The 115,343-nt window shown below is 70.1% G+C and carries 93 protein-coding genes and 1 pseudogene (2 of these 94 running past the window's edge); 49 read left to right on the forward strand and 45 right to left on the reverse strand.

Annotated features, from left to right (window positions below):
• Nucleotides 1–517 carry the 3' portion of an alpha/beta hydrolase gene (locus ACFPLC_RS41370; protein ID WP_378236120.1) on the forward strand. It extends 338 nt beyond the left edge of the window, so only the last 517 of its 855 coding nucleotides appear in the window; the start codon falls outside the window, past its left edge; the stop codon is at nt 515–517.
• Nucleotides 518–532: 15 nt separating this feature from the next.
• Here the strand turns inward: ACFPLC_RS41370 and ACFPLC_RS41375 are convergent, their stop codons facing one another.
• Nucleotides 533–1,981: a GMC family oxidoreductase gene (locus ACFPLC_RS41375; protein WP_378199903.1), complete on the reverse strand. Its 1,449-nt coding sequence runs from the start codon at nt 1,979–1,981 to the stop codon at nt 533–535.
• Nucleotides 1,982–2,119: 138 nt separating this feature from the next.
• Between ACFPLC_RS41375 and ACFPLC_RS41380 the strand changes: the two genes are divergently transcribed.
• The 8 genes from ACFPLC_RS41380 to ACFPLC_RS41415 all read left to right on the forward strand — a co-directional run bounded on the left by ACFPLC_RS41380 (nt 2,120) and on the right by ACFPLC_RS41415 (nt 11,539).
• The gene (locus tag ACFPLC_RS41380; RefSeq protein ID WP_378199906.1) at nt 2,120–3,556 is read left to right on the forward strand and encodes an aldehyde dehydrogenase family protein; all 1,437 of its coding nucleotides are present in this window, start codon (nt 2,120–2,122) and stop codon (nt 3,554–3,556) included.
• A 73-nt stretch (nt 3,557–3,629) separates the two neighbouring features.
• On the forward strand, nt 3,630–5,051 hold the full coding sequence (locus ACFPLC_RS41385) for a fumarylacetoacetate hydrolase family protein (protein WP_378199909.1): 1,422 nt from the start codon (nt 3,630–3,632) through the stop codon (nt 5,049–5,051).
• Entirely contained in the window at nt 5,033–5,701 is a 669-nt protein-coding gene (locus ACFPLC_RS41390) for a GntR family transcriptional regulator (RefSeq protein WP_378199912.1), read from the forward strand. The genes ACFPLC_RS41385 and ACFPLC_RS41390 overlap by 19 nt, the downstream gene beginning before the upstream one ends.
• A gap of 17 nt (nt 5,702–5,718) precedes the next feature.
• Nucleotides 5,719–6,666, forward strand: coding sequence for a 4-hydroxy-tetrahydrodipicolinate synthase (gene dapA, locus ACFPLC_RS41395; protein ID WP_378199914.1), 948 nt, complete (start codon nt 5,719–5,721; stop codon nt 6,664–6,666).
• The gene (gene hpaE / locus ACFPLC_RS41400) at nt 6,663–8,168 is read left to right on the forward strand and encodes a 5-carboxymethyl-2-hydroxymuconate semialdehyde dehydrogenase (protein ID WP_378199917.1); all 1,506 of its coding nucleotides are present in this window, start codon (nt 6,663–6,665) and stop codon (nt 8,166–8,168) included. The genes dapA and hpaE overlap by 4 nt, the downstream gene beginning before the upstream one ends.
• Entirely contained in the window at nt 8,165–9,208 is a 1,044-nt protein-coding gene (hpaD, locus tag ACFPLC_RS41405) for a 3,4-dihydroxyphenylacetate 2,3-dioxygenase (RefSeq protein WP_378199920.1), read from the forward strand. The genes hpaE and hpaD overlap by 4 nt, the downstream gene beginning before the upstream one ends.
• A 16-nt stretch (nt 9,209–9,224) precedes the next feature.
• Nucleotides 9,225–10,706 (forward strand): APC family permease, encoded by a 1,482-nt coding sequence (locus ACFPLC_RS41410; protein WP_378199923.1) that lies wholly within the window; start codon nt 9,225–9,227, stop codon nt 10,704–10,706.
• Nucleotides 10,703–11,539 (forward strand): molybdenum cofactor biosynthesis F family protein, encoded by an 837-nt coding sequence (locus tag ACFPLC_RS41415; protein WP_378199926.1) that lies wholly within the window; start codon nt 10,703–10,705, stop codon nt 11,537–11,539. Before ACFPLC_RS41410 ends, ACFPLC_RS41415 begins: the two co-directional genes overlap by 4 nt.
• 51 nt (nt 11,540–11,590) lie before the next feature.
• Here ACFPLC_RS41415 and ACFPLC_RS41420 read toward each other — a convergent pair whose 3' ends face one another.
• Nucleotides 11,591–12,379 carry an alpha/beta hydrolase gene (locus tag ACFPLC_RS41420; protein ID WP_378199929.1) on the reverse strand — a complete coding sequence of 263 codons (789 nt, stop codon included), beginning with the start codon at nt 12,377–12,379 and terminating at the stop codon, nt 11,591–11,593.
• Between the two features lie 222 nt (nt 12,380–12,601).
• Between ACFPLC_RS41420 and ACFPLC_RS41425 the strand changes: the two genes are divergently transcribed.
• Complete coding sequence (locus ACFPLC_RS41425) at nt 12,602–13,264, forward strand: response regulator (RefSeq protein WP_378199932.1); 663 nt, start codon at nt 12,602–12,604, stop codon at nt 13,262–13,264.
• A 17-nt stretch (nt 13,265–13,281) separates the two neighbouring features.
• Here the strand turns inward: ACFPLC_RS41425 and ACFPLC_RS41430 are convergent, their stop codons facing one another.
• Complete coding sequence (locus ACFPLC_RS41430; RefSeq protein ID WP_378199935.1) at nt 13,282–14,241, reverse strand: Rieske 2Fe-2S domain-containing protein; 960 nt, start codon at nt 14,239–14,241, stop codon at nt 13,282–13,284.
• A 45-nt stretch (nt 14,242–14,286) separates the two neighbouring features.
• Nucleotides 14,287–15,492, reverse strand: a complete 1,206-nt coding sequence (locus tag ACFPLC_RS41435) for a monooxygenase (RefSeq protein ID WP_378199938.1) — start codon at nt 15,490–15,492, stop codon at nt 14,287–14,289.
• A gap of 224 nt (nt 15,493–15,716) precedes the next feature.
• Between ACFPLC_RS41435 and ACFPLC_RS41440 the strand changes: the two genes are divergently transcribed.
• Nucleotides 15,717–17,795 (forward strand): MMPL family transporter, encoded by a 2,079-nt coding sequence (locus tag ACFPLC_RS41440; protein WP_378236121.1) that lies wholly within the window; start codon nt 15,717–15,719, stop codon nt 17,793–17,795.
• A gap of 124 nt (nt 17,796–17,919) precedes the next feature.
• On the opposite strand, the gene ACFPLC_RS41445 is transcribed toward ACFPLC_RS41440, so the two are convergent.
• The 3 genes from ACFPLC_RS41445 to ACFPLC_RS41455 form a co-directional block, all read right to left on the reverse strand.
• The gene (locus ACFPLC_RS41445; protein WP_378199941.1) at nt 17,920–19,359 is read right to left on the reverse strand and encodes a HAMP domain-containing sensor histidine kinase; all 1,440 of its coding nucleotides are present in this window, start codon (nt 19,357–19,359) and stop codon (nt 17,920–17,922) included.
• Entirely contained in the window at nt 19,356–20,039 is a 684-nt protein-coding gene (locus ACFPLC_RS41450) for a response regulator transcription factor (protein WP_378199944.1), read from the reverse strand. Before ACFPLC_RS41450 ends, ACFPLC_RS41445 begins: the two co-directional genes overlap by 4 nt.
• 121 nt (nt 20,040–20,160) lie before the next feature.
• Entirely contained in the window at nt 20,161–21,186 is a 1,026-nt protein-coding gene (locus ACFPLC_RS41455; protein WP_378199946.1) for an alpha/beta fold hydrolase, read from the reverse strand.
• A gap of 114 nt (nt 21,187–21,300) precedes the next feature.
• Here ACFPLC_RS41455 and ACFPLC_RS41460 point away from each other — a divergent pair, with 114 nt between their 5' ends.
• Nucleotides 21,301–22,194: a LysR family transcriptional regulator gene (locus tag ACFPLC_RS41460; protein WP_378199949.1), complete on the forward strand. Its 894-nt coding sequence runs from the start codon at nt 21,301–21,303 to the stop codon at nt 22,192–22,194.
• Between the two features lie 155 nt (nt 22,195–22,349).
• Here ACFPLC_RS41460 and ACFPLC_RS41465 read toward each other — a convergent pair whose 3' ends face one another.
• Nucleotides 22,350–22,727: a hypothetical protein gene (locus tag ACFPLC_RS41465; protein WP_378199952.1), complete on the reverse strand. Its 378-nt coding sequence runs from the start codon at nt 22,725–22,727 to the stop codon at nt 22,350–22,352.
• A gap of 90 nt (nt 22,728–22,817) precedes the next feature.
• Here ACFPLC_RS41465 and ACFPLC_RS41470 point away from each other — a divergent pair, with 90 nt between their 5' ends.
• Complete coding sequence (locus ACFPLC_RS41470; protein WP_378199955.1) at nt 22,818–23,039, forward strand: hypothetical protein; 222 nt, start codon at nt 22,818–22,820, stop codon at nt 23,037–23,039.
• 108 nt (nt 23,040–23,147) lie between these two features.
• On the opposite strand, the gene ACFPLC_RS41475 is transcribed toward ACFPLC_RS41470, so the two are convergent.
• The 6 genes from ACFPLC_RS41475 to ACFPLC_RS41500 all read right to left on the reverse strand — a co-directional run bounded on the left by ACFPLC_RS41475 (nt 23,148) and on the right by ACFPLC_RS41500 (nt 35,401).
• Entirely contained in the window at nt 23,148–23,840 is a 693-nt protein-coding gene (locus ACFPLC_RS41475; RefSeq protein ID WP_378199958.1) for a barstar family protein, read from the reverse strand.
• Nucleotides 23,841–23,866: 26 nt separating this feature from the next.
• Nucleotides 23,867–24,040: a hypothetical protein gene (locus ACFPLC_RS41480; RefSeq protein ID WP_378236122.1), complete on the reverse strand. Its 174-nt coding sequence runs from the start codon at nt 24,038–24,040 to the stop codon at nt 23,867–23,869.
• Nucleotides 24,041–24,263: 223 nt separating this feature from the next.
• Nucleotides 24,264–24,524 carry an Imm32 family immunity protein gene (locus ACFPLC_RS41485; RefSeq protein ID WP_378199964.1) on the reverse strand — a complete coding sequence of 87 codons (261 nt, stop codon included), beginning with the start codon at nt 24,522–24,524 and terminating at the stop codon, nt 24,264–24,266.
• Between the two features lie 9 nt (nt 24,525–24,533).
• Complete coding sequence (locus ACFPLC_RS41490; RefSeq protein WP_378199967.1) at nt 24,534–31,286, reverse strand: polymorphic toxin-type HINT domain-containing protein; 6,753 nt, start codon at nt 31,284–31,286, stop codon at nt 24,534–24,536.
• A 44-nt stretch (nt 31,287–31,330) separates the two neighbouring features.
• A complete protein-coding gene (locus ACFPLC_RS41495; protein ID WP_378236123.1) occupies nt 31,331–34,621 on the reverse strand; it encodes a LamG-like jellyroll fold domain-containing protein in 3,291 nt (1,096 codons plus the stop codon).
• A 408-nt stretch (nt 34,622–35,029) separates the two neighbouring features.
• A complete protein-coding gene (locus ACFPLC_RS41500; RefSeq protein ID WP_378236124.1) occupies nt 35,030–35,401 on the reverse strand; it encodes a trypco2 family protein in 372 nt (123 codons plus the stop codon).
• Between the two features lie 1,422 nt (nt 35,402–36,823).
• On the opposite strand from ACFPLC_RS41500, the gene ACFPLC_RS41505 reads away from it, so the two are divergent.
• The 5 genes from ACFPLC_RS41505 to ACFPLC_RS41525 all read left to right on the forward strand — a co-directional run bounded on the left by ACFPLC_RS41505 (nt 36,824) and on the right by ACFPLC_RS41525 (nt 43,175).
• Nucleotides 36,824–37,375: a YbaB/EbfC family nucleoid-associated protein gene (locus ACFPLC_RS41505; protein WP_378199976.1), complete on the forward strand. Its 552-nt coding sequence runs from the start codon at nt 36,824–36,826 to the stop codon at nt 37,373–37,375.
• Between the two features lie 13 nt (nt 37,376–37,388).
• Nucleotides 37,389–37,712 carry a type VII secretion target gene (locus ACFPLC_RS41510; RefSeq protein ID WP_378199979.1) on the forward strand — a complete coding sequence of 108 codons (324 nt, stop codon included), beginning with the start codon at nt 37,389–37,391 and terminating at the stop codon, nt 37,710–37,712.
• The gene (locus ACFPLC_RS41515) at nt 37,709–42,025 is read left to right on the forward strand and encodes a DUF6531 domain-containing protein (protein ID WP_378199982.1); all 4,317 of its coding nucleotides are present in this window, start codon (nt 37,709–37,711) and stop codon (nt 42,023–42,025) included. The genes ACFPLC_RS41510 and ACFPLC_RS41515 overlap by 4 nt, the downstream gene beginning before the upstream one ends.
• Nucleotides 42,015–42,563, forward strand: coding sequence for a hypothetical protein (locus ACFPLC_RS41520; protein ID WP_378199985.1), 549 nt, complete (start codon nt 42,015–42,017; stop codon nt 42,561–42,563). Before ACFPLC_RS41515 ends, ACFPLC_RS41520 begins: the two co-directional genes overlap by 11 nt.
• A 363-nt stretch (nt 42,564–42,926) precedes the next feature.
• Nucleotides 42,927–43,175: a recombinase family protein gene (locus tag ACFPLC_RS41525; RefSeq protein ID WP_378199988.1), complete on the forward strand. Its 249-nt coding sequence runs from the start codon at nt 42,927–42,929 to the stop codon at nt 43,173–43,175.
• Nucleotides 43,176–43,651: 476 nt separating this feature from the next.
• Here the strand turns inward: ACFPLC_RS41525 and ACFPLC_RS41530 are convergent, their stop codons facing one another.
• Nucleotides 43,652–44,104 carry a peptidase inhibitor family I36 protein gene (locus ACFPLC_RS41530; RefSeq protein WP_378236125.1) on the reverse strand — a complete coding sequence of 151 codons (453 nt, stop codon included), beginning with the start codon at nt 44,102–44,104 and terminating at the stop codon, nt 43,652–43,654.
• A 96-nt stretch (nt 44,105–44,200) separates the two neighbouring features.
• Between ACFPLC_RS41530 and ACFPLC_RS41535 the strand changes: the two genes are divergently transcribed.
• Nucleotides 44,201–44,356: a hypothetical protein gene (locus tag ACFPLC_RS41535; RefSeq protein ID WP_378236126.1), complete on the forward strand. Its 156-nt coding sequence runs from the start codon at nt 44,201–44,203 to the stop codon at nt 44,354–44,356.
• Nucleotides 44,357–44,772: 416 nt separating this feature from the next.
• On the opposite strand, the gene ACFPLC_RS41540 is transcribed toward ACFPLC_RS41535, so the two are convergent.
• From ACFPLC_RS41540 to ACFPLC_RS41550, 3 genes are all read right to left on the reverse strand, one after another.
• Nucleotides 44,773–45,180, reverse strand: a complete 408-nt coding sequence (locus tag ACFPLC_RS41540; RefSeq protein ID WP_378199991.1) for a hypothetical protein — start codon at nt 45,178–45,180, stop codon at nt 44,773–44,775.
• A 724-nt stretch (nt 45,181–45,904) separates the two neighbouring features.
• Nucleotides 45,905–46,174 (reverse strand): peptide deformylase, encoded by a 270-nt coding sequence (locus ACFPLC_RS41545; RefSeq protein WP_378199994.1) that lies wholly within the window; start codon nt 46,172–46,174, stop codon nt 45,905–45,907.
• A gap of 352 nt (nt 46,175–46,526) precedes the next feature.
• Entirely contained in the window at nt 46,527–47,375 is an 849-nt protein-coding gene (locus ACFPLC_RS41550; protein WP_378199997.1) for a maleylpyruvate isomerase N-terminal domain-containing protein, read from the reverse strand.
• Nucleotides 47,376–47,659: 284 nt separating this feature from the next.
• On the opposite strand from ACFPLC_RS41550, the gene ACFPLC_RS41555 reads away from it, so the two are divergent.
• The 3 genes from ACFPLC_RS41555 (at nt 47,660) to ACFPLC_RS41565 (ending at nt 50,644) form a co-directional block, all read left to right on the forward strand.
• A complete protein-coding gene (locus tag ACFPLC_RS41555) occupies nt 47,660–47,878 on the forward strand; it encodes a hypothetical protein (protein ID WP_378200000.1) in 219 nt (72 codons plus the stop codon).
• Nucleotides 47,879–48,552: 674 nt separating this feature from the next.
• The gene (locus ACFPLC_RS41560; RefSeq protein ID WP_378236127.1) at nt 48,553–50,013 is read left to right on the forward strand and encodes a multicopper oxidase family protein; all 1,461 of its coding nucleotides are present in this window, start codon (nt 48,553–48,555) and stop codon (nt 50,011–50,013) included.
• A 118-nt stretch (nt 50,014–50,131) separates the two neighbouring features.
• Nucleotides 50,132–50,644, forward strand: coding sequence for a hypothetical protein (locus ACFPLC_RS41565; RefSeq protein WP_378200006.1), 513 nt, complete (start codon nt 50,132–50,134; stop codon nt 50,642–50,644).
• Nucleotides 50,645–51,707: 1,063 nt separating this feature from the next.
• Here ACFPLC_RS41565 and ACFPLC_RS41570 read toward each other — a convergent pair.
• Nucleotides 51,708–51,905 carry a hypothetical protein gene (locus tag ACFPLC_RS41570; protein ID WP_378200009.1) on the reverse strand — a complete coding sequence of 66 codons (198 nt, stop codon included), beginning with the start codon at nt 51,903–51,905 and terminating at the stop codon, nt 51,708–51,710.
• An 80-nt stretch (nt 51,906–51,985) separates the two neighbouring features.
• On the opposite strand from ACFPLC_RS41570, the gene ACFPLC_RS41575 reads away from it, so the two are divergent.
• Nucleotides 51,986–52,672, forward strand: a complete 687-nt coding sequence (locus ACFPLC_RS41575) for a Crp/Fnr family transcriptional regulator (RefSeq protein WP_378200012.1) — start codon at nt 51,986–51,988, stop codon at nt 52,670–52,672.
• Between the two features lie 8 nt (nt 52,673–52,680).
• Here the strand turns inward: ACFPLC_RS41575 and ACFPLC_RS41580 are convergent, their stop codons facing one another.
• The gene (locus tag ACFPLC_RS41580; RefSeq protein ID WP_378200015.1) at nt 52,681–53,220 is read right to left on the reverse strand and encodes a Pycsar system effector family protein; all 540 of its coding nucleotides are present in this window, start codon (nt 53,218–53,220) and stop codon (nt 52,681–52,683) included.
• Nucleotides 53,221–53,389: 169 nt separating this feature from the next.
• Here ACFPLC_RS41580 and ACFPLC_RS41585 point away from each other — a divergent pair, with 169 nt between their 5' ends.
• The 8 genes from ACFPLC_RS41585 to ACFPLC_RS41620 all read left to right on the forward strand — a co-directional run bounded on the left by ACFPLC_RS41585 (nt 53,390) and on the right by ACFPLC_RS41620 (nt 61,387).
• Nucleotides 53,390–54,130 (forward strand): Crp/Fnr family transcriptional regulator, encoded by a 741-nt coding sequence (locus ACFPLC_RS41585; RefSeq protein ID WP_378236128.1) that lies wholly within the window; start codon nt 53,390–53,392, stop codon nt 54,128–54,130.
• A 47-nt stretch (nt 54,131–54,177) separates the two neighbouring features.
• Complete coding sequence (locus tag ACFPLC_RS41590; protein WP_378200020.1) at nt 54,178–55,410, forward strand: hypothetical protein; 1,233 nt, start codon at nt 54,178–54,180, stop codon at nt 55,408–55,410.
• Nucleotides 55,407–57,686, forward strand: coding sequence for a hypothetical protein (locus ACFPLC_RS41595; RefSeq protein ID WP_378200023.1), 2,280 nt, complete (start codon nt 55,407–55,409; stop codon nt 57,684–57,686). The genes ACFPLC_RS41590 and ACFPLC_RS41595 overlap by 4 nt, the downstream gene beginning before the upstream one ends.
• A complete protein-coding gene (locus tag ACFPLC_RS41600) occupies nt 57,683–58,750 on the forward strand; it encodes a hypothetical protein (protein ID WP_378200026.1) in 1,068 nt (355 codons plus the stop codon). The genes ACFPLC_RS41595 and ACFPLC_RS41600 overlap by 4 nt, the downstream gene beginning before the upstream one ends.
• The gene (locus ACFPLC_RS41605) at nt 58,750–59,115 is read left to right on the forward strand and encodes a hypothetical protein (protein ID WP_378200028.1); all 366 of its coding nucleotides are present in this window, start codon (nt 58,750–58,752) and stop codon (nt 59,113–59,115) included. Before ACFPLC_RS41600 ends, ACFPLC_RS41605 begins: the two co-directional genes overlap by 1 nt.
• Nucleotides 59,116–59,140: 25 nt before the next feature.
• On the forward strand, nt 59,141–59,371 hold the full coding sequence (locus ACFPLC_RS41610; protein WP_378236129.1) for a hypothetical protein: 231 nt from the start codon (nt 59,141–59,143) through the stop codon (nt 59,369–59,371).
• 510 nt (nt 59,372–59,881) lie between these two features.
• Nucleotides 59,882–60,484: a TetR/AcrR family transcriptional regulator gene (locus ACFPLC_RS41615; protein ID WP_378200031.1), complete on the forward strand. Its 603-nt coding sequence runs from the start codon at nt 59,882–59,884 to the stop codon at nt 60,482–60,484.
• 210 nt (nt 60,485–60,694) lie between these two features.
• On the forward strand, nt 60,695–61,387 hold the full coding sequence (locus tag ACFPLC_RS41620; RefSeq protein ID WP_378200034.1) for a LuxR C-terminal-related transcriptional regulator: 693 nt from the start codon (nt 60,695–60,697) through the stop codon (nt 61,385–61,387).
• A gap of 140 nt (nt 61,388–61,527) precedes the next feature.
• Here ACFPLC_RS41620 and ACFPLC_RS41625 read toward each other — a convergent pair whose 3' ends face one another.
• Together ACFPLC_RS41625 and ACFPLC_RS41630 are read right to left on the reverse strand one after the other, a co-directional pair.
• Nucleotides 61,528–62,352, reverse strand: a complete 825-nt coding sequence (locus ACFPLC_RS41625; RefSeq protein WP_378200037.1) for an ABC transporter permease — start codon at nt 62,350–62,352, stop codon at nt 61,528–61,530.
• Nucleotides 62,352–63,368 carry an ATP-binding cassette domain-containing protein gene (locus ACFPLC_RS41630; RefSeq protein ID WP_378200039.1) on the reverse strand — a complete coding sequence of 339 codons (1,017 nt, stop codon included), beginning with the start codon at nt 63,366–63,368 and terminating at the stop codon, nt 62,352–62,354. The genes ACFPLC_RS41625 and ACFPLC_RS41630 overlap by 1 nt, the downstream gene beginning before the upstream one ends.
• A gap of 278 nt (nt 63,369–63,646) precedes the next feature.
• On the opposite strand from ACFPLC_RS41630, the gene ACFPLC_RS41635 reads away from it, so the two are divergent.
• The 7 genes from ACFPLC_RS41635 (at nt 63,647) to ACFPLC_RS41665 (ending at nt 83,690) form a co-directional block, all read left to right on the forward strand.
• Complete coding sequence (locus ACFPLC_RS41635; RefSeq protein WP_378236130.1) at nt 63,647–68,851, forward strand: amino acid adenylation domain-containing protein; 5,205 nt, start codon at nt 63,647–63,649, stop codon at nt 68,849–68,851.
• A complete protein-coding gene (locus tag ACFPLC_RS41640) occupies nt 68,835–76,037 on the forward strand; it encodes a hybrid non-ribosomal peptide synthetase/type I polyketide synthase (RefSeq protein ID WP_378200045.1) in 7,203 nt (2,400 codons plus the stop codon). The genes ACFPLC_RS41635 and ACFPLC_RS41640 overlap by 17 nt, the downstream gene beginning before the upstream one ends.
• A complete protein-coding gene (locus ACFPLC_RS41645) occupies nt 76,034–77,191 on the forward strand; it encodes an acyl-CoA dehydrogenase family protein (RefSeq protein ID WP_378200047.1) in 1,158 nt (385 codons plus the stop codon). Before ACFPLC_RS41640 ends, ACFPLC_RS41645 begins: the two co-directional genes overlap by 4 nt.
• Before the next feature lie 46 nt (nt 77,192–77,237).
• Nucleotides 77,238–80,270: a thioester reductase domain-containing protein gene (locus ACFPLC_RS41650; RefSeq protein WP_378200050.1), complete on the forward strand. Its 3,033-nt coding sequence runs from the start codon at nt 77,238–77,240 to the stop codon at nt 80,268–80,270.
• A complete protein-coding gene (locus ACFPLC_RS41655; protein WP_378200053.1) occupies nt 80,267–81,310 on the forward strand; it encodes a class I SAM-dependent methyltransferase in 1,044 nt (347 codons plus the stop codon). Before ACFPLC_RS41650 ends, ACFPLC_RS41655 begins: the two co-directional genes overlap by 4 nt.
• A 13-nt stretch (nt 81,311–81,323) precedes the next feature.
• Nucleotides 81,324–82,784, forward strand: coding sequence for an amino acid adenylation domain-containing protein (locus tag ACFPLC_RS41660; RefSeq protein ID WP_378200057.1), 1,461 nt, complete (start codon nt 81,324–81,326; stop codon nt 82,782–82,784).
• A 108-nt stretch (nt 82,785–82,892) separates the two neighbouring features.
• Nucleotides 82,893–83,690 carry an AfsR/SARP family transcriptional regulator gene (locus ACFPLC_RS41665; RefSeq protein WP_378200060.1) on the forward strand — a complete coding sequence of 266 codons (798 nt, stop codon included), beginning with the start codon at nt 82,893–82,895 and terminating at the stop codon, nt 83,688–83,690.
• Here ACFPLC_RS41665 and ACFPLC_RS41670 read toward each other — a convergent pair.
• From ACFPLC_RS41670 to ACFPLC_RS41680, 3 genes are read right to left on the reverse strand one after another with little or no spacing between them, the layout of a single operon-like run.
• Nucleotides 83,654–83,950, reverse strand: a complete 297-nt coding sequence (locus ACFPLC_RS41670; protein WP_378200063.1) for an acyl carrier protein — start codon at nt 83,948–83,950, stop codon at nt 83,654–83,656. The two genes, ACFPLC_RS41665 and ACFPLC_RS41670, sit on opposite strands and share 37 nt — an antisense overlap.
• A gap of 12 nt (nt 83,951–83,962) precedes the next feature.
• Complete coding sequence (locus tag ACFPLC_RS41675) at nt 83,963–85,423, reverse strand: amino acid adenylation domain-containing protein (RefSeq protein WP_378200066.1); 1,461 nt, start codon at nt 85,421–85,423, stop codon at nt 83,963–83,965.
• Nucleotides 85,420–86,562: an acyl-CoA dehydrogenase family protein gene (locus ACFPLC_RS41680; RefSeq protein ID WP_378200069.1), complete on the reverse strand. Its 1,143-nt coding sequence runs from the start codon at nt 86,560–86,562 to the stop codon at nt 85,420–85,422. The genes ACFPLC_RS41675 and ACFPLC_RS41680 overlap by 4 nt, the downstream gene beginning before the upstream one ends.
• 119 nt (nt 86,563–86,681) lie before the next feature.
• Between ACFPLC_RS41680 and ACFPLC_RS41685 the strand changes: the two genes are divergently transcribed.
• The gene (locus ACFPLC_RS41685; protein ID WP_378200072.1) at nt 86,682–88,022 is read left to right on the forward strand and encodes an NAD(P)/FAD-dependent oxidoreductase; all 1,341 of its coding nucleotides are present in this window, start codon (nt 86,682–86,684) and stop codon (nt 88,020–88,022) included.
• The gene (locus ACFPLC_RS41690) at nt 87,998–89,053 is read left to right on the forward strand and encodes a ketoacyl-ACP synthase III family protein (RefSeq protein WP_378200075.1); all 1,056 of its coding nucleotides are present in this window, start codon (nt 87,998–88,000) and stop codon (nt 89,051–89,053) included. Before ACFPLC_RS41685 ends, ACFPLC_RS41690 begins: the two co-directional genes overlap by 25 nt.
• Here the strand turns inward: ACFPLC_RS41690 and ACFPLC_RS41695 are convergent.
• Nucleotides 89,031–89,603 carry a class I SAM-dependent methyltransferase gene (locus tag ACFPLC_RS41695; RefSeq protein ID WP_378236131.1) on the reverse strand — a complete coding sequence of 191 codons (573 nt, stop codon included), beginning with the start codon at nt 89,601–89,603 and terminating at the stop codon, nt 89,031–89,033. The genes ACFPLC_RS41690 and ACFPLC_RS41695 overlap by 23 nt on opposite strands.
• A gap of 157 nt (nt 89,604–89,760) precedes the next feature.
• On the opposite strand from ACFPLC_RS41695, the gene ACFPLC_RS41700 reads away from it, so the two are divergent.
• Genes ACFPLC_RS41700 through ACFPLC_RS41710 form a run of 3 tightly spaced genes read left to right on the forward strand, consistent with a single transcriptional unit; the run spans nt 89,761 to nt 93,845 of the window.
• On the forward strand, nt 89,761–91,014 hold the full coding sequence (locus ACFPLC_RS41700) for an NAD(P)/FAD-dependent oxidoreductase (protein WP_378200081.1): 1,254 nt from the start codon (nt 89,761–89,763) through the stop codon (nt 91,012–91,014).
• Complete coding sequence (locus ACFPLC_RS41705) at nt 91,011–92,306, forward strand: cation:proton antiporter (protein ID WP_378200084.1); 1,296 nt, start codon at nt 91,011–91,013, stop codon at nt 92,304–92,306. The genes ACFPLC_RS41700 and ACFPLC_RS41705 overlap by 4 nt, the downstream gene beginning before the upstream one ends.
• A gap of 21 nt (nt 92,307–92,327) precedes the next feature.
• Nucleotides 92,328–93,845: an alpha/beta fold hydrolase gene (locus tag ACFPLC_RS41710; RefSeq protein WP_378200087.1), complete on the forward strand. Its 1,518-nt coding sequence runs from the start codon at nt 92,328–92,330 to the stop codon at nt 93,843–93,845.
• Here ACFPLC_RS41710 and ACFPLC_RS41715 read toward each other — a convergent pair.
• The gene (locus ACFPLC_RS41715) at nt 93,835–94,086 is read right to left on the reverse strand and encodes a hypothetical protein (RefSeq protein ID WP_093947761.1); all 252 of its coding nucleotides are present in this window, start codon (nt 94,084–94,086) and stop codon (nt 93,835–93,837) included. The genes ACFPLC_RS41710 and ACFPLC_RS41715 overlap by 11 nt on opposite strands.
• Before the next feature lie 234 nt (nt 94,087–94,320).
• On the opposite strand from ACFPLC_RS41715, the gene ACFPLC_RS41720 reads away from it, so the two are divergent.
• Nucleotides 94,321–94,671 carry a hypothetical protein gene (locus ACFPLC_RS41720; RefSeq protein ID WP_378236133.1) on the forward strand — a complete coding sequence of 117 codons (351 nt, stop codon included), beginning with the start codon at nt 94,321–94,323 and terminating at the stop codon, nt 94,669–94,671.
• A complete protein-coding gene (locus tag ACFPLC_RS41725) occupies nt 94,668–94,991 on the forward strand; it encodes a winged helix-turn-helix domain-containing protein (RefSeq protein ID WP_378200094.1) in 324 nt (107 codons plus the stop codon). Before ACFPLC_RS41720 ends, ACFPLC_RS41725 begins: the two co-directional genes overlap by 4 nt.
• Nucleotides 94,992–95,058: 67 nt before the next feature.
• On the opposite strand, the gene ACFPLC_RS41730 is transcribed toward ACFPLC_RS41725, so the two are convergent.
• The 7 genes from ACFPLC_RS41730 to ACFPLC_RS41760 all read right to left on the reverse strand — a co-directional run bounded on the left by ACFPLC_RS41730 (nt 95,059) and on the right by ACFPLC_RS41760 (nt 100,668).
• Nucleotides 95,059–95,454 carry a thiol-disulfide oxidoreductase DCC family protein gene (locus tag ACFPLC_RS41730; protein ID WP_378200096.1) on the reverse strand — a complete coding sequence of 132 codons (396 nt, stop codon included), beginning with the start codon at nt 95,452–95,454 and terminating at the stop codon, nt 95,059–95,061.
• A 6-nt stretch (nt 95,455–95,460) separates the two neighbouring features.
• On the reverse strand, nt 95,461–96,135 hold the full coding sequence (locus ACFPLC_RS41735) for a LuxR C-terminal-related transcriptional regulator (RefSeq protein WP_378200099.1): 675 nt from the start codon (nt 96,133–96,135) through the stop codon (nt 95,461–95,463).
• A 14-nt stretch (nt 96,136–96,149) separates the two neighbouring features.
• Entirely contained in the window at nt 96,150–96,686 is a 537-nt protein-coding gene (locus tag ACFPLC_RS41740) for a hypothetical protein (protein ID WP_378200102.1), read from the reverse strand.
• A complete protein-coding gene (locus ACFPLC_RS41745) occupies nt 96,683–97,705 on the reverse strand; it encodes an alpha/beta hydrolase (RefSeq protein WP_378200105.1) in 1,023 nt (340 codons plus the stop codon). Before ACFPLC_RS41745 ends, ACFPLC_RS41740 begins: the two co-directional genes overlap by 4 nt.
• The gene (locus ACFPLC_RS41750) at nt 97,705–99,483 is read right to left on the reverse strand and encodes an ABC transporter ATP-binding protein (RefSeq protein ID WP_378200108.1); all 1,779 of its coding nucleotides are present in this window, start codon (nt 99,481–99,483) and stop codon (nt 97,705–97,707) included. The genes ACFPLC_RS41745 and ACFPLC_RS41750 overlap by 1 nt, the downstream gene beginning before the upstream one ends.
• Nucleotides 99,484–99,504: 21 nt before the next feature.
• Nucleotides 99,505–100,329 (reverse strand): hypothetical protein, encoded by an 825-nt coding sequence (locus ACFPLC_RS41755; protein ID WP_093947753.1) that lies wholly within the window; start codon nt 100,327–100,329, stop codon nt 99,505–99,507.
• 78 nt (nt 100,330–100,407) lie between these two features.
• Nucleotides 100,408–100,668 (reverse strand): hypothetical protein, encoded by a 261-nt coding sequence (locus tag ACFPLC_RS41760; protein ID WP_093947752.1) that lies wholly within the window; start codon nt 100,666–100,668, stop codon nt 100,408–100,410.
• 279 nt (nt 100,669–100,947) lie between these two features.
• Between ACFPLC_RS41760 and ACFPLC_RS41765 the strand changes: the two genes are divergently transcribed.
• The 3 genes and pseudogenes from ACFPLC_RS41765 to ACFPLC_RS41775 all read left to right on the forward strand — a co-directional run bounded on the left by ACFPLC_RS41765 (nt 100,948) and on the right by ACFPLC_RS41775 (nt 103,988).
• Nucleotides 100,948–101,343: a hypothetical protein gene (locus ACFPLC_RS41765; protein ID WP_378200113.1), complete on the forward strand. Its 396-nt coding sequence runs from the start codon at nt 100,948–100,950 to the stop codon at nt 101,341–101,343.
• Between the two features lie 43 nt (nt 101,344–101,386).
• Nucleotides 101,387–102,666 (forward strand): annotated as a pseudogene (locus ACFPLC_RS41770) (M16 family metallopeptidase).
• Nucleotides 102,666–103,988 carry a M16 family metallopeptidase gene (locus ACFPLC_RS41775; RefSeq protein ID WP_378200116.1) on the forward strand — a complete coding sequence of 441 codons (1,323 nt, stop codon included), beginning with the start codon at nt 102,666–102,668 and terminating at the stop codon, nt 103,986–103,988. The pseudogene ACFPLC_RS41770 and the gene ACFPLC_RS41775 overlap by 1 nt, the downstream one beginning before the upstream one ends.
• 17 nt (nt 103,989–104,005) lie before the next feature.
• Here the strand turns inward: ACFPLC_RS41775 and ACFPLC_RS41780 are convergent, their stop codons facing one another.
• On the reverse strand, nt 104,006–104,380 hold the full coding sequence (locus tag ACFPLC_RS41780) for a hypothetical protein (protein ID WP_378200119.1): 375 nt from the start codon (nt 104,378–104,380) through the stop codon (nt 104,006–104,008).
• Nucleotides 104,381–104,767: 387 nt separating this feature from the next.
• On the opposite strand from ACFPLC_RS41780, the gene ACFPLC_RS41785 reads away from it, so the two are divergent.
• The gene (locus tag ACFPLC_RS41785; RefSeq protein ID WP_378200122.1) at nt 104,768–105,154 is read left to right on the forward strand and encodes an MDR/zinc-dependent alcohol dehydrogenase-like family protein; all 387 of its coding nucleotides are present in this window, start codon (nt 104,768–104,770) and stop codon (nt 105,152–105,154) included.
• Nucleotides 105,155–105,230: 76 nt separating this feature from the next.
• Here ACFPLC_RS41785 and ACFPLC_RS41790 read toward each other — a convergent pair whose 3' ends face one another.
• The 10 genes in view from ACFPLC_RS41790 to ACFPLC_RS41835 are tightly spaced (at most 49 nt apart) and all read right to left on the reverse strand, a layout consistent with a single transcriptional unit that may run on beyond the window.
• Nucleotides 105,231–105,812, reverse strand: coding sequence for an anthranilate synthase component II (locus ACFPLC_RS41790; protein ID WP_378200125.1), 582 nt, complete (start codon nt 105,810–105,812; stop codon nt 105,231–105,233).
• Nucleotides 105,809–107,149 carry an anthranilate synthase component I family protein gene (locus ACFPLC_RS41795; RefSeq protein ID WP_378200128.1) on the reverse strand — a complete coding sequence of 447 codons (1,341 nt, stop codon included), beginning with the start codon at nt 107,147–107,149 and terminating at the stop codon, nt 105,809–105,811. Before ACFPLC_RS41795 ends, ACFPLC_RS41790 begins: the two co-directional genes overlap by 4 nt.
• Nucleotides 107,146–108,303 carry a DUF362 domain-containing protein gene (locus ACFPLC_RS41800; RefSeq protein WP_378200131.1) on the reverse strand — a complete coding sequence of 386 codons (1,158 nt, stop codon included), beginning with the start codon at nt 108,301–108,303 and terminating at the stop codon, nt 107,146–107,148. The genes ACFPLC_RS41795 and ACFPLC_RS41800 overlap by 4 nt, the downstream gene beginning before the upstream one ends.
• Nucleotides 108,296–108,970 carry a cyclase family protein gene (locus ACFPLC_RS41805; protein WP_378200134.1) on the reverse strand — a complete coding sequence of 225 codons (675 nt, stop codon included), beginning with the start codon at nt 108,968–108,970 and terminating at the stop codon, nt 108,296–108,298. The genes ACFPLC_RS41800 and ACFPLC_RS41805 overlap by 8 nt, the downstream gene beginning before the upstream one ends.
• Before the next feature lie 15 nt (nt 108,971–108,985).
• The gene (locus ACFPLC_RS41810; protein ID WP_378200137.1) at nt 108,986–110,320 is read right to left on the reverse strand and encodes a hypothetical protein; all 1,335 of its coding nucleotides are present in this window, start codon (nt 110,318–110,320) and stop codon (nt 108,986–108,988) included.
• A 17-nt stretch (nt 110,321–110,337) separates the two neighbouring features.
• Nucleotides 110,338–111,579: an MFS transporter gene (locus ACFPLC_RS41815; RefSeq protein WP_206790264.1), complete on the reverse strand. Its 1,242-nt coding sequence runs from the start codon at nt 111,577–111,579 to the stop codon at nt 110,338–110,340.
• Nucleotides 111,576–112,793: an ATP-grasp domain-containing protein gene (locus ACFPLC_RS41820; protein WP_378200141.1), complete on the reverse strand. Its 1,218-nt coding sequence runs from the start codon at nt 112,791–112,793 to the stop codon at nt 111,576–111,578. The genes ACFPLC_RS41815 and ACFPLC_RS41820 overlap by 4 nt, the downstream gene beginning before the upstream one ends.
• Before the next feature lie 49 nt (nt 112,794–112,842).
• Nucleotides 112,843–114,111 carry an ATP-grasp domain-containing protein gene (locus ACFPLC_RS41825; RefSeq protein ID WP_378200144.1) on the reverse strand — a complete coding sequence of 423 codons (1,269 nt, stop codon included), beginning with the start codon at nt 114,109–114,111 and terminating at the stop codon, nt 112,843–112,845.
• Between the two features lie 10 nt (nt 114,112–114,121).
• On the reverse strand, nt 114,122–114,724 hold the full coding sequence (locus tag ACFPLC_RS41830; protein ID WP_378200147.1) for a mycothiol-dependent nitroreductase Rv2466c family protein: 603 nt from the start codon (nt 114,722–114,724) through the stop codon (nt 114,122–114,124).
• Between the two features lie 10 nt (nt 114,725–114,734).
• A protein-coding gene (locus tag ACFPLC_RS41835; RefSeq protein WP_378200150.1) for a branched-chain amino acid aminotransferase crosses the window boundary here: on the reverse strand, nt 114,735–115,343 show its 3' portion. Its footprint extends 477 nt past the window's final position; the window shows 609 of its 1,086 coding nt (coding positions 478–1,086); the start codon falls outside the window, past its right edge; the stop codon is at nt 114,735–114,737.

Consider the following 115,343-nt stretch of genomic DNA (forward strand, 5'->3'; position numbering starts at 1 on the left):
GTGGTTCGCCTCGGCCTTCGGCTTCGAGCGGCTCGTCGTCGGAGGTGGCAGCGCGGGCGGCGGGCTCAGCGCCGGGGTGGCGCTGCTGGCCCGCGACCGCGGCGGGCCGGCGCTGGCCGGGCAGCTGCTGCTGTGCCCGATGCTCGACGACCGGACGTCGGCCGACCTCCCGGACCTCGTGTGGACGAAGGAAGCCAACGACTTCGGCTGGCGCAGCCTGCTGAACGGGCAGGTTTCGCCGTACGCGGCCCCGGCGCGGATGGCGGACCTGAGCGGCCTGCCGCCGGCCTTCGTCGAGGTCGGCGGCGCAGAGCTGTTCCGCGACGAAGACGCGGCCTACGCCCAGCGGCTGGCCCGAGCGGGGGTGCCCACCGAGCTGCACGTCTGGGCGGAGGCCCACCACGGCTTCGACCGCTTCGCCCCGGAGGCGGAGGTCACCCGCGCGGCCTTGGCCGCGCGCTCCTCCTGGCTGCGGCGGCTGCTCACCCCGGGGGTCGTGAGTGGTAAGGCGGGTTAGAACCCGCCTTACCACTCACGACCGGCTTGCGCCGAGGAGGAAGTGGGCGGCCTGCTCGCCGACCAGGACCGCCGGGGCGTTGGTGTTGCCCGTCGTCACGCGGGGCAGCACCGACGCGTCGGCGACCACCAGGCCCTCGAGGCCGTGGACCGCCAGCCGCGGGTCCACGACCGCGTCCGGGCCGGTGCCCATCCGGCAGGTGCCGACCTGGTGGTGGTACGTGATCGCCGTCCGGCGGACGTACTCGCGGACGTCTGTGCCCGGCGCCGGGTACCGCGGCCGGGCGCCCCACTCCCCCGCCAGCGCCGGCGCGCGGCCGACCTCGAGGCACTGCTGCACCGACGCCACCAGGCTCTCGAAGTCCGCCGGTGCGGACAGGGCGGCGAGGTCGATCAGCAGTTCGTCGTCGGGCGAGGGCCCGGACAGCTTCACGCTGCCCCGGCTCTCCGGCGTGACCATGCCCGCCATCAGCGAGAACCCGGTCGGCGGCCCGGACATCCACGGCTCGTACATCGGCACGCTGAAGCAGATCGGCTGGGTGTCGGGCACCGCGAGGCCGTCCCGGCTGCGCCAGAACCAGTGCACCTGCGTCACCGGACGGCCCGGCGCGGGCACGACCTCGCGGGTGGTCGAGAAGATGACCGGCGAGAGCAGGTGATCGTGCAGGTTGCGCCCGACACCCGGCAAGTCCGCGACGACGTCGAGGCCGAGCGCGCGCAGCTCGTCCGCCGGGCCGACACCGCTGCGGAGCAGGATCGCGGGCGAGGCCAGCGCCCCCGCGGCGAGCACCACCAGGTCCGCGGAGAGCTCCTGCAGCACACCGCCGAGCGAGACGACGACACCGGTCACGCGGGAGCCGGAGAACCGCAGCCGGTGCACCAGCGCTCCTGTGTGGACGGTCATCCGGGAAGCCACCGGCGAACCGTAGGCGTGCCAGGTGTTGAACCGCCGCCCGCCGCGCAGGGTGATCCGTTCGACGGACACGCCGTCCAACACCCCGGCGTTGTAGTCCGGGTTCAGTGGCAATCCGGTCGCAACACAGGCGTCCACTATGGACTGCTGGATCGGGTGCAGCGGCTCGTTCGGGACGACCTCCAAGAGGTCCTTCTCGATCCGCGCGAACACCGGCTCGACGTCGGCCCAGGTCCAGCCGGGCAGGCCCCAGCCGTCGTAGTCGGCCGGGGCGCCGCGGACCCAGATCATCGCGTTGAGGGCGTGCGACCCGCCGAGCACCCGGCCGCGCGGCAGGTGCAGCCGCCGTCCGGCGGCGTGCTCCTGCGGAACCGTGTACAGGTCCCAGTCTTCGGGACCGTGCCACAGCTCCCCCGCCCGGGCCGGGTCGTGGATGGCCGGGTTGACGTCCTCGCCCCCGGCCTCCAGCAGCGTCACCGCCGCGCCCGCGTCCACCAGCCGCCGCGCCACCACCGAGCCGGCCGAGCCGGCGCCCACCACGATCACGTCCATGCGGCCCAGCGTGGCGCGCGGCCCGGAACCCGCGCGGGATCCCTTCGCGGTCGGTCAACGGGCGTGCGGGAGCGGACAAGACCCGTGGCGGGCCGGCGGCCGATACTCGGTTCACCCCAGGCCGAGGAGGACACCGGGATGGCGACACGCCTCTGCATCGACGGACAGTGGACCGAAGCCGGTGGCGGCGCGCTCCCGACCCGCGACCCGGCCACCGGCCGGATCCTCGAAGAGGTCGGCACGGCTTCACGGGCCGACGTCGACGCCGCCGTCGCGGCCGCCCGGCGAGCGCTTTCCGCGCCCGGGTGGGCCGGGCTGCTGCCGATCCGGCGCGCCGCCCTGCTGTTCCGGCTGGCCGACCTCGTCGAGCAGCACCACGAGGAGCTGGCCCGGCTGGAAACCCTGGACCAGGGCCAGCCGATCGGGGTGTCCCGGCAGGTGAGCGTGACCGGCGCGGCGGAGCACTTCCGCTACTTCGCGGGCTGGGTCACCAAGCTGCAGGGCACCACGAACCCGGTGTCCTTCCCGGACACCCTGCACTACACCCGCCGCGAGCCGGTCGGGGTGAACGCGCTGATCACGCCGTGGAACTTCCCGCTGATGATCCTCGCCTGGAAGCTCGCCCCCGCGCTGGCCACCGGCAACACCGTGGTGATCAAGCCCAGCGAGGTCACGCCGCTGACGAGCATCCGGCTGGTCGAGCTGGTGCACGAGGCCGGGATTCCGGCGGGCGTGGTCAACCTCGTCACCGGCGACGGCGCCGTCGGCGCTCTCCTGACCGAGCACCCGGACGTCGACCACGTCTCCTACACCGGGTCCACGGCGGTCGGGAAGCTGATCACGGCGGCGAGCGCGGCGTCCAACCTCAAGCGGCTCACTCTCGAACTCGGTGGGAAGGCCCCGAGCATCATCGCGGCCGACGCCGACATCGACGCCGCCGTCGCGGGCAACCTCGCCGGCGCGACGCTCAACACCGGCCAGGTCTGCGCCGCGTACACGCGCTTCTACGTCGACCGCAAGCGCGAGCAGGAATTTGTCGACAAGCTGGCCCGCGGCCTGGAAGGTCTGCGGCTCGGGCCCGGCACCGAGGAGACCACGCAGGTCGGGCCGCTCGTGTCCGAGAAGCACCGCGAACACGTCGACTTCCTGGTCAGCACCGGCCGCGACCAGGGCGCCGACCTGGTGACCGGCGGGAACCCGGTCGACGGCGACGGCTACTTCTACACCCCCACGCTGTTCGCCGGCGTCCGCGACGACATGGCGATCATGCGCGAGGAGATCTTCGGCCCGGTGCTCGCCGTGACGGCCTACGACGACGGCGACGAGCCACTGGCCCGCGCCAACGACACCGAATACGGCCTGGCCGCCACGGTGTGGACCCGAGACATCCGCACGGCGCAGCGCTACGCGGACGGCCTCCGGGCCGGCGCGGTGTTCGTCAACATGCCCCCGATCCCGGACATGGCGGCGCCGTGGGGCGGGTACAAGGCGTCCGGCTGGGGCCGCGAGATGGGCCCGTGGGCTCTCGACGCGTACACCGAAACCAAGTCTGTCTGGCTCCACTACGGCAACTGATGGGGGTCTCCCCGCGCCGTAGATCGTATATTATTTGAAATACTTTATCTCGAACCGGCAGGCAGGACCACCGATGACGCCTCCCCCGCAGCGGCCCGGCAAGATCATCGCGCTGCACCTCAACTACCGCTCCCGCGCCGCCCAGCGCGGCCGGGTACCGGAGCAGCCGTCGTACTTCCTCAAGCCCCCGACGTCCGTCGCGGCGAGCGGCACCGCCCTCGAACGACCGGCCGGCACCGAGCTGCTGGGCTTCGAAGGCGAGATCGCGCTCGTCATCGGCCGCACGGCCCGCCGCGTCACGCCCGAAGAGGGCTGGTCGCACGTCGACGGCGTCACCGCGGCCAACGACTTCGGCGTCTACGACCTGCGGTACGCCGACAAGGGCAGCAACCTGCGCGCCAAGGGCGGCGACGGCTTCACCCCGCTCGGGCCGTCGGTCCTGCCCGCGGCCGCCGTCGACCCGGCGGCCCTGCGGCTGCGGACCTGGCTCAACGGCGAACTCGTCCAGGAGGACACCACCGCCGACCTGCTCTTCGGCTTCGGACGGCTGGTCGCCGACCTCTCGCAGCTGATCACGCTCGAACCCGGCGACGTCGTCCTGACCGGGACGCCCGCGGGAGCGTCGGTCGCGGTCCCCGGCGACGTGGTCGAAGTGGAGGTCGACGGCGGCGGCCACACCACCGGCCGGCTCGTCACCCCGATCACCGAGGGGACCGTCCCCTTCGGACCGTACGGTGCGCTCCCCCGCATCGACGAGCAGCAGCGCGCGGACGCGTACGGGACCGCCGAGCCGCGGTTCGAGCTGACGGCCTCCTTGAAGCAGCGGATCGAATCCGTCGGCACCGCCACCCTGTCGGCCCAGCTGCGCAAGCGCGGGTACAACGCCGTGTCGATCGACGGGCTCACCTCGACCAGGCCCGGCGCCCGGCTGACCGGTCGCGCGCGGACCCTGCGGTACCTGCCGTACCGCGAGGACCTGTTCACCGCCCGCGGCGGCGGCTACAACGCGCAGAAGCAGGCGATCGACAGCCTCGGCCCGGGTGACGTCCTGGTCATGGAGGCCCGCGGCGAACGCGGCACCGGCACGGTCGGCGACATCCTCGCGCTGCGCGCCCAGGTGCGCGGCGCCGCCGGGATAGTCACCGACGGCGGGGTCCGCGACCTGGCCGCGGTGTCCGCTTTGGACATTCCCACCTACCACGCCGGGCCGCACCCGGCGGTGCTCGGCCGTCGGCACGTGCCGTGGGACGTCGACGTCGCCATCGCCTGCGGTGGCGCCGCGGTCCGCCCGGGCGACGTCATCGCCGGCGACGGTGACGGCGTCCTGGTCATCCCGCCGGACCTCGTCGAAGAAGTCGTCGACGCGGCGATCGAGCAGGAGCTGCAGGAGACGTTCATCGCCGAGCGGGTCGCCGACGGCGAGCGCGTCGAAGGCCTCTACCCGATGGGCGAGCACTGGCGCGGGAGGTACGCGGCATGGCGCGCGAACCGGTGAACGGCACCACGATGAGCAAGTCGCGGATCGCCTACGAGTGGATCAAGGCCCGGATCGCCGACGGCACCTTCTCTCCCGGCTACCGCCTGGTCCTCGGCCAGCTCGCCCAGGAGCTCGGCGTCAGCGTGGTGCCGGTCCGCGAGGCGATCAGGCTGCTGGAGGCCGAGGGCCTGGTGACCTTCGAGCGCAACGTCGGCGCCCAGGTCGCGATGGTCGACGAGAGCGAGTACCAGCACACGATGCAGACCCTCGCGCTGGTCGAGGGCTACGCCGCCGCGCTCGCCGCGCCGGTCCTCCCGCCGGGCACGCTGGCGAAGGCCCGCGCGCTGAACACCGAGCTGGCCGGCTGCCTCGGCGACTTCGAACCCGCGAAGTTCACCGGCCTCAACCGCGACTTCCACGCCGTGCTGTTCGAAGCCTGCCCCAACCCGCAGATTCTCGACCTCGTCCGCCGCGGCTGGGACCGGCTCGGCCGCCTGCGCAGCTCGACCTTCAGCTTCGTGCCCGGCCGCGCCCGCGACTCGGTCGCCGAGCACGAAACCATCCTCGGCCTGCTCGAACGCGGCGCGCCGGGCCCGGAGATCGAACAGGCCGTCCGCGCCCACCGGCTGGCCACCCTGGACGCCTACCTGGCCTACCGCCGCCACTGACGCACGAAGGGAAACTTATGCGATTCCGCTCCGACCCCCGGGCCATCCGCGGGTCGATCGCGCCCCTGATCACGCCGTTCACCGCCGAGGGGGCCGTCGACCACGACGGCCTGAAGAACCTCGTGCGCTGGCAGCTGGCTTCGGGTACGCACGGCATCTCGATCGGCGGTTCCACCGGCGAGCCCGGCTCCCAGACGGTGGCCGAACGCGCCGAGGCGATCCGGACGGTGGCCGCCGAGGTCGGCGACCGCGTCCCGTTCGTCCCCGGAACCGGCTCGGCGAAGCTCGACGAAACCCTGGAACTCACGGCGGCCGCGCGCGCCGCCGGGGTCGACGCGGCGCTGGTCATCACGCCGTACTACGCGCGGCCGACGCAGGACGCCCTGTTCGTCTGGTACCGCACGGTCTGCCGCGAGTTCCCGGACCTGCCGATCATCGCCTACAACGTGCCGAGCCGGACCGCGGTCGACCTCGCACCCGAGACCGTCGCGCGGCTCTACCGCTCGTGCGACAACTTCGCCGGGATCAAGGAGACGACGAAGGACTTCGAGCACTTCTCGCGGGTGCTGCACCTGTGCGGCCGCGACCTGGTCGTGTGGTCCGGGATCGAGCTGCTCTGCCTGCCGCTGCTGGCCCTCGGCGGCGCCGGGTTCGTCAGCGCGACGGCCAACATCGCCCCGGCCGCGTGCGCCGAGATGTACACGGCCTGGCAGGCCGGTGACCACGAGCGCGCCCGTGAAATCCACTACGGCCTGCACCCGCTGGTCGACCTGCTGTTCGTCGAAACCAATCCGGCGCCCGGGAAGTGGGTCCTGGAGCAGCGCGGGCTGATCGCGTCCGGGCACGTGCGGCCGCCGCTGATCCCGCCGACCGAATCCGGCCTCGCCCGGATCAAGGACCTCATGGCCGAAGGCGCGCAGTACCTCACGCCGGCCGACGGCTACACCGTGGAAGGAAAGCCATGAGCCACCACGTCCCGGACGGACTGCCGGGCGAGCTGAAGCACTACATCGGCGGCGAACTCGTCGACAGCGTCTCCGGCAAGACGTTCGACGTCCTCGACCCGGTGTCGAACACGCCCTACGTGACCGCCGCCGCGGGCCAGGCCGAGGACGTCGACCGCGCCGTCGCGGCGGCGCGTCGGGCGTTCACCGACGGTCCGTGGCCGCGGATGCTGCCGCGAGCGCGGGCGCGCGTGCTGAACAAGATCGCCGACGCCGTCGAAGCCCAGGACGCCCGGCTCGCCGAGCTGGAAACGTTCGACACCGGCCTGCCGATCACCCAGGCGCTCGGCCAGGCGCAGCGCGCCGCCGAGAACTTCCGGTTCTTCGCCGACCTCGTCGTCGCCCAGGCCGACGACACCTACCAGGTGCCCGGGCGGCAGATGAACTACGTGCACCGCAAGCCGGTCGGCGTCGCCGGGCTGATCACGCCGTGGAACACGCCGTTCATGCTCGAGAGCTGGAAGCTCGCGCCGGCGCTGGCCTCCGGCTGCACGGTGGTGCTCAAGCCGGCCGAGTTCACGCCGCTCTCAGCGAGCCTGTGGGCGGGGATCTTCGCGGAGGCGGGGCTGCCGGACGGCGTGTTCAACCTCGTCAACGGCTTCGGTGAGGAAGCGGGTGACGCGCTGGTCAAGCACCCGGACGTGCCGCTGATCTCGTTCACCGGCGAGACCACGACCGGGCAGACGATCTACCGCAACTGCGCGGCGCACCTCAAGGGCATGTCGATGGAGCTGGGCGGCAAGTCCCCGGCGATCGTCTTCGCCGACGCCGACCTCGACGCGGCACTGGACTCGACGCTGTTCGGCGTGTTCTCGCTCAACGGCGAACGCTGCACCGCGGGCAGCCGCATCCTGGTCGAGCGGCCGATCTACGACGAGTTCTGCGCGCGGTACGCGGAACGGGCCGCCAACATCGTCGTGGGCGACCCGCACGACCCGGCCACCGAGGTCGGCGCGCTGGTCCACCCCGAGCACTACGACAAGGTGATGAGCTACGTCGAGCTGGGCAAGACCGAGGGCCGGCTGCTCGCCGGCGGCGGTCGTCCGTCCGGTTTGGACACCGGGAACTACGTGGCGCCCACGGTGTTCGCCGACGTGCCCCCGACCGCGCGGATCTTCCAGGAGGAGATCTTCGGCCCCGTCGTCGCCCTGACGCCGTTCGACACCGAGGCCGAAGCCCTCGCGCTCGCCAACGGCGTCAAGTACGGCCTGGCCGCGTACTTGTGGACGTCCGATCTGACGCGGGCGCACACCTTCGCGCAGTCGGTCGAAGCCGGGATGGTCTGGCTGAACTCGCACAACGTCCGCGACCTGCGGACGCCGTTCGGCGGGGTCAAGGCGTCCGGCCTCGGCCACGAAGGCGGCTACCGCTCCCTCGACTTCTACACCGATCAGCAGGCCATCCACGTCTCACTCGGGCCGGTGCACACGGCCCGGTTCGGCGCCGGGAAGGAAACCGCATGACCGCCACCCCGCCGGACGTCATCCGCTGCGCGTACGCCGAGCTCGTCGTCACGGATCTGGCCGCTTCGCGGGCGTTCTACGTCGACGTGCTCGGGCTCGTCGTCACCCACGAAGACTCCTCCGCGCTGTACCTCAGGGCGTTCGAGGAGTACCTGCACCACTCGCTGGTGCTGCGCAAGGGCCCGGAACCCGCGCTGGGCGTGCTGGCCTACCGGGTGCGGACCCCGGCCGACCTCGAGCTGGCCGAGGCGTACTACCGCGGGCTCGGCTGCCCGGTCTCCCGCCGGCCGGCCGGCGCCACCCGCGGCATCGGCGAGGCGGTGCGCGTGCTCGACCCGCTCGGCTTCCCGGTGGAGTTCTTCCACGAGGCCGAGCACGTCGAGCGGTTCACCCAGCGCTACGACGTCCACGGCGCCGGCGCACTGTCGCGGCTGGACCACTTCAACCTCGACACCCCGGACGTCCCGGCGGCCCGGAAGTACTACGAGGGCCTGGGTTTCCGCGTCTCGGAGGACATCCAGGACGCCGAGGGCACGGTGTACGCGGCCTGGATGTTCCGCAAGCCGACGGTCCACGACGTGGCCTTGACCGGCGGCGACGGCCCGCGGCTGCACCACATCGCGTTCGCCTCGCACGAGCGGCACCAGATCCTGCACATCTGCGACCACCTGGGCGCGCTGCGGAAGTCCGGGATGATCGAGCGCGGACCTGGCCGCCACGGGGTATCGAACGCGTTCTACCTCTACGTCCGCGACCCGGACGGGCACCGCATCGAGATCTACACCCACGACTACTACACCGGCGACCCGGACAACCCGGTGATCACCTGGGACGTCCACGACAACCAGCGCCGCGACTGGTGGGGCAACCCGGTGGTGCCGAGCTGGTACACCGACGCGTCGGTCGTGCTCGACCTCGACGGGCGCGTCCAGCCGGTCGTCGAACGGGCCGAGCCGCGCGAAGCCGACGTCACCATCGGTGCGGACGGCTTCTCCTACGCGTCCGGGCAGGCGGAATTCAAGCTCGGCGAGCAGGTCTGACCTCCGAGGAGGAGCCATGAGCGGATCGGGTCCCGGGCGGGGCAGCACCTCGCTCGCCGAGAACGTGCTGGGTGTGCCCGGCATCGTGTTCCTGGTGCTGGCCGCGGTGGCGCCGCTGACCGGGATGGTCGTGATCGCGGCCATCGGCATCGCCGTCGGCAACGGCGGCGGCATGGTCGCCGCGTTCGTCCTCGCCACGGTCGTGCTGCTGCTGTTCGCCGTCGGCTACGCCCAGATGTCGAAGGTCCTGACCAGCGCGGGCGGTTTCTACGCCTTCGTCGTCAAGGGCCTGGGCAAGACCATGGGCCTGGTCGCCGGGTTCGTCGCGCTGCTCGGCTACAACTGCTTCGTCGCCGGCGCCGTCGGCACCAGCGGCTTCTTCACCGGCACGGTCCTCAAGGACGTCTTCGGCGTGGACCTCGACTGGATCGTGTGGAGCGCGGTCTCGGTCGCGCTGGTCTTCCTGCTCAGCCGGCGCGGCATCGACGTCAGCGCGAAGGTCCTCGGCGTCTCCCTGGTGCTCGAGGTGTCCATCCTGCTGGTCATGGACTTCGGCGTGCTGTTCCGGCACGGCTTCTCCTTCGTGGTCTTCACCCCGTCCGTCATGCTCCAGGGCGCGAGCGGGCTGGCGTTGCTGTTCGCCGCGAACGCCTTCATCGGCTTCGAAGCGACCGCCCTGTTCGGCGAAGAAGCGAAGAACCCCCGGCGGACGATCCCGCGGGCAACCTACCTCGCCATCGGCTTCATCGGGGTCTTCGCCGCCTTCACCACCTGGGCCGTGGTCACCGCGATCGGCGTGGCACGGGCCCAGGACGTCGCCGCCGCGCACCTGTCCGCCGGGGACCTGGTGTTCTCGGTGTCGCAGAACTACCTCGGCGACGTACTGACCAAGGTGATGATGCTGCTGCTCGTGGTCAGCCTGTTCGCCGCCCTGCTGGCCCTGCACAACTCGGCGACCCGCTACCTCTACGCCCTCGGCCGGGTCGGCGTCCTGCCGCGGCTGCTGGGCCGCACCCGCGCCCGCACCGGCGCACCCCAGCACGCCGCCCTGGCCCAGCTGGTCTTCGGTTCGGTGGTGGCGCTGCTGTTCCGGCTCGCCGGACTCGACCCGGTCGCCGACCTCACGGCCAGCATGACCGGCTTCGGCACGCTCGCCATCCTCGCCCTGCAACTGCTCGCCGCGCTGGCGATCCTGGTCCACTTCCGCCGCACCCACGACCCCCGGCTCACCCGGACGCTGATCGCGCCCGGCCTGGGTGCGGTGGGCCTCGGGCTCATCGTGACCCTGGCGATCATCAACTTCCCCACCCTGGCCGGCTCCAGCAACGGCCTCGTCCCCCAGTTGCCCTGGCTGCTCCTGATCGTCGCACTGGCCGGGCTGGTGGTCGCCGCCTGGCTGCGCAAGCGCCGCCCGGCCGTCTACCGGGCCCTGGACGCCGACCTCGAACGCCAACCGGCCACCACCCCCGCCGGACACACCATGGAGGAAACCGCGTGACCGACCTCTCCGACACCGCGAACTGGCTGCCCCTCGACGGGCTCGAACCCGGCTTCGACGCCAACAAGGCGGAGCCTTCGACCGCGCTGGCCGACCGCGAAATCGTGGTCACCGACGAACGGGGCACCCGGATCACCCACCGCTTCGGCGCCGACACGGTCGGCTGGGACTACGCCCCCGGCGCCGCGGACCCGCTCCCGGCGGCCACCGGGACGGACCACTACGAAGCGTTCGACGTCGCGGAGGGGCTCGTCTACGCGCAGTTCCACCACACGCACGAGCCGAACGAAGCGGTCAGCCTCTTCCTCGACTTCACCACCGGGCACGCCCTTTCGGTGATCACCACGATCGCCGAGCCGGTGCCGGGCCGGACCCGCGTCCGGCAGGTGTTCGTGCCCGGCCACATCGACGGGATGCCGATCAGCGGGCCGGCCCCGGCGCCCACGACCGCGCTGATCGGCCGGCGCGCGCTGTGGGTGTACAGCGAGGACCACGCCTACGAGCACGTCTACCTCAGCCCGCAGTGGTACACGTGGCAGTGCCTGGCGGGGCCGGAGCGTGGCCTGGCCGACACCGACGAAAACACCGCCTACCAGCTGCGCCCCGGCATCTACGTCTTCACCTGGCGGGAGAAGGTGATCCCGTGCGCCGCGGTGACGGTGGCCGATCACCGCAACGTCCACGACCTGCGCTCGCACGGAGCGCTGTTCGGCTTGGCCGAGACCGGCCAGGACACCACGCACTTCACCTTCGGCGCGTTCGGCCGCCTGCTCAGCACCACCGTCCACCCCGCCCACCTCGACCCGGCACAGCCTGGAGGAGACCGGTCATGAGGCCGTGGCCTCGGGATGCGGTTCGCCGGGCTCGTTCCGGTGGCACTTCGGTCAGCAGCACCAGCGTCGGAACCACGTGGTCAAGCCGGCGTCCACCTCGCGAGCCGGCGGTAGCTGGGGTGCGGGCTCGATGCCGGGCTCGTCGGCGAGCGGGTGGGCCAGCCGAGGGATCGACAGCAGTTTGGCGCCATCCCCTACAGCGTCGACGAGGTCCAACGCATCGGCGCGCAGCGACGGGTGATCCAGCTCGCCGCTGACGACCAGCAGCGGCGCGCGACCGGCGACGGAACCAGCCCGGGCCACGAAGTCCAGGCTGTCGACGACCTTCTCGGACTCGGCGTCGTAGGGATAGTCGCCCGGGAACAGGCCGACGACGGACCGCATCCGGATGGCGGCGTTCACGACCGCGGCCGCGAAGACCGGAATGTCGGTGTCGGCGAGGATCCGCAGCGCGACGGCCCCACCCAGCGAGCCACCGAGCACGCCGATCGGGCCGTCATCGACCGGCAGCTGCGCACGGATCGACGCCAGCGCGGCCGGGAACTCCTCGGTCGCCTGCGCGAGGATGGGGTACAGAGCGGCCATCAGGACGTCCTTGCGGAGAAGCTCCAAACCCGCGTCCAGGCTGCCGTCGACCATCCGCGCCCCGCACATCGGCAATCCCAGGTGCACCCGCCACGCGGGCAGGCCGTGCATCGGCAACGCGGCAGCGAACGCAGCGTCCGACCGCGGCGCGTCGAGCATGTGCCAAGTGACGACCAACGGCGCGGGGCCGCCGTCGGCCGGCGGCAGAGCGGTGAACGGCACGCCGGCCGCCGTGCCCGTGATCGGTGAATGCATGCGGCCACGGTAACGTCTGCGGCAGCGTGCGGGGAATCGGTTGCGCTCCCAGCGAAATCAGCTGCAGCGACTGGACGTCCCATACAAGTCAGCCCGGTTTCGCCCGCGTATCAGTGCCGTCTTCTAACGGTCGTTTCAGGTTCGCTCGGTACGAATGGGCGACGCGGGTCTCGGATCGGACGGCGGCCGGACCGTCCACGCGACCCTGAAAGGCAGCCATTCATGATCTCCGTGCTCGCGGTGGACGCCCAGCCGATGCAGCGCTTCGGGTTTCGCATGCTGCTGGAGAACACCCCCGACACCAGGATCGTCGGCGAGGCCGAAACCAGCGCCGAGGCCGTTCGGTGGACCGCCGAGCTGCGTCCCGACGTGGTGCTGATGGGCATCCGCGTGCCGGGCGCCGACGGGATCGAGGCCACCCGGCGCATCGTGGCCGCCGGTGGGCGTTCGCGGATCCTGGTGCTGTCGACGTCCGAGGTGGACCGGTACGCGCTCGCCGCGCTGCGGGCCGGGGCGAGCGGTTTCCTGCTGAAGGACACCCGGCCGGAGGAACTGCTCGCCGGCATCCGGGCCGTCGCCGCCGGGGACGCGGTGATCGCGCCGGCGCTGGCCCGGCGGCTGCTCGACGCGTTCGTCAGGCTCGACGATGACGCCTGCGAGCCCGTACGGAAGGATCCCCGGCTGGACTCCTTGACCGGCCGCGAGCGCGAAATCCTCGTCGCCATCGGCCAGGGCCTCACCAACGGCGAGATCGCGCGACGGTTCACGCTGTCGGAGTCGACGGTGAAGTCCCACGTCGGGCGGGTCCTCGCCAAGATCGGGGCCCGGGACCGGGTCCAGGCCCTCATCCTCGCCTACGACCTGAGACTCACCCGCCCGGTTTGACGCTTCGTCCCGCCTGGTCATGCGGTGGTGACCTGCCCGTCGACGACGCGCACCGGCACGGTGGTCAGTGATTTCGTCGCCGGCCCGCCGGTGACGTGGCCGTTGCCGTCGAAAGTGGACCCGTGGCACGGGCAGCGGAAGCCGGAGCCGGCGGGCGTGACGGGGCAGCCCTGGTGTGTGCAGGCGGCGAGGAACGCCATGAAGGTGCCGGTCGCGGGGCGCACCAGATAGGCGGCGGACCCGTCCGGTGTGGTGAAGCTCGTCGACGAACCGACGGCGACGGCGGAGACCGCGGCGATCACCGTTCCGGAGTTCGGTCCCGGGTCCGCCGGCCGGCTCGGTTCCGGATCGGCGGTCGTGCGGCGGTTGAGGGCGATGACGCCGCCGCTGATGGCGGCGGCCGTCGCGGTGATCAGGCCGCCCCAGAGCAGAATGCGTCGCTCGCCGTCGTCGGGGGCGTGGTTCGGCGGGCGGCGACGGCGAAGCGCGGCGCGCAGGCGGGCCGTCACGGAGAACAGGCCTGCGTCGCCGGCAATCAACAGCGGGGTCCAGGCGGCCGCGAAGACGATGTCGGCGCCGAAGTAGTACGGGTGGGTCGTCCAGCTCACGGTCAGGAAGAAGCTCAGCGCGAGGAGAAACCCGCCCACCGCGGCGATCCGGGTGAACAGCCCGAGCAGAGTACCCAGCCCGACAGCCACTTCGCCCAAGGCGATGGCCAGGCCGATGACGGTCGGGTGCTCGGCGGCGAACGACACCAGCGGGCCGATCGGGGAGGTGGCCGCGGCGTGCAGCATCTGAGCGTGGACGCCGAGGGGTGAAGTGTGGTCCAGGTAGTGGGTGTCGAAGATCTTGGAAAGGCCCGCGTAGAGGAATGTGCCGCCGAGGAAGACGCGCAGCGGCAGGAGTGCCCAGGTGGGTCTCCGTGGTGACGCATCGGCCGGCGACGTTGTTTCGCCGGGAGCAGCCGTGAGGGACAAGAGAATTCTCCCTTCATTTCGCAGGTGTGGCGGTGCGGCGCTTCGTCAGGACTTGCGGGGCGAGACCGTCAGGATTCCCGCGCACATTTCGTCGCTGGTGCCGTCGCCCCACACCACGTAGCGGGCCGGCAGCTTGCTCAGCTGCGGCAGCCGTTTGCGCAGTCCCGCGTCGTGCGTGCACGTCACCCGCAGCGTGTCCCCCGGACCGATCTCCACCGGCGACGGCAGCTTCACCAGCCGCTGGTTGTCGAAGTCGAACTGCGGCACGTCCAGCACGACCTTCGCGTTCGGCGTGCCGGGGTTGAGCTCGACCTTGATGGCCCGCCCGAGTAGGTGCATGTGGCCGAAACCGGCGAACAGCGTCATCGGCGCCTCCACCCGGTGGTCGCAGGTCTGGGTGTCACCGGGCTTCGGGGTGCCCTGGCCGCACTCCGCCACCTGCCGGTCCGCGGTGCCGCCGACGTCCGGCCCGAACCGCTTCGTCACGTCCGCGATCGAGGTCGCCCGGTCGCAGAGCGGACCCGACTCCTCGGCGGTGCAAGGCAGTTCGGTCGGCGCGTCGAGCGGCAAGGTGTCGAATTCCCGGGTCTGCGGCGTGCCGTCCGTCAGCCGCAGCCGCACCGCGGAGCGGTCCGACCCGGCCGGTTTGCCGTCGGTCGCGAGCAGGTTGTAGTGCATCTGGAGGATGATCAGGCTGCCCGGCTCCAGCTTGAAGCCGGCGTCCTCGCTGAACAGCGTCTCCGTGGCGCCCGGCGCCCAGGTGTCCGCCCACGTGGCTTCGCCCTTTTCCACTTCGGCGCCGTCCACGCCGGTCCCGCCGAAACACTGCCAGCCGGGGCCGGGGGTCTTCGCGTCGTGCGCCCGCACCGCGGCGGCGCCACCCGGCGGCACCGTGTACACGATGGCGTGGTGCGCGATGGCCACGTTTTCCGGGAAGACCTGGGTCCCGGTCAGGAACGCCGTCTTGGTCAGGCCCGGATCGATGACCTGGCACCGGTACTCGTCCGTGCCGCCGCCCGCCGGCGGCGCGGGTGTGTAGGCCTCGGTCAGCTTCAGGTCGAGGAACCGCTCGCCGGCACGCAGGGGCTGCGGTGGAGCCGATGCCCCGCCCGCGTGTGCGCTGTGCGGGCCGACCGCGGTGGGCGCCGCGCTGTTGCCGGCGTTCGATCCGCAGGCGACGACGGCGAACGCCGTCGTCAGCGCCATGACGGCCGCCCCGAGCTTCCGCAGTGGGATGTCAGATTTCGTCATGGCCTGAACGCTAGGCCCGATTCCGTCCCGTTTCGTCGTACTGCGGTCGTCATTTCCGGAAGGGCAGTGGTACCACGGTACTCCTCTATGTCCATAGTGGAGGTTTAACGGTTCTTTCAGATTCGCTCGATAGGAAGTCGGCGTCGGATAAGCGATCCAACGCGTACAGGAGGCTCATGATGGCATTCGAAGCAACGCCACCCGGTCGGTCGACAGGGCGATGGGTGCCGTGGTTGGTGATCGGCTTGTGGGTGGCCCTGGCGGTGCTCATGGGGCCGCTGAGCGGGAAGCTGAGTTCGGTCACCACCGACAGAGCCGTGGACACCCTGCCCGCCGGCGCCGAGTCCACCCAGGTCGCGGCGCTGGAGGAGAGTCTCCCCGGCGGCGAGGACAACACGTTCGTCTTCGTGTACCACCGCGCCGGCGGCCTGACCGACGCCGACCGCGCGACGGTCGAGCGCCACTACGACACCCTCGCCAAGCGATACCCACCGCAGGCGGCGGCCCCGGAAGACCAGGGCCCACAGGCAAAACCCTCCGCCGACGGCACGGCGATGATGTTCACCCTGGACGTGAGCACGACCTACGGCGCACCGGAGGCCATCGTCGGCCCGTTGCGCGACGCCGCGAAAGACCGCCCCGCCGGCCTGGAACTCGACGTGACCGGGCCGGCCGCGGTCGACGGCGACATGGAGGCCGTCTTCGACGGCATCGACCTGCAGGTCCTCCTCACCACCCTCCTCGTCGTCGCGCTCCTGCTCATCCTCACCTACCGCAGCCCGGTGTTGTGGCTCATCCCGCTGGTGGCCGTGGGCGCGGCCGCACTGACCGCGATGGCGACCGTCTACCTGCTCGTCAAGGGCTTCGGCATCGTGGTCAACGACCAGAACTCGGCGCTGCTGACGATCCTGGTGTTCGGCGTCGGCACGGACTACGCGCTGTTGCTCATCGCCCGGTACCGGGAAGCACTGCACCACCACGAGAATGTCCGGGTCGCGATGGTCCACGCGCTACGCGGCGCGGCGCCGGCCATCGTGGCGTCCGCGGCCACCGTGATCGCCGGCCTGCTCTGCCTGCTCGCCGCGGACCTGAACAGCACCAGCGGATTGGGCCCGATCGGCGCGGCCGGCATCGTGTGCGCGCTGGTGGCCATGCTGACGCTGTTCCCGGCGATGCTGGTGGTGCTCGGCAGGCGGATCTTCTGGCCGGCCATCCCGCGGTTCGGCACGGCCGTGGAAAAGAAGCCGGGGCTGTGGGGACGGCTCGGCGCCGCCATCAGCCGCCGCCGGTGGGTGGCGGCGCTCGGCTCGCTCGGCGTCCTCGGCGTGTTCGTCATCGGCCTGGCGGGCAACACCGGCGCCCTGCGGGAGCAGGACCAGTTCCTGTCCGCGCCGGAGTCGGTCAGCGGCTTCACCGTTCTCCGCCAGCACTTCCCGGAGCTCGGCGGCCAGCCGATGACAGTTTTCACGCGGCCGGCGTACCAGGAGCGGGTGCTCGACGTCGTCAAGGGCACTCCCGGGGTGGCAGTGGCCGTCCCGGGTGAGACCAGGGGTGGCTGGACCGACATCTCGGTGTTCCCGGCGGACGCGCCGGACACCGTCGCGGAGTACGACACGATCAAGCGGGTGCGCACCGCCGTGCACGCGGTGAGCGGGGCGGAGGCGATCGTCGGCGGGCCGAGCGCGGAGCACCTCGACACCGAGGTGACCACCAGCCGCGACGAGCTGCTGGTGATCCCGCTGGTGCTCGCCGTCGTCCTGCTCGTCCTCGGGCTGCTGCTCCGGGCGATCGTGGCCCCGCTGGTCCTGATGGCCACCGTGATCGTCTCGTTCGCGGCGGCTTTCGGCGGCAGCGTGTTCGTCTTCGACACGGTCCTCGGGTTCCAGGGCCTCGACGACTCGGTGCCGCTGCTGGCCTTCCTGTTTTTGGTGGCGCTCGGCGTCGACTACAACATCTTCCTGGCCAGCCGGGCCCGGGAGGAGACCGTGCGGCTGGGCACCGGAAAGGGGATGCTCAAAGCCCTCTCCGCCACCGGTGGCGTCATCACTTCGGCGGGCCTGGTCCTGGCGGCCACGTTCGCGGTCCTCACCAGTCTTCCGCTCGTGATGCTGGTCGAGGTCGGGTTCCTGGTCGCGTTCGGCGTGCTGCTCGACGCCCTGCTGGTCCGGTCGGTCCTGGTGCCCGCGCTCACCCTGCTGTTCGGCCGGCGGATCTGGTGGCCGAGCCGGCTGTCCCGGCCGGCGGAGCTGCCGGACGGCCGAGGATCCCTCGCCGCCGACGAGGAGCCCGCGCTGCGGCGGTGAGCGCGTCCCAGGTTGCTCGACGAGCGCCCCAAGGCGGCCTTGGTTGCGTCTGACGCGCCGAAGGCCGCCTTGGGTGCGTCAGACGCACCGAAGGCCACATTGGGGCGCTTGAGCCGGGCCGTCGTCAACGCGCCGCGGCGTCGTCCCCGGCGGCGAGCGGCGCGTCCGGGGCGGGCGGGGCCGCCGTCGGAAGGTCGACCCGGAGCAGGGCGCCACCGCGGGCGGACCGGGCGACGGTGACCCGGCCGCCGTGGGCGTCGACGACCCGCTGCACGATCGACAGCCCCAAACCGGATCCCGGCAGCGCCCGGGCACTGTCGGCACGGTAGAACCGGTCGAACACCCGCGGCACGTCGGCGGCGTCGATGCCCGGCCCGGCGTCGTCGACCTCGAGCACCGCCGACTCGCCCTCGGCGCGGAGCCGGACTCCGACCGGCTGGCCCGCGGGCGACCACTTGCCGGCGTTGTCGATGAGGTTGAGCACCGCCCGCTGGAGACCGGCGGGACGCCCGCTCACCCGCACGGAGCTCACGTCGAGCGCGACCTCGACGTCGGGCACCCGGGACCGCGCCCGGGCCGCGGCGGCCACCACCACGTCGGCGAAGTCGAGCACCTCCGTGCTCTCGTCGCTGACGTCACCGCGCGCCAGGTCGGTCAGCTCGGCGGCCAGGGTGCTCAACTCGGCCACCTGGGCGCCGACGTCGTCGAGCAGCCGGGTCCGGCTCTCCGGCGGCAGTGCGCTGTCCAGGGTGCCGCGCCGATCGAGCCGGATCAGCAGCTCGACGTTGAGGCGCAGGCTGGTGAGCGGGGTCTTGAGCTCGTGGGCGGCGTCCTCGGCGAGCAGCCGCTGGGCCCGGCGGGATTCCCGGAGCGCGGCGAGCATGGCGTTGATCGACCGGATCAGCCGCCGGATCTCCCCACCGCCCTCGTCCGGGATGTCGGCGTCGAGGTCCCGGGTGTGCGCGACCCGGACCGCGGCGGCGCTCAGCCGGTCGATCGGGGCCAGCCCGGTCCGGGCCACGGCCCGCCCGACAAGAGCGCCACCGGCCACGCAGAGCGCCCCGATCAGCAGCATGCCCAGCCCGAACTCGCTGATCGGGCTGTTGTCGGCGGCGCGGGCCACCTGGACCGCGCCGCCGCCCACCCGCAGTGTGTAGACGAAATAGCCGTCGTCGTCGTTGTCGTCCGACTCCATCAGGTCGGCCGACGCGCCCCGCGCCACGCGCCACGCGTCTTCGCTGACCGGGGGCAGCGCGGGCTGGCCCGCCGGCGTCCGGATCGCCCCGTCGGGCAGGATGACTCGCACCAGCCGGCCGGATCCGGGATACGGCGGCAGCTGGACCCGCGCCGGACCGGCGCGCTCGGCGTCCGCCGCCACGACGTGGGATTCGGCGCGCAGCTGATCCTTCGCGGTGCTCTGCAGCTCCCCGACCATCAGCTCGATGGCCACCTGCAAGGCCACGAACACGCTGACCGCGATGGCCGTCGCGGCGATCACCGTCATCCTGGTCCGCAGGGACCGCCGTCGCCACCACCGGGTCAGCCGGCGTGCGGGCCTGCTCACGGAGGTGTTTCCCGCAACGTGTACCCCAAGCCGCGCCGCGTGTGGATCAACCGCGGCTCACCCCCGGCCTCCATCTTGCGGCGCAGGTAGCTCACGTAGACCTGGAGGTTGTTGGCGGTGGCGCTCATGTCGAAGCCCCAGATCGCCTCGAACAGCGCGTCGCGGGTCAGCACCCGGGTCGCGTTGCGCACGAGGACCTGCAGCAGGGAGAACTCGGTCCGGGTCAAGTGCAGCGGCCGCCCGCCACGCCACGCCTCGAACCGGTCGGGATCGAGCCGGACGTCGGCGAACGACAGGATCTGCGATTCGTCGTCGGCCGGCGTCCGCCTGCGCAGCAGGGCCCGCACCCGGGCCAGCAACTCCTCGGTGGCGAACGGCTTGGGCAGGTAGTCGTCGGCGCCCGCGTCCAGCCCCGCGACCCGGTCGACGACCTGATCCCGGGCGGTCAGCATCAGCACCGGCAGATCCCGGCCGGCCGCCCGTAACCGCCGGCACGTCTCCAACCCGCCGAGGCGGGGCATCATCACGTCGAGGATCAGCAGATCCGGCGCGTCGGCATCGACCCCGTCGAGCACGGCGAGACCGTTGGCGACGGTGCTGGTGTCGTAACCCTCGACCTGGAGCACCCGCTCCAGCGACTCACGGATGGCCGCCTCGTCATCCGCGATCATGATCCGCACGCCGGCCCACCCTTCCCGTCGACGCTTCGCCGCTCATCCTCCCCGGCCAACCTGAGGCCAGGATTAAAGCGCCGCCGCCGACGTCCAAGGTCCGATCGACGAGAGCGACGCTCGTCCTCGGTCAGTGTTCCGGTGCCTGCTCCAGGACCTCGCGCAGGACCGTGCTGCTCTGCCCGGGGTTCTCCAGCGGCCAGAAGTGCCCGCCGTCGACGTAGCGGACCTCGACGCGGGCCGCACGGGGGATGCGTTCGGCGGCGTCGGTGAAGAACTCGCGGGGCTGGGTCCGGGAGTCCCGGCCCTGGATGATGGTGACCGGGGAGCGCCAGCGGGGAATCAGGTCGCTACGCCGCTCGATCCACTCCTTGCGGAAGGTGGAGGCCATGCTGTAGCGCGGGACCGCCCGGGTGATGCCCGGATAGGAGAACTCCTGGATGACGCGGCGCATGTCCTCGTCAGCCACCGGCAATTCGCCGATCATGGTGTAGGCCCAGACGACGAACCGGTTCGGGTCCTCCAGTAACCCGGACCACGGGGCTTCGGCGAGCAGTTCGTCGTGCGGGGCGAGGTCGGGGTGGAAGTGGTACAGGTGCCCTTCGCCGCGCACGTAGTGGCGGACCCGCGCGGGGTGGGCGGCCGCGATGTGGTCGCCCTGCACGGTTCCCCGGTCGTGCGTGACCAGGACGAACCGGTCCACTCCGATCGTGTCGAGCAACGTGACGAGTTGCGCGGCGGCACCGGCTTGGCTGTAGTCGCCCCGATCCTTCCCGGATTGCCCGTAGCCCTTGAGGTCGACGGCGATGCAGCGGTACGAGTCCGACAGCGCGGCCATCTGGTGGTGCCACATGAACCACGAGTCGGGCATGCCGTGCAGGAACACCACCGGCTCGCCGCTGCCGGTCTCGACGTAGTGCCACCGCACTGTTTCCTGGTCACCCGGGGCGTCCACGAAGCGGTGGGTGAACACCTGGCCGTCGAGCACCTCGGTGTCCCCGTCGTGGTCCGCCGGCCGCGGCCGCACGTCGGCGTAGCGCTCGAGGCGCTCGGCCAGCAGCGCGTCCGGCGGCACGAAGCGCTTGATCGCCTGCCGAGCCCGGTCGGGTAGTTCGGTGTAGCGCCAGGGGCTTTCCTTGGCTTCGTCGACAGTCACGCCGGTCTCCTCGTCACGGTCACAGGTCTTTGCGCTTCCACCTTCACGCTGAGCAGATCATCATGTCCAACGATTCATGTTGATGAATGCCAGCATGATCAGTGATAATGCTGTGTGGAACTCCGTCATCTCGAGTACTTCGTCGCGGTCGCCGACACCGGCGGCTTCACCCCGGCGGCCAGAACGCTGCACGTCGTGCAGTCGGGGGTGTCGGCGACGATCAAGGCACTGGAACGTGAGCTCGGATCGGCGCTGTTTACCCGAAGCCCGCAGGCCGTCACCCTGACCGCGGCCGGACACGCCCTGCTGCCCCGGGCGCGGGAAACCCTCAACGCGGCCCGCGCGGCCAAGGACGCCGTGCACCGGACGCAAGGCACGGTGCACGGCACGGTCACGGTCGGCACCCAGATTTCGGTCGATTTCGTCGGCATGCCCGGACTGCTGGCCGAGCTGCGCACCCGCCACCCCGGGGTCACCGTCCGGCTCCGGACCGCGATGGAGGGATCGGCGGGCCTGGCCCAGCACCTGCGTGAAGGCCGGCTCGACGTCGCCATCCTCTCCCTGCCCGGTCCCCCGCCGGCCGACCTCGACACGCGGCTGCTGGCCTCGGCTCCCATGGTCGTCTACGTTCCCAGTTCGCATCCGCTGGCCGGAGAGGGCCGCGCGTCACTGGCGCGGCTGGCCGAGTTCCCGTTCATCGACTCCCCACCCGGCTTCACCAACCGCACCATCGCCGACCAGGCGTTCGCCGCAGCGGGAGTGCACCGGGAGGTGACCCTCGAGGTGCCGGACGTGGGAACCATCGCCGACTACATCCGGGCCGGGCTGGGCATCGGGTTCCTCGGCGAGCGGCTGGTGCCCGACCTCACCGGCCTCGACACCGTCCAGGTCGCGGACCAGGAACTGCGGTGGCGGCTCGCCGTCGCCACGGCATCGGCGCGGCGACCGGGCGCGGCCACCACGGCGTTGCTCGACCTGCTCGGCGAACGACACCCCAGCCCGAGCTGAGGCGCCGGTCCACATCGGCACCGACCGGACACGACTCCGGAGGCCCTGTGCGAGCAACTCGCCCGCCCGACCACGACCTGTCCGCTCTGCGAGTCAACGCGGCGAGCAGTCACCCGGACCGCCGGGATCCCCTCGATCAGCCACCGGCTCTTCGGTCACGCCTCGCTCGGCCGCTTCCCGTAATACGCGCGAACCACCTTCCCCAGCTTCCGCTGGATCCCCCGCAAGGTCCGAAGCGTCACCACGTCGTCGAGCCCGGTCGTCGTCGGCCACTCGAACCCCGTGCCCGCCAGATCGCTGACGAAGACGATCTCCGCTGCCATCAGCACCCGAGCCCAGTCGACCGGGGCCAACGCACTCCCCGCCCGCAGCGCGGCTCTCAGCCGTTCGCACTGGATGATCAGGTCATCGAAAGTCGCGAACCCCATGCCGGCCGCCAGCTCGTCACTGCACCGGGCGGGACCATCCCACTCCAGCAGCGCCCGGTCCAGCAGCGCGATCTCGTCCGAGGCGAGCAAGTCGCCCGGGGTCACCGGATTCAATTCAGCCCCTCCCAATAGTCGTCCACCTTGCTCGGATCCCCTCGGAAGATCGTTCCGCCGTCGGGGTGCGTGGGGTCGTGGATGACGATCGTCGAACCGTCCTTCCCGAGGAAGAAAATGGAAGGCAGCCCACGAAAGCACAGTAAGTATTACCGCTGCCCGGCCCGGACGCTCACGCCGCAACTGGTTCAAGCTCAGCCGACGCCGAAGACGGGGGATGATGGCGCCGCGCGGAAGCTGCTGGAGGATTGCGGTTTCGACCACCGGGAGCTGGTCGTCTTCATAGCAGACGAAAGCTCGTAGTCGACAGTCAGCTCGTCACTGCGCCAGGCCGGACCAGGCCGCTCGAACATCCCCCGGCCCAAAAGCACCAACGTCTCCGGGCCGAACTGGTTGCTCGGCCCGGACCGTTCACCGAGCCTCGACGATCACGCCGAACTCCTCCAGAACGGCCGTGACAGCATCGAGGAACTCCGCACCCAGCGCCTCTTCGGACGAGAAGAAGTCGTTCCACAACAGCGTGGCCGGCCGTTTACCGGCCGGAGCGGAGCGGAGACAGTCGACGAGTGCGTCGAGGTTCGACCCGAAGTAGCCGCCCGGGCCCCTGGCCGCCTCACCCAGCGCACAGTAGAAGCCGGCCTTCGTCACGACCGAGGCGCCGTTCAGTGTCATCATCTCAGCGTCCGCGCAACCACCAGAACCGTGCCCGGTGGCGAACCACGAGTTCTGCACGACGTGCAGCCACGCCGGGTGGTGGCGGACCGGAAGCCGAAGCCACTCTCCGGCTCGCAGCGGCGGCCCCGACGCCCAACGTCGCCAGATCGCGGCCGCTTCAGGAAATTCACACCGGTCACCGAAAAAACGGAACGCAACGCGCTTCGGGTGGAAGCCACCGAAGATCACCCGTCCGACGAGATACTCGCCTACCTTGTCCCGCCGCCCATTCACTATCTCGAGAACCGCATCCTCGACCTGCCGCGGCCGCTCGTCACTCAACTTCGCCCGGCGGAAGACGACTTCCGGGGCATCGTCACCCGGAGAGGCGAAGAACCCCTCCAGTTCTTCGGCCTCGACCAGCACGATGGCCCGGCTCTCATCGACCAACCGGTACAGGGCGGCACCTCCACTGCTCAGCTCAGGTTCCTCACGACCGTGTCCATCTCCCGGCGTGCCGGACCGCCGACCGGGATCCTCGTCCACCAACAGCCCGCACCCGGCTCGACCGCGTCGCCGATGTGCGCGAGCAGCTTCCGGCCGTCCGGTTCGGTGACCGACCTGAACTCCTCGTCGACCGCATCGACCACCGCCCGCGCGGCCAGCTCCGCGCCGACGATGCCAAAGCCATCGGCGAGCGCGTCACGCGCGAAAGGGCCGCAAGGTCGTCGTGCGCCCCCACACCGTACGGCACTCGGCCCCTCATCAGCCACCTCGCTCAGGTAGAAGACCAGCCGGCGCGGATCCGGCTCCGGCTCCGGGTCGATCGGCCGAAGCTCCTCAGCCGGACGACGATCGCAAGAGTCCGGCGGGTCAGTCGTCCACGCGCTCCACGATCAAGTCCACCTCGCCGTCAACCTCCTGCCCGGCGGTCAGGTGAACGTGCGCCCCGGACGGGACTCCCTCCTGCGCGAGGGTGAGCAGATGCCGTGCCAGCGAAACCAAGCCAGCCGGGTTCCCTCTCAGCAGAACCTCGCCTGAATCGATATTCACGTCCAGTTCGAAACCCTCTTCCCAACGAAGCGTGAGCCCGCTGGCCGGATCATACCGTTCGAAACCGATCAACTGCTCCAAAACGCACTCCTAATCGATGTAAATGTGTCGGTTCTCGACAACCATGCTTCTTCCCGGCTTTTGCGGATTGGGCGCGAGCCGCTCGAAGTTCATGTGTGGACCACCGCCGTGCCTGCCCAGAATATCGGAGTCGCCCATGCGCGCTACCCTGGATCCGTCCTGAGAGACGAATCTCCCGCTACCCGGAACAGGTTCGCGATAGCCGGGGCCCAACCACTTCTCGGCCGCGTCGAGCGCCCTGTTGGTCGGCAGCTTCGTGCCGTCGACCGGATGTCCGTCCGGATCGAACCGGCCGCAGGAACTCCACGGAGTCGAATTGTGGTTGAGAAGTGCCTCATCTCCGGCCACAACGTAGTACGTGTGATCGGCATCGACGGTGATGTTGTGAACGCGGGTGTGCTGGTCCCAGCTGCGGACGGCCGCCACCTCGACAAGCGTCCCGGAACTCGTCTGAAGCCGGCTCCCACCGCTCAGTTCCCTGGCCGGGACCCACCGCTGCTGGTCGGGCACCCAGAACGGATGACCGTCCGTCGCCACGATCGGCGCCTGGCCCGCCACCGTGATACGGACGAGGTGCTTCCAACCCTGCCCGATGATCGTCGCGACCACCTCGCGCGACGTGCTGCGCCCCGTCGAGACGTCCGTCGCCAACACTCGGTCGCCAAGCCGGATCTCTTCGATCGGACGACGGCTCCCGTCCGCCATCAACACCAACGTCCCCGGCGCGAAGCTGTTGCACCCCGTCACCTTCGACAGCCGTTCCTCGGCCTGCTCGACCCGCCGCAGGTCCGCCGCTGCCTTGTCGCGGCGACGCATCCACGTCAATGTGTCCTTGAACGCCGACACGATCTTGTCGACGATCTTGCCGCCCTTGAGGACCTTGCCCCACGGCAACGACGTCAGGATCTCCCAGGCGCAGCCAGCCAGGTTGAAGTCCTTGATGCAGTTGTCGACGACGCCCTTCACGCCGATGATCTCCTGCAGGATGTCGCCGCCCACCTGGATCGCCACGTCGATCCAGCTGCGCTTGTCCGCCGCCGCCTTCTTGGCTTCCTCGTACTCCGCCTGGCTCAGGCCCGCTTCCTTGAGCGCCTGCTGCTTCGCGTCGCCCGCGCCTGCGCCACCGCCGCCGCCCGTCCACGGCGGGTCGATCCAGATGCGGTAGTAGAAGACCTGCACGACCCAATACGTCACGGCCACGAACATCACGATCGGCATGAACAGCCCGACGTAGAAAAGCGTCCAGAGAACCGTCGTCACCGCGGTCCGCTGGGCCACCGAGACGGTCTTCCAGTAAAGGCCGTTCGGATCCGAGTTCGTCACCGGCGAGTTGTTGCCGTAGGCGTACCCGTTGAGCTGCTGCGGATCGTCGACGTCCAGGACCGGATCGGCCGAGGCGAACCGGCCGGTGACCGGGTCGTACTCCCGCGCGCCGAGGTGGGTCAGGCCGCTGTCGTCCTTCGTACCGCCGACGAACCCCTTGTCGTCGGCCCACGAGGCGGGCTGTTTCCCCCGCGGGTTGCCGAACGGATCCGCCTGGCGGGACTTGCCCTCCAAAGTGGACGCGTTGATGGTCATCGACGCCGTGCCCTGGTGGTCGCCCAGCAGCCACGACAGGCCGCCGCCCGAGCCGGACGTCCGCACCGCGACCTCGGAGCCGCCGTGGTCGTAGTACCGACGCCCGGTCAGCTCCTGGGTCGCGTTGCGCACGACCAGCTCCATGCCGTCGAGGTAGAGCGTCGTGGTGCCGGACTCGCGCTTGATGAGCCGGCCGCCGTCGGCGTCGTAGACGAACGACGACTCACGCCCGTCGTGCTCCTTGAGCTTCGCCAGGCGTCCGCTCGCGTCCCACTCCAGGGTCTGCGACGAACCCGACACCTTGCGGCTGGTCGTGTTGCCCGTGGGGTCGTAGGCGAACTCGTCCTTCGCCGTGCCCGTCGGCCCGGTCTGGGTGACTGTCCGGAGCGTGTGCGGCTGGGCGCCGTCCGGGCCGCCGTAGGCGTAGGTCCGCGTGCTGTCCCCCGCCGCCGTGTGCTCGACGTCGGAGACGCGGTTGCCGCCCTTGTCGTAGGCGTACTCGCGCCAGTACGGTGCCGTCCCACCCAGCCCGGCGACCGACGGCTGCTCGCCGCAGTTCCCGCTCTTCGGGGTGAACGCGCCGGTCATCCGCTTGAGGTAGTCGTAGCCGAAACACTGCACGTCCCCGACCGCGCCCGGCGGGGTGTCGGCCAGCCTCGTGATGTTGCCCGCCGGGTCGTAGCCGTAGCTGCGCTTGGCCAGGTAGGCACCGCTCTCGAGGTTGCGCTGGACGTCGACGCCGGCCAGGCGCCGCGTGCCCTCCTCGTAGAACATCGAGGTGTAGACCTTCTTGCTGCCCGAGCCCATCGTCAGCCGCAGCGTCTCCCCGTACTTGGAGTACAGGTGCTCCGGGACGTAGGTGTCGGTGCCCTGGGTCTCGGTGGGCAGCCCGAGGTCGTTGTAGTAGTAGCTGATCAGCTCCGGATCGAGGCCGCCGGCGCCCGGCTGGGTGCGTGAGGTGACCTGGCCGGTCTTGGCGTCGTAGGAGGTCTTGAACGAATAGCTGCCGGTCAGCTTGCCTTCGCCGTCGGGGATGACGACCTTGGTCTCGGTGGGCCGGTTCGCCGTGTCGTAGGAGACGACCTGCTTGGTGTAGGCCTTGCCGCCGGCGTAGCGGGTGGACGCGTCCACCGTGCCGCGCTTGACCAAGTCGTAGGACCAGCCGGCCACCTTCGTCTCGGTGGCGTCGGCGGCCGGCCGCTCGAACTGCGCGACTTGGCGGCCGAGCTTGTCGTACTCGGTCCGCAACCGGACCCCGCGACCGTCGGTCGAGGTCTCGAGCTGGTCGAGTGCCGTGTACGTGTACCGCCGCTCGCCGGCGTCCGGGTCGTGGTCGGCGACCTTGCGGCCGAGGAGGTCGTACTCGTAGGTCCACTTCGCGTTGTCCGGTCCGACGAGCTCGGTCATCAGGCCGCGCACATCGAACTTGTACTTCGTCGAGTCGTGGTCCCCGGTCGCCTCACGGCCGTGGTATTGGATTTTCTCGACGGCGTTGCCGTGGACGTCACGGATGACCGTGGTGGTCGTCCCGCCCAGCGGCGGCACGGTGGTCACGCGGTCGGCCGCGTAGCTGGAGCTCGTCCGCCACTGCTCGACGCCGAGCTTGCGGAAGATCACCGCGGTTTCGCGCTGCTGGTCGTCGAACTCGGTGACCGTCTGGTTCGGCACGGCGTTGTCCAGCACGCCGAGCAGCGCGTCGCCCGCGGCCTGGTCGTTGTAGTACGAGCCGTTGACCTTCGCCTTGAGCCCGCGGGAGTCGTAGAACCAGTCGTTGACGATCCGGCCGCCGGCGACGGCGGGCAGCTGTGTCTGCCGCTCGCGCAGCAGGCCGTCGTACAGCGTGTACGAGGTCGTGTAGCCGCCGCTCTCCCGCAGCGAACCCGTCGTGACGACGGTCGGCGCGTCGGTCCGATAACGGTAGCCGAACGTGCTGGTCGGATCCTTCTTGTCCGCTTTGGACTGACCGGGCGCCCAGGCGCGGACGAGCCGGCCGAGCGCGTCGTACTCCATGTCGGCGCGACGGCCACTGATGTCCACATCAGACGTCGTGAGCCCGTGCGCCGGATCCATGGTGGTCACCGACTGGTAGCCGAGCGGGTCGGTCTTGGTGACCTTGCGGACGCCGAACTCCGGTCCCGGCTCGTAGGCCGAGGTGACCTCGTCGCCGACGGAGTTGACCACCTTGACGGGCCGGCCGAGGTCGTCGTAGGTCGTGCCCTGGGTCAGCTGCCAATCCGTGCCGGTCCAGCGCTCGGTCGCGGTCAGGTTGCCCTTGGTGGGCGCGGTGCCGGAGGCGAGGCCGTCGTAGCTCTGGCGGACCTTGCCGATCAGCTTGCCGGGGGTGTTCTCGTCGGCCGAGCACGGGAGCGCAACCGTGCGCACGCCCGACGGGCGGTCCTGGATCCACGCGGTGTCGTTCGCCGCGAACTCGGTGCGGGCGCAGGTCTCGTCGCCGGTCACCGCGAGGTCCCCGGCGTCGTCGACCTGGACGACGTTGCCGTGGCCGTCGAAGGAGTTCTTGACCTCGGTGCGCCGCCAGCTCCCATCGCCGAGCAGGGTGCGCCCGCGGGTGGTCTCGACGTTCGTCATGTACGCCTTGTCCTCGCCCGCCGTCGCCGTCGGACCGTGCAGCCACGGCACCTTGACCGACGAGGAGACGAGCTTGCCGCCCTCGTAGGACTGCGACTCCAGCGTGAACCCGGCCAGCGCCTCCGCGTCGGTGACCTTGGCGCCCTCGGACGGCGCCACCTGCACCGAGCGGGTCCCGCTCGGCAACCGGTCACCGTCTATGCCGCGCAGGAACCGCTCGACCGTCACCGTCTGCGTGGTGCCGGGCTCGCCGGTAATCGTGCGGACCTCGCCGAACCCACGCCACTGGGACCAGGTCCGGTGCTTCGGCTCGCTGAATTCGGCGTCGTCGAAGTGCCAGGCGGCGTCGCCGAGGTAGTCGTAAGCCGTCTTCTTCAGCGCCGAACCGCCGGTCCGGTCGTCCTCGGTGACCGCCTTGACGACGTACTTGTGGAACCAGCCCAGCACCGCGTCGTAGCCGTGCTCCGGCAGCCACCAGCTCGGGAAGCAGAGCTTGCCGTTGCTCTCCGGGTTCGCAGGCATCGCCGAACCCCAGACGCATTCGCGGTCGGAGTACTTGACCTCGGTGATTCCGCCGGCTTCGTTCTGGACGCGCTCGATGCGGTAGCGCGTGATCGGCGGCAGGCCGTCGCCGGTCGAGACGCGGTTCGGCATCGACAGGCCGTGGAACACCATTTCGGGCAGGGCTTCGGTGCCCCCGGCCAGTCCGGTGTGGGTAATCCCGGCCAGCCACAGCGCCGGGGACAGCCCGTCGCCGGTGTCCGGGAACTGGTGACGCAGTGTCCACGCGTCGACGTCTCGCCACTGGGCGTCGCCGGTGACGTCGTCGCGGCGGATCTGGGTCAGGACCTTGACCAGTCGCTTGCGGCTGAAGAACGCGGGCGAGGTCCGGTTGTCGCACTTCTCGCCGGCCTTGCAGATCCGGTCGAACGGCACGTCCGGCCAGTTCTTGGCGGTGTCCTTGGTCAGCTGGTCGGCGTTGCAGGCGAAGGTGCTCGTCGGCAGGCACCGCTCGGCGGTGTCGAACCAGACGCGTGACGGCGCCGGAGCGAACAGCGCGTTCGCGCGCAGACCGTACTCGATCCGGCGGAGCTGGCCGGCGGCGACGTACGAGGTCTGCTTGTCCGCAGCCATGTCCCGGCCGTAGAAGTTCGTTTCGGGCTCGTAGTAGTACGTCGTCGCGTTGCCGTTGGGGTCGACGACGTAGTCGACGTTCCAGCGGTAGCCCTGCTGGCACCAGGAGTCCGCGAACGCGGTCTTGGCGCACGGCTCACCGCCGTTGTTGCCGAACACGGGCACGGTGTAGGTCGAGCGGGTCTCCGGCTTGCCCTGCGTCCAGCCGGGAAGCCGGTTGAGGCCGAGGAAGTACTGCGTGCCGTTGCTGCTGGTGATCTTCCAGTGCTCGCCGTTGTCGTCACCGTTCGTGGCGCCGGTGAGGTGTTCGATGCGGGAACCGTCGTCGTGCTTCGGCACCCACAGACCGGCCTTGGCGTCCTTGAGGACCAGTTCCGCCGAGACGCCGTTGAGGCTCATGACCGCGTTGTCGGTCGCCCAGCAAAGATCGCCGGTCTTGCGGTCACCCTGGCTCCCGCCGAGGTCGTCGGCGCAGGCCTTGTAGCGGCGCTCGATGAACCCGCCGGCGGACAGCTCCCAGCCGTCGCCCGGGGCCGCGGCCTGGTTGTTGGTCGCGCTGGTGCGACCGTCGACCGTGCCGGAGGAATAGCCGAGGCCGAGCTTCGGGGCGACACCGGCGTTGGGCGGCGGCACGCGCAGCGGCACCGAATAGGTGAAGTCGCCGCTCGAACCTCCGGCGGACCACGAGCCGGCCGGGGACAGCCCGGTGGCCTCGAACGAGCCACCCGCACCGGACGGCGCGGCCGCGGCGGCCAGCATGACCCGGGATGTCGTGGCGCGCTGTTCAGCGGGCAACGTGACCTTGGCGGTCACTGTTCGCGCAGCGGCGTCGTTGATCGTCTCCACCGGCGTCGCCGTGCGGCACTCGGCGCGTTCCGGGGTCCGCGCCGCGCACTCCGGCAGCCGGACGAGCTTGAGCCGGGAGCCGTAGTCCCCACCGAAGGCGGTTTCGAAGCCGCGGTAGTCGACCCGGACCGACATCGACCGCCCGGCCGCGCCGCCGGCGTCCTCGACCGCCAGCACCAGCCCGGTGACGCCGGCCTTCTCCGCGCGGCGCTGATCGTACGTTTCCACCCGGACCTTCGCGTCGGCCGCGGGCGCGGCCGACCGAGCCTGTGCCGGCGGCTCATCGAGGGCCACCGCGACCGGGAGCGAGCCGGCCTGCCGGAAGCCCGGCGCCGCGGCCGATCTCGCGGCTGGCCCAGGTGCGGTCGTCTCCGCGGTGGCCGCACCCGGCCACTTCACTTCCGCGCTCGGCCGGGCCACGGCCTGGTCGACGGCGTTCACCGGCAGCGGGCGAACCGGCACCGGGCCGCCGGGGACGGACTTCTCCTGCTGGAGATCCGGCAGGTGGACGAAGCTCGGTTCGCCGGCCGCGGCGGGAACGGCTTGCACCGTCGTCGTGGCCATCACCGCGGCCAGGACGAGGGCGAGCTGGGGCACGAAACGTCTTCCGGACATGCCGAACTCCAGATTCGGGTCGCGAAGGGAAGGAGAGTGGAGGGTCAGTCCTGCACCGGCAGCTGCCGGATCTGGTTGTCGGTCAAGGTGCCGGAGTAGACCCGCACCGCGCGTACGGCGCCGTTGAAAGGATCGACGTCCCGGCCGACCCAGCGGCTGCCGCCGAACATCAGGCCACCGGTGCCGTTCCAGCCGACGACCCCGCCGAGCCGGCCGGCGAACCGGCCGTTGACGTAGATCCGGGCCTCCTTGGCAGCGAGGTCGTAGACACCGGTGAGGTGCACCCACTGCTGCGTCGCGACGTCGGCTTCGGCGGGCACCCACCAGCCGCCTTCCTGGTCCGCGCCGAGGGACATCAAGAAGCACCACTTCTTGACCTCGGGCCGGTACTGCAGCATGAACGGCGAGAACCGGGTGTCGCGGAGGCTCACGGCGGTGCGAGGTGCCTCGTCCGCCGCGTCCATCCGCACGAACGCGGACACCGTGTACGACCGGTCCGTGCGCAGGTCGGGCCGTGCTCCTTCGACCGAGCCGTACCCGGCGTCCGGCATGCCGGTGAACTTCGCCGCGGGGAAACCGTCGGTCTGGGTCCAGGCGGCGCTGCCCTGGAACGTGGCGTCCCGGCCGCTGACCGCGTCCTTGGTCGTCGTCCCGCTGCCTTCGGCGAGCCGGTAGTGCGCCCGCAGCACCGATTCGTTGGCCAGGGCCGCGGCTTCACTGCCCACGAGCACCCGCTGGTAGAGACGGACGTCGTCGACCGCGCCCGGGAAGTAGTCGACCCGGCTACCGTTCCAGAGCGCCGCGCCGATCTGGACGTCGCCGGTCGCCGACCACGTGCTCGTGTGCGCGATCTCGGCGGCCGGAGCGCCGTTGACGTAGAGGCGGAGCTTGCCGACGGCCTGGTCGTAGACGCCGGTCAGGTGGGTCCAGACGCCCGTCTGCACGGACTGGGCCGAGATAGCGCGGGAGTGCGGTGCTCCCCCACCGTCGGCGTCGGCGCCGAACATCGCCAGGGACCACTTGCCCTCGGGCGAGCCCTGCAGCTGGAACCCGCTGGTGCGCTTGCCGTCCAGCGACACCGCCGCCGGCCAGGCGCCGATCTGGTCCAGCCGCACCCACGCGGACACCGAGAAGCTCTTCGCCGTGTCGACGGCCGGGCCAGCGGCCGAGAGCCGCTTGCCCGTTCCGAGCGCGACCGCGTTGCCGAGGTACCCCGGGGCGGTGGGCGCCGCGCCGCCGATCGGGGTCAGCGGCTGTCCCGCACCCGAGGCGTCGGCGAAGTCGCCGTCGAGTTTCCAGTGCGCCTTCAGGTTGCCGGTCAGCGGATCACCGGCCCGGACGAGGATCGAGTACTTGACGATCGGCGACAGGTTGCCCGCGCGGTCGGCGGCGCGCACGAAGACCGTCTGCGGGCCGTCGGTGGCGGGCGTCCAGCGGAACACGCCGCTGCCGCCGAGCCGGTCGGCTGTCACCCGGTTCTTCGGGTCGTCGTTCTGCTGGTCGGTCACCGACCACAGGAAGTACTGGACGTCCGGGTTGTTCGCCGTCACGGTGAAGGCGCCGGTCTGGCCGATACCGCCGGCTGCGACGTCACCACCGACCGGGTAGTCCGCCGATGTCACGGTCGGCGTTCCCGGTGGCGTCTTGTCCACTTCGAACTCGCAGTTGCCCACCCAGACGGAGTTGCTGCCGCCGTCACTGGCGTACATCGACCAGTTGTAGACACCTTCGCCGGTCACCACCCCGGACGGCACGGTCACCTCGGCGAACGAGCCGGACGGGATGTTCGACGTCGTCGTCCACCACACCTCGCTGCTGGCGCCGAGCTTTCCCTTGTGCAGGGAGAACCGGGCAGTGAGCATGCCGCCATCGGGGTCGGACACCCGGCCACGCAGCCGCGGCGTCGCAGTGAACACGTACGGCCGGGAGTCGCCGGACGCGCACGGGATCTGGCCGCCTTCCATGCCGAGGTCGGCGGGCAGGCCGGGCACGGAGTTGTAGACGTAGTCGATCACCGGGTCGAGCGCGAACCGCCGCCAGTCGTTCTGCTGGCCTTCGTTGGCGGCCTTGAGCATGAACGTCAGAGTGGTCCACCCGCCGTTCGCGGCCTGGCGCGCGGTGTCGTCGATGCGCACCTCGGCCGCACCGTCGGTCGGGCAGTACTTGGCGTTGTTGGACTTGCCGATCCCGCCGAGGTTGACCTCCCAGCCGGGCTGGGCGTTCCAGGTGGTGCCCCAGCCGATGCCGCCGGTGCGCCACAGCTCGGTCGATCCGCCGTTGCAGGAGTAGGAGTGCACGACCCGCGTCCGCATGGTGGCCCGGTGGATGACCTTCCCACGCATCGCCGAGACGTCGACGCTGAAGTAGGACCGCGACCGGTACCCGCCCTGATAGCCCGCCTTCAAGTCGCCCAGCTCTCCGTCGGTCTTGTTGAAGTTGTGCTCCTCCGGCCACGGCTCCTGGACCACGACGTGGTTCTGCTTGGCGCCCGGCCAGGAGTACTCCGGGTCGATCACCACGGGAAAGACCCGGGCGGGGTCGGTGAGAAAGGCGGTGTCCGGCTTGACCACGGTCGCCTCCGGCGTGACGACGACGTCCATCGTCGCCTTCTTCGGCGGCTGCACCGGTTCGGGCACCGTCGCGGAGCGCGCCGAGACACTCGGCGTCGCTCCGCCGGACGAGTCCCACATCTTGGAAGCGTCACCGCGGAAGACGACTTCACCGTCCGCGTCCACCGCTTCGAGGGTGCCCGTGCCGGTCTTGCGCGGCGTCAGCCCGCGAGTGTGGTTGCCGAATTTGATCTCACGCAGCTTCGGATCGCGCGCGGCTTCCGGGGTCTTCACCACGAGGTGCTCGCTGAACCCCTTCGTCGTCACGGTGACCTTGAGGTCCACGCCGGGAATGACCTCGGCGTAGGTGGCGACCGGACCGTCCAGCTTCGGTGCGGGCAGCGTCCCCGGCCACCCGAGACCGATCTCGTGCTCGCCCTTCGTCGCGGCCGCGAGGATCTCGCCGGCACCGCCGTCGGAAAGCCGGACTTCAACAGGAGCGGCATTCGGACGCACCGTGCCGTCGGGCCGCGCCGTGAGCGTGAGGTCGACCGGAACCCACGAGCCGGCACGCTTGATCCGCTGGGGCTCGAAGCTCTCCCGCCGGGTCACGGTGCCGTCCGGGTTGGCGAAGACTTCCGCGTATTCAGTGGTCTCCGCGGGAACACCAACGGCCACACCGGACCGCTTCGCGGCAGCGAGACCAGCAGCCACCGCCGCCGACTCACCGGTTGATTCGGCCGCCGCGGCGACAGGCGAAACCGAAGCCGCCAAGATGCCGGCCACGAAGACAGGCAACACGGCACGACGAAGTAAGCGCACGAAGACTCCCCCACCTCCGGCCGAACTGCGTCGACCGAACCCGATCTTGATCCCCGAGAACTTCTAGCAGCAAATCAAGGATTCACCAAGACGGGTTTACGCGATTGCCGGTTACTTACCAACATGTAGGCTCTACTTGCCGCCCAGGGCCAGCTCCGACCTGGGAACCAAGGCCATCTTCGGGGGCGAATCGACGCGAGCGAAAACGTTAGCAAGCCGAGCTGTGATCAATCCGACTCGTTAGGTGACACCGACTCAGGGCCGGCGACCGGAATCTTCTCACCCAGGCCACCTGATGAGCCGCATCCAGATCGCCGTCCACGGCCGGCAGCGACAGTGCGGCCAATCGGGTGCATATCAGCCCCGAACTCGTCACCGGCGGCGGGCGGCTGCGTGCAACTCGTCCTGGTCCAGGACACCGGGACCGGGTGCGCGGGCCGGGTCGCCGGCGATCATCAGGTCGCCACCGTCAGGCGTCGTTGGCGTGACGGTGAGCTTGACCTTGTGAGTCCGGGCGCGCGCGACCCCCACCTCGGCATCGGCGGAGAGCACCCAGGCCTTGAACCCGGCCTTTGCCTTCGCGTCCGCCCTCAGCTCGACGGCGAACTCCAGCTCGATCGGGCTGACCCTGAAACCGACCTGCTGACCTGATTCGTGCCGTGCCGCCGCCTCGATCAACTCGTAGCGCAACGCCGTCACCGCGGCGGCCAGTTCGATCTCCACCTCCATGAGTCGAACCCGCACCTGGCACCTTACGGTTCGGGCACTCCGGCCTTCGGACCCCTTCGTCAGCGTATGCCGGGAAGCGGACAACCAGCGGGGCGGCGACATGTCGACGCTGGCCGAATCTCCGGCGATGGAGCTGATCTCGTCGGGCCTGCAGTCGGCGAGTCCGAGGAGCGAATCAACCACGACACGACGCCCGCTTCATGGTACGGAAGCTCGCTTTCATCTTCGACAGGCAGTGAGACCGCAGACTGAGACGCAAGGTGCCAAATCAACCCTGAGCAGACCTCTTACTGCACCCAAGGTCACAGAGAGGCCCACCATAATCCGGGCCGATGTCGCACATGGAAAGCTCGCAAGCGGCGCCTGGTCGTCGCGACGCTCGAAGCATCCGCCGCCCCCGATTACCTCAACGTTGCTTGATGAAGCACTGGCCGCTTGCAGCCTACTTTCAAACGTTGAGCTCCTCCAAGACCTTCCTCCAGCGGAGTTGCTCAAAATTCCGGAACCGCCAGCGCATCGACATTGTCATCCGGCCGCTGGGGCGGAGGTGCAGCACACACGCCGCCAAGCACTCGTAAGCTGATTGCATCGAATCGATCAGCAGTTCGGGCTCCGGAGATTCGCGGCGCAACTCGGGGTAAGATGAATAACGAGAACTTTTGCCTCCAGCTCCCGCCGTTGTTTGCACCTAGCTAGAATACGCTCCTTCCTGGCTTCCAGCCGCGGCTTCGCCGCATACTCAAAGAAGAATGTGATTACGGTCGTCGTGGCGACGCTGACGAGTGCGCTCTGAAGAGCCAGCCCCAAAGACATACACCACAGATAGCAGCACCACCCAGCCAGCGACCACCACGCCCGTGTGCACAGCGGCCCACAAACGACCAGTGCATGCCCTCTGATCTGAACTTGTGCCGGTCGGCGACCCGCGTACTCCCCCCGCGTCAGGACCTCGCCTTCCTTGCTCAACCCTCACGCCCGAGCAGCGGCGCGACAAGCGACGCGTCACCTGCCACCAGCGATGTTCCTGCGCGGCGCACGACGAAACTGAGTTGAACTTGGTTTCCGGTTCGCTCTCGTCCCCACAGGTCGCGCTCAATTGCCGATGACCTTCAAGGCGGATTAGCAGGTCGCGGACCATGCCATGCGGGCGATTCGACTGAGATGGCCGCCGCAGCTTCGGCCGCGAAGCTCCCATGGTGGGCACTGCTCCAAATGTCCCTCAGTAGCTACCCCACTGCATCTGGGGATGAGCGGCAATGCGCCCACTCGGGTACAGACCAGCACGGAGAGGCCCAGAGAATAGGAAAACAGACATTTCGGTGATCCGGGAAAAATCGCTTGCGCTGTTCGGGGTAATTCCCGCCGTCCGGGCCACCCGGCCGGAACTCGGTGGTTTGCTCTTCGCGTCGAACGGCCGGAGAGAACAGGACGGTGGCGATGAGTGGTCCGTTTTCGGACGCGACGGGCGATCCGGCCGCGCAGGTGGATCAGTGGGTGGCGCAGGCGAAGGAGAAAGCCCGGCGCTACCAGGCGATGCAGGCGGCGGTCGGCCAGGTGTCGGTGACCGAATCGGGCGGGGACGGCCTGGTCACGGTCTCCGTGGACTCGGCCGGGAACGTCACCGACCTGCAACTCACCGACCGGGTCCGCGAGCTGTCCGGCGCGCAGGTCGCGAAAGCCGTGCTGACCACGTTGCGCCGGGCACAGTCGCGGTTGCCGGAACGGCTGGCCGACGTCATGGCCGACACGATCGGGGACGACCAGCGCACGGTGGACACGATCGTCGGCAATTACCGGGCGAAATTCCCGGCACCGCAACCGGAACCGGAAGAATCGGAACCGGCGGCGGAGAACGTGCGGCGGATCGGCGGGATCGAGGAAACCGCGGCCGAGCCGGCGCCGCCACCGCCGCCGCGCCCGGCCCGCCGCCCGCCGGAGGACGACGGCGGTGACGAGGATTTCGGCGGTTCGTTCATGGTCCGCGAGTGAGCGAGGGGGCACGATGGCAGGAGAGGGCTACCAGGTCCGGCCGGACGAGCTGGCGAAGCACGCGAAGGCCGTGGAGCAGGTCTCCCGCACGCTCGGGCAGGCGCTGTCGGCGGCCGAGCAGGTGACCATGGGCGTCCAGGCCTACGGCTTGATCTGCGGGCCGCTGTTCGTGCCGATGGTGCTCGCGGTGAGCGCGCCTGGGCTGCTCGCGCTCGACGCGGCCAAGGAGGCGATGGGCTCGGTGTCGCAGTCCGTGGACAAGGCGGCGGAGAAATACCGGGAGGCCGAGCGGACGCACGCGAAGACCCTGACCGATCTCGGCAAGGGGCTGTCGTGAGCAACCCGCTGGTCGCGCAGAAGCAGGACTCGACGAACTGGCACACCGGCATCAACGTCATCGACGACGCCGCCGGGGCCTACGACGGGATCTCCTCGGGGAACTGGATCGAGGGCGGGATCGCGGCCATCGGCGCCGGGCTGGACCTGCTGACGATGGCGATGAACCCGGTCGGCACGCTGATCTCCTACGGGCTGAACTGGCTGATCGAGCACGTGAAGCCGTTGCAGGACGCGCTGAACCACCTCGCCGGGGACGCCGACCAGATCGCCGCGTACGCGCAGACCTGGAAGAACGTCGGGCAGGCCGTCGGCCAGGCCGCGAAGGACCTGGCCACGACGGTGCAGCAGGACACCGCGCACTGGGCGGGCGCGGCCGCGGACTCCTACCGCGCCGGGATCAAGAAGAAGCTCGACCACATCACCGCGGCGGCCACCTGCGCCAACGCGATCAGCACCGTGGTCGAGATCGTCGGGGTGCTCACCGGCATGGTGCGCGGCCTGGTGCGGGACATGGTCACCCAGGCCGTCGGCGACTTCATCCAGGACGCGCTGGAGGAGGTCTGCTCGCTCGGGCTGGGCACGCCGGTCGTGGTGGCGCAGGTGGTCGAGCAGGTCTCGGCGTGGATGGAGAAGATCGGCGCCGCCATCAAGAAGCTGATCAACTCGGTCGAGAAGCTGCGGCCGCTGATGAGCAAGCTGGAAGAGATCTTCGCCGCCGTCAAGAAGATCATGAGCGAGCTGCACGGGCGTCCCGGCGAAGCCGAACCCCACCTGAACGGCGAGGGCTCCACCCACGTGTCCTCGGCCGCCGAGGAACCCCACGCCAAGCCGGGCGGGGAAGAACCGCGGACGCCCGCCGGCGAGGAAACCCACCCGTCCGAGGCCGGCGACGACGGCACCACCCCGTCCGGCGACCGGCCGGGGGAACCGAAAGAGCCCGACGCCCGCGAGAACACCGACCCGGCGAAGGACGGCCGGCCCAACGAAGAGAAGTGCACCGGCGGCGACCCGGTCGACCTCGCCACGGGCGAGATGCTGATGTCGCAGACCGACGTCGACCTGCCCGGCGTGCTCCCCCTGGTGCTGCGTCGGACGCACATCTCGACCTACCGCCTCGGCCGGTCGTTCGGCCGGTCCTGGGCGTCCACGGTGGACCAGCGGATCGAGGTCGACGCGGACGGCGTCTGCTACGTCGGGGCGGACGGCGTCCGGTTGACCTACCCCCTGCCCGCGACCGACGGCAGCCCGGTGTTCCCCTCGCACGGCGCCCGCTGGCCGTTGCGCGCGACCGGAGCCGGGGAGTTCACCGTCACCAGCCCGGGCGACGGGCAGATTCGCCACTTCGCGGCTCCGGCGGGAACCGGGCCGGTCGCAGGCGGACTGCTCTCCGTGATCACCGACCGCAACGGCAACCGCGTCGCCATTCTCCGAGACGAAGCCGGGACGCCGACGGCCATCGACCACTCCGGCGGCTACCACGTCGCCGTCGACTCGGTGGCCGGCCGGATCACGGGACTGCGCCTGAAGCGCGCATCCGGCGGCGACATCCCCCTCGCCGGCTACGAATACGACGACGCCGGCCGGCTGACCGCCGTCGCCAACTCGTCCGGCCGCGCCATGCGGTTCGAATACGACGGCGACGGCCGGGTCACGCGCTGGACCGACCGGAACGGCCACTGGTACGCCTACCACTACGACCACGCGGGCCGGGTGGTCCGAACCGACGGCAGCGGCGGCGCGCTCGCCTGCGCCATCGCGTACGACGAGCGGAACCGGGTCACCACCTACCGCAATTCGCTCGGCGCGGTCACCACGTACCACTTCGACGACGACTGGCAGCTGGTCCGCGAAGTCGGTCCGCTCGGCGCGACGACCTCTTACGAACGCGACGCCTACGGCCGGGTCACCGCGGAAACCGATCCGCTGGGCCGCACCACGCGGTACGAGTACGGCCGGACCGGGGAGCCCACGCTCGTCGTCCACCCGGACGGCGCCAGCACCACCAGGACCGAGGACGAACACGGATCGACCGTCGCGGTCACCGACCCCGACGGCGCGCGCTGGACTTACCGGCGCGACGAACGCCGCAACGTCGTCGAGGAAACCGATCCCGCCGGTGCGGTCACCCGTTACGAATACAACGAACTCGGGCACCGCCGGAGCGAAACCGACGCGCTGGGCAACGTGCACCGGATCGAGACGGACGCCCGCGGCCTGCCCACCGCGGTGATCAACCCGCTCGGCCACACGACACGGATCCGCCGGGACGAGCTGGGCCGGATCACCGAAGAGGCCGACCCGCTGGGCAACACGACCTGGACGACGTGGACCGTGGAAGGGAAACCACTCACCAGGACGCGTCCGGACGGGACGGTCGAACGGTGGCGGCACGACCCGGAAGGCAACTTCGCCGAGTACTCCGTCGGCGACGGCCCCTTCCTGTCGATCGCGACGACCCACTTCGCCCTGCCCGTGGCCCAGGTGAACGCCGACGGCAGCCGCGTCGAGTTCGGCTACGACACGGAACTGAACCTGACCACCGTCACCAACGCGCAAGGCCTGGTGTGGCGGTACGAGTACGACGCGACCGGTTTCCTGGCGCGCGAAACCGACTTCAACGGCCGCGTGACGACCTACGAACGGGACGCGGCCGGCCGGCTGGTCAGCCACACCAACGGCACCGGAGAGACGACCACCTACCACCGCGACCCGTGCGGCCGCGTGGTGGCGACGCAGTCCCCGGCGGACACGATGAGCTTCTCCTACGACGCCGCCGGGCGGCTCGTCTCCGCGTCGAGCCGCGACTCGGCCATCACGCTGACCAGGGACGCCCTCGGCCGGGTGGTGGCCGAGACGGTGAACGGCCGGACGGTCACGTCGGAATACGACCTGCTCGGCCGCTGCGTCCGCCGGCGGACGCCGGGCGGCACCGTGTCGGCGTGGGAGTTCGACGCCGCCGGCTCGGCGGTCGCCCTGCACAGCGGCGCCGGCACCCTGGCGTTCAGCTACGACGCCGCGGGCCGGGAAACCGCGCGGAGGAGCCCGGCGGGCCTGCGCCTCGCCCAGACGTGGACCGCGAACGACCAACTGCTCAGCCAGACCGTGCTGGGCGGGAGCGCGGCCGAACCGGTGCAGCAGCGCACTTTCCGCTACCGCCCGGACGGCAACCTCACCGCCGTCACCGACCGGCTCGCCGGCGCGCGCAGCTTCGACCTCGACGCGTACGGCCGGGTCGAGCAGGTGCACGGCCGGCGGTGGTCCGAGCACTACCGCTACGACGTCGCCGGCAACCTGGCCGGTGCGGCGAGGCAGGGCGAGGCGCCGGACCGGCCGTGGCGCTACACCGGAACCCTGCTGCACGAAGCAGGTCCCCTGCGGTACGAGTACGACCGGCAGGGCCGGGTCGTCCGCAAGCAGCGCGGCGCCGACGTCTGGCAGTACGCCTGGAACGCCGACGACCGGCTGCTCGGCGTGCGCACGCCGGACGGCGCCGACTGGCGTTACCGCTACGACGCGCTCGGCCGGCGGATCGCGAAGGAGCGGCACGCCCACGGCCAGGTCGTGGAGCGGGTCGACTTCGTCTGGGACGGAACGACGCTGGCCGAGCAGGTCACCCACCGGCGCTCGGTGACCTGGGACTACGACCCGTCGTCCCACCGGCCGCTCGTCCAGGTGGAGCGCACCGAAGACGACCACCGGAGCACCGACGAGAAGTTCTACGCGATCGTCACCGACCTGGTCGGCACCCCGACCGAACTGCTGGACGAGCACGGGAACGTGGCGTGGTTCGCGCAGACCACGGTGTGGGGACGGCCGGTCGCCCACGGCGGCGGCGCGTCGACCCCGCTGCGGTTCCCCGGCCAGTACGCCGATCCGGAATCCGGGCTCAACTACAACTACTTCCGGTACTACGACCCGGAATCCGCCCGCTACCTCAGCGCCGACCCGATCGGCCTGGTCGGCGGGTACGCACCGCACAGCTACGTGCCGAACCCGTTCGTGTGGCTCGACCCGCTCGGGCTCTCCCTGCTCGACGTCATCAAGAACGGCGTCCGGATCGTCGTCCACGAGTACGACGACGACTGGCCCGCGCACGCCCACGTCTTCAACGGCAGGCGGAACATCCGGATCGGCCCGAACGGCCATCCGATGGAAGACGAGCCGGAACTCAGCCGCGTGGAGCGGCAGGTGGTAGAAAACTTCAAGAAGGAGATCCGGAAGGCCGTCCGGAAGCTCGGCCGGCGCAACCAGGCGCAGGAGGCGGAGCAGAGGGCACAACGCGAAGCGAAGGCCAAACCTTGTGACAAGTGACCCCACCGCGACCCTGCGCGGCGATCTGACCGCATTGCTGGCGAACGCCGGCCTCGTCGACGTGGACGTCGACGAGGCCCTCGCCGACGAGCACGTGCGGTCGTCCGCCTACCGGCGCGTCGTCGCGGTCGCTGCCGCCGGCGAGAACCGTGACGGTGACCGCGAGCTCGTGGCCGCACTCGTGCGCGACCCCGACCAGCTCGCGGCCAAGTCGGCGGTGGTCGACCTCGTCGACCGGGTCGCGGCGAAGGCCGCGAGCCCGGCGGGGTTCCGGGAGTGGGCCGACGGCATCCTGCCGGAGGCGGACCGGCTCCGGTCCGAAGGCAACCGCGCCTTCGTCCGCCGCCGGGTCGGTGACTGGCTGCTCTACTCGTCGGTGAAGGCCGGTCACGTGCCGACCGAGGCGGAACTGGCCGAAGCCACGCCCTGGATGCAGCGGCTTCTGGCCGAAGAATCGACGTCGCAGCCGGTCCTGGCGCTGCTCGCCGAGTCGGGGCACACCCGCAAGATCCGTAACATCGCGAAGAACCGGGCTTGACGGCTGCTCCTCGGTCCGTCATTTCAGGGGAACGTAGTCGCCACCGGCCTGAGCGGCGGCGAGGTCGGCGTGTGTGGCTGGATGATCCGGCTCGCGCCGCTCGTCGTGGCGAACACGGCGACACGCCTTTCGCTGGTGGCGTTTGTGCGAGGCCGGGTCGCCGTCGGTTTCAGGCCCGTTCCAATCCCCGGTGTGAAGCTGCCCCAGCCATCGATCAAGACGAGGAGGAGGGACAACCATGCTGTGAGTGCCGGGGTCATCACTTTGCTGACCGATGTGCACGCTGCCGTGTGACGGGTCCATGCAGGACCGACGGCGATTGCCCGGCGCGCAACGGCGTCATGTGGTCAAGGCAGGTTCCGTGTGGCCGGGATCGCGCGGGAGCTGAATGACCGCGGCGTCCCGTGTCCCTCGAGCGCCGACCGGGACCGCAACCGACACCGGACGAAGCACGAGTGGATCGTCCGGACCGTCGTCGGGATCCTCGAAAATCCGCGGTACACGGGGCGGCAGGTGTGGAACCGGCACGGCGCCAGAACAACCGGCCCGGCCGACCACGGTGTTCCCGCCCGACCTTCGGCGGCGCTTCCAGCCGGTCGACACCCGGCCTGATCGAGGTGAAGGCGTTGTGACGCCCGGGAGCGCGATAGGCGCTATTCGCCGGCGATGGTGCCTGCGACCGGGCTGCGACGTTCGATCACGACGACGTCGCGCACTGGTCGTGATGTCGGCCGATCCGTTCGCGGGTACCGAGTTCGCGGAAGCCCATGTACCGATGCAACACCCTGCTCGCCGTGTTTTCGCGAAACACTCCACTTGGATGGTCCAGGTCCCGGCGGCTTCGGTCGAGGCGACGAGCGCGGCCAGCAACGCGCAGCAGGCTCCGCGACCGCGCGCGTCGGGGTTGACGTAGACGCTGTGCTCGACGCCCCCGGCGTAGACGCAGCGAGTTGAGACGCCGGTGACCGAGGTCCAGCCGACGACGTTTCCGGCGGGGTAGAGGGCGACTGCGACCGTTCGTAACGCGCGGGCGGAAATGCCGAGACCCGGCCCGCTGCGCGCGGCGGGCCGGGTCTTCGGACTGGCAGCTACACTCCGACCAGGCAACTGAAGATGTCGTTGAAGGTCTTCGTGTTGTTCGGGTAGTCCACGTAGACAGCGGAGAAGTCGGCGTACTCGGTGTGCGGGGCGACCGACAGCGTCGGGCCCTGGCACGGGACGTAGTACTTCTCGTGGAGCTGGAACGTCCGGCCGGTGTTGTTGATCACCGAACTCGCCGAGTTGTCGACACTTCCGCCATTGTCCCAGCGGGCCAGGGAAAGCCGCAAGATCTGCCCGTTGTCGACGTAGCGACCGCCGGAGAAGTTGCTGTTGCGGAACAAGCACACACGGTCGGCCGGGCAGGCGGAGTTGTCCGCGAACGCCGGCGGGGCCACGGCAGCCAGTGCGGCCGTGGCGAGGGCGGCCGCCGCGGCTCCGGTGAACGCGCGCCGGACCGGTGGGCAGAGTTTTCTCATCGACACGAACAGCTCCTGATTCATCGGGCAATGGCCAGAAAAGCATAAGAAACGCCCGGATGGCATACATCGGGCATTCGGCTGCCCTCGCGGCTTTCCGATGACGGTAATTATCACGTGGTGAAAGCTGATCCTCGCGCCCGCGGGGATGGCGCGCCGCTGCGGTCCTGGATACACGCCCGGTTCGGTGCGGTGGCCGGGGCCGGGAGTGTCCGCAGCGTGCACGCCTTCGGCGCTGCCGTCGTCGCGGGTGACCGCGAGCGCGGGCCAGGGTGAAGGTCGGTCCGCAGATGGCTTCGCTCCGTTCAGGCGACGTGCCTCGTTTTCTCGGCTTGATTCCTGTCAGCACATGCAGACGGTGACGGTGCGTCTCGCGCGACCCGCCGGTGTGAGGCACCACCCACCACGACCGGCGGTTAACGCTTGGCCTGCTACCGCAGTCGGCCACCCTCGTCTCGCCGAACGGGATCGGCGACCCGCTGCGGACGGACGGCGGCGACACCGGCCTGGTCGACCGCTTCGGCACAGTCGCCGGTGCCCGGCTGTTCCACGTCCGGCTCCGGCTCGCGGACGCGGGGAGGCGGCGCCGGACGACCTTGGGGAGGTGGTCGGCGTCGTGGTGTCCGCCGAGCCCTGCGGAGCGCTCGTGCTCGGCATCGATGCCCTCGACCACGGCGTGACCGAGGAGGGGTTCAGTCGCTGAAGTCGCCGTTGAGCGACTGGGTCGACTCGCCGTCCCCGCTACCGGTGCTCCGGCCCCACGGCTGTCCGTCCACTGTGGCCGTCGCGTTCACGTCGCCGCCGCCGGACCGCATGACGACGTTGTAGACGTGCTTGCCGGTGTGAGGTGCGAAGCTGAAGGTGTGGTCCCACGGCAACTTGACGTTTTTCTCCTCCGTCGTCTTGCCGTCGATGCTGTAGGTCAGCGTGGTCAGGACCGCCGTCCCGTCGATCTTGATTTCGAGCCGGTGCGGCTGCGCCGAGGGAGCGCTGGACTCGGCGGAGGACGGCGTCGCCGCGGCGGGCGACGGCGCGCCGCCGGTCCCGGCCGAGCACCCGGCGAGCAGGACGGCGGCGACGAGCGCGGGCAGAAGCCTCATGCCCCGACTTTAATGCTTGCATCGACGCATCGTGGGGCTCCAACACGACATCGACGGCCACCTGCAGCACCCGCCGGCGATCCGAGCAGCTGACGCCCGGCGCCGGCCGTCATCTACTGAGCTTTCGGCGCCGGCGAACCCCCAGCGCGGGCGCATCTTTCGTGCCAGAAATACAAGAAGCAGCCCATGCCGTCGTACCCGCCGAGTCCGGTCTCCACCTGCGAGAACCTGGGCATCCTCGCCGGCGCACCGGTGATGTGAACTGCGCCGGGCACGGTATCCGGCCACCGTCTGCATCCCCGTGGGCCAGGGCGACCGTTTAACCAGGGTAATACCGCACGCGGCGCGAACTGAAGGCCATGACCTGCGGCACAGCGCCACGGTAGGACAGTCGCGACCCCGAGCTGACGCTGGCCGACGTCCGGTAGGGCCCTCGGGCATGCACACCCATCCCGAATCTGCACCTGCTCATCACCCACCCACCGCGCACGAGCAAGTTCCGATGAGCCCCTCGACGCCCCGTTCCGGCAGCGTGGGATCACTGTGCGGCAGTTGCGCCCGACCGCATCCCCGACGAGGTCCGCCACCCGCCGACGCCGCCGCCCAGCTCATCCGCGTGATCTCGCTCGGCCCCATGGCGAATCCCGCAAAGCGGTACGACAAAAGAGGACAATGTGAACAACATTGCTAGAGCAGTAGCGCCAGAGTCGCGCCGTCAGTACCTCTAGGCCGAGCCGGTGCCGCGATACTGCTCGACCGGGATCGGGTCGACGCAGTCACGCATCTGGTCGATGTAGAGCGTGCCGTGCAGGTGGTCGGCCTCATGGGCGACGAGACGCGCGACGCCGCGCTCGAACACGGTGATCTTCGTCCGGCCGTCGATGGTGGTGTGCTCGACGTGGATCACGTGCGAGCGCGGGACTTGCCCGCGGACATCGAAGAAGGACAGGCAGCCCTCGTACTGCTCGTCGACGTCGCCCGGGCACAGTTTCACCCAGCGCCGGGGTGACCAGTGTGTAGGCCTGCGCCCGCTCCGGCATCGTGCGCGGCCTCCGCAGCCTGTACCGACGTGGGTAGCGTCCCGGCGAGAGCGAGAAATCAGACTGGCCGAAAGACACGCGAGCCGCGGCCAGCGCCCGGGTCAGGTGGGCTGGCCTGTTCGTCGAGGACGTACGCATGTTCGCCAGGGCCTTGAAGAAGACCTGACTGCGTGTGGTGCGGACGAACTGCCGCTCGTTCGCAGATCGGCGCACGCCAGCGCGCGCCGGTCCGGGTCTCCCGCGGGCCGGGCGGCCGGGTGCGCCGTACACGCACCAGGTGGGATCGGCTCGGCCCACCACCGCACGTCAGGGCATGCGGAGGACGCGCATGAACGGCACCAGCAGCCACGGCCGCCTGCCGTGCACCCGTACCTTTCCCCGGCACATCGCCGACAGCTTGCCGAGCCGGTGGAACAGCATCAGGTTCAACGCCGCCGGCTCGAACGACACGATCGCGTCCGGATCGCTGCCCGGGCCTTCGACCGTGAGCCGGCCGCCGCGGAGCACCAGCGTCACGGTGGTCGTGTGGCGGGAGCGGAACTCGATCGCGATCCGCCGCGCCGGCGGATTCCGCGCGTCGAGGAGCCCGCCCGGGTCCGTGCGGACCATCCCCACGAGGAAGAGCTCGACGAACAATGCCGCCTGCCACGACGGGATCGCCCACGCGCGCCCCTCTGCGCGCGCGATGTCCCCGCCGTGGATCAGCAGCTCGTTGACGAGGTGGGCAAGGATTCCCGCGACCGGCACCCGCGAGCCCCCGAGCCAGTCGATGGGCGTGGCGGGGTCCATCCCCTCGCTGCGCGCGAGGATCTCGGCCACCGCGGTCCGCATCCCCCGCGCGAGCACGACCACGTCCCGCTCGGTGAAGGCGTCCAGCGCCGTCCGGTTGAGCTCGGCCACCGAATGGATGGTCGTCCCCGGCACCAGGTCCAGGAACTCGTACCCGGCGGAGGGCGGGGAGTGCGGGTCGATCATCACCGTGTAGGAGGACGCGATCCCGACGACGTGGGCCGCGGTCTCGGCGATCGACCATGCTTTGGTGGCCAGGGCGCCGGGGACCGTGGCGGATTCGACCAGGTCGGCGAACCGCTGTCCCGCGTCGGCGAGCGCGGCACGGGCCGCCGCCCACTGCTCTCCGGTGATCGTGACGTCCACGACTTCTCCTCCCAGTCAGGCCTGCGCCACCGTAGCGGTCACCATGGACGGCAAGCTTCTTCATCTGTGCCGGACCGGGAGCCGCGGCACGGCGGAAGTAGGCCGGCGCGAGATCGTCGCCGTCCCGGTCGCTGGTGTGGCCGGGTACTTCGGCGGCGAAGAAGCCCTCGCCGAGCTGCCGATCACCGAGGTCGAAGCCCGCGCTGGTGTCGAGGGCCAGGTCGGTATCGCCGACGGGCTGTTCGCCGCGACCCTCGCCGCCCGCCGTGCAACCTTCGTCCTGCGTGGAGGGGCTCGCCCGGGGCCTCACGCAGCGACCGCCGGTCCGCCGAGCTCTCCCGCCAGATCTGGCGATCACCGAGACCTTCGAGCATCCGCTGCAGCGGGTCGGCGAAGCTGCGTTCGTCGCCAAAACCCTCGGCGAACGGTTCTTCGCCGGACTCGCCCGACACGGGCTCGCCTACACCCGGCTGACGATCACCGCGCTCACCCGAGGCCGGTGAGCAGCGGGTGCGAGTGTGGCGGTGCCGCCCGACGCGGTGTATACCCCGCTGCTGGACGGCGGCCGCGGCCCCGGCGAGCGCGTCCGGCTCATTCCATGGGGCGAACCCCGACGCCCCGTGCTCGAAGACCGCCCATGGCCGGGACGCTTGCCCGTCCCCTCACCGGCGCTCGTGCCTGCCGACCCGGTCTCGGCGGCAGGTCAAGGGGTCGCGGGTTCAAATCCTGTCAGCCCGACGGACACACTTGCAGGGCCCGTGAGCAGCACACCGCCGCTCACGGACCCTTTGTGTTGCCTCGTCCCGTTCCGCTTGCACAAGGCGATCCCCTGGCTACTTTCCGCATCGCCTCTTGATCCCGAATCACCTCATCGAGCACTTCTCCATATTCCGCGACATTCAGCGGTTGTCCCTTTTGAGTGAATGATCGGGTTGGTGAGCAGGTCGCGCCGGTGGGAAAATTACCCGCGACCAAAGGGTGGAGCAGCCGTTCGGCACAGTGACCTAAACATCACGCCCGGTCGGTGAGCCGATCTATTCCTTCTTTGGGCTCTCACCCGTGCGGTGAAGATTTCGCATTTACGGAGATGCCCGCTCGCTCCTCACGACAGAGTATCGCTGCGGGGAGAAGCGCCGAATCCGGTGCCGAAGCAAACCATGAGCTCCGAGGAGCGGTGATGTTGAACCGAAGAAAACTACTGGGGTGGGCGACGGCCGGAGGCGTGGTCGGCGGGGCGGCGCTGCTGCCTTCGGCACTGACCCGGGAACCGAGCGCCGCGGAACACACCGGGCACGCCCCGGCCGCCGGCTCCGCGGCGGGCGGGGGCCGTCCGGCGGCGGGGCTGGGGGTTTTGTTCTCCCAGCGGCTGCCGATACCGCAGCAGCTGACGCCGATGCGGCGCGGCGACGGCGTCGACGTGTACAAGATCCCGATCAAGGCGGCGCAGCACGCCTTCCTGCCCGGCAAGCCGGCGCCGGTGCGCTCGTTCGGCGGCCAGTTCGTCGGGCCCACGATCCGCGCCAAGACCGGCACGCCCGTGGAGGTGACGTTCACCAACCAGCTGGACGTCCCGTCCAACGTGCACCTGCACGGCGGGCACAACGCCCAGGCCGACGACGGCCACCCGATGGACCTGCTCGACCCGGGGCAGAGCCGGACCTACCACTACCCGAACCGCCAGCAGGGCGCGACCCTCTGGTACCACGACCACGCCCACCACCTCGAGGCCGAGAACGTCTACCGGGGACTCCACGGCTTCTACATCCTCGACGACGAGGCGGAGCGCGGCCTGAACCTGCCTTCGGGGCAGTACGACGTGCCGATCATGCTCCGCGACATCCAGCTCGACGCCAACGGGGCCATGGTCTACCCGAACTTCCCCCCGGACCGCACCACCATCCTCGTCAACGGTGTGGTGAACCCGTACTTCCAGGTCGCGGCCCGCAAGTACCGGTTCCGGCTGCTCAACACCTCCAACGAGCGGCAGTTCCGCCTCACCCTGGGCGGCGTCCAGATGACGCAGATCGCCTCCGACGGCGGGCTGCTGCCGGCGCCGGTGCCGCGGTCGGAAATCCTGCTCGGATCCGCGGAGCGGGTCGACATCGTGGTCGACTTCTCGCAGGTGCCCCTGGGTTCGCACCTGGTGCTCAAGGACATCTCGGGACCGTTGCTCCGGTTCGACGTGACGCGCCTCGCGGTCGACAGCAGCCGCGTGCCCGCCACGTTGCGGCCGTTGCCCGCGCCGGGGACGGCGACCGTCCAGCGGGAAATCACCATGCGGTTCGACGAGACGAACTTCACCGGCCTGGTCAACGAGCAGGTCTACGACCCCAACCGGGTGGACATCACGGTCAAGCGCGGCGCGACCGAGATCTGGACCGTCCGCAACACCGACACCGTCTTCGGTGCGCCCCACTCGTTCCACCTGCACCTCGAGCAATTCCGCGTGCTCGACCGCAACGGCGGCCCGCCGGGACCGGACGACGTGGGCCGCAAGGACACGGTCTTCCTCGGTCCGGGTGAGTGGGTCCGGGTGCAGACCACCTTCACCGACTACGTCGGCCGGTACGTGTACCACTGTCACTTCCTCGACCACTCGACCCTCGGCATGATGGCGCAGATGGAGATCGTTCCCTGACGGGTGGGCACGCGGGGCAGGCGGGCGCGTCCGCCTGCCCCGGCTCCCGGCGGTTCGGCACTCGTTGACCGCCACGCTCGGCACTCCGTGGGTTCGTCCCTGAACGAAGGAGGTCCGGATGAGCCATCTGGTGCGGTTCGCCGACGGAACCGGCGCGGTCCGCATCGGCCTGCTCACCGGTGAGCAGCTGCGACCGCTCGCGGTGGCGTCGATGAGTGATCTGCTTCGGCGCCCCGTAGCCGAAATCCGCGAGCTGGCCGAGGCCGCCGGGGTGACCTATCTGCGGTACGAGGAGGCGCGCCGCGAGGAGAGCGCCGATGAGGACGTCTACGCACGGGTGTACTGCGCGAAGCGGCCGGAGTTGTTCTTCAAGTCGGCCGCGTGGCGGGTGGTCACCGACGGTGAGCCGATCGCCATCCGCGCCGATTCGGCCAGCAACGTGCCGGAACCGGAGCTCGGCCGAGTACGGTCACGCCCTCGCGCTTGCTCGCGCCGGCCACACCACCGCGCACGCTTGGGCCTTTGCCAACCTCACCGGCACCAAAGCCCGCGAGATCGGCGAGAAGGCGTGGCGACGATGGTTCTGAGCGCCGGCCACCACGATCGCCGCGGCCGAATCCAATCTCACTGAGCAGCAAGCTTGGGACCACTGCAAACAGCCCTCGACCAACGCTTGTCAAGGGCCAGGGTGCGAGCCGACACTATCGGGGGGTGCGCGTCAGCAGCCTGCGCGCCGCGCTCGATGCGCTTGCGCACGCCATCGCCACGACCCCAGGCTCGATCTCCGTACGCCGATGGTCGGAGCACGTACGCCTCGACCCCAAGACCGTCCGACGGGCTCGAGACGTCGCTCTGCCGCTCGGGATTATCAAGCGAGTGCATCAATATGAGGGCGGACGCACAGACTGCGACGCATTCGTCTCCATAGAATCTCACGCGAGTCTCACTTCAAGTTCCCCCCATTTTGTACACCCCCAGCCTCGGCCAAGCTGACGGCGTCCGATTCAAGAACCAGCATCAGGAGGATCGGCTTCGATGGCATCGCCGCACGACGAGGCCAAGTGCAGGCACGCAAGAATCCACCAAAGGATCCAACGGACTGGGCCGCGGGCCTCCCGCCGCTCGATCTCGACGCGGAAGAGCGGACGCACAGGGCCTGAATCCGGATGACGTCGGCGCGGGGCATGTTGTGCGGTTCAAGCGGACAGCACGGGATCGCGTTGTTCGGTCGCGGCGACCCGCGCACCCGGAGATTGTTTCTGCGGGTTTGTGGTCGAAACCATTGTCGGAGCAGGTCGGCCTCTGACAGGAGAGGCGCAAGCTGTTAACATGACCAGCAGTACGACCGAGGAAATAAGCAGCGAAATGCGCAGCATGTACTCGTCCTCGAATGAAGCTTCTGGACCGTCTTGTCAGATACGTAGTCGTGAACTTGTTGTCGAGCGTTACAGCATCTGAGACCCGTTCCGCAAGAATGTTGTCTGACTGTTTGGATCGGGTTAGCGATTCGAGCGCAGTCCCCAAGATGATGCATGCGACCCATCCGAGTTTTCCTCAAGTCGGCGTTCAGTTTTCTGGTTCTGCCGGCGGAGTTTCTCCAGCTCGATCCGCTCGGCCGACTTCTTCGCCCGTTTCGCCGGTGTCCCCGACTCGGCTTCTTCATCGTCCAGGCATCCCGCGTCGCGAGCTCGTGTTCATTCGATGATGTGAGACGAGTACAAGCCTTCCCGGCGCAGGATCGCGCCCTTCTCTCCATTCGGGGCGTTCTCGTACTCGGCGACCACGGCGAACTTGTACTCCGGGGTGAACACCCGCCGCGACGGACGCGGCGCGGGGTCGGGCTGCTCGTCGCCGGACGAACCCCCGGACTGCTTCTCAGATGGTGTGGACACGCGCACAACTCCGCCACCCATACCCCAAGAGTTAGCAGCGACGACCTACTAGTATGCGATAGGTTGAGGAGAGTGTGACGTTGAGTGATCATCGCACGCCGTTCCCGCCGGGAAGCCTCTTGGCGGGCCTGCCACCGAAGGCCGCCTCGGCGTTGCTGACTCTCGGCACCGCGCGCGATTTCGGCCCCGAGACCGTGCTGCTCCGCGAAGGCGAGGCGAGCACTCACGTGCTGCTGCTGGTCGAAGGCTGCGTGAAGGTCACCGGGATGACACCGGAAGGCCGGCTGGCGCTGCTGGCCATCCGGGTCGGCGGGGACCTGGTGGGCGAACTGGCGGCGCTCGACGGCCAACCGCGGATCGCCACGGTGACCACGGCCGGCCGCGTGCGGGCACGATCCTCCGGACAGGCCGAGTTCCGGCGGTGCTTGGCGGAGACCCCAGCCTTGGCGCTGGCGGTGTCCGGCAGCGTAGGGGCCAAGCTGCGCTGGGCGACCCGCCGTCGGATCGACTTCGGCAGCCGGGAGGTCAAGATCCGGCTCGCCCGGGTGCTGGTCGAGTTCGCCGCGTCCTACGGGATCCCGGCTGGCTCGGCCGTCGAACTCGGCGTCTCGCTGACCCAGCCCGAACTCGCGGCCCTGGTGGGCGCGGCGGAGCCGACCGTGCACCGCGCACTCGCGCTCCTGCGCCGCGAGAACATCATCGAGACCGGGTACCGCCGGCTGTGCGTCCGCGACCAGGCGCGGCTCGCCGCCGTGGCGGGCGGTTGACCGCCGCGTCAGAAAAGCGCCGTCAGAACGAGCATCCCCAGTCCCCCGGCGAACAGGACGCAGGTTCCGGCCAGCGCGGACCGCAGGTGTCGGTGCTTGCGCAGCGCCAGGGCCGCCAGCAGCCCGGCCAGCTCGTGGGCTTGGGCGCACTGGTCGCGCAGGGTCCGGAGAACCGGATCTGCGGTGCCGGCCGCGACACTGGGGAAGGCGAACCGGTTCCGCTCCGACGGCGCGCGCGTCCGCGGCCGGAAGGCCTGCACGAGGTGGAACGACGAGTAGGCGTAAGCGATCGCGAAACAGAGCAGGACCGCGAACACCGCGAACCGCGGTACGGACGCCGGCCGCGGTGCGCCGAACAAGCCGGCCTGAGCGGTCACCATCGCGGTGATCATCGTCTGCACGGCCACGACGGTCCGCACCTTGTCGTCCGCGTGCTGGACCGCGCCTTGGAAGAACGAAACCGTCGTCAACGCCGTGCCGAGCTCCGCTTCCAAGCGGCCCGCCCCGCCCTTCAGCCCGGCCGGCGACTTGGTGCTGCCGTTGCGCATCGCGCTGCTCCCCTCGTTCCCGCCGAGCTTCCCGCTCCCGCCGGCCGGTCATCCCGTCCTCCGACGGGTTTCTCCCCTCGTGTCTTTTCCCCCGCGATCCCGTCCTTTGAGGTGGTGAGCCCCGTCGTGAGAAGGGCGCAATGGACGTCCGCGGCACTCGAGGGAGGGAGTGGAGCTGAATCAGCAGCCTTGGCCCGACGGCAGCCTCCTCGGCCGCATGTCCGCCCGCACCCGGCAACGGTTCCTCGAACTCGGCACCACCGTGACTTACGGACCACGCCAGCACGTCTTCCGGCAAGGCGAGGAAAGCCACCACGTACTGGTCGTGCTCGACGGGCTGGTGAAGGTGTTCGTGGACACCGAGTTCGGCCGGCCGGTTCTCCTCGGCCTGCGCGGCCGCGGTGACCTGCTGGGTGAGATGGCGATGCTGGAGCACCGCCGGCGTTCCGCGGACGTGGTGACCTGCGCGCCCGCCCGCGTCAAGCTGATCGGGAACGCGCAGCTGAAAACGTTCTTCGACCGCAGTCCCGACGCGTGGGCCGCGATGGCCGGCTCGCTCAGCCAGCGGCTGTCCGGAGCGAACGTCCGCCGAGCGGAGTTCGTCGCGTGCCCGGCGCCGGTGCGGGTCGGCCGGGTCCTCGCCGAAATCGCGCGGGCCTACGGGGTCCGGACACCGGACGGCTGGGATCTCGACGTCGGGCTGACCCAGACCGAGATCGCTTCACTGGCCGGAGTCGCGCTGGCGACGTTCGAGAAAGCTCTGCACCGGTTGCACCGATCCGGTCTGGTGCACCGGAAATCCCGACGGATCGTAGTCGACGATCTCGCCGGGCTGTCCCGGTTCGGCGTAGCCGACCGGCCGAACCCGTATCAATACGGGATCGGGGACGAGGACGTGGCTCACAGTTAGTGACTCGGGACCACCGGAGGGGTCACCGATCTTCGGAGGAGGACGGGTTGCCGGACCACATCGACTTCACCAGGATGCTGTTGCTCGCCGTCGATGCTTGGCGGTACGGCAGCCGCGACGGGCAGCAGCAGTTCGATCTCCAGCAAGCGCTCACCACCGCCGTGGACGCGGCGGGCGCGGGCGCGGGCCTGGAGCCCGCGGCGTGGCACCGGCAGCCTGCTGGTGACGGGTTCCTGGACTTCATCGCGGACAGCGGAGCCGAGCTCGCGCTGGTCGATCCGTTCGTGCGCGAGCTCGACGCGTGGCTCGGGCGGTTCAACCACGACCGGCTGCCGAACGCGCGGCTGCGGCTGCGCTTGGCGATGCACCACGGCGGCGCGATCCCGGCGGCCTGCGGCTACGCCTCGGACGGACCGGTGCACGTCTGCCGGCTGCGCGACGCCAAGCCGGCTCGCGCCGCGCTGACGCTGGTTCCCGAAGCCAACCTCGTCCAGGTCCTCTCCGAACCGATCTTCGGTTCCGTCCGGCAGCGGCTCACCACCCTGTCCGCCGCGGACTTCACACCGGTCCTGGTGGACGAGCCGGAGAAGGATTTCCGGGAGAAGGCGTGGATCCGGGTACCCGGCGTCTCCACCGAACGGCTGTCGGGGCTGGCCGAACCGGAAGCCCTGACGATCTGGGTGGCCCCGGCCGCGGGATCGGACGACGCCCGCGCGGCGGCGCTCGCGTCGTTCGCCGCAGCAGGCATCCCTCGTCCGGACTGCGTGCCCGGCACCGGCGACGCGTTCATCGTTCCCCTCTCCCCCACCGTCTCCGGCGATCTCGTGCTCGGGGTGTGGTTGCGCCACCTGCAGGAGGCAATCGGGACATCGGGGCGCGTCGCGGTGTCCGTCGGCATCGCGGCCGGCCGCGATCTCGGCGAGGCTCACGGGCTCGCTACGGGCGACGAGGCCTCGGCCGTACTCGCCGGGGTGGCCGACGCGCCGGTGGTCGTCGTCGTGTCCGACGACGTCCACCGGCGGTTCGTAGCCGGCTCCCACGCCGGCATGGTTTACCCCGACAGCTACCGCCGCACCGGCACCGACCCGGAATCCTGGTTGCGCGTGCCCGGCTACGCGATGGCCCCGCACGCGAGCAGCGCCCGGCAGACGAAGGCCGCGGCGCCTCCCGCCCACACCGCCGGCGTGGTCAACGGGCCGGTCTCGAACATCGGCAGCGCCGTCATCCACGGTTCGTACGTCAACGGCACTGTGCACCACAGCCACGGGACGGTCCGATGAGCGGCGGCGAAGGCGAGGGGACGAACCAGCAGGAACCGGGCACCGGCGGGTCCGGCCAGCCGCCGAGCAAGGAAACCGCCGACGGCGGCCGCGACGCCGACAAGCGGCTCTCCGCCGACAACGGGCGGGAAGTGAACGACGCCCTCGTCGTAGGTGCGCAGTACTACTCGCCCGAACTTGCGCCGAAAGGACCGACTGCGAACATCGGCGAGGGCACCTTCCGCGACGTTCACGTCGGGCATCGGTACGAGGTCTTCCTCGGTGAGAAAGCGGCGCCCGCGGCCGGGCCCGTGCCCGAAGACGTCCTCCGCTGGGTCAGGGAACGGTACTTCGCGATCGACCGGTACCCGGAGATGTACGACGCGCTGGAGAAACGGCGCGTTGTCCTCCTGCGGGGTCAGCCGGGAACGGGACGCACGACCACGGCCATTCACCTGCTCGACCGGCTCGCGCCGAACCGGGTGTTCCGGCTCGGGTGTGGCAAGACCGCGAAGTCGCTCACCTCCGGGAAACTCCGGGAGGAAGACGCCGGCTACGTGGTGGAGCTGCCGAGCCGGGTCAGCGGCGGCCTCACCGAAGCCATCCTCGACGAGTTCAGGGGCAAACTCGAGGAAGCCCGCTGCTACGGCGTCCTGGTCGCCGCCGACGACCCGCGGCACGTCAGCGCCTTCGGCCGGTACGCCTTCAACTACCAGGCACCGGACCCGAAGGACCTGCTCCGGAAGCACCTCGAACACGAGGTCCGGCCCACCGACCCCGCAGATTTCGGACGGAAACTGCGCCGCCTGAGCGAAGCCGCGTGGACCGCGGAAGCCCTGGGGCCGTGCCCCCGCCCGTCCGAATCGGCTTGGATGGCGACTCTCCTCGCCAAGCACGCCCGCGGCGAAAGCACCCGGGCGGAAGTCGAACAGGACGCCAAAGAGGCGGTGGGCCATCAGGTGACCGAGTGGTTCGGCGAACTGCTCGGCCTATCTCCCGGAGCCGAACTGAACGAGGCATTGCGGCTGGCCGCGTTCCGGATCGCGCTGGCGGTGTTCAACCGGTCGCCATACACGCTGGTCGCCGACGCCGCCGAGGCGCTGAGCCGCAAGTTCACCGGCAAGGGGACTGACAAGGACAAACGCGAGATGTCACTGTTCGCGGACGATCGGAGCAACCGGCTGCCGGCGCTGCGCGCGAAGATCGTCGGCGGACACGCGACTTTCGGCCGCGAGCTGATCCCGATGGAACTGATCGAGTTCCACGACCCGCGGTACCCCACCGCGGTACTGGACCACGTCTGGCGCCACCACCACCGGCTGCGCACCGCGCTGGAGCCGTGGTTCGCCGAAGTCGGCAAGGACAGCAGGCCGATGATGTGGGTCCGGGCCGCCCAGGCGACCGGGTACCTCGGCCGGCTGGACTTCGTCAGTGTGTTCACGAAGATGATCGAACCGAACGCCTGCTCCGACGACTGGGACGACTTCCAGTCCCTCCGCCGGCGATCCGCCGCGATCGCCCTCGACCAGGCCGCTCAGGACGACGGTGTCCGCCCGGCGGTCATCGAGCGGCTCCGCCAGTGGCGCCGGTACGGGACAGCGGAGCAGCGCTGGACAGCCGCCGCGACCTACGGTTTCGCTCTCGGGCGCGGCCGGGTGCTCGAAGCGCTCGAAGAGTTGCGGGTGCTGGGCACGCCGTCGGAGCGCGCCAACCCGTTGGACCGCGGCGACGACTACGAGGTCGTCTGGATCGCCGGCTTCAGCGTGGCCAAGCTGCTGGCCTTCGGCAAGGTGACCGAGGTGCTCGACCACCTGCGCCGGTGGCTGGCCGGCAAGCGAAGCAGTCTGCGCAGGCTCGCGTTGACCAGTCTCTGGCACCTGACGAGCTTCTACGGTTTCGAACTCGACCACCTGTCCGTGTCGATGGAGAACGACCGGCCGGTCCTGCCCCACGGCGCGCAGCGCTGGCCGTTGCTGCTGGCGCTGTGCGCGCAGGACGACGACACCACCCGGCGGGTCACCGAGCTGCTGGCCAAGGCCCTCCGGTCCCGGGACGGCGACGATCTGGCCAGGTTCCTCCTGGCCCGCTGGGTTCGGTCGAGCGAACGCGACCCGGCTCTGCTCGACGTGCTCGCCGGGTTCATGGCCAGACTGGTGATCCACGACGGCGACGCACAACGGTTGCAGTACCTGCTCGGCCGACTGACCGAAGACTGGGCGGACCCGCTGCGGCCCGAGGTCACGGCTCGCTTGAGCGCAGCGCTCCGGAACGGTGAAGGAACGAGGGTGGCGGCATGACGGAAAAGACGATCAGCCCCGAGGCCGGGGGGAAAGAACGCGAACGGACCGCGACGCCACGTCCCAGCGCGCCGGCGGACACCCCCACGGAGGCGCCGGCCGACGGTGGCTGGCAGAAGGCGGCGGAGCGGAACTACGAGTCGACCGTGCGGACGCTCGCCTCGTCCGCCTACGCGCCGATCGTCGGCGCCGAACGGGTCAGCCGGTTGAGCCTGCTCCGGCGGCACAAGGCCCAGCGGCCCTGGGTCGCCCGCGTGTTCGTCGGCCGAGACGGCCGGCTCGACGTCTTCTCCTGGACCAACCAGCCGACGACCGGAGAACTGCTCTGGGGCGGCTACCGGTCGGTGTTCGACGTCGACCTCTCGCTGCGCAACCTCAGCCTGGAGGTCACTCTGCCGAGTGCCGGCGACGCGTTCGTCTTCCGCACCGAGGTGGACGTCCAGTGGCGGGTCGAGAACCCGGAAACCGTCGTGACCAAGGGACTCCGGGACATCCGCCCGCTCGTCGTCCCCCAATTGCTGGCCGGGCTCCGGCAAGCGAGCCGGACCCTCGAGACCTCCGACGTCGAAACCGCCGAGAAGGCGGCCAACGCCGCCCAGTTCGACTCACGCTGGCTCCGGGCGGAGTACGGGCTCTCGACGAACGTCCTGGTGCGCCTGAGGATGGACGCCCAGACTGAGCGCGCCCTCCGGCTCGACGCCGAGGTCCGGGCGTTCAAGAAACTGATCGAGCAGGGCGACCTCGACCAGTTCGCGTTGCAGCTGGCGCAGAATCCGCGGAACGTCCAAGCGGTCGTCGAAGCCTTGGTGGCGGAGCGAGACACGCACCGCAAGGACGTCCTGAACTTCGTCACCGAGCTGATCGGCTCCGACGCGCTGGACCGCTGGCAGATCGACGACGAGGTCCGGGTCATGATCCAGTGGATGCAGGCATCCATCAGCCGCGTACTGACCGGCACTGACGCGGCGCGGCGGCTGCCGTTCGAACCGGGCCACAACGGCGCCACCGCGCGGTCGGACCAGGAGGGCCCGCACACCGCCGAAGACGTCGCCGGCGGTGCCTGATGTGGCCGGCTTTCCCGCACGCACTGGCGACGTCGGCATTCGTCGTCGTGGTGGCCTGCCTCGCCGTCCGTTTCGCTCTTCCTGTGGTCCTCCGGACGCTCGTCGAGCCCGTCCGCGAAGCGATTTCCCTGGTGGCGGCCGTGCTGGTGCTCCCGGAGTACTGGGTCAGCCGCACCCGTCGCCGGGACGGCGGAACCCCGTCCCCGTTCGCGTACGCCTACGGCGACGGGGTCGCCCGCCTGGCCTGCCTGGGCGATCGCAGCGTCATCCTGGTGCTGCGCTCGCTGGCCCGCGCCGCGGTTGAGGTGCACCCGATCGTCGTCGGGTTGCTGGCGATCGGATGGCAGGTCGCCACCGCTGTGTGACGAACCGGAACGGCCGGGGAATCCGATGACACCGCCCAGGACCGAGCCTGGTCACTCCTCCTCACCGCGGGCCCGGGTGATCACCTCCTCCAGCCTCAGCGGGCTGGCCGGGTGGACTTCGCTTCGGCCGGCCGCCGAGTTCGATCCGAAGGCCGATCAGGAACACCGGAAACTGATCGAGCAACCCGCTGGGCGCGACACCCGGTGGGCCGCGCCGGGCGCCGTTGGCCCTCACCTTGACCACGGCAGCCTGTGACGGCCACGACGAACCACTCGCACCCACCACGTCAGCGGCGCCGGCTCCGATCACCCGGGCACCTCTGGATGTCGCCCGTGACCTCCCGCAACCCCTGTTCCGGCGCGCCCGCCGACCTCACCGCACAGCGCGGCCTGCCCAAAGCAAGAAGACGCGCACGACAACCCCTCTTGCCGGGGGCCGGCGACCAGTCCCGGTGCCGGTTCTCGAGCGGACCGCCGTTGTCCGCCGCGGCCGAGGTCGGATCCAGCCCCGAACCCGCCCGCTCCCCTCGTCACTGGCCCCGGCAGCCAGGTGAAGCGCCGGCTCCGCGGCGCTCGTGGCCGATGACCGCACGGTCAACCCGATCACCGCCGAGCCTCTCCGCGCGGCGTGTGCCGAGGCAGGCCACCGGGACCCCGCCCGCCAGGTTCGCGAACCGTCGGCCGGCGCGATACCGCGATACAATCAGTATGGGGTCAAGACAGGTCGTCGTCTGAGCCTGGGGTTTCACGGTCGGAGAGGATTCGGATGTCTCAATGGCAGGCCGCAGTCGAGACACACAAGGCCCGCTACCGCGAGCAAATCATCGATGCTGCGATCGAACTCGTTGCTGCCGAAGGTGTCACCAAAACGTCCATGGCCAAGCTCGCGCAGCACGCGGGCGTCGGCCGGGCGACGCTGTACAAGTACTTCTCCGATGTCGAGTCGGCGCTGCTCGCCCACGTCGAACGCGAGCTCGACGAGTGCGCGGCCAGACTCGCCACGGCGACCACCGAGCACGCCGACCCGCTGGACCGGCTCCACGCCTGCATGCACACCATGCTCGACTACTTCGCGAGCCAACGGCACCGCGTCGGCTGGGCGAGCCTGGACAAGGCCGACCTGTCCGCCGCCGCGATGGCCAGGTTGCGCAGCGGAATGACCCGACTGCATCAGCCTTTTGTTGTCACGCTCAGTGAAGGAATAGCCACGAATCGCTTGCGGGGCGAACTCGACCCGCAGCGGCACGGCAAGCTGATTTTCAAGATGGTGGCCAGCATGCAAGAGGACATCGCGGACGAAACGCTCAACGCAACCGACGCCATGAACACCCTCTGGTCGCTTACGACAGGGGGGATACTTGAATCCTAAATTGTTTGGCCAATTTGACCACCGGCACACAAAGAACAGAGTGCCCGACCATCCGAACTTATGCCGCCAAACGGCTGTTCGCATACGGCCGCAATCTTAAATGTTAATCAAGTCAACCTAAGTCCCTTGCACGCGTCAGGAAGGAAATGTTATTTTACGCCTGCGATATATCGTCACATCGTCACATCACCGGGGGAGGCTCAAGGAGGCATGAGCGAAGATCGTTTAACCGGCCAGTCACAGAACCGCGCGAGACCATCATCGGTTGCTGTCCTGATGGAGGGGGACGTAATCCGCAGTGGGCTGACGTCGATGATCGAGTCCGCCGATTTGTACACCGTAACAGAATGGGGGAAGACTGACTACACGGCGCACACCTTCGACACCGCCGAGCGCTGCATCCCAGACGTTGCGATCTTGGGTTGCGATGGACTGAACACCGATTACGTACGGTTGTTGACAGAACGCATCCAGGCGACTGGCAGCAAAGTGATCTTGCTCCTCCTTGTCCAGGATCCAGACCTGTTCGACACCGTATTGAAAATATCGGCCAACGGATTCCTCCTCTTGCACGAAGTCACACCTGGCTCCCTGGAGCATTCTTTACAGGAAGTGATCGCAGGCGAAATAGTCATCCCGTCCACGTTGGCTGCCCGCATGCTGCGCCGGCTGCGCGATGAGCCGAATGCGCAACGCCACGGTTTCAGCAACAGTCTCACCCCGCGTGAACAGCAGGCTTTGCGCCTGTTGATCGATGGGTTGAGCAACAAGCAGATCGCCAAGCAACTGCGCATCTCGCAGCACGGGGCCAAACGTCTCGTGGCCAACGTGCTGGCCAAACTGAACTGCCCGAACAGGACCCTCGCGGTCGCGGTGGCTTTGCGTGACAATATCGTCGTTTGACCCGTCCCAAGGGACGGACCTGGGGAAGATGCGTTCGATGGGAGCGTTGGGCAGCAGACGAAGTCCGGGGCCTCGAATTCCACCACTGGGGAACGGCGCTCCCATCGAACCTTTTCGGCTCACTGGAGCCGGTGGCGACTTCATGACCGCGACACACGGCTTCGCAGGGCCAGCAGCGCGATGCTGAACGTCACGGCCGCGACGGCGCAGACGACCCCGAGGCCCAGCAACAGCTTCTCGGCGTTCCACCCGTCGGTGAGCAGCGAACGCAGCGCGTCCAGCAGGTAGGTAACCGGATTCACGTGCGCAGCCGCGGAAAGCCAGCCACTCAACCGGTCCAGCGGCATGAGGGTCGTCGTCAGGAACACGAACGGGAAAAACAGCAGCGAACTCTGCGCGACGACGGTGGCATTACCGCTACGCAGGGCGATGGCGTACGGAAGACCGGCGAAGGCGAGCCCCCACAACGCCGCGATCGCGATGAACACCACCACACCCAGCGGACCCGACGCGAAGCGGACCCCGAGGATGAAGCCGAGAATCACGGTGGGGACACAAAGCATCACCACGGTCGCCAGGTCGGCGACCATGAGGCCGAGCAGCAAGGACAGCCGGTTCGTCGGCGCGATGAGCAGCCGGTCGAAGTAGCCGTTGTTGATGTCGTTGACCAACGAGGTCGCTCTCGTCGTGCCGGTCGAGGCGATCACGATCGCCACCGGGAACTGGAACGCCCGGAAGTCGGCGGTCCCGCCGAGGTTTCCGACCTTCTCCAGGGCACCGACGAAGACGGTGAAGAAGAACAGCGGGATGAGCATCGGCGGAATCAGGGTCTCCGGCTCGCGCAGCACCTGACGCAGCGATCGACCCGAAACGCTGACCAGGTCGCGGACGAAACCGGCCGGCTTGCCGACCAGGTCCGGCGTGGGAGGCACCGCGAGATCGGCGACCCCGGATGTCGACGTCATCATCGCCCCTTCGCGTCCGCGAGAGCGTTTTCTCGGCTTTTCTCGGACATGTGCTGGCCGGTGAGCGAAAGGAACACGTCGTCCAGCGTCGGCCGGCGCAGCACCAGGTTCGCCGCGGTCACCTGGTTCTCGGCCAGCGCGATGGCGATCGGGCTGATCGCCGTCGGGCCGTGCTCGACGACCACGCTGACCTCGTCGCCGTTGACGTCGACGCGCTGTGCCACCGGTAGTCCGCGCAACGCGCGCGCGGCGAGTTCGGCGTCCTTCGTCGTGGCCACGACCAGGTCCTTGCCGATCGAGCGCTTGAGCTCCTCCGGGCTGCCCTCCGCGACCACCTTGCCCGCGTTGATGATGCCGACGCGCTCGGCGAGCTGGTCGGCCTCCTCCAGGTACTGCGTGGTCATGAAGATGGTGGTGCCGAGCTCGCGGTTGAGCCGGTTGACCTCGGCCCAGAGCTTGATCCGGCTGCCCGGGTCCATGCCCGTGGTCGGCTCGTCCAGGAACAGCACCCTCGGGTTGTGGACCAGGGCGATGGCCAGGTCCAACCGGCGGCGCATGCCGCCGGAGTACGTGCCGACCCGGTCGCGCACCGCGTCGCCGAGGTCGATCAGCTCGGTCAGCTCGTCGACCCGCTTGTCGATCATCTTCTTGCCCAGGCCGTAGAACCGCCCCTGCAGGCGAAGCAGCTCGATGCCGGTCTGCTTGTCGTCCAGTGCGGTCGCCTGCAGCGCGACGCCGACCCGCAGCCGGACGGCGAGCTGGTGGTGCACGGTGTCGTACCCCAGCACGCGTGCGCTCCCCTCGGTGGGCGTCAGCAGGGTGCACATCATCCGGACGCAGGTGGACTTGCCGGCGCCGTTGGGACCGAGGAAGGCGTAGATCTGGCCGGGCGGCACGGCGATGTCGACGCCGTCGACAGCCCATTTGTCCCCGAACCGTTTTCTCAGACCGGTCGTCTGGACTGCCGGGACCTGGCCGGTCACCGCCGCGGGCGGCGCTACCGAAGTCGCTGTCATGGAGACACCTGCGCTTTTCGTGGCTCATCACGGAGGAAGCGGGCGATACATACTGTCTCGCTACGAGACGATCCGTGTCAAGCCACTGTGTCTCGGGCAGTCGGCTCGTGCCCATCAGAGCGCCGGCGTAGCCATTCAGGCACGCCACCCGAGTGCCGTCCGGACCGGCCGTCCGCGCCTGTCGTCACCCTTGCGCTCGCTGAAGACTCGACCCCAACCGAGGAAAGGCATCGAGGGTCATGTCTGAACGTGCCGGAAACACCCCGACGATCGTCGATGTGCTCACTCGGAACGCCTACGACGAACCGGATCGAACCGCCTTATCCTTCCGCGAAGGACCCGGCTCCTCGATCACCTGCTCGTTGACCACCTCGGAGCTGCACACCCGGGCGCTGGCCGTGGCCGAAGCACTGCGAGCGGTCAGCAAGCCGTACGAGCGAGTTCTCGTCCTCACCTCCTCCATGCCCGACTACCTGGTGGCGGTGTGTGGCTGTCTGTACGCGGCGATGTGCGCGGTACCGCTCGGCTTCTCCGCCGTCGGGAAGCAGCCCGGGACGCACGCCATGATCGCCGGGGCGGGTCGTGACGCGGCGGTCTCGGCGATCCTGACCACGGCCGCGGAGGCCTCGGAAGCCCAGCTGCAGTGGGAGTCGGCGGACGGGTACCCGGTCGCGTGGATCGCAGTGGACGAGCAGGTACGGCCGTCGACGGCGGAGCCCGCGCCGATGGTGTGCCGGCCGGACGGTCTCGCGATGCTGCTTTACACCTCGGGGTCGACCTCTTCCCCCAAAGGCGTGATGAACTCGCACGCGAGCATGGTGGCCGGGATCGAAAAAATGGTCCGGATGACCGGGATCCCGGATCATTCCAGCGTGGTGAACTGGGTTCCGGTGCACCACGGGATCGGCCTGATCGGCCACGTGCTGCTTTCGCAGTACATCGCCGGCGACTGCACACTGCTGCGCACCGAGGACGTGGTGGCCCGGCCCGCGAGCTGGCTGGAAACGATCTCCTCGACGGATTCCCCGGTTTACAGCGGGGGGCCGAACTTCCTTTATGACAGGTGCGCCAGTCTCGTCACGGACACGGAAACGGCCGGGCTGGACCTGAGCACCTGGCACTCCGCGTTGGTCGCCGGCGAGCGGATCCGGAAGAACACCGTGGAACGGTTCACCAGCCGGTTCGCCGCCAGCGGGCTCTCCCCGCACGCGATGTTCGCGGTCTACGGCCTCACTGAGACCACGTTGCTGGTCAGTGGCAGGCGCGCCGGTGACATCGGCAGCATCACCGTCGACCGCGCCGCGCTGGAGGCCGACATCGTCCGCGTGGCGCCGGACGGCATCGAACTGGTCAGCTGCGGTGACCCCGGTCCGGCGACCACGGTCCGGATCGCCGACCCGGAGACCGGCGCCGAGGTCGCGCCGGACCGGGTCGGGGAGATCTGGGCGCGGGGACCGTTCACCGCTCCCGGGTACTGGCGCCGGCCCGAGGAGACCGTGGCCGTGTTCGGCGCCCACCTCTCGACCGGCGAAGGACCGTTCGTGCGCACCGGTGACCTGGGCTTCCGCCACCACGACGAGATCGTGGTGTGTGGCCGGCTCAAGGAACTGCTGATCATCCGCGGGCGCAACATCCACCCACAGGACGTCGAGGCCACCGCGGCCGAGGTGCACGTGGCGACCCAGGCAGCGCCCGCCGCGGCGTTCGCTGTCGAAGGGGACGAAGGGGAACGTCTCGTCCTGGTCCAGGCCGTCGGCACCGCCGAAGGCGCCGCACAGATCGCCGCCGAACTGCGGGCCGCGGTCACCGCCCACCACCGGGTGGACGCCGAGGTGCTCGTCGTGGACGCTGCCGCGGTACCGAGGACGGGCGCGGGCAAGATCCGCCGGGGCGAGTGCCGCAAGCTCTACCTCGACGGCCACCTGCACCCGTTCGCGACGAGCGAGCCCGGCGACGTGCGCATGCCCGCGGGCGACGCCGTACCGGCCGCAGAGGTACGCGAAACCATCACGCGGCAGGTCAGGGCGGCGTTAGGCAGCGGTGCGCCCGAGGACCTCGAAGCGTCCGGGGCCACGCTCGCCCGGCTCGGGCTGGACTCCCTGCGCGGCATGATGCTGCGCTATCAGCTCGAACGTGCGACGGGTGTCCGGCTCTCGTTGGACGAACTGCTGCTCGGCAGCGCACGGGACGTGATCGGCAAGATCCTCGCGCAGTCCGGCGGAGGCGCCGTTGCGCCGGCCTCGGCCTTCTCGGTGGACACCGGACAGCGGTACGACCCGTTCCCCCTCACCGATCTGCAGCAGGCGTACGTGACCGGCCGCAGTGAAGCCTACGAACTCGGCGGCGTGGGGACGCACTACTACCGTGAGTTCGATTCCGAGACCCTCGACGTCCACCGATTCGTCGGCTCGCTGGCGAAGCTCGTGCAGCGGCACGACATGTTGCACGCCACCGTCTCCGCCGACGGGACACAGCGGGTACTCCCGTTCCGCGAGGGCGATCCCCTGCCCGTCACCGTCGAGGACATCCGCGACCTGGACGACGCCGAGGCCGCGCGGCACCTGGAGGAGACCCGCAGCGCGATGTCCCACCGGGTGCTGCCGCTCGACGGGGGTGCGTTGTTCGAGGTCAGGATCACCCGCGTCACCGACACGAAGGTCCGCGTGCACATCGGGGTCGACCTGCTGATCGCCGACGTGCGCAGCATCCAGATCTTCTACGACGACTGGGAGCAGCTGTACAACGGCAAGGAACTGCCACCGCTGACGGGTGAGGTGGCGTTCCGCGACTACCTGCTCGCGGTGGAGGAACCGGCCGGGGACGCGGCCCGCGACTACTGGCTGCGGCGCATCGAGTCGATGCCCGGGGCACCGAACCTCCCGCTCGTCGAGCGCGCGCGGACCGCCGTGCCCCGGTTCCGGCGCCTGGAGTCCGGACTCGACAGCCGCATGTGGACATCGATCACCGAGCGGGCGGCGAAGAACGACGTCACGGCGTCGGCCGTGTTGCTGGCCGCCTACGCCGTCGTGCTGCGGACGTGGAGTGGGACGAGCCGGTTCCTGGTGAACATCCCGATGTTCAACCGGCAGCCGGTGCACGACCGGATCGACGAGGTGATCGGCGACTTCACCACGATCGTGCCGCTTTCCGTGGACGTGAGTGGGGACTGCGGGATCACCGAGTACGCCGCGCGGATCCAGCGGCAACTGCTGTCCGACATGGACCACCGCGAGTTCAGCGGGATCGAAGTGCTGCGCGAACTGGCCCTGCGCGACGGCACGGCCACGGGAGCGATCGCTCCGGTCGTGTTCGCCAGCGGCCGCGGCCAGGGTCGCGGGTACCTGACCGGCGAATGGATCGGCGAGCCGGTGTACGCGATTTCGCAGACCCCGCAGGTGTGGGTGGACAACCAGACGTACGAAAAGGACGGCGAACTGCACTTCAACTGGGACACCGTGGAGGGGTTGTTCCCGGAGGGTGTCATCGAGGAGATGTTCGCCGCCTACTGCGACGTGCTTTCCACCCTAGCCCACGACGACACCGGGTGGGAACAAGGCACCGGATCGCTGCTGCCCTCCTGGCAACAACGCATCATCGACCAGGCGAACGACACCGCCGCACCCATCGACGTCGAACTTCTCCACACACCGCTGCTCACTCGAGCCCGCGCCAACCCCACCACCCCAGCGGTGTTCGACCGCGGAACCTGGACCACCTACGGCGAACTCCACGTCCGCGCCTGCCGTACCGCCCGCACCCTCCGCTCCCACGGTGTCGGGCCAGGACAGTGCATCGCCGTCTCCATGAACAAGTCCACCGAACAGATCACCGCCGTACTCGCCATCCTGCTCGCCGGCGGCGCCTACGTACCCATCGACCCGGAATTACCCGAACAACGCCGCCACCACATGGTCACCCACGCCGGTGTCCGGCTGATCGTGACCGACCAACAGCACCTGACCTGGCCCACCGGTACCGAAGTGGTACGTCCCGACACGGCACCGATCGACCCGACCGAGACCACTGTTCCGCCCGAGTCCCTCGCCGACCTCGATGATCTCGCCTACGTCATCTACACCTCCGGCTCCACCGGCCAACCCAAAGGTGTCGCCGTCAGCCATCGCGCCGCCGCCAACACCTGCCTCGACATCAACCAGCGATTCGCCATCACACCCCACGACCGCGCCCTCGCCCTTTCCTCCCTCAGCTTCGACCTGTCCGTCTGGGACATCTTCGGCGTCCTCGGCGCCGGCGGCAGCCTCGTCCTCCCCCACACCAACCGGGACCCCGCCCACTGGCATCACCTCATCACCACCCAAAACGTCACACTCTGGAACTCCGTCCCCGCCCTCATGACCATGTACACCGACCACCTGCCACCCACCACGGCGGCCGCCACCCTGCGTCTCGTCATGCTCTCCGGCGACTGGATCCCGCTCACCCTGCCACCGAAGATCAAGGCCACCCATCCCCGCACCCGGATCATCAGCCTCGGCGGGGCCACCGAAGCCGCCATCTGGTCCGTCTACCACCCCATCACCGACACCACCCCCACCGACTGGCCATCCATCCCCTACGGCACACCCCTGGCCAACCAGCAGCTCCACATCCTCAACGACCAGCTCCAACCCTGCCCGATCCACACCACCGGAAACCTCTACATCTCCGGGACCGGGCTCGCCTCCGGTTATCACAACGACCCGGAAAAAACCATCGCCAGTTTCTTCACCCACCCCGATACCGGAAAACGCCTCTACAAAACCGGGGACCTCGCCCGCCGCCACCCCGACGGAACCATCGAATTCCAGGGCCGCAACGACACCCAGGTCAAAATCAACGGCCACCGCATCGAACTGGGCGAAATCGAAACCACCCTCGGCCGGCACCCCGGCATCCACACCGCCATCGCCACCACCACCGGAACCCGGCACCACAAACAAATCCACGCCTACATCTACCCCCACCCCACCAGCACGACCACAACCGAACTCCTCGCCACCATCCACCGGCACCTCGCCGACACCCTCCCCCACCACATGCATCCCCACACCACCACCATCCTCACCCACCTCCCCCTCACCCCCAACGGCAAGATCAACCGCAACAACCTCCCCCACCCCACCACCACGACCTCCATTGATCCACCGGCCGGCGCAGTGGAGAAGCGCATCCTCGCCATTTTTGAAGAGGTGCTGGAATCACGCGGGATCAGCGTGACCGCGAACTTCTTCGACATCGGACTCGACTCGGTGGTCATGGTCAAGGTGCATCGGGTGCTCTGCGAGAAACTCGGCCGGGAATTCCCACTGACCGCACTGTTCGAAAACCCGAGTATGCGGCACCTGGCGGCGCACTTCGGTGGCAGCGACGAAACCGAGGACGCGGTGGCCGCGACCTTCGCCCGTGCCCGCCGACGGCGTGCGCGCAGACATCCACAGACCATCACGAACGACAGCGGGGACTCGCATGACTTCCACGCATGAGGGCACCGAGATCGCGATCATCGGGAAGGCGTGCCGGTTCCCTGGCGCGAGGGACCAGCGGCAGTACTGGGCGAACCTCCGGGCCGGCCGGGAGTCGGTGACCTTCTTCGGTCGGGACCAGCTCCTGGCCGCCGGGATCAGCCGGGAATTGGCCGACGATCCAGGCTACGTCGGCGCCTTCGGCGCGCTCGACGACATCGACCTGTTCGACGCGGCTTTCTTCGGCTACAGCGCGCGGGACGCCGCGATCCTCGACCCACAGCACCGCGTGTTCCTCGAGACCGCCTGGCAGGCCCTGGAAGACGCCGGCCAGCGCCTCTTCGACCCGGACGCGCAAGTCGGTGTCTTCGCAGGCAGCAGCATGTCGACGTACCTTATTGCGAACCTGCTGCCCGGCCGGGCCATGGACACCTCGCCCGACGGCTTCGAGATGCTGATCGCCAACGACAAGGACTACCTGGCCAGCCGCATCAGCTACCACCTCGGCCTGAACGGCCCGGCGGTCAGCGTGCAGTCCGCGTGCTCGACCTCGTTGGTCGCCGTCCACCTCGCCCGCCAGGCGCTGCTGTCCTACGACTGCGACATCGCACTCGCCGGCGGGGTGACGATCCGGCTGCCGCAGCACGGTTACCGTTACCAGGAAGGAATGATCCTGTCCTCGGACGGGCACTGCCGTCCGTTCGACGCCAGGGCGAGTGGCACGGTCGGCGGCAACGGCGCCGGGGTCGTGGTGTGCAAGCGGCTGGCGGACGCCATCGCCGACGGCGACCGCATCGACGCCGTGATCAAAGGCTCCGCGATCAACAACGACGGCGACCGCAAGGTCGGGTACACCGCCCCGGGCATCGTCGGACAGGCCACGGTCATCGCCGCGGCGCTCGGCGCGGCCGAGGTGGACCCGGGCACGATCGGCGCGATCGAGGCGCACGGCACGGGCACGGCGCTGGGCGACCCGGTGGAGATCGCCGCGCTGACCAAGGTCTTCGGCCCGTACCACCCCGGGGGCTGCCCGATCGGCTCGGTGAAGTCCAACATCGGGCATCTGGACAGCGCCGCGGGTGTCGCCGCGCTGATCAAGGCAATTCTCCAGCTGCAGCACCGGGAGATCGCGCCGAGCCTGAACTTCGAGCAGGAGAACCCGGACATCGGCTTCGACAGCACACCGTTCTTCGTGAACACCGAGTTGCGCCCGTGGCACGCGACCGGGGTACCGCGCCGGATCGGCGTCAGCTCGTTCGGCTTCGGTGGCACGAACGCGCACTGCGTTCTGGAAGAAGCATCGGCCTCGGTGGAGCCGGCACCCGGCAAGCCGGTGCAGGCCATCGTGCTGTCCGCCAAGTCGGCCGGAGCGCTCGAGGAGATGACCCGCCGGCTCGGTCAGGACCTCGCCGAGCTGCCGCTCGCCGACACCGCGTACACCCTGCAGACGGCGCGGACCGTGCTCCCCCACCGGCGGGTGATCGTCTGCTCCGACACCGAGGACGCGATCGAGGCCGTCGAGAGCCACGACCCGCAACGGGTGTTCAGCAGGCAGGTCCGGGACAAGCCTCAGGTCGCGTGGCTGTTCCCGGGACAGGGCACGCAGTACACCGCCATGGGCCGGGGCCTCTACCAGGACGAACCTGCGTTCCGCGCGGGCGTCGACGAATGCGCGGAGCTGTTGGGCCCACACCTCGGGTCGGACCTGCGTACCGTGCTGTACCCGGACGACGACGCCGACCACATCCAGCGGACCGAGTTCGCGCAGCCCGCGCTGTTCACCGTCGAGTACGCGCTCGCGAAGCTGCTCGAGTCGTGGTGCGGGAAGCCGCAGGCGATGCTCGGGCACAGCGTCGGCGAGGTGGTCGCCGGCTGCCTCGCCGGTGTCTTCACGTTGCCGGACGCGCTGCGGATGGTGGCCGTGCGCGGCAAGCTGATGCAGCGACAGGCGCCGGGGGCGATGCTCACGGTCGCGCTGGCCGAGGACGAGCTGCGCGGGATCCTGCTTCCCGGTGTGGAGATCGCTGCGGTCAACGCGCCGCGGCAGTGCGCCGTCGCCGGGCCGCACGAGGCGATCGACGCGTTCGCCGAGCTGCTCACGGGCCGTCGGATCGACTTCGGCCGGCTGCACACGTCCCACGCCTTCCACACCTCGATGATGGACTCCGCGGTCGCGCCGCTGACCGAGGCGATCGCCCGGATCCCGCTGTCCCCGCCGGACGCGCCCTTCCTGGCCAACCGCACCGGCGACTGGATCACCGCCGGTGAGGCGACCGCGCCGGCGTACTGGGCCGGGCAGGTCCGGGACACCGTGCGGTTCCACGCCTGCCTGCGAAAGCTGGCCGGCGAACCCGGCGTGGTGCTGCTGGAGGTCGGGCCGGGACACACTCTCGGCAGTCTGTCCAGAATGGACCCCGAGCTGCGTGGCAACCTGCTGGTGAACACGATGCGCGCGCCCGCGGAGACGCATGACGACACCCGGTTCCTGCTCAGCGCGGTCGGCCGGCTCTGGGTGGCCGGCGTGGACGTCGACTGGGCCGCGATGCACCAGGGCGAACAGCGCCGTCGCCGCAGTCTCGCGCCTTACCCCTTCGACCCGAAGCGGTACTGGATCGACGCACCGGCCTCCGGCGCCACGGCTCGGTCCCTGGACGCCGCCATCGTGTCGGCCAAGGGCGACCAGCACGCCGGCAGCGAGGCCACCCTCGGTTCACGGCCGGACCTGCTGACCGAGTACGCCGCGCCGGAGACCGAGACCCAGCGCCGGGTGGCCGGCATCTGGCAGGACCTGATCGGCGTGTGGCCGATCGGCGTGCACGACAGCTTTATCGAGCTCGGCGGCCACTCGCTGCTCGCCACGAAGGTCGTGGCCGCGGTCCGGGCCGAGTTCAAGGTGGACGTCCCGTTGCGGGACCTGATGACGGCCCCGACCGTGGCCGCCATGGCCGAGCTGGTCGTCAAGGCCGGCGGCGTGCCGCTCGCGCACGGCGGTGACGAGCTGCCCATCGCGGTGCCCGACCCGGAGTCGCGCTGCGAGCCGTTCCCGCTGAGCGAGATCCAGCAGGCCCAGTGGATCGGGCGGTCGGCGAACTTCAGCGTCGGCAACGTCGCAGCGCACATCTACTGGGAGGTCGAACACGACGGTATCGACCTCGACCGGCTGCAGAGCTCCTTCAACCGGATCCTCGACCGGCACGACATGCTCCGGGCGATCATCACCCCGGACGGCACCCAGCGCATCCTGCCCGACACCGGGCCGTACGAGTTCGACGTGCTGGACCTGCGTGCCGTCCCGGACGACCGCGTGGCCGCGGAACTGGCACAGGTGCGGGCGCGGATGTCGCACGAGGTGCGGCAGAGTGACGTGTGGCCGTTGTTCAACATCCGTGCGGCGCTGCTCCCCGACGGCCTGACCAGGGTGTTCCTGGGGTTCGATCTGATGGTGTCCGACATGGGCAGCGTCCGGGTCATGCTTCGCGACTGGCGTGCGCTCTACGAGAACCCCGCGGCCGAGCTGCCGCCGCTGCGGATCTCCTTCCGCGACTACCTGGTGGCCGTCGGCCGGCTGAAGGAAACCGAACTGTACCAGCGTTCGCTGGCGTACTGGCGGAACCGGGTGGAAGATCTCCCGCCCGCGCCGCAGCTGCCGCTCGCGACGACACCGGACACGATCACCGAGCCCCGGTTCGTGCCGTGCAGCCGGACGCTGCCGAGCGAGCAGTGGGAAAAGATCAAGGACCGGGCCAGGAAGCACGGGGTCACCCCGTCATCGGTGCTGCTGGCGGCGTACGCGCTCGTGCTGGGAGCGTGGAGCACCTCCGGCAAGTTCACCCTGAACGTCACCACCAACAACCGATTCCCGGTGCACGAGGACGTTCCCGGATTGGTCGGCGGGTTCGCATCGTTCAACCTGGTGCCGGTCGACCTCACCGAGCACACCCGGCTCGGCGAGGTCGCGGTCGCGATCCAGACGCAGAGCTGGGCGGACCTCGACCACAGGTACGTCAACGGCGTCGATGTCCTGCGTGAGCTCGCGCGGGCCCGTGGCGGCACCACCGGCTCGGTGATGCCGTTCGTGTTCACCAGCACCTTGGTCGACGAGAGCGAGAGCGAACGCTCGATGGTCGACTGGATCGGCGGGTTGACGTACGAAGTCATCCAGACGCCACAGGTCTGGCTGGACGCGGGCGTGCTCGAGGTGTCCGACGGGCTTTACCTGAGCTGGCCCGCGGTGGCGGGGTTGTTCCCGGAGGGTGTCATCGAGGAGATGTTCGCCGCCTACTGCGACGTGCTTTCCACCCTCGCCCACGACGACACCGGGTGGGAACAAGGCACCGGATCGCTGCTGCCCTCCTGGCAACAACGCATCATCGACCAGGCGAACGACACCGCCGCACCCATCGACGTCGAACTTCTCCACACACCGCTGCTCACTCGAGCCCGCGCCAACCCCACCACCCCAGCGGTGTTCGACCGCGGAACCTGGACCACCTACGGCGAACTCCACGTCCGCGCCTGCCGTACCGCCCGCACCCTCCGCTCCCACGGTGTCGGGCCAGGACAGTGCATCGCCGTCTCCATGAACAAGTCCACCGAACAGATCACCGCCGTACTCGCCATCCTGCTCGCCGGCGGCGCCTACGTACCCATCGACCCGGAATTACCCGAACAACGCCGCCACCACATGGTCACCCACGCCGGTGTCCGGCTGATCGTGACCGACCAACAGCACCTGACCTGGCCCACCGGTACCGAAGTGGTACGTCCCGACACGGCACCGATCGACCCGACCGAGACCACTGTTCCGCCCGAGTCCCTCGCCGACCTCGATGATCTCGCCTACGTCATCTACACCTCCGGCTCCACCGGCCAACCCAAAGGTGTCGCCGTCAGCCATCGCGCCGCCGCCAACACCTGCCTCGACATCAACCAGCGATTCGCCATCACACCCCACGACCGCGCCCTCGCCCTTTCCTCCCTCAGCTTCGACCTGTCCGTCTGGGACATCTTCGGCGTCCTCGGCGCCGGCGGCAGCCTCGTCCTCCCCCACACCAACCGGGACCCCGCCCACTGGCATCACCTCATCACCACCCAAAACGTCACACTCTGGAACTCCGTCCCCGCCCTCATGACCATGTACACCGACCACCTGCCACCCACCACGGCGGCCGCCACCCTGCGTCTCGTCATGCTCTCCGGCGACTGGATCCCGCTCACCCTGCCACCGAAGATCAAGGCCACCCATCCCCGCACCCGGATCATCAGCCTCGGCGGGGCCACCGAAGCCGCCATCTGGTCCGTCTACCACCCCATCACCGACACCACCCCCACCGACTGGCCATCCATCCCCTACGGCACACCCCTGGCCAACCAGCAGCTCCACATCCTCAACGACCAGCTCCAACCCTGCCCCATCCACACCACCGGAAACCTCTACATCTCCGGGACCGGGCTCGCCTCCGGTTATCACAACGACCCGGAAAAAACCATCGCCAGTTTCTTCACCCACCCCGATACCGGAAAACGCCTCTACAAAACCGGCGACCTCGCCCGCCGCCACCCCGACGGAACCATCGAATTCCAGGGCCGCAACGACACCCAGGTCAAAATCAACGGCCACCGCATCGAACTGGGCGAAATCGAAACCACCCTCGGCCGGCACCCCGGCATCCACACCGTCATCACCACGACCACCGGTCCCTCGCACCACAAGCAGATCCACGCCTACATCTACCCCGACCCCGCGGCCACCGTCCCCCACGACGAACTCCTCGCCGGCATCCACGACCACCTCGCCGACACCCTTCCCCCCTACATGCACCCCCACACCACCACCATCGTCAACCACCTCCCCCTCACTCCCAACGGCAAGATCAACCGCAACAACCTCCCCCACCCCACCACCCCGTCAGCGTCCACATCGGACGATGACCGTCCGGTGAGCGAGCTGGCGGTCCGGCTGGCCGAGATCGCGGCCGAGGTGATCGGGGTCGCCCGGATCGACCCCCGCGCCGGCTTCTTCGAAGCCGGCGGGGATTCGATCGCGGCGGTGCGGATCGCGGCCCGCGCCGTCGAAGAGGGGCTGGAGGTGGTGCTCGGTGACCTGTTCGAGGCCGAGACCATCGCCGACGCGGCCGCGCTCATCGAGGCTCGTGGTGCGGATGCGGACGGCCAGGAGCAGGAGGTGCCGCTGACCGCGGCGCAGCTCCGGCTGCTCGACGGCTCGCACGGTGACGTGAACTGGGTGGAGCTCCCGGTGGCGGACGACTTCACCGTCTGCGCCGAGTGGATCGAAACGCTGCTGCGGAAGCATCCCGCGCTGCGGGCCGGTTTCGAACAGAACGGGGCGGTTTGGACGCAGCGGATCGGGGCGGTCCGCCCGCAGGACACCTACGTACCGCGGATCGAGCTGGACTTCCTGCCGGTGGACCGGCAGCGCGGCGCGATGCGGCAGATGATCACCGAGATGCGCGCGGAGACGAACCCGCGTGGTGGTCGTCTGGTGAAGTTCGCGTTGTTCGACCTCAGCGCCGGCCGCCACCTGGTGTGCCTGGCCCACGACCTGGTGGCCGACTCCCGCAGCTGGGGCGTGCTGCTCGGCGAGCTGGCGGCGCTGGCCGGGGGCGTCCCGGCGGGGGAAACCGGCCGCACCCGGGTGGAGTTGGGCCCGGACGAGACCAGCGCGATCCTGGCAGCCGCGGCCGAGACGTACCGGATGTCCGCCGAGGAAGTCGTCCTCGCTGCCGTGCTCGACCTGGTCGACGGTCCGGTCCGGTTCGAGCAAGACCGGCGTGGCCGGGCCGACGGGCCGGTGGGGGCGTTCGGCGCCCCAGCCGAGATCCGGGCCGACGGCGGGGACCTGCCCGCCGTCAAACGCGCCTATCGCACCACGACGTCCGGGCAGCCCACCGGGCCGGTGGACGTCCTCGTGCGGTCCCTCGGTGCCATCGGGACGGCGGCGATCCCGTGGCCGCACTGGGGGTCCGGTGGACCACCCCGTACCGAGATGACGTGGGCGCTCGTCGATGGCGGCCTGGTCACCGAGTGGACCGGGAACGGGGACTCGGCGGCCGACGGGTTCGCGGACGCGGTCCGCCGGGTCGGCGAGCGCAGCCGGCACGCGGAGATCCACGTCGACGCCGGCGACTTCCCGCTGGCCGACGTGGACGACGACGACCTGGTCGCGTTGTTCGAGGAGTACCGGTGAACAGTCCCATCGAACCCGATCCGGCCTGGCGAGCGAAGATCCGCGGCTTCGCGCAACGCGCCGTCGCCCCCCTGGTGTCCAAGATGGACGCCGAGGAACGCGTCGACGACGGCCTGGTCGCGTCGCTGTTCGCCGAAGGCCTGATGGGGGTGGAGATCCCGGAGGCCTACGGCGGCGCGGGACGTGACCTGTTGTCTTCGGCCGTGGCGATCGAAGAGCTCTCCCGGGTCGATCCCGGCGTCGCGGTGCTCGTGGACGTCCAGAACGCGCTCGTGGTCAGCGCGGTGCTGCGGCACGGCGACGGTGACCAGAAACGCCGGTACCTGCCGCGGCTGGCCACGTCGGCGGTCGGCGCCTACGCACTGTCCGAAGAGGAGTCCGGCAGCGACGCTTTCGCGATGGGCACCGAGGCCACCGCGGACGGCACCGGGTTCCGCATCAACGGGTGCAAGCACTGGACGACCAACGCCGCCGAGGCGGACTTGTTCGTCGTGTTCGCGAAAGTGGGCGACGCCGGTGTCGGCACGTTCCTCGTCAACGCGGACACGCCCGGGCTCCGGGTCGGGGAGCGCGCGTCCAAGCTCGGCATCCGGGCAAGCTCGACGTGTGCCGTCGAGTTCGACGACGTGCTGGTGGGCGCGGAGGACGTCCTCGGTGGGGTGCACAACGGGCGCACCAACGCGATCGAGACGCTCAACATCGGCAAGATCGGTATCGCCGCGCAGATGGTCGGGCTCGCACAGGGAGCGTTGGACGCGGCATTCGACTACGCCCGCCGACGCCGCCAGTTCGGCGAACCGATCATCTCGTTCCAGGGCGTGCGGTTCCCCCTGGCCAGGCTGGCCGCCGAACTGGACGCCGCCCGGACGTACCTGTACCACACGATCGCGGTGCTGGACACGCTGCCGTTCGCGAAGAGGCTCACCGCCACGGCGACCGCGAAGCTGCTGGCCGCCGAGGTCGCCGAGCGAGCCGCCTCGCAGGCCGTCGAAACCCTGGGCGGCAACGGGTACAGCACGGCCTTTCCGGTGGAGAAGTTCTACCGGGACGCGAAGATCGGCAAGATCTACGAGGGCACCACGAACATCCAGCTGCGGGCCATCGCCGCCGGTCACCTCGGCACCGGCGAGCGGGAAAGCGTGTCGCCATGGTGAGCCGCGGCCCCGCAGACCACTACGACACAGTACGGAGCACGAGCCGGTGAGCGCACGGGATATCGAGGACGTCTACGACCTGACGCCGCTGCAGCACGGGATGCTCTTCGAGAACCTGTACGCGCCCGGCGAGGGCACCTACGTCGAGCAGTCCGTGCTGGAGTTCGGCGGGTCGCTCGACCGGGACGCCTACTGGCGCGCGTGGCAGCACATCGTGGACCGGCACGCGGCGCTGCGCACCACGTTCCACTGGAACGACATCAAGAAGCCCGTGCAGACCGTGCACCGCCGGATCACGCTGCCGCGCACCGAGCTGGACCTGCGGCTGCTCGGCGAGGCCGAACAGCGGCAACGGATCCAGGACTACCTGCGTCCGGCGCGCGTCAAGGGGTTCGACCTGGAAGACCGGCCGCCGATGGACCTGTGCCTGGGCGTCTCCGACGACCGGCAGTACCAATTGCTCAGCGTGCACCACCTGATCCTGGACGGGTGGTCGGTCGGGATCATCCTCGCCGAGTTCATGCGTGCCTACCGGGCCTACCACGAGGGCCGGGAACCGGAACTGCCACGCGCCGGGCGATACCGGGACTACGTGGCCCGGTGGCGGCAGCCGGACGGCACCGGCTCCGAACAGTACTGGCGGGCCGAACTGGCCGGCTACGTCCCGCCCGCACCGCTCGACCTCGGCACTCCCCCGGCCGCCGACCGGGGCGAGGTCCCGTACGAGGGGGCGGATCTCGACCTGGCCGACCTGGCCGGCGACATCCGGGCCTTCACCCGCGAGCACCGCCTGACCGCGAACACCCTGGTCCACGGGGCGTGGTCGCTGGTGCTGTCCCGCTGCCAGCACACCGACGACCTGACCGTGGGGACGACGTTCGCCGACCGGCCGCGGGACGTGCCCGCCGCCGAGTCGATCGTGGGCTGCCTGGTCGGCACGTTCCCGATCCGCACGGCGGTCCGGCCCGGCGAGCCGGTGCTGGACTACCTCGCGCGTGTCCAGGATTCCGTGCTGTCGGCGCACGAACACTCCGGGAACAGCCTGGTGGACATCCACCGCTGGAGCCCGCTGCCGCAGCCGGAGCGCCTCTTCGAAACCCTGGTCACGTACCAGAACATCCCGATCCCGGAGTTTTCGCTGCCGGGCGAGGACGTGACGATCCGCGGCTACACGGTGGACACCCGGCCGCAGTTGCCGCTGGTGCTGATGGTGATGCCCGGCAGCACCATGCCGATGCGGCTGGTGCACGACCGGCGGCGGTTCAGCGCACACCAGGCCGACCTGTTGCTGCGCCGGGTGCGCGAGACGCTGCGGGCGATCGTCGGTACGAGCCGTGGCACGACACTCGACGAGATCGACGTCCGGACCGGCGACGAGCGGCGGCGCACGGAACGGGCCTGTGCCGACACGGTCAACCTGGACCTGCTCGCCGCCGCGGACACCCGGGTGGCCGGCCTGCTGCGGGCGGCGCCGGGACGGCCGCTGCGGCTCGTGGACCGGCAGGGGCGCGAAGTCCCGCTCGGCGCACCCGGCCTGGTCGAGGTCGGCGGCACGCGGTCCGGGATGTGGGCCAGGGTGACCGATCACGGCGACATCGAGTACCTCGGTGACCGCGCCCGGCGCGCGGACCCCGCCCGTGGCGGGGCACCGGACGACGAGCCGGGCACGCCGACCGAGAAGTCGATCGCCGCGCTCATGGCCGACATCCTCGGCGTCGACCGGATCGGCGCCGGCGACAACCTCCTCGAACTGGGCCTGCACTCGCTGCTCGGCACCCGCGCGATCAACCGGATCAGGGACGCCTGGAACATCACGGTCACCCTGCACACGCTGTTCGAGCACCCGACCGTGCGCGACCTGGCGAAGCTGGTCGAGGCCGGCGGCGAGACCCAGCCCGCGCCCCGCGGGCACCAGGACCTCCGGGCGGACGTCACCCTGGACGAGTCGATCACCGGCGCCGGGGCCGGCGCGTGGACCGCGTCCCCGCACCGGGTGCTGCTCACGGGGGCCACCGGGTATCTCGGCACGTTCCTGCTCGACCGGCTGCTCCGCACCACCACCGCCACCGTCACCTGCCTGGTCCGGGACCAGACCGCGGACGACGGGTCGGCGCGCTTGCGGGCCACCCTTCGCTCGGCCGGGCTGTGGCGCGACGAGTACCACGGCCGGGTCACCGCGATGTGCGGGAACCTCGGCAAGCCGCTGCTCGGGCTGGCCGAGGCCGACTTCGCCGCACTGGGCGACGACGTGGCCGAGATCTACCACGCGGCTGCGAACCTGAACATCCTGCCGAGCTACCGGCGCCTGCGGCCGGCGAACGTCGGCGGGACCCGGGAAGTGCTCCGGCTCGCCGCGACCGGCCGGACCAAACCGGTGCACTACCCGTCGTTCGCCGGGCTCACCGAGCACCCCGATCCGGCGGTCGCCGGCCGTGAGCTGCCGCTGGGCGAGGACCCACCGGACGTCCGCAACGGCTATCTGGCGACGAAATGGGTGGCCGAGCGGATGCTGGACCTGGCCAACGAGCGGGGTGTCCCGACCGTGGTCTACCGCGCCACCAGGCTGATGGGCGCGAGTTCGCCCGCTTACTGGAAACCGGCCGACGCCACCAGCGAGATCGTGCGGGCGTGCACGTACCTGGGTCTGGTGCCCGACTCGGACGTGCCCATGCCCGCGTCCCCGGTCGACTACGTCGCGGACGCGATCACGGCGTTGGCGCGCCGGCGGGAGTCCCTTGGCGGGCACTACCACCTCGTCGCGCCGAAACCGTTCAGCTTCCGCGTCCTGGGGGAGGCGATGACCCTCGCCGGGCACGACGTGCGACCGGTGGACATCGACACCTGGTACTCCGCACTCGTCCGCCGGTCCGCGGCGGACCGGGACTCGCGCTGGGACCTGGTGCTCGCCGTGGTCGGTGCCTGGAAGCGGCACGTGGCGGAAGGCTGGCGTGAACCGGAGTACGACACGTCGCTGGCCACCTCGGCGCTGGCCGGTGCGGTGGTCTGCGGCCCGATCGACGCGGAGTACCTCCGCGGGGCGGTGACGGCCTTCGCCGCGGCCGGGGCGGACGGGAGATGACCACGCCCGCCGAACACGTCCGCACCTGGGAAGCGCTCTACGACGAGCTCTACACCGGGTCGCTGACGGGCGACCCGGACAGCCGGTTCGCCGGCTGGACCAGCAGCTACACCGGTGAGCCGATCCCGCTCGCGGAAATGCGGGAGTGGCGGGACGCCGCGGTCCGGCGGATCAGCACGCTGACCCCCCGGCGCGTGCTGGAGATCGGCGTGGGCAGCGGGCTGTTGCTGACCGAACTGGCCGGACGTTGCGACACGTACTGGGGCGTCGACGCGTCCGGTGCCGCGATCGACTGGCTGGAGGACACCCTCGGTGACGACATCGCCGACCGGGTCGTGTTGCGGCAGGGCGCCGCCCACGAACTCGGCGACCTGCCGGAGCTGTTCTTCGACACCGTGATCCTCAACTCCGTCGTGCAGTACTTCCCCGGCACCGGCTACCTGCGCGAGGTCCTCGACGGGGTGTTCCGGCTGCTGGCGCCCGGCGGCGCGGTGTTCGTCGGCGACGTCCGCAACCCACGGACCCAGCGGTGCCTGCTGGCCGCCGTCGCGGTCGCGAAGGGCGGCGACCGCACGACACTGGAACGGTTGCTGCGGCTGGAAAAGGAGCTGCTCGTCGACCCGGGTTTCTTCACCGGCCTGCCGTACGGCGCGGACGTCCGCCTGAAGAACGCCGAGTACCACAACGAACTGAGCAGGCACCGGTACGACGTCATCCTGACCGAGGCGCCGCGGCCGGCGCACCCGGTGGCACGCCGGCTGGCGTGGGGCGTCGACGTCACCAGCACCACCGAGCTGACCGGCCACCTCGCCGAGGTGGCCGGCCGCGGGCTCGCCGTCACCGGGATCCCGAACCTGCGGCTCACGGGTGAGCTCGCCGTGCTCGCGGAACTGGAGTCCCGGCCGCCCCCGCCGCCGGGGACCGACCCGGCGCAGATGTGCGCGCTGGGCGCGCGGCTCGGCTACCGGGCCGTCCTCACGTGGTCCGGAACGGACGGATGCTTCGACGTGCTGTTCACCCACGAATCCCGGAAACCATAGGGAGCCCGACGCCATGACGCTCTACGAGAGGTTCGCGGCGCAGGCCGCCCTCGACCCCGGCCAGGTCGCCGTGGTCGACAGTGAACTGTCCCTGAGTTACGACGCGCTGCGCGCTGCCGCGGAGGACCTGCGCGACCGCCTCGCCGACGCGGGCGCGCGGCCCGGGGACCTGATCGGGTTGCGCGTGCCCCGCGGTGTGCCCGTCGCGGTCGGGATCCTGGGCATCCTCGCGCACGGATGTGCCTACGTGCCACTGGACCCGGCGTATCCGGCAGCCCGCCGGGAGCTGATCGCCGAGGACGCGGGCGTGACCGTGGTCGTCACGGCGGACCGGGGTGCCTGGCGGCCGGACGTGGTCGTCACCGGCCCCCGGACCGTCCGGCACGAAACCCCGCCGGACGTCGCCTACGTGATCTACACGTCCGGCTCGAGCGGCCGTCCCAAAGGGGTCTTCGTCGGCAACGAACACGTCCTGGCGTTGCTGGACGCCGGCAAGAAGGTCTTCGGCTTCGACGCGACGGACGTCTGGTCCGTGTTCTGCGGGTACGGGTTCGACGTCAGCGTGTGGGAGCTGTGGGGCGCCCTGCTGAACGGCGGCACCGCGGTGATGATCTCCCACGAGACCGCGACCGATCCGCGCGCGTTCATCGACGTCCTCCGGGCCGAGGGCGTGACCGTGCTCAACCAGGTGCCGACCGCGTTCGACTACCTGCTGGACGAACTGGCGGCACGGGGTGCGCGGCTGCCCGCACTGCGGTACGTGATGTTCTCCGGTGAGGCGATCCACCCGCCCGCCATCCGGCGCTGGTACGACCTGGCCGTGGCCACCGGGGCGACCCTGGTCAACATGTACGGCATCACCGAGACGACCGTGCACGCCACCTGGCACGTGCTGGCGCCGGACGCCGGGGACGGGTGGCCGGGTACGACCCCGATCGGGGTGCCGTTGCCGCACCTGGAGATCACCGTGGTGGACGAGGACCTGCGACCGGTCCCCGCCGGCACGCCCGGCGAGATGCTCGTCTCCGGCTCCGGAGTCAGCCACGGCTATCTCGGCCGCGCGGACCTCACGGCCGAGCGCTTCACCGTCCGCGCCGGTGTGCGAACGTTCCGCAGTGGTGACTGGGCGGTCCGGGACGCCGCCGGCGACCTGCACTACATCGGCCGCAAGGACCGCCAGGTCCAGATCCGCGGGTTCCGGGTCGAACTGGGCGAGGTGGAAGCCGCGATCGCCCGGCACCCGCTGGTGGCCCAGTGCGCGGTGACCGTGGCCGCGAACCAGCACGGCGAACCCCTGCTCACCGCGCACTACACCCGGTCCGGCGACGCGGAGGTCACCGGTGAGCAGCTCCGCACGTTCGCCACCGGCGTGCTGCCACCGCAGATGGTGCCGATGGCGTTCCGCGCGCACCGGTCCATGCCGGCCACCCCGAACGGGAAGATCGACCTGGCCGCGTTGGACAGCGCGTCCTGACCCATGCGGCCACTGCCGCACGCTACCCGGACGGCTATGCCGTGCGGTGCCCGATCAGCGGCCCACTCCAGCATGGCGCAACCACGATCGCGAGACGAGACTCACACCATGCGCTACGAAGTCCTCGGCCCGTTACGCCTGGCCGACCGCAACCGCGTCACCGCCGTGGGGCCGCCGAAGGTCCAGGCGGTGCTCGCCGTGCTGTTGATCCGTGCGGGTGAGCTGGTCACGCGGGACCAGCTGATCGCGGAGATCTGGGCCGACGACCCGCCCCGCCGGGCCACCGCGGCCCTGCAGGTCTACGTCTCGCAGCTGCGCAAGATCCTCGCGGCCGCGGGGTTCCCGGCGACCACCGTGGTCACCCACCAGGCCGGGTACGTGCTCCACAAGGGCGCCCAGGAGTGCGACGCGGACATCGTGCTCCGCCTCGCCGCGAACGGCCGGGCACTGTCGCGGCACCGCCGGTACCCGGAGGCGATCCGGGCACTGGAGAGCGCGCTGGCCCTCTGGCACGGCCCGGTCCTCGGCGGCCTGCGCGCCGGGCACCTCGTCGACGGGTTCGTCACCCGGCTCGAGGAGACCCGGATGGCGTGCCTGGAAACGCTGATCGACTGCCGGCTCGCCAGCGGGCTGCACCGGGAGCTGGTCGGGCCACTGCACTCCATCGTCGCCGAGCACCCGACCCGGGAAACCTTCCACCGCCAGCTCATGATCGCGCTCTACCGCTCCGACCGGCAGGCGGACGCGCTGAACGTCTACCACCTCGCCCGCAAGACACTGGACGACCAGCTCGGCGTCCGCCCGGGCCGAATGCTGCAGCGGGTTCAGCAGGCAATCCTCCGGGCGGACGACGAGCTGCTCGCGACCTGTCACGCCGGCGGCAGCGAGTGGACGGAGTCGGCGTAGTCCGGCGCAGGTTCGCCCAGTTCCCGCACCAGCGTCGCGATCCCGCTGACGGTGCCGAAGTTCTTGGCGCTCAGGTGCTGGAAGGGCACGATCACGCCGAGCCGCTCGCGGATGAAGGTCAACAGGATGGCGACTTTCAGCGAATCCAGGATCCCCCACTGCAGCAGCGGGGTGTCCGCGCCGAGTTCTCCCTCGGGGTCGCCGGCCAGGAACTTGTCCCGGATGAACTCGATGAGCCGCTGCTCAACGTCCGCCTGCATGCTGTGCTCCTCTCATACCGCGCTGCCTTCCCGCAAGGTGGCGATGAGCGCGGTCCGATCGATTTTTCCGTTGCTGGTACGGGGAATTGCGGACACCGTGTGCACCTCGCCCGGGATCATGTACGTCGGCAGCCGCTCCGCGCAGTGGCGTTTGATCGCCAGCACTCCCGTCCGGGCGCCGGGACGGAGTACGACGAACGCCACCAGCCGCGCTTCGAGCTCCTGGCCACCGACCACGACGGCCGTCTCGGCGACCGCGGGGTGGGTGTGCAGCGCGGCTTCCACGTCGCCCGGTTCGACCCGGTGTCCCCGTACCTTGGCCATCGTGTCGCGCCTGCCGACGTATTCGAAAGCACCGTCGTCCCGGACCGTCACCAGATCGCCGGTGGCGTACGGGCCCCGGTGCGGTTCCTCGCCCCAGTAGCCGCGCATCACCGACGGCCCGCTCACGTACAGCTCACCCGGCTCCCCTGGCGGTGCGACCGTCCACACGGTGTCGCCACTGGCCGCGGTGCCGATCGGCACCGGCCGGTCCTGCAGCAGGTCCTCGGCACGGACCTCGTGCGCGGTGCACACGTTGGTCTCGGTGGGACCGTAGAGGTTCAGCAGCCGCGCGCGGGTCCAGCCGGCGAGTTCACGCAACGCACCGATCGGGAAGACCTCCCCGGCGAACAGCACGGCCCGCAGCGATGGCGGCGCCGGCCGGTCGAGCAGACCGCCTTCGCGCAGCATCAGCATCAGCGCCGAGGGAACCGAGTACCACACGGTGATCTCCCGCTCCCGCAGGAACTCGGCCAGCTGGACGGGGGCATAGGCGAGTTCCGCCTCGACCAGGTGGACAGCGGCACCGGTGCACAGCGCCCCGTACAGGTCGAGGACGGAGAGGTCGAAACTGAACGGTGCGTGGTTGGCGAGCCGGTCGTCCGGTCCGATCGCCAGCGTCGCGATCGCCCACCGCACGAAGGCGAAGGCGTTGGCGTGGCTGAGGCAAACGCCTTTCGGGTCACCGGTCGAGCCGGACGTGTAGAGGATGAACGCGAGGTCGTCCTGGCCGGTCTCGACGGGCGGCGGCACGGCGGCGGGAAGCGGTTCGCCGAGGTCGACGACGACAGTCGTGCCCTCGAGCCAGGGCGTGATCTCCCGCGCACGTTCCGGGGTCGTGCACACCGCGCGTGGTGTGCACGACCGCGCCACGTTCGCCGCGCGGCGCGCGGGAGACGTGCTGTCCAAGGGGACGTAGACCGCGCCGAGGCGCAGGGCCGCCTGCATCGCGGTCACCACGGCACAGGACTTGGCGGCCCAGATCAGGACCCGGTCCCCCGGGCCCACCCCCGCCGCGGCGAGGCGCGCGGCCATCGCGTCCGCCCGCCGGTCCAGCTCGGCGTAGGTCAGCGAGCCGTCGGGCCCGGTGACGGCCGGCCGGTCGGGATATCGGCGGGCCGCGGCCCGCACCGCTTCGTGCAGCCTGGTCACAAGCCCATCTCCCGGGTCAGAATCTCCTTCTGCATCTCCGTCGTGCCGGAGAAGATCGCCGCCGGGACGGCGTCCCGCAGCTGGGCCTCGACGCCACCCTCGGCCAGGTACCCGGCGCCCCCGAAGACGCGCACCGCGTCGAGGCCGTTCGCGATCGCGGCCTCGGCAACGGCCACCTTCGACACGGCTGCCGCCGCCCGATGGTCCCGGCCCGCGTCCAGCAGCCAACACGCGCGGTGGACCAGCAGCCGCGCGGCATCCAACCGCACCCGCATGTCCGCGATCCGGTGGGACACCGCCTGGAAGCCGGCGATCGCCCGGCCGAACTGACGGCGAGTCCTGGTGTGCTCGACGCACTGGCGCAGCTGGCGGGCCAGCACCCCGAGGTAGAGACCGAACAGGCAGGCCCGCTCCCAGCCCATCGAGTGTTGGAAGATCATCGAGCCCTGGCCGTCTTCGCCGAGCCGGTACCGGGCCGGCACCAGGCACCCGGTGAACTCCACCGAGCTCGCCGGGCAGCCCCACAGGCCCATCTTCGGCATCGGCCCGCCCACCTCCAGGCCCGGCAGGTCGCGCGGGACCGCGAACGCGCTGATCCCGAGGAAACCCGCCGTGGGGTCGGTGACCGCGTAGGTGACGAACACGTCGGCGACCGGGCCGTTGCTGGCGAAGGACTTCACACCGTCGAGGAGGTATCCGCCGGCCACCGGCCTGGCCGTGGTGGTGAGCGCGCCGACGTCGGAACCGGCCTCCGGTTCGGTCATCGCGTTCGCCCCGATCAGCGTCCCGTCCGCGAGGCCGGGCAGGAGCTCGTCGAGGACGCTCCGGCACGCGAAGTCCCGGATGGGCACGGCACAGGCGAGCAAGTGGGCGGCGACGCCGAACACCAGGCCGGTGTCCGTGCACGCGTCGCCGAACGCTTCCAGGCACAGTGCGACGTCAAGCGCACCGAGACCGCCGCCGCCCGCGGTGGCCGGCAGGCACAAGCCGGTCAGCCCGAGCGCCGCGGCGGCCGACCACTCGTCCCGGGAATAGTGCGCGTCCGGCGAGTTCCTGGCCACGCCGGGCAGGCGGAAGCGCACGGCGGTGCGCAGCGCGTCGATCCGCTTCTGCTGCTCGGGAGTCACGTCGAAGTCCATAACGGGACCCATCGGACCGGCAACGGCCAACAGATCGCCAAGGGACCGCCAAAGGCCGTGGCCGGGGCGCTTTAGCGGGTCGTCAGCGTGTCCTTGGCGCCGCCCGAAGACTGGGACTCATGCAAGCCAACTTCGATGTGGCCGTCATCGGCGGTGGTCCGGCCGGCTCGACGGCGGCCGCCTATCTCGCCCAAGCCGGCCTTTCCGTCCTGTTGCTGGAAAGCGAGATATTCCCCCGACCGCACGTCGGCGAGTCCCTGGTGCCGGCCGCCACGCCACCGCTCGTCGAAACCGGCGCGATCACCGCCGTCGACGCCGCCGGCTTCCCGCGGAAGTACGGTGCCGCCTGGACGACCGCGCACTCGGTCAACCTGCCCAACAACGGCTTCGCCGGGCTCAGCCACAACCTGCCCGCGGTGGTGCAGTTCGTGGAACGCGATCAGGAGGGCGTCGACCGCGACTACACCTACCACGTCGACCGCGGCAAGTTCGATCTCATCCTGCTGAAGAACGCCGAGGAACGCGGCGCGCGGGTGGTCTGCGGCGCACGCGTGCTGAACGTGGACTTCGACGACCCGGAGAAGGTCACCCTGAGCTGCCGGATCGCCGGCGCGAACGTGGACTTCACCGCCGGCATGGTCGTCGACGCCTCCGGGCGGCACACCCTGCTCGGCAAGCAGCTGAAGACGAAGGTTCCGGACCCGGTGTTCAACCAGTACGCCCTGCACGCGTGGTTCGAGGACTTCGACCGCAGTGCGTTCGTCACCGAGGACCACGAACTGGACTTCATCTTCGTGCACTGGCTGGCCATGCGGGACTCCTGGGTCTGGCAGATCCCGATCACCGACACCATCACCAGCTTCGGTGTCGTGACGCAGAAGAAGAACTTCAGCTCGGCCGGCTCCGCACCGGGCGAGCTGTTCTGGGACTTCGTGGACACGCGGCCGGAGCTGTCGAAGGCACTGCGCAAGGCCCGCCAGGTCCGCCCGTTCAAGGCCGAAGGTGACTACAGCTACCGGATGACGGAGATCGCGGGTGACCGGTTCGTACTGATCGGCGACGCCGCGCGGTTCGTGGACCCGATCTTCTCGAGCGGGGTGAGCGTCGCGATGAACAGCGCGCGCCTCGTCTCCCGGGACATCATCGCCGCCCACCGGTCCGGTCGCGGCTACGGCCGGCCCAGCTTCGCCGGCTACGAGGAGAAGCTGAAGAAGGCGGTCGGCTACTGGTACGAGTTCATCGCCATCTTCTACCGGCTCAACGTGCTCTTCACGGCGTTCGTGAAGGACCCGCGCTACCGCATCGACGTGCTGCGGATGCTGCAGGGCGACGTCTACGACGGCGAACCGCCGAAGGCACTGAAGGACATGCGGACCATCCTGCGGGCGGTGGAGGACGACCCGGACCACGTCTGGCACCCGTACCTCGGTGGTGTGTGGGCAGAGCCGGTGACGTCCTGAAGCCGCGGTCGCTCTTCGTCCGCGGGATCGGCGTCCTGCTGCCCGACGGCCGGATCAGCGCGGACGACGCGGTCGCGGCCGGACTGTGCGATGCCGGCCAGATCGCGTACAGCGGCCTGGTCAGCGTCGCCGCCGGGGACGGCACGAGCGGGGTCGACCTGGCGGTCGGCGCGGGCCGGCGCGCGTTGTCCGACGCGGGCATCGGGCCGGGCGACGTCGATCTCCTCGTGCACGCGACGATGCTCCCGGAAGGCCCGGACGGCTGGTCACCCGCTGGTTACGTGCTCCGCGAACTCGGCTGCGGGCCGCGGCCGGGACACGAGGTCCGGCAGGGCTGCAACGGCATGTTCGCCGCGCTGGAACTGGCCGCCGGGTGGCTCGGGATGTCCGCCTCGCCGGCCACCGCGCTGCTCACCACGGCGCTGCGCGGCGGAAGCCCGATCATGGACCGGTGGCGCAGCGCGGGCTTCGGGATGTGCACCGGTGACGCCGGTTGCGCGCTCGTGCTCGGCCGCGACCACGGCCTGGCCCGGGTGGACGCGGTCTGCTCGACCACGTTCCCCGAGCTGGAAGGGCTGCACCGCGGCGGCACACCGCCGTCGGAGGAAACCGCGGGCCACGGGCTGGTCGACGTCGCCACCCGGTCCGCCGAGTTCGTGGCCGGCGCCGGTTACGACCCGCTGGACCTGCGGCGGATGTTCGCCTCGATGTACTTCTCCGTCGCCCGGCAGGCGTTGGCCGAAGCCGGCACCGGCACGAGCGAGCTGGCCAGGGTCATCTTCGTCAACGCGGGTGCCCCGGCCGTCGACGCGGGCGTCATGCAGCCGCTCGGCCTGCCGATGGCCCTGTCCACTTGGGACTTCGGTCGCACGGTCGGCCACCTCGGCGCGTGCGACCAGGTCGTGTCCCTGCACCACCTGCTGGCCACGCACCGGCTTTCCGCCGGGGACCGGGTGCTCCTGGTCGGCGGGACACAGGGCTACAACGCGGCGAGCGCCGTCCTGACCATCACCGGCGACCCGGCACGCTGATCCTCGCGCAGCCGAACAGCAGCGACGGCAGAACCCGCATCCACAGGAACTTCCGCTGGTACGCCCACTCCGGGGCGACGGCCCTGACGGCGGCGCGCAGACCCGCGAAGTCGGCGGACCGCAGGTGGTAGACGAAGATCGAGCCGCCGGGACGGACGACCCGCCGCAGCTCCCGCACCGCGGCCGGGAGCGGGTGCCAGTGGTGGAGGCTCATGGTGGCGACCACAACGTCGAACACGCCCTGCTCGTACGGCAATGCGGCGGCCTCTCCCACCGCGAACCGGACCCGGCCGGAGAGGCCACGCCGGGCCGCCAGACCGGTGGCGTACGTGACCATTTCGGGCACCGGGTCCACCCCGAACACCCGCAGGTCGGCGCGGGACCGGGCGATCCGCAGCGCCAGTGAGCCGGGGCCACAGCCGATGTCGAGCACCGCACCCGACTCCGGCGCCGCCGCCCGGACGTGCGCGGCCGCGCGGGTGTGCAGACCGCTGAAGGGGACGGACATGTGGCGCCGGTAGGCGGGCGGATCGTGGTACAGGTGCGACACCCCACAGTTCTACCGCACGTACCGCCGTTTCTCCGCCACCGTAGCCGCCCGGCTACCCCGACCGCGCAGCTCAACTGGGCTGGTTGGGGATTTCTGCACGCCTCCGGTCCGGATGAGGATGCATCGAAGGCGACGAACCTGCGACGAAGGGCTTGGGATGGCTGAGGAATTCGACGTGCTGGTCGTGGGCGGCGGGCCGGCCGGGTCCACCACAGCCGGCCTGCTCGCCCAGCGCGGGCACCGGGTGCTGGTGCTCGAACGGGAACGCTTCCCCCGCTACCACATCGGCGAGTCGCTGATCACGGGGATGCTTTCGGTGTTCGACGAGCTCGGCGTCCGGGAACGGATCGAACGGGCGGGCTTCCCGCGCAAGAACGGGCTCAGCATCGTCTGGGGCGCGGACCGCACCCTGTGGAACGTCAACTTCGCCGAGATCGACGGCCCGTACGACTACTCGTACCACGTGCGGCGCGCCGAATTCGACGAGATCCTGCTCGACCACGCCCGGCAGCTCGGCGTCACCGTCGTCGAAGAGGCGACCGTCAAGGAGCCGATCCTCGACGGCGGCCACGTCACCGGGGTCCGCTACGAGTGCGGGGGCGAGGACGTCGAGGTGACCGCGCCGCTCGTGATCGACGCGTCCGGGCAGTCCCGGGTGCTGTCCCGGCGGCTGACCACCGTCGAGTGGGCCGAGGACCTGCGCAACATCGCCTACTGGACGTACTTCGAAAACACCGCGGATCTGCCCGCGGGCCAGCTCGGCAACATCCTGGTCGAGCGGGTCACGCACGGCTGGTTCTGGGCGATCCCGGTGGACGCCGTGACCAGGAGGCTCAGCGTCGGGTACGTGACGCCGACCGCGAGCCTGGTCGCCGGCGGCCCGGCCATCGGTGAGCTGTACGACGCGGGGGTCGCGGAAAGCAAGCAGCTCAAGCTGCTGCTCGACGGTGCCACCCGTGTGGGTGACTACCGGTCCACCCGGGACTGGTCCTACCGCGGCCGAGCGGTCACCGGACCGGGCTGGCTGTCCACCGGCGACGCCAGCGGGTTCATCGATCCGTTGTTCTCCGGTGGCGTGTGCCTGGCCGTGCTGGGCGCCGACGCGGCGGCAGCCGCCGCCGACACGGCCCTGCGCCGGCCCGACCTCGCCGACCGCGCGATGCGCGCCTACGCCACTGGCATCGACCACATGGTGTCCAGCTTCCTCGACTACGTGCGGTTCTTCTACGACCCGACCCGTGACCGCGAGGACTACTTCCAGCAGGCGCGGTCCATGGCCGATTTCAACGAGCGCTACCCCGACGCGCGAGCCGCGTTCGTCGCGGTGATCTCCGGCCGGCTGGCCATGTCCGAGCTGTTCCGGATCCCCCGGGCGGACGAGACCGCGCTGGCCGGGAGCGTCGAGACGTGAGCCTCGCGCCGACGGCGGCCGCCTCGCTGCCGCCACCCATCGCCGCCGACTCGCTGTGGTTGTTCCTGCTGCAGGTCGGCGTCCTGCTCACGCTGGCGCTGCTGCTGGGCAGGCTCGCGGTCCGCTTCCACCTGCCGCCGCTCGTGGGCGAACTGCTCGCCGGGATCGTGCTCGGCCCGTCGGTCCTGGGCGCCGCGGCGCCCTCGTTCACGTCGTGGCTCTTCCCGCCGGACGCCCAGCAGGCCCACCTGCTGGACTCGGTCGCGCAGATCGGGGTCGTGCTGCTGGTCGGGCTCACCGGGTTCTCCCTGGACCTCGGACAGCTCCGCCGCCAGATCAAGCCGGCCATCGGGGTGAGCGTGGGCGGGGTGCTGATCCCGGTCGGCGGTGGCGTGCTCACCGGGTACCTGCTGCCGGCCTCGGTCGTGCCCGCCGGGGTGGACCGCGGGGTGTTCGCGCTGTTCGTCGGCGTGGCCATGGGGGTCAGCGCGATCCCGGTGATCGCCAAGACCCTGACCGACATGGACCTGGTGCACACCAGGGTCGGCAGGCTGATCCTGACCGCCGGGGTGTTCGACGACGCGGTCGGCTGGCTGTTGCTGTCGATCGTGTCCGCCATGGCGGTGACCGGCGTCCACGCGGGTCCGGTGCTGCTGTCGCTCGGTCAGCTCGCCGGGTTCCTGCTGGCCGCCGCGCTGGTGGCCCGGCCGCTGGTGCGGCTGGCGCTGAGCCGGGCCGGCCGGTCGAGCGGGCCGGGGCCGGTGATCGTCACGGTGGCCGCCGTGGTCCTGCTGGGCGCCGCGGCCGGCCAGGCACTGCGGCTGGAGGCCGTGTTCGGCGCGTTCGTCGCGGGCGTGGTCGTGGGCACCTGCCCCGGCTTCGACCGCACGCGCCTGGAACCGTTGCGGATCATGGTGACCTCCGTGCTCGCCCCGCTCTTCCTGGCCACCGTCGGCCTGCGTGTCACCCTCGCCGACCTGATGAACGGGCCCGCGCTCGCGGTCGCCGCGGTGGTCCTCCTGATCGCGGTGGCGAGCAAGTTCGGCGGCGGCTACGCCGGTGGCCGGGTGGGCGGGCTGGGCCACTGGGACGCGCTCTCGGTCGGTGCCGGGCTCAACGCGCGCGGGGTCGTCGGCATCATCGTCGCTTCGGTCGGCCGCAGCCTCGGCCTGCTCACGCCGGGCATGGACGCCACCGTGTTGCTCCTGGCCATCACCACCTCGCTGATGGCGCCGGTGGTGCTGCGGTGGACCGCCCGGCGCGCGGGCACCCGGCTCGCCCCGGTCGGCTGACTATCCATTGTGGAGGAAACCGTGAAGAGAACGGCGGCCGTCGTCACGGCCGTGCTCGTGGCCGGTTCGGTGCCCGTGGTTCCGGCCGCGGCGCGGACCGGCCTGTCCTGGACGCCCTGCGCGGAACCGTCCCTGACCCAGCTCGGCCTGGAGTGCGCCACCCTGGCGGTCCCGCTCGACCACACCCGCCCGCACGACCGGAAGATCACGCTCGCGTTGAGCCGCAAGAAAGCCGTGCGCTCCCAGGGCGTGCTCGTGGTCAATCCCGGCGGGCCGGGGATCACCGGGCGGGCGGTGGCCGGCATGGTCGCCGGCGCCATGCCGGCCGACCTCGCCGCGTCGTACGACATCGTCGGCGTCGACCCCCGCGGTGTCGGTGCCAGTGCTCCGTCGTTGAGCTGCGACGAGGGGTACTTCAGCCCACCGTGGCCGGACCCGGTCCCCGCGGATCCCGGGCAGGAGCTGCGGCTGGTGGCACGCCCGCTCGGGTACGCGCTGAAGTGCGCAACCCGCCACGGCTGGCTGCTGCCGCACATGAGCAGCCAGGACAGTGCCCGTGACCTCGACGACGTGCGGCAGGCGCTGGGGCAGCGGAGGATCGACTTCCTCGGCTACGGCTACGGGACGTACGTCGGCGCGGTGTACGGCACGTTGTTCCCCGGGAAGCTGCGCCGCGCGGTGTTCGACAGCGTCGCACGGCCGGACGCCGACTGGTACCGGCACTACGTCGAGCAGGAGGACCCCGGCTTCGACGCCAGGTCGAGGGACTTCTTCGCCTGGATCGCCGGCCAGGACGCCGGCTACCACCTCGGCACGACGGCCGAAGCCGTTTCCACGGCGTACTACCGCGCCCGGAGCGCGGTGCGGGACAAGCCGGCGGCCGGGGTGGTCGGCCCGTTCGAGTTCGAAGCGACGTTCCACAACGTGGCCTGGGAAAGCCGGCTGTGGCCGTTCCTGGCCGGCACGCTGGCCGCCTACCGGCAGAACGGCGACGAACAGGCCCTGCTGACCGCGTACCAGGCGCTCGCGGCACACCACGGCGACAACGACTACGCGGCGTTCACCGCGGTGCAGTGCGCCGACACGAACTGGCCACGTGACTGGAGCCGGTGGCACGCGGACGCCTCTCGGCTGCACGCGACCGCGCCGTTCGCCACCTGGAACAACACCTGGTACCTGGCGCCGTGCGCGTTCTGGCCGCCGTTCCCCAAGCACCCGGTCGCCATTACCGGGGCGGGCCTGCCCCCGGCGCTCATCGTGCACGCGACCGACGACATCGCGCTGGCCTACCGGGATGCCCAGCGGCTGCACGCCACGGTGCCGGGTTCGCGGTTGGTCACCGAGCAGGGCGGCCTGGATCCGGCGGTGTCCTTCCTGCGCGCCAACCCCTGCGTCGACGCCCAGGTGACCGCGTACCTCGCCGCGGGCACGCTGCCGGCCGCGGACGTCAGCTGCGCTGTCGAGCAGGGGCAGAACGCGAACGGAAGGTTCTCCCTGGGGGTGGGAGAACCTTCCTCATTCAGGTGGCTCAGGCGCTGACCTCGGTACGGCGGAACTGGATCAGGTCGTTGCCGCTCATGGCCTCGATCCCGGCGCCGGACGCCTCGGCGGAGGCCTCCTCCGAGGGCCCGAACGCCTTCGCCACGTAGTAGCCGATGCCGAACGCGGCGAAGCCCGCGGTGACCACGGGGGTGCACACGACGGGCTGCTCCGGGGTGACTTCCTGGAGCGGCACCATGCTTCCGGCCAGCTTCTCGGCGGCGAGTTCAATGCGGTTCATGTCATTCCTTTCGACCGGGAACTCTTTCCCCACAAATCTAGGACGGCCCGACGGGCGAGACATCAACAAATCTGCGGATTCAGTCACTTGAAAAGTCTTCAAGCGCGTGGCATCCTGGTCACTGCGACCCGTTCTCACGAGAAAGGAAAGTCCATGGACGGCACCGCGGACAGTCCGCTCGACCATGACGCCGCCGCGAGCAGGATCACCCGGATGGAGAATCGGGTAGGCCGTATGAAGCGTGTCTACGTCGGCAGCATCATCCTGCTCGGCGTCATCACGCTGGCTTACTTCGCGGTGGTCGGCGCGATCCCCCGGGCGGTCGTGAAACCGTACGATTCCCTGCTCATCCTGTTCCCGGTGGTATTGTTCTTCGTGGTCGTGGGCATCCGCCGCGCGAGCACGTCGGCGCGGGATGTGCTGCGAACCGAACAACGGCTGGCGGCCGGCTACATCGTGGCCATGGTCGTCGCCGGCGCGCTCGAGATCTTCGTGTTCAGGCAGGGCACGGTCGCCGCGGCACTGCCCGGCCTGCTGCCGGCCGCGGTCTGCTTCGCCGCCGCAGTGGCGCTCGGCAAGAAATGAACGAGCCGCACCCGCGCCGCAAGCTCGACGAAGTCATCCATTCCCCGGTGCGGCTGTCGGTCATGGCGGTACTGGCCACGACCACCGAAGCGGACTTCAGGTACGTGAAGGAAGTCGTCGAGGTGAGCGATTCGCTGCTGTCCAAGCACGTCGCCGTCCTCAATACCGCCGGTTACGTCCGAATCGCCAAGGGAGTCGCGGACAACCGGCCGGTCACCTGGCTCAGCCTCACCAAGCCCGGGGCCGAGGCGTACCGGGAATACGTTCGGACGCTGAACCGGATCATCGGCGGCAAGGAGACACCGGGCGATGCGCACTGAACGGAATTGGGTGTCCGGCCGGTGCCCGGATACGGGAATCTCGGACACCGGCCGGAAGCTCGGGAACTCACGACACGATGCGGATGGCGCAGGCTTCGGTACCGCCCGGCAGGCGGTGGCGGTTGCGCGCGACGAGCCGGTAGACCGGGACGGCGACCCAACGCAGCGGGACGGCGCCGAGCGCACGCCCGGCCAGCCGCCAGCCGGTTTTCGGGCTGGTCATCAGCAGCCGCGCCAGTGCCGACGGCCCGCCGCTGACCGGTCCGGCGAGCGGGAACCACAGCACCTCGTACCGGGCCCGCGCCACGGTGGTGCCGTAGGCGGCGAGGTCGAGCTGCTGGTACCGGACGGCCTCGGCCGCCGGCGCGGCCCTGGCGAACAGCCACAGCACGCTGCGGGTGCAGAAACCGCAGTCACCGTCGAAGACGAGCAGCGGCAGTTCCTCAGGACGTCGATAGCTCACATCTTCTCATTCCGTCGCGGCGGGCAGGAGGTGCTCGGCGGCGAGCAGGCCGTCCCGATAGGCGTTCGCCACCGCCTCGGTCCGGTTGCGGGCGCAGAGCTTGCGCAGGATGTTCAGCACGTGGCTGCGGGCCGTCGCCTCGGAGATGAACAGCTCCTCGGCGATCTCGGAGTTCGGCAGCCCGACGGCCATCAACCGGAGCACCTCGATCTCCCGCGGCGTGAGCCGGTGACCGCCACGCTGCTGGCCGGCCTGCGCGGTGACGGTGAACAGCCGTTCGCCCAACGACGTCAGGAACGGCGCCGGCACGAACGGGTGGCCGGCCGCCACCGCGCGCACGGCGGTGAGCAGTTCCTCGACCGGGCTGTCGGGCAGCACGATCCCGCGCGCGCCGGCGCTCAGGACGGAACGGACCTTCGCGACGGTGGCCGACTCGACCACCACGATCAGCGTGTTGCGCTCGTCGAGCTCGGCCAGTGCCCGCGCGGCCGCCGCGATGTCCGGTTCGGACAGTTCGGCGTACAGCAGCGCGGTCACCGCCCGTCCGGCCCTCGCCAGCAGGCGGAGGTGGTCGACCGAGCCGACCACCTCCACCGTCTCGATATCCGGCGCGACGGACAGCAACTTCTTGAGGTTGGCGGCATCCACGGTGAACGACCCCGCCAGGACCAGCCTGATCATCGCGGGCTACCGCTTCACGACAGCGGGTGCAGGTTGGACAGAAACATCATCATCGGTTCCTCGGTTTCGTCATAGCCCGCCGAAGCCGCGATCAGGAACTGCGTCCGCTTCGCGTCGGGGTGGTGCTTCTCCTGGTAGGTCAGGTAGTTGAGCAGCGTCAGGTACGAGATCGAAAGCTGGATGTCCTCCTTCTTGCGATCCGCCTCCTTGGAGAAACCGATGATGCCGACCACCGAGTCGCCGAGCACCTTCTCCGCACGCCTGTTGGCGTACCAGACGAAATGCCGCGGCACCCGTTGCTCCACCGGGAGGATCTCGCGCCACTCGGTCACCGAGTCGTCGGGCAGCTCGTCCCGGAACAGCAGGTGGTAGTCGTGCATACCCGGCCGCGGTGCGAAGAACCGCCAGTCCGGCACCACCGCGCCGGACGGGTCGTACCGGCGCGCACCGGGGAATTTGCGGAACGGGTCCTGGCTCAGTGCGGTCGCGACGAACCACGAACCCAGCAAACCACCCACCACCATCCGGGCTACCCGGCCGGAACCGTTCATCGTCCACTCCCAGTTTGCGTCGGTTCGGAGTCCATCCGGCCGCCGGCACGGGCGGCCCGCACGACGTCCGCGACGGCTTCGGTGACGTACTTCGCGAATTGTTCCCGCATGATCAGGCCGAGGTGGCTGGCTCCGGAGACGACCAGCCGCCTGCTGTTGGCGGACAACGCGGCCAGGTCGTCCTGCAGCTCGTTGTGCACGGGGTCGTTCCGGCTGACCTCGCCGGCGGTGAGCACCGCCAGCGGGAGGTCCGCGGGGAGCTTCGCGTCGCGTACCTTGTCGTTGACGTCGGTGAGCCAGCTGCGCAGCTCCTCACCGGTGGTCCGCCACGTGCGGCGGGTCAGCATCCGCGCGCACGCGGCCGCCCGCGCCGCCGACGGCAGATACTCCACATCGGACACGACGTACCGCTTGGACAGCCGGTTCACGCCGAAAGTCGCGAGCACGGTCGAGTCCTGGATGGTCGCCTTCATCAGCGGCAGGCCGAGCGCCTGCCGGGCCGACCGGACCAGCTGCTCGGGGTGGCTGGCGTCGACCAGCACCACACCGGCGGTCAGCTCGGGGTGCCGCTGCGCGAAGTGGCGCACGAGCAGGCCACCGAACGAATGCCCGACCAGCACGTACGGCGGCTTCGCGCCGGAGACCTCGAGGACCGTCTCCAGTTCGGCGAGCATCTCGTCGGCGGTCCGCGGCCGGGGACCGCGCTCGCTCCAGCCGAGCCCCGCCCGGTCGTAGGCGACGGCCGGGGCGTCCCGGGCGATCTCCGGCTGGATCCACGACCACACCTCCAACGGGCACGACATGCCGCTCTCGAACACGACCGTGGGCCCGTCGCCTGCCAATCCCTCGGTCCGGACGTGCAACCGGTAGCCCCCGACGTCGACCCGCTCACCGAGGCCGGGGACGGTCTCGTCCTCCCGCCGGGTCGTCCGCCACTGGTAGGCGACGCCCGCGGCCGGCGTGGCGAGTGCCGCCAGGACACCGGCGCCGGCACAGAGCTTGAAGACTGTCGGTTTCATCAGATCCTCCCAGCGAGTTCGGTACCGGTGGCCGCGTCCGGGTCCCAGTCGTCCGTCCCGCCCAGCTGCGTGTGCACCAGGCGCTGGTAGAGCTCGTTGGTCGCGAGCAGTGACTCGTGATCGCCCACGGCCTGCAGCCTGCCGTCGTCGACGACGAGGATCCGGTCGGCGGCGACGACGGTGGCCATCCGGTGGGCGATGGCCACCACCGCGCAGTCCGTGGACGCCGCGGCGATCGAGTTGCCGAGCGCGATCTCGGCTTCGGTGTCCAGCTGCGACGTGGCCTCGTCCAGGAGCAGGACGTCCGGGCGCAGCAACAACATCCGGGCGATGGCGAGCCGCTGGCGTTCGCCGCCGGAGATCGCCGTGCCCGCCTCGCCGACCTCGGTGTCCAGACCGTTGTCCAAGCTGTCGATCCAGCAGCGCAGGTTGGCCTTGTCGATCGCGTCCGCGATCTGTTCCTCGGTCGCGTCCGGTTTCGCGAAGACCAGGTTCTCGCGGATGGTGCCGTCGACCACCGGAGCGTCCTGCTCGACGTAGCCGACGCGGCCGCGGAGCGCGCGCAACGGCAGGTCACGGATGTCCTGGCCGGCCAGCAGGATCCGGCCCGAGTCGACGTCCCACAGCCGCTCGGCCAGCGCGAAGATCGTCGACTTCCCGGCGCCGGACGGGCCGACGACGGCCACGAACCCCCGGCGCGGAATGTCGAACGTCAGTCCACGTACGGTCGGCGAACCAGGCTGATAGCCGAAGGTGACGTGGTCGAAGGACAACGCGGGGTCGGTCATCGGCACCACGTCGGCGGCGCCGCCGGCCTCCTCCGGTTCCGCCGCCAGCGCGTCCACCCGGATCATCGCCGCGAGCCCGAGCTGGATCTGCGCGAGTGCGCTGAACAGGCTGATCAGCGGGGCGATGAGGTAGAGCAGGTACAGCAGGTAGGACGAGAAGTGCGCGGTGTCCATCGCGCCGCCCACGAGCCGGAAGGCGCCGACGGTGAACACGGCGGCGAACGCGGCCTGGATGCCGAGGTTCATGATCGGGGCCATCAGCGACTCGAGCCGGACGCCGCGCATGCCGATGCCGTAGGCGTCGGTGGCGAACTGCCCGATCCGGGTTTCCTCCCGGTCCTCGGCGCGGCTGAGCTTGACCGTGCGGATCGCGCCGATCGCTCGTTGCAGGGCGCCCGCGAAGGCGCCGACCCGCTCCCGGGTCTCCACCCCGACGGCGCGGACCCGCCTGGCGACCGCCATCGTGGCCAGGCCGGCCAGCAGCAGAACCCCCAAGGTGGACACCGTGAGCACCGGGTCGATGATGGTCATCAGGACGACCGAGCCGACCACCATCAGCGTGCTCACCACGAGGTTCAGCAGTCCCTGCATCAACGACGTCTTGAGCAGGTCGGTGTCCGCGACGGCGACGCTGAACAGGTCGCCGCGCTGGCGCCGGAGGTGCAGCCCGAGCGGTGCCCGCAGCAACGAGCGCACGACCCGGCGACGCGAGTCGAGGACGAGCGTCGCGCCGGCCCGGCCGAGCAGGTAGACCTCGACCCCGCCGAGGACCAGATCGGTCACGAAGAGAGCCGCCAGCGACAGCGCGGGCACGGTGGCCGGCGCGCCGGCCGTGATCTTGCCGACCAGTGAGCCGATCACCATCGGCTGCGCGAGGGCGAGTCCGCTGCTGAACACGCCGAGCACCACCGCGACGGACAAGCCGCCGCGGTACGGCTTGATGAGACTTGACAACCGGCGGTAGACGCCGGTGGCCGCGGGACCGGTCATGGCGAGCCTCGTTTCGGTGGGTCAGCTCTTGCGAAAACTGCGAGAGTGGTGCATGACGGCCGGGTACGTGCCGCAGAAGGCCCACAGGAACCGGTTGAGGCCCATGAACGCGGCGTTGCCGGCGTGGAACGCCGCGCCGGTGGCCAGGGTGGCGACCGCGGCCTTCTTGCCGCCGAGCAAGGCGAGCGGGAACGACATCTCGCCGACGATCGTGCCCCAGCCGCCGGCCTTGGCCAGCAGCGGGAACTTCTTGAACAGCCGGCCGACGTGCCGCTGACCGTAGGTGTGGGTGCGGAAGACCCCGGTCATCGCGCTGCCGTCCCGCCAGTACGGCGAGACGGCCTTCGCCGCGCCGGCGGCCACGTAGGACAACACCGACTGGGCGGCGATGAACATCGTGCAGAGCTCTTTCGCCTTGCGATCGTGGGGGAACAGCTTGCTCACCGTCAGCGCGGCGTACACCAGCATGTTCATGTGGTCGGTGCCATCGGTGCCGTAGCTGTTGCGGATGTGCAGCAGCCAGTTGGTGATGGCGAGGTACGCGACCGCGGCGGTCCGCACGGCGGGCGTGGCCCGCGGTGCGACCAGTGCCGAGGCCGCGGCCAGGCGGATGCCGATCAGGCACTGGATGCCCGGCGGCTTGAACAGCGGGTTGAGCACGTCAGCGGATTTCTTCGACGTCCAGCGGTACTTGGTCCGCCCGACCTGCCAGCTCAGCAGACCGGACTCCTCGAAGTGCTTGGGACGCATCAGGTACTCGAGTGACCCGAGCGCGATGCCCGCCGCGGTGATCACCTCCGTCTGCCGGAGGACCTTGTCGACCTGCGAAGTGTCCGGCTGCGCCATGTGTTCCCCCAAGATTCGTTGCGAGGCGGATGCCGGAAGCGCGTACACCCTTCCGGCATCCGCTTGCCCTGCCTGTACTTACGCGACGGCGGCGTCCTGCCGCGCCTGCAGCAGCTCGCTGACCGACATCTCGCGGATGTCGGTCATGCGGATGCCGTCGCCGCTCTCGTCGATGCAGCCGTGCCGCGCGCACTGCACGTAGCCGACGGCCGCGCCGCCGGCGAACCCGGCAACCGTGACGGTCACCAGGACCGGCGTCAACACCGGCGCGGCGATCTCGTGGTTGATTTCGAGCGCCTCGAGGGTCGACTTGGCGGCAGCACACTCGATTCGGTTCATGGTCAGCTCCTTCGGCTATCCGGGTAATTGCCGAGCCCGACACTATTGCCTCCCGATTCGGTGAGCATCCACCAGAATGCGGACGCCGACCTGCCCGGTAGCGTTACCCAATCTCATTGTCCGGATAAGGCTCTTGAGGACGCTCGAGGTGGCTACCGTGACGTAGCCACCTGGCTAGGCCCGACTGGGAGGCCGATAGCGGTTGGCGTCCCGAACCCGGCTTGCGGAATCGTGTCGCTGTCAACGGATCGCATTCTTTCCGACGGAGGGAACCGCACCATGCGCAAACTGGTTTTGCTGGCGGCGATCATCTCGACGGTGTTGTTCACGGGCGGGATCGCGGACGCGGCGCCACGGAGCTGGTCGGCCTCCTACCGGAACGGAACGGCCGCCGGTACCGCGCATTACGAACGGATCAACAGCATCTCGGGCAAGCTGGTCGTGGACGGCACGCTGACCGTGACGAGCGACGGCTGCTACTACGTCCAGCTGATCGTTTCGCACGACCTGGTGCCCGTTTTCCACCAGTCACCGCAACAGTGCGGGCCCGGCAGCATCCCGATCAGCCTGTCCGACACCACCCTGTTCGTGACCTGGAGCGCGGACCTGAACGTGTGCCAGGCCGGCGCGCGCCCGGCCTGCGGGCAACAGGTCGACGTGACCGTCTACGGCTGATGGTCCGGTGGCTTCGAAGGACGGGAAGACGATGCCGGAACCGCTGATCGGCGCCCGACTCGAACGGTTCGCCCTGCCGAACGGGCTGCGCGTCGTGCTCGCGCCCGACCCGGCGGTACCGGTCGCCGCCATCGCCGTGCTGTACGACGTCGGTATCCGCTCGGACCACCGGGACGCACGGGTTTCGCGCACCTCTTCGAACACCTGATGTTCCAGGGCTCGGCGAAGGTGCCGAAACTCGCGCACGCCCGGTACGTGCAGAGTTCCGGCGGTTCGTTCAACGGGTCGACCCACCTCGACTACACCGTCTACCACGAGACCCTGCCCGGCAACGCCCTGGAGCGCGGGCTCTTCCTCGAGGCCGACCGGATGCGGGGGCCCAGGATCACCGAGGAGAACCTGCGCAACCAGGTCGACGTGGTGGCCGAGGAGATCAACACCAACGTCGCCAACCGTGCCTACGGCGGTTTCCCGTGGCTGCACCTGCCACCGCTGTTGTTCGACAGCTTCGCCAACACCCACGACGGGTACGGCTCGCAGGTCGACCTCGAGTCGGCGACCGTCGCCGAGGCCGGCGCCTTCTTCGAGCGGTACTACGCCCCGTCCAACGCCGTGTTGTGCGTGGCAGGCGAGATCGACGTCGGCGAGACGGTCGAGCTGGTCACCCGGCATTTCGGCGACGTGCCCGCCCGGGCCGCGCCCGTGCGGCCCGGCTTCGCCGAGCCACCGCTCACCGGACCCCGGCGGGGTGAGTCGCGGGACCGCCTGGCCCCGCTGCCCGCGTTCGCGGCCGGCTGGCGGGTTCCCGACCCGATCGGTGAGCTCGACGCGTACCTCGCGCACCACCTGCTCGCAGACCTGCTCGCCGGCGGGGAACCCGCCCGGCTGGTCCGGCGGCTGGTGACCGACGAGAACCTCGTCACCGGCGTCTCCGCCGGGCTCGGCCTGATGGGTGACGCGTTGGCCGTGCGCGACCCGGGGGCCTTCGTGGTCTCCGGGTTCCTGCCGCCCGGCGGTGACGTGGACAAGGTCGTCCGGGTCGTCGACGAGGAATTGGCACGCATCGCGGCCGACGGCCTCGACCGCGACGAGCTGAGCAGGTTGCGGACGATGGCCCGGAGCCGGCTGCTGCGCGAACTGGATCCGTTGGCCGGCCGGGCGAAGCTGCTCGGGGTGTTCGAACAGCAACGCGGGGACGCCGGCCTGCTCGCGGAGCTGGCCACCAGGTACGCGTCCATCACCGCCGGCGAGATCGCCGCCGCCGCCGCGGCAGTGTGCGGCCGGCACCGCGCTTTGGCCGAAATCCTGCCAGGACGGACCTGATGACCGTAGAACTGTCCGGAACGGACATTCCCGCGCTGCAGCCGCGCGGCAGGCTGTCCCTGCCGGAGTCGGCCGAGACGACCTTGCCGAACGGGCTGACCGTGCTGGCGGTGCGCCGCCCCTCGGCGCCCCTGGTCGAGCTGCGGCTGCGGATTCCGCTGGTGGAGGTCGATCCCGCGAGCGCCGCCCTGCTCGCCGAGTCCCTGTGCGCCACGACTGCTTCCACGTCCGCCGTCGAGCTCACCAGCCGGCTCCAGCGGATGGGCGGGACGCTCACCGCCGGCGTCGACGCCGACCGCCTGCTCGTCGTCGGCAGCGCGCTGGCGGCACACCTGGCCGACCTGCTCGGGATCCTCGGCGAGATCCTCACCGGTGCCTGTTATCCCGAGGCCGAGGTCGCCCAGCGAGCGGCCAGGCTGGCGGGCATGCTCCGGATCGTCACCACGCAGCCCGCCCATCGCGCGCTCGAGGCGTTGAACCGCAGGTTGTACGGCAAGCACGTCTACGGGCGGCCGAGCCCGTCCCCCGAAGAAGTGCTTTCGGTGACCTCCGAGGACTTGCTCGCGCTGCACGCGGATCGGGTGCGGGCCACGTCGGCCTGCTTGGTGCTGGCCGGCGACATCGATCCGGAACAGGCGCTGCGAGCGGCCGGCAACGCACTGTCCGGACTGGACGGTGGCGAGGTGCCCAAGCGGCACCAGCCGCTGTCCGACGACCGGGCCACCGAGACGATCGAGGTGCTGGACGCGCCCGGCGCGGTCCAGTCCTCGGTGCGGCTCGCGCTGCCGTGCGCGGGTTTCGACGCGCCGGACCTCGCCGCTGTCGATCTGGCGAACATCATATTCGGCGGCATCTTCTCCTCCCGGCTCCCGACCAACATCAGGGAGCACAAGGGTTACACGTATTCCGCGAAGTCCACATTGGTCTTCCCGCAGGCGGGCGCCGCGATCGCGGTCACGGCCGACGTCGCCACCGCCGTCACCGCGCCCGCCGTGCTGGAGATCCGCTACGAACTCGGGCGGATGGCCTGCACCTCGGTCACCACAGCCGAGGTCGACCAGGCGCGCGAGTATCTGTTCGGCGTGCAGCGGCTCGGGATGGCCACGCAGTCCGGGCTGGCGAACCTGGTTTCCGAACTGGCCGCGCACAGCCTGCGGCTGGACTGGCTGAACGTTCATTCCGAGCGCCTCGCCGAAGCCGGTGTGGCGGAGGTGAACGAGGCCGCGGCGCGGTACCTCGCACCGGCCCAGGCGGTCACCGTCGTGGTCGGTGACGCCGCCAGGGTGACGAGCCGGCTCACGACGCTCATGCCGGTGATCTGAACCGCCGGCAGCCGGCGTCAGCTGCGCACCACGATGGTGACCCGGAAGCGACCCGCTTTCCGGGACGCGGACAGGGTTCCGCTACCCGACCGGTCGGATTGGTACACCGCGGTGGTGACCCCGCCGGCGACGGTGGGTCCCCGGGTCTCCTTCAGCACGCCCCCGCTCGCCGACACCGATTTCCACGGATCCGCCTTGGTGCCGTGCAGGGTGACGGTCAGCGGCGCCTTGCGGCCCATGCAGATCGTTTTTCCGTCGTCCCGCTCGGTGATCTGCGGTTTGGCGACCGAGGTCGAGCATTTTTTCGATCCGCCGCCGGACCCGGATGACGTCGGTTCGCAGGCTGTCACGAACAACATGCTCAGCAGGGTCACGGCCGTCAGCACGCGCATCTCGCACCCCTTTCGACAGAACTTTCATTGTGACACCGGTCAACGCACCGGGGATGGCCTCTCCGGGGTGGCAATCCGGCTATACCCGAACGGCCGACTCCGCAGTCCGGGCCAGGTTCCGGGTTGTTTCGGCGCAGCACCACGGCCGGCGATCATGCTCTCCCCGTTGACCGTGCCCATCGCCGCAGGAGCTCACAGAGGCAAAGCCCACGAATCCGCTGCACCGCGATCGGCGGGTGGCGGGAACCTGGCCACTGCATGCAGCCTACCGGCGTCCGCACCACGAACCACGGTCGACCTGCACGGACAGCCCGACAGAATCCGGCACGGACGTGCCCGAGAAGTGGCGTACCCGTCGACAGAATGCGGTATAGTCCGACACAGGTGATGTCCGGTGACCACCGTCTACCGCGCGTTGCTCACCGCCGACGCCCGGCCGAGTACATCGACAGCACCACCCTCGACCCCGGCCAGGAGCTGACCCGCCTCGGCGGCGCGGCGGCGATCATCGCGACGGCCTCCAGCGGCGCGTCGATGTCACCGCTCGTGGCCGGGCTCGGCACCCGAGGGCAGCTGCTCGTCGTCGGGGCCGCACCCGACCCGATCGAGATCCGTACCCCGGACCTGATCTTCGGCACCCACGCGGTCGTCGGCGCCCTCACCGGATCGGCCACCGAGAACGAGGACAGCGTCCGGCTGGCCACGACCGAGGAATCCGCAGCCGCAACGAGATCATGCCGCTGTCGGAGGCGCCGAAGGCCTACGAACGGATGATGTCGGGCAACGCACGCTTCCGCGTCGTCCTGGACACCCGCGAGTAACAGGTGCACCGGCTGCCCGGAACGGGTGCTCACCCGCGCACGAGGGCCCGCGAGCGCATCGCGTTCGCGACCATCGCCACGCCCTCCTCGGTGAACAGCGACTCCGGGTGGAACTGCACGCCTTCGATCGGGAGCTCGCGGTGCCGGACGCCCATCACCTCCCCCGCCGGCGACCAGGCCGTGACGACCAGGTCGTCCGGCAGCGAAGCCGGGTCGATCACCAGGGAGTGGTACCTCGCCACCGTGAGCGGGCTACGCAGGCCCGCGAAGACACCGCTGCCGTCGTGGGTCAGGGGTGTGCACTTCCCGTGCATCGGCTCGGCCGCGTGCACGATGCGGGCACCGAACGCCGCGCCGATCGCCTGGTGGCCCAGGCACACACCGAGGATCGGTACCCGCCCGGCCAGGCCGCGGACCAGGTCCACCGAGATGCCCGCGTCCGCCGGGGCGCCGGGGCCGGGTGAGATCAGCACCAGCTCCGGCTCGAGCGCGGCGACGTCGGCCACCGAGACCTCGTCGTTGCGGTAGACCTCGCACTTCGCGCCGAGGTCTCCCAGGTACTGCACCAGGTTGTAGACGAACGAGTCGTAGTTGTCGAGCACGCAGATCATGCCGCCGCCCCTTCCACCGTCACGCCGAGGGCCCGGGCGCCGGACCCGAGCTTCGCGAGGCACTCCGCGTACTCCTCGGCCGGGTCGGAGTCGTGGACGATGCCGCCGCCGGCCTGGAGCCGGATTTCGCCGTCGCACCACACCATGCTGCGGATGGTCAGGTAGAGGTCCACATGGGACACCCCGAACGAGCCGACCGCACCCGAGTACAGCCAGCGCCGGGCCGGCTCCAAGGCGTCGATGATCTCCATCGCGCGCACCTTCGGCGTCCCGGTCATGGTCCCCGCCGGGAACGTCGCCCGGATCAGCTCGGCGGTATCGCGGTCCCCCGACGGCTCGCCCCAGACATCCGAGGTCAGGTGCATGACGTGCGAGTACCGCTCGACGGCCAGCAGCCGCTCCACCGACACGCTGCCGGGGCGGCAGACCCGGCCGAGGTCGTTGCGAGCGAGGTCGACCAGCATCCGGTGTTCGGCCAGCTCCTTCACCGACGAGCGCAGGTCGTCCTCGGCGAGCCGGTCGGCGTGGCCGTCGCGGCCCCGCGGCCGGGTGCCGGCCAGCGGGCGGATCAGCGCCCGGCCGCCCGAGAGCGTCAGGCACGGCTCCGGCGAGGCGCCGACGGCCTCGAACTCGGGGCCGCCGTACCAGAAGTGGTACGGCGACGGGTTGATCTCCGTCAGCCGGTGGTAAACCCGCAATCCGTCCACAGTGGCCGGTGCGGTCCAGGGGTTGGACAGGACGAGCTGGAAGACGTCACCGTCGAGGATGTGCCGCTGCGCGCGCCGCACGGCGTCGGCGTACTCGTCGTAGCCGAAGCCGAACGTCCCGGCGCCCACCGCGATGGCCCCGAGCGGGGTCACGACCAGCCGGTCGAGCGTCCGGGCGACCCGCTCGGCCGCCTTGCGCGCGGCCGCGGGGGTCGTGCCGCGGCCGATCACCCGCCCCTCGGTGACCAGCACCTCGGGCAGGAAGAACTCGTACACCGGCCGGCCGCCCGACGGGTGGCGGCTGGGCAGCCGCTCGAAGTCGCGCGCGGCGTCGTAGGCCAGGAAGCCGTACCAGGCCGCCTCGGCGTCGGTCGTGTCCGGCGGCAGGTCCAGCCCGCCCAGCAGGTCCACCGCCGCGGTGAGCGGCGCGGGCCCTTCGCCACCGGGGTGGGAAAGGACGGCGAGCTCACCCGCGGCCAGCACCGCGTCCCGGCCGCCCGGCCCGGCGGTGAGCATGACGCGCCCCGCCGGGCGCAACGCCGCGGCGGCCGCCACCGGGTCCACCGTGGACACGAGCGGGACGACGTGGCGGTGCAGCCGGGTTCCGGGGGACAGCTCGGACGCGATCATCGTGCGCCCGCCGGCACCCGGAACTGCGTCCGCTCGTGGGCGCCGACGGGCTTGCCCATGGCGTAGCGGAACGCGGCGAGCTGGATCGCCCGCGGCGGGCAGCCTTCGACGAAGATGCCCAGGTCCCGGCTTTCGTACAGGCAGTTGCCGACGAGGACGACCTCCCCGCGCAGGGGCGGGTGCGAGACCTGCGGCCCGGAGATGATCGTCATTTCCCCGTCCCACTCGCACAGTTCCCCGGCCAGCGCTTTGATCGCCCCGGCGACGAACCGGCTGCACGCCGGGCAGGCGTGTTCGGCGTAGACGTGGATCCCCTCGCGCGGCACGACGATCTCCACCGGCGCCTTCACCATGTCGAACGCCAGGTCCTCGAGCGGGGTCCCGAGCAGCTCGATGTCGTCCGGGGAAACCGGTCCCATGCCCCGCTCGTGCGCGTCCCGCAGGTAGGCGACGCTGTCCGGGTCGAAGCCGGCCAGCGTCCCGACGGCGACGTCGAGCGCGACGGCGTTGCGGCTCGCGGCCAGGAAGCCGACCTTCCGCGCCTGCCCGTCCATCGGGTAGTTGCCCTCGATCACCGTGGTCCCGTCGCACACCACCAGGTCCTGCGGGCGCATCAGGTTCAGGTCCACGGTGGACTCGTCGACGCCCGCCATGTGCACGATCCGGGTCGTGTACCCGGGCAGCAGCCCCACCAGGTTCTTCATCGCGTTCGAGTAGACGACGCTCGCGTGCGTGCGCAGCTGCGGGACTCCGATGAAGTAGTCGCAGTCCAGGATCACCTCGGGGACGGCGATCGGCACCCGCAGCGACGTCGCCTCCGGGATGCCGGTGATGCGCAACGGCAGGTCGTCGAAGCTGACGACCCGGGCGTACTTCGCGGCCTCGTGGTCGCGCAGGATCTCGTAGATGGCGTGCGTGCGCTCGGCGATCACCGGGCGTGCCCCGTGCTCGGCGACCACGCGGGCGATCGCGGCCAGCAGCGCCGGCCGCACGTGGAACCCGGGCGCCGTCTGGAACAGGTTCGGCTTGATCAGTACCTCCGCGCCGGCCGGCAGCCCGGACAGCGGGCCGCCGAGCAGGGCGAGCAGCCGGTCCAGGCCCGCCGGCACGTCGGTGTCGCCACCGACGGCCGTGAGGGCGACCGCCTCAGTCATCGGTGTCCTCCACCGCGATGACGCGCGCCGGGGCGGCCTCGGCGCCCGCCACCTTGGTCGGCAACGCGATCAGCTGGACGACCGGCCGGGTCAGCTCGTGCATGTTGGTCACGTACTCCAGCAGCGGGATGCCGGCGGCGAGCAGCGCGTGGTGCACCGGGGATTCCGCGTCGCCGGGCCGTTCGGTGAGGCAGTCGAAGCCGATGAGGACGGCGCCGTTGTCGATGGCCCACCGCGCGGCTGACGGCGTCAGGTAGGGCGGGCGGTCCCAGTAGTCGGGCCGGCCCCAGTTGTGCCGCAGGTAGTCGGTGCGGATGAGGAGCCGGTCGCCGGGCTGCCACACGGGCCGCAGCGTCTTCTCGAGGTCTTCGCCGGTGACTTCGTCCAGTTCGCCTTTGTGGGACAGGTCGGCGACGCAGGCCCGGCCGATCAGCGTCTCGAGGGAAACCTCGTCGATGCCTTCGGTGCCGGGGAAGAAGTGCAGCTTGTACTCCATGTGCGTCCCGTTGTGCGGGAACACGTGCAGGTAGGAGAACGTGCGCTTGGTGCCGTACGGGTCGGTCTCCGGTGTCATCGAGCGTTCGCTGACGAACTTCGGGAACCAGTCGGCGGGGTAGGACGGCATTCCGTCGTAGAAGCCGTGCGTGAGGTCGACGAATCGGGGCACCGGGGTTCTCCTTGCTCAGCAGGTGAAGAGACAGGTGTTGCGGACGTCCGGGTTGTTGATCATCGTGATGACGGTGGTGCCGCCGGGCGGGATCGCGCGCACGCCGCCGCCCGACAGCCCCGTCGGCGTCATGAACGCCGCCCACAGCGCGTACCACTCGGTGCGCTCGCCGGTGTCCGGGTCGATCACCGTCTCCAGGTTGGGCCGCACGATCTCCTGGACGAGCGACCCGGTCCGCGAACCGGCTTCCAGGGTTTCCCGCCAGGTCGCCGCGTCGACCTCCTGGCCGATGACGACGCCTTGGCCGCCGTAGAGGCCGGTCGGCTTGAACACCAGCTGCTCCTGTCGCTCGAGGCACTCCTCGATGCGGTCGGCGTCCGGGCCGGCGCCGGGGCGGCCGAGCATCCGGCACCACGGCAGCACGCGCTCGATCGCCGCCCGCTCGGCCGGCTCGAAGGCGTCCAGGAACTCGGACAGCATCGCGAGCGTTCCCTTGTTGCTGAACACGTTCGTCGGGGTCCAGACGACGACCTGGCCGTTCTCGTGCGCGCGGAACACCGGTTCCAGCAGCGCGTCGCAGTCCGGGTGCGCCAGCATTTCCTCGAGGCCGTAGTAGCGCAGGATGACGTCGACGCCCGTACCGTCGAGGTACGGCTTGCCCGACCGGAACTCCAGGTCGCCGATCTCCCCGACCCGGCAGACGACTTCGTTTTCCTCCAGCAGTTCGGCGATCGCGCGCCGCTGGTGGCCGTAGGTCGTCATGCCGCCGGGGCCTTCGACGATCGCGACCACCGGCTCACCGGCGCCGATCGACTTGCCCGCGGTGCGCAGCGCCCCGGCGAGGTCGGAGCCCATGTCCAGGAACCCGAGGCCGTGCTCGGCGGCGAACTCGGCGACCGCCGGGACCCGCAGGTACGCCTTGGGCAGCGTGCCCACCATGTCCAGGCCGCCGAGCGCGCTGCCGATGTTGTACTCCAGCAGCTTGAACGCCGTGCCGTCGTAGTAGACGTCGGCGCGGCCGTACAGCGGCGGGGGTTCCTCGCCCAGCAGCCGGGTCATCAGTGCCGCGTGCCGGTCGTCGATGCCGAGCGAGCGGCGGAAGCGGTCGAAGTCGCCGCCGAAGAGCCGCCGCGGCAGGCCGCCGACGAGCTCGTAGACGGTGACGAGGTCCCGGCCGAACGCGCGGTACTCCGCCTCGTCGACCACGACCGGCCGCGGCAGCAACCGGGGCCAGGAGAGCCGTTTGGTCTCCGACAGCTCCAGCCTCGCCCGGGCGTGGCGCAACGGGCTGTCCGGTTCCGCGCACGCGGCGAGGTAGGACTCGGTGATCCGATCGGACCGTGCCGACATGGTTACCTTCCAGGGGTTCAGGCGGAGACCGCGACTGGCGTCTCGCGGCGGGCCAGGATCACGCGGTACTGGAGGATGATCACGACGCCGAAGAGCAGGTAGATCCCGGCCATGCCCTGCGTGCTGACGATCGCGCTCAGGCTGATCAGGATCGAGTTGACGATCTGGCCGAACCGGATGTGCAGGTAGTACGCGGCCAGGTAGCGCGGCCGGCCGTCGTCCGGGGCCAGCTCGGCCAGCAGGGCCTGCTGCACCGGCAGGTTCATCAGCTCACCGGCGGTCAGCACCACGACGGCGACGAGCAGCAGCCACGCGTCGTCGGTGACGGCGAGGACCGCGAACCCGCCCGCGTACAGCGCGATGCCGGCGTAGAGCCGGGCGCGGTCGGGCATCCGCTTCAGGAGCGTGTTGACGACCAGCGCGAACGCGACGACCAGCACGGTGTTGACCGCCTTGAGCACCCCGAGCATCTCCACGCCGGTGACTTCGCCGAACGGGAACACGGGCTGCACCGGGAAGTCCGTCGCCAGCCGGATCCCGATCGCCGTGCTGAGCTGCCCTTCGAGGGTCAGGATCAGCGTGGCGGCGATGATCAGCCGGCGGAACGTCGAGTCGGCCAGCACCACCCGGTAGCCCTGGACGAACTGGGCGACCCCGGTGAGCTTGGTGGCCGGCCGGGGGGTCTCCGGCTTGGTCTCCGCCACCAGCGTGACGGTGACGGTGAGGGCGAACGCCATGCCGATCGCGCCGCCGAGGATCACCGCGCCGAAGTGGGCGCTGTACAGGAACGCACCGAGCAGCGCCCCGGTGCCGAGTGCGAGGTTGATGACCCAGTAGTTGACCGTGTAGACGAACTTGCGCTCCTCCGGCGGCGTCACGTCGATGATCGTCGCGTCGTTGGCGGGCAGCGCGAGGTTCGTCCCGAACTTCACGACGGCGTAGCTGAAGTAGACGGCGAGCGCGCCCCAGCCGGAGTAGTAGGCGACCGCCATCAGCGCGAGGAACCCGGTCCCGACGACGTCGCCGATGACGAGCACGGGACGGCGTCCCCAGCGTTCGGACAGGTGCCCGCCGGCGAGCATGCCGACCACGGCGAACGCGGCGAACACCAGGATCAGCGCGCCGGCGACCGCGACGCCGACGTGCGCGGCGAGGTAGATCGCGATGAAGGTGAGGATCATCGCGTCGATCAGCTTGTGCACGAACGCGAGGCCGATCCGGACCCGGACGTTGCGGTGCAGGGCGAAGAAGGCCCTCATCGGACTTCCACTTCGATCAGGGCGCGGACGTGGTCCGCGCGGGCTTGGGCCTCCGCCGCGTTCGCGGAGCCGGTGAGGATGACGAACCCGTGCCGGGTCTTCGAGCTGACCGTCTCCGGCAGGACGTCACCGGGAACGAACGGGAAACTGAGGGTGTCCACGTAGTCCAGTGCGCGGGCTTCGCCGAGCCCGGTCACCGACCGCAGCACCCCCGTGGGGAAGGAGAAGTACGCGATGTGCCCGACCAGGCCGCCCGGCTCCGGCAGCGACGTCCGCCCGGCGAGCGCGGCGAACATCGCCCGCTTGACGTCGAAGCCGCGTGCGTGCCCGATGATGTCCGGGATCTTGTCCCCGCCCAGCCGCGCCTGGGACTCCACGATCCGCGGGCCGTCCGAGGTGAGGATCACCTCGGTGTGCGTCGGCCCGCACTGGTAGCCGACGGCGTCGAGCAGCTCGACCGCGAGCGCGGCGGCGGCCCGCGTCCCGGCCGTCTCCGGCTCGCCGAAGAGGTGGCCGCGCTCGACGAAGTGCGGCAGCGGGCCGAGCAGCTTGCGCGTCACGCCGAGGACGTGGTGCTCGCCGCGCACGGTCATCGTCTCGACGCTGAACTCGGGTCCGCGCAGGTACTCCTCGACCAGCAGCGGCCCGGAGTAGGCCAGTGCGGCCAGCTCGTCGCCCCACGCGGGGAGATCGGCGGGGTCGGTGAGCAGCCGCGTCCCCCGGCTGGCCGACAGCGCGGCCGGCTTCACCACGACGGGCAGGGAAAAGTTCACCAGCAGGGGTTCGATGTCCTGCCAGCGGTCCGCGACGGCGAACCGGACGGTCGAGATGCCCTTGTCGCGCAACAGGGTGCGCATGGCGAGCTTGTCGTTGAGCAGGAACACCGAGCGCGGCGAATTGACCGCCACGCCGAGTTCGTCGGCGACCTCGTAGGCGAGCTGCATGCTCTCCTCGCTGCCGACGTGCCAGACGTGGCGGGCACCGGTGTCCCGGACGGCCGCGCGGATCGCTTCGGCGTAGGCCGCGCGGTCGGTGAAGTCGACCAGCCACAGGCTCTCGGCGAGGCTCTCGACCTCCTTCAGGTATTCGGGGGCGTCCGCGCCGAACAGCCGCGCGGCCTCGGCCGGGTCCCAGATCGCGGTGATCCGGAAGCCCTCCGCCCGCGCCTTGCCGAGGTATGCCTTGTACGGCATGACCATCACGAGGTTGGGCATGTCTGCTCCTGTCCGGGCTCGGAGTGATCCAGCCTCGCCGACGCGGCCATCAGCGGACCATCGGCGACGCATCGGCGCGGGTGCCGACGACGATCTGCTGGGCGGCGGCTTCGGCGATCCGGCCCGCCAGGTAGGCGTCACCGGCCGTCGCCAGGACGTGACCGACCCGGTCTTCGTTCACCCGCAACGGATCCACCCGCCCACCGGGCGCGACGGACACGACGGCCTCGCGGACCCCGGGCAGCGCGGCGGCGATGCCCAGGCCGGTCACCTCCGTCACGACGCCGGGATCGGCGGTGAGATAACGGATCGCCGCGCCACCCCGCGGTTCGAGGCCGGCGTCGCCGACTGACTCGCCAAGGTACTGGCGGATCAGCAGCTCCATCGTGGACTGCCCGAAGCTGTGGTCCATCAGCTCGGTGATCCGGTCGCCCGCCGGGCGCGGGTTGATCTCGACGAGCTTCGGGCCCGCGCCGGTGTACTTGATTTCGACGTGCGCGATGCCGAGGTCGAAGCCCACAGCCGTCGTCGCGGCCAGGGCGGCCGACTCCAGCTCGCACCGGACCGCGTCCGGCAGCGCCGTCGGGAAGCTGTGCCCGAGCTCGATGAACCGGTCGCGCCCGCCGAGGATCTTGTCGGTCACCCCGAGCACGCGGACGGCCCCGGCCTCGGCCAGGACCTCCACGCTGACCTCGAACCCGACGAGGCATTCTTCGACGAGCACCTCGGGCGAGCGGGCCTGACCACGGCGGTTGGTCGTGGCGGACCGGATCGCGGTGAAGGTCGCGGTGACCTCGTCCGGCGTGGTGCAGCGGACGACGTGCGCACCGCTGGTCTCGTCGACCGCCTTGACCACGCACGGAAACCCGATCTCCTCGGCGGCCCGTGCGGCCTGCCCGGTCGTCGTGACGACGCGGAACTCCGGCACGGGCACCCCGCGCTCGGCCCACCGCCGCCGTTGCGCGGCCTTGTCGCGGGCGATCCGGACGGCGGCCGGGTCGGGGCCGGGCAGGCCGAGCTGACGAGCTGCCTCGGCGGCCTGGATGACCTCGTACTCGGCCACCGAGAGCAGCGCGTCGAGCGGCTTCGCGGCGTCGACCGCCTTCACCGCCTCCAGCAGCGGTTCCAGCTCGTGGGTCGGACAGGCCACGACCTCGTCGACGCACGTTTCGAGCACCTCGGTGCCGCCCGGCGTCGCGTGGTAGCGGTCCAGGCCGCAGCTGAAGAAGGTGACGTGCAGCCCCAGCCCGCGGGCCGCCCGCAGGGCGTCGAACCCGGACCCGGACCGGTTCGACTCGACGAACCCGATGCGTCTCATGTCCGTTCCCTCATTCGTAGTCCAGGCCCGGCGTCCGGGCGCGCTTCAGCTCGAAGAAGTGGGGATTGCGGGAAAGCGCGACGACGCCGTCGAAGAGGTTCAGCGCCTCCTCGCCGCGCGGGATGGCGTTGAGCACCGGGCCGAAGAAGCCCGTGCCGTCGACGTGGATCGCCGGCGTGCCGAGGTCCGCACCGACCGGCGCCAGCGCCTCGGCGTGGCTCTTGCGCAGGGCCTCGTCGTGGTCCGTGCGCTCCATCGCGTCGGCGAGGGAAGCCGGCAGGCCGACCTCGGCCAGCGCCTGGGCGACCACTTCGGGGAAGTCCTTGTTCCGCCCGTTGTGGATCCGGGTGCCCAGCGCGGTGTAGAGGTCGCGCAGCACCTCCTCGCCGTGGTGCTGGGCAGCCGCGACGCAGACGCGGACCGGGCCCCACGAGCGGTCGCAGAACTCGCGGTACCACGGCTCGAGCTCGCGTTCCTCGTTGAGCACGCCGAGGCTCATCACCCGGAACCGCAGGGTGAGGTCGCGGTGGCGTTCCACCTCGAGGATCCACCGCGAGGTGATCCAGGCGAACGGGCAGGCCGGGTCGAAGTAGAAGTCGACTCTGAGGGACACGGGATTCCTTTCACTCCGGGGTGACGGCGTGCAGCCAGCCGAACTCGTCGGGTGCCTGGCCGTACTGGACGTCCAGCAGCGCGTTCAGCAGGCGGCGGGTGACCGGGCCCGTGGTGCCGTCGCCGATCGCCCACTCGCGCTCGGGGGTGACGGCGTGCCCGACCGGCGCGACGGCCCGCGCGGTGCCGCACGCGAACGTCTCGGTGATGCGCCCCTCGCGGCAGCCGCGCTCCCAGCCGTCGAGGGTGACCGGTTCCTCCGCGACGGTCAGGCCGAGCCGCCCGGCCAGCCGCAGGATCGAGTCCCGGGTGATGCCGGCCAGCAGCGTTCCGCTCAACGGCGGGGTGACGAGCCGGTCGCCCTCCACGAAGAACAGGTTCGAGCCGCCGACCTCTTCGACGTACCGGCGCTCGCGCGCGTCCAGCCAGACGACCTGGTCACACCCGTGCGCCGCGGCCTCGCGCTGCGCGATGTACGACCCGCCGTAGTTGCCGCCGCACTTGATCGTGCCCGTCCCGCCGTCGGCCGCGCGGACGTACTCGGGGGACGCCCAGAGCCGGATCGGCGCCGGCTCGGCCGCGGCGGGCCGGGCGGGGCTGCCGATGACGGCGAACAGGTA

Origin of the sequence: Amycolatopsis plumensis, assembly GCF_042652605.1 — a bacterium.
In the GTDB taxonomy this organism is placed as follows: Bacteria; Actinomycetota; Actinomycetes; order Mycobacteriales; family Pseudonocardiaceae; genus Amycolatopsis; species Amycolatopsis plumensis.

Excerpts from the sequence above, each read along its gene's own strand:
- ACFPLC_RS41380 (WP_378199906.1), top strand. The coding sequence starts at position 2,120 with ATGGCGACACGCCTCTGCATCGACGGACAGTGGACCGAAGCCGGTGGC.
- ACFPLC_RS41685 (WP_378200072.1), top strand. The coding sequence starts at position 86,682 with ATGCAAGCCAACTTCGATGTGGCCGTCATCGGCGGTGGTCCGGCCGGC.
- ACFPLC_RS41425 (WP_378199932.1), top strand. The coding sequence starts at position 12,602 with ATGATCTCCGTGCTCGCGGTGGACGCCCAGCCGATGCAGCGCTTCGGG.
- ACFPLC_RS41680 (WP_378200069.1), bottom strand. The coding sequence starts at position 86,562 with ATGGACTTCGACGTGACTCCCGAGCAGCAGAAGCGGATCGACGCGCTG.
- ACFPLC_RS41815 (WP_206790264.1), bottom strand. The coding sequence starts at position 111,579 with ATGAGGGCCTTCTTCGCCCTGCACCGCAACGTCCGGGTCCGGATCGGC.
- ACFPLC_RS41660 (WP_378200057.1), top strand. The coding sequence starts at position 81,324 with ATGACGCTCTACGAGAGGTTCGCGGCGCAGGCCGCCCTCGACCCCGGC.
- ACFPLC_RS41625 (WP_378200037.1), bottom strand. The coding sequence starts at position 62,352 with ATGACGTCGACATCCGGGGTCGCCGATCTCGCGGTGCCTCCCACGCCG.
- ACFPLC_RS41800 (WP_378200131.1), bottom strand. The coding sequence starts at position 108,303 with ATGACTGAGGCGGTCGCCCTCACGGCCGTCGGTGGCGACACCGACGTG.
- ACFPLC_RS41740 (WP_378200102.1), bottom strand. The coding sequence starts at position 96,686 with ATGAACGGTTCCGGCCGGGTAGCCCGGATGGTGGTGGGTGGTTTGCTG.
- ACFPLC_RS41420 (WP_378199929.1), bottom strand. The coding sequence starts at position 12,379 with ATGCATTCACCGATCACGGGCACGGCGGCCGGCGTGCCGTTCACCGCT.
- ACFPLC_RS41630 (WP_378200039.1), bottom strand. The coding sequence starts at position 63,368 with ATGACAGCGACTTCGGTAGCGCCGCCCGCGGCGGTGACCGGCCAGGTC.
- ACFPLC_RS41510 (WP_378199979.1), top strand. The coding sequence starts at position 37,389 with ATGGCAGGAGAGGGCTACCAGGTCCGGCCGGACGAGCTGGCGAAGCAC.
- hpaD (WP_378199920.1), top strand. The coding sequence starts at position 8,165 with ATGACCGCCACCCCGCCGGACGTCATCCGCTGCGCGTACGCCGAGCTC.
- ACFPLC_RS41565 (WP_378200006.1), top strand. The coding sequence starts at position 50,132 with ATGAGCCATCTGGTGCGGTTCGCCGACGGAACCGGCGCGGTCCGCATC.
- ACFPLC_RS41750 (WP_378200108.1), bottom strand. The coding sequence starts at position 99,483 with ATGACCGGTCCCGCGGCCACCGGCGTCTACCGCCGGTTGTCAAGTCTC.
- ACFPLC_RS41385 (WP_378199909.1), top strand. The coding sequence starts at position 3,630 with ATGACGCCTCCCCCGCAGCGGCCCGGCAAGATCATCGCGCTGCACCTC.
- ACFPLC_RS41780 (WP_378200119.1), bottom strand. The coding sequence starts at position 104,380 with ATGCGCGTGCTGACGGCCGTGACCCTGCTGAGCATGTTGTTCGTGACA.
- ACFPLC_RS41640 (WP_378200045.1), top strand. The coding sequence starts at position 68,835 with ATGACTTCCACGCATGAGGGCACCGAGATCGCGATCATCGGGAAGGCG.
- ACFPLC_RS41410 (WP_378199923.1), top strand. The coding sequence starts at position 9,225 with ATGAGCGGATCGGGTCCCGGGCGGGGCAGCACCTCGCTCGCCGAGAAC.
- ACFPLC_RS41490 (WP_378199967.1), bottom strand. The coding sequence starts at position 31,286 with ATGTCCGGAAGACGTTTCGTGCCCCAGCTCGCCCTCGTCCTGGCCGCG.
- ACFPLC_RS41810 (WP_378200137.1), bottom strand. The coding sequence starts at position 110,320 with ATGTCGGCACGGTCCGATCGGATCACCGAGTCCTACCTCGCCGCGTGC.
- ACFPLC_RS41505 (WP_378199976.1), top strand. The coding sequence starts at position 36,824 with ATGAGTGGTCCGTTTTCGGACGCGACGGGCGATCCGGCCGCGCAGGTG.
- ACFPLC_RS41610 (WP_378236129.1), top strand. The coding sequence starts at position 59,141 with ATGACACCGCCCAGGACCGAGCCTGGTCACTCCTCCTCACCGCGGGCC.
- ACFPLC_RS41820 (WP_378200141.1), bottom strand. The coding sequence starts at position 112,793 with ATGCCCAACCTCGTGATGGTCATGCCGTACAAGGCATACCTCGGCAAG.
- ACFPLC_RS41470 (WP_378199955.1), top strand. The coding sequence starts at position 22,818 with ATGACGATCGTCGAACCGTCCTTCCCGAGGAAGAAAATGGAAGGCAGC.
- dapA (WP_378199914.1), top strand. The coding sequence starts at position 5,719 with ATGCGATTCCGCTCCGACCCCCGGGCCATCCGCGGGTCGATCGCGCCC.
- ACFPLC_RS41615 (WP_378200031.1), top strand. The coding sequence starts at position 59,882 with ATGTCTCAATGGCAGGCCGCAGTCGAGACACACAAGGCCCGCTACCGC.
- ACFPLC_RS41725 (WP_378200094.1), top strand. The coding sequence starts at position 94,668 with ATGAACGAGCCGCACCCGCGCCGCAAGCTCGACGAAGTCATCCATTCC.
- ACFPLC_RS41600 (WP_378200026.1), top strand. The coding sequence starts at position 57,683 with ATGACGGAAAAGACGATCAGCCCCGAGGCCGGGGGGAAAGAACGCGAA.
- ACFPLC_RS41390 (WP_378199912.1), top strand. The coding sequence starts at position 5,033 with ATGGCGCGCGAACCGGTGAACGGCACCACGATGAGCAAGTCGCGGATC.
- ACFPLC_RS41670 (WP_378200063.1), bottom strand. The coding sequence starts at position 83,950 with ATGCAGGCGGACGTTGAGCAGCGGCTCATCGAGTTCATCCGGGACAAG.
- ACFPLC_RS41665 (WP_378200060.1), top strand. The coding sequence starts at position 82,893 with ATGCGCTACGAAGTCCTCGGCCCGTTACGCCTGGCCGACCGCAACCGC.
- ACFPLC_RS41580 (WP_378200015.1), bottom strand. The coding sequence starts at position 53,220 with ATGCGCAACGGCAGCACCAAGTCGCCGGCCGGGCTGAAGGGCGGGGCG.
- ACFPLC_RS41765 (WP_378200113.1), top strand. The coding sequence starts at position 100,948 with ATGCGCAAACTGGTTTTGCTGGCGGCGATCATCTCGACGGTGTTGTTC.
- ACFPLC_RS41655 (WP_378200053.1), top strand. The coding sequence starts at position 80,267 with ATGACCACGCCCGCCGAACACGTCCGCACCTGGGAAGCGCTCTACGAC.
- ACFPLC_RS41785 (WP_378200122.1), top strand. The coding sequence starts at position 104,768 with ATGTCCGGTGACCACCGTCTACCGCGCGTTGCTCACCGCCGACGCCCG.
- ACFPLC_RS41775 (WP_378200116.1), top strand. The coding sequence starts at position 102,666 with ATGACCGTAGAACTGTCCGGAACGGACATTCCCGCGCTGCAGCCGCGC.
- ACFPLC_RS41795 (WP_378200128.1), bottom strand. The coding sequence starts at position 107,149 with ATGATCGCGTCCGAGCTGTCCCCCGGAACCCGGCTGCACCGCCACGTC.
- ACFPLC_RS41375 (WP_378199903.1), bottom strand. The coding sequence starts at position 1,981 with ATGGACGTGATCGTGGTGGGCGCCGGCTCGGCCGGCTCGGTGGTGGCG.
- ACFPLC_RS41540 (WP_378199991.1), bottom strand. The coding sequence starts at position 45,180 with ATGAGGCTTCTGCCCGCGCTCGTCGCCGCCGTCCTGCTCGCCGGGTGC.
- ACFPLC_RS41560 (WP_378236127.1), top strand. The coding sequence starts at position 48,553 with ATGTTGAACCGAAGAAAACTACTGGGGTGGGCGACGGCCGGAGGCGTG.
- ACFPLC_RS41760 (WP_093947752.1), bottom strand. The coding sequence starts at position 100,668 with ATGAACCGAATCGAGTGTGCTGCCGCCAAGTCGACCCTCGAGGCGCTC.
- ACFPLC_RS41435 (WP_378199938.1), bottom strand. The coding sequence starts at position 15,492 with ATGACGAAATCTGACATCCCACTGCGGAAGCTCGGGGCGGCCGTCATG.
- ACFPLC_RS41530 (WP_378236125.1), bottom strand. The coding sequence starts at position 44,104 with ATGAATCAGGAGCTGTTCGTGTCGATGAGAAAACTCTGCCCACCGGTC.
- ACFPLC_RS41605 (WP_378200028.1), top strand. The coding sequence starts at position 58,750 with ATGTGGCCGGCTTTCCCGCACGCACTGGCGACGTCGGCATTCGTCGTC.
- ACFPLC_RS41620 (WP_378200034.1), top strand. The coding sequence starts at position 60,695 with ATGAGCGAAGATCGTTTAACCGGCCAGTCACAGAACCGCGCGAGACCA.
- ACFPLC_RS41825 (WP_378200144.1), bottom strand. The coding sequence starts at position 114,111 with ATGAGACGCATCGGGTTCGTCGAGTCGAACCGGTCCGGGTCCGGGTTC.
- hpaE (WP_378199917.1), top strand. The coding sequence starts at position 6,663 with ATGAGCCACCACGTCCCGGACGGACTGCCGGGCGAGCTGAAGCACTAC.
- ACFPLC_RS41715 (WP_093947761.1), bottom strand. The coding sequence starts at position 94,086 with ATGAACCGCATTGAACTCGCCGCCGAGAAGCTGGCCGGAAGCATGGTG.
- ACFPLC_RS41720 (WP_378236133.1), top strand. The coding sequence starts at position 94,321 with ATGAAGCGTGTCTACGTCGGCAGCATCATCCTGCTCGGCGTCATCACG.
- ACFPLC_RS41735 (WP_378200099.1), bottom strand. The coding sequence starts at position 96,135 with ATGATCAGGCTGGTCCTGGCGGGGTCGTTCACCGTGGATGCCGCCAAC.
- ACFPLC_RS41790 (WP_378200125.1), bottom strand. The coding sequence starts at position 105,812 with ATGATCTGCGTGCTCGACAACTACGACTCGTTCGTCTACAACCTGGTG.
- ACFPLC_RS41755 (WP_093947753.1), bottom strand. The coding sequence starts at position 100,329 with ATGGCGCAGCCGGACACTTCGCAGGTCGACAAGGTCCTCCGGCAGACG.
- ACFPLC_RS41700 (WP_378200081.1), top strand. The coding sequence starts at position 89,761 with ATGGCTGAGGAATTCGACGTGCTGGTCGTGGGCGGCGGGCCGGCCGGG.
- ACFPLC_RS41745 (WP_378200105.1), bottom strand. The coding sequence starts at position 97,705 with ATGAAACCGACAGTCTTCAAGCTCTGTGCCGGCGCCGGTGTCCTGGCG.
- ACFPLC_RS41595 (WP_378200023.1), top strand. The coding sequence starts at position 55,407 with ATGAGCGGCGGCGAAGGCGAGGGGACGAACCAGCAGGAACCGGGCACC.